The 83,996-nt window shown below is 57.9% G+C and carries 60 protein-coding genes, 1 tRNA gene and 9 pseudogenes (1 of these 70 only partly in view); 25 read left to right on the top strand and 45 right to left on the bottom strand.

What is annotated here, in order from left to right:
- Window positions 1-257: 257 nt before the first annotated feature.
- From aepY to ASD31_RS27020, 9 genes and pseudogenes are all read right to left on the bottom strand, one after another.
- A partial coding sequence (gene aepY, locus ASD31_RS27030; RefSeq protein WP_413813768.1) for a phosphonopyruvate decarboxylase occupies window positions 258-1,132 on the bottom strand: 875 nt, incomplete at its 3' end.
- The gene (aepX, locus tag ASD31_RS00525; RefSeq protein WP_200952112.1) at window positions 1,132-2,409 is read right to left on the bottom strand and encodes a phosphoenolpyruvate mutase; all 1,278 of its coding nucleotides are present in this window, start codon (window positions 2,407-2,409) and stop codon (window positions 1,132-1,134) included. The genes aepX and aepY, both read right to left, overlap by 1 nt.
- Before the next feature lie 36 nt (window positions 2,410-2,445).
- Window positions 2,446-2,635, bottom strand: a 190-nt coding sequence (locus tag ASD31_RS27025) for an adenylyltransferase/cytidyltransferase family protein (RefSeq protein WP_413813783.1), incomplete at its 3' end; no start/stop codon positions are given.
- Window positions 2,636-2,794: 159 nt separating this feature from the next.
- Window positions 2,795-3,253: pseudogene (locus tag ASD31_RS25110) on the bottom strand (transposase); the annotation flags it as partial.
- A 308-nt stretch (window positions 3,254-3,561) separates the two neighbouring features.
- Window positions 3,562-5,340, bottom strand: coding sequence for a class I SAM-dependent methyltransferase (locus tag ASD31_RS00515; protein WP_056328093.1), 1,779 nt, complete (start codon window positions 5,338-5,340; stop codon window positions 3,562-3,564).
- 113 nt (window positions 5,341-5,453) lie between these two features.
- The gene (locus ASD31_RS00510; protein WP_056328092.1) at window positions 5,454-6,230 is read right to left on the bottom strand and encodes an ABC transporter permease; all 777 of its coding nucleotides are present in this window, start codon (window positions 6,228-6,230) and stop codon (window positions 5,454-5,456) included.
- 41 nt (window positions 6,231-6,271) lie between these two features.
- Complete coding sequence (locus ASD31_RS00505) at window positions 6,272-6,667, bottom strand: hypothetical protein (protein WP_056328090.1); 396 nt, start codon at window positions 6,665-6,667, stop codon at window positions 6,272-6,274.
- Window positions 6,668-6,744: 77 nt separating this feature from the next.
- Window positions 6,745-7,536, bottom strand: coding sequence for a S1/P1 nuclease (locus ASD31_RS00500; RefSeq protein ID WP_056328088.1), 792 nt, complete (start codon window positions 7,534-7,536; stop codon window positions 6,745-6,747).
- 926 nt (window positions 7,537-8,462) lie between these two features.
- Window positions 8,463-8,598, bottom strand: a pseudogene (locus tag ASD31_RS27020) (DapH/DapD/GlmU-related protein); the annotation flags it as partial.
- An 886-nt stretch (window positions 8,599-9,484) separates the two neighbouring features.
- Here ASD31_RS27020 and ASD31_RS00485 point away from each other — a divergent pair.
- Window positions 9,485-10,222, top strand: coding sequence for a hypothetical protein (locus ASD31_RS00485; RefSeq protein ID WP_056328083.1), 738 nt, complete (start codon window positions 9,485-9,487; stop codon window positions 10,220-10,222).
- Window positions 10,223-10,228: 6 nt separating this feature from the next.
- Here the strand turns inward: ASD31_RS00485 and ASD31_RS00480 are convergent.
- The 4 genes and pseudogenes from ASD31_RS00480 to ASD31_RS00465 form a co-directional block, all read right to left on the bottom strand.
- A pseudogene (locus tag ASD31_RS00480) lies at window positions 10,229-11,604 on the bottom strand (ISNCY family transposase).
- 125 nt (window positions 11,605-11,729) lie between these two features.
- A complete protein-coding gene (locus ASD31_RS00475; protein ID WP_056328082.1) occupies window positions 11,730-12,731 on the bottom strand; it encodes an IS30 family transposase in 1,002 nt (333 codons plus the stop codon).
- Window positions 12,732-13,055: 324 nt separating this feature from the next.
- Complete coding sequence (locus tag ASD31_RS00470; protein ID WP_056328081.1) at window positions 13,056-14,429, bottom strand: ISNCY family transposase; 1,374 nt, start codon at window positions 14,427-14,429, stop codon at window positions 13,056-13,058.
- Between the two features lie 273 nt (window positions 14,430-14,702).
- A pseudogene (locus tag ASD31_RS00465) lies at window positions 14,703-16,606 on the bottom strand (PAS domain S-box protein).
- Window positions 16,607-17,065: 459 nt separating this feature from the next.
- On the opposite strand from ASD31_RS00465, the gene ASD31_RS00460 reads away from it, so the two are divergent.
- Window positions 17,066-17,266, top strand: a complete 201-nt coding sequence (locus ASD31_RS00460) for a hypothetical protein (RefSeq protein ID WP_082520384.1) — start codon at window positions 17,066-17,068, stop codon at window positions 17,264-17,266.
- A gap of 479 nt (window positions 17,267-17,745) precedes the next feature.
- Here the strand turns inward: ASD31_RS00460 and ASD31_RS00455 are convergent, their stop codons facing one another.
- Entirely contained in the window at window positions 17,746-17,982 is a 237-nt protein-coding gene (locus tag ASD31_RS00455; protein WP_056328078.1) for a hypothetical protein, read from the bottom strand.
- Window positions 17,983-18,449: 467 nt separating this feature from the next.
- Here ASD31_RS00455 and ASD31_RS00450 point away from each other — a divergent pair.
- Window positions 18,450-18,611 (top strand): annotated as a pseudogene (locus ASD31_RS00450) (PHB depolymerase family esterase); the annotation flags it as partial.
- A gap of 56 nt (window positions 18,612-18,667) precedes the next feature.
- Here the strand turns inward: ASD31_RS00450 and ASD31_RS00445 are convergent.
- Together ASD31_RS00445 and ASD31_RS00440 are read right to left on the bottom strand one after the other, a co-directional pair.
- Window positions 18,668-19,171, bottom strand: coding sequence for a hypothetical protein (locus tag ASD31_RS00445; RefSeq protein WP_056328074.1), 504 nt, complete (start codon window positions 19,169-19,171; stop codon window positions 18,668-18,670).
- 59 nt (window positions 19,172-19,230) lie between these two features.
- Entirely contained in the window at window positions 19,231-20,127 is an 897-nt protein-coding gene (locus ASD31_RS00440) for a hypothetical protein (protein WP_056328072.1), read from the bottom strand.
- 410 nt (window positions 20,128-20,537) lie between these two features.
- Here ASD31_RS00440 and ASD31_RS00435 point away from each other — a divergent pair, with 410 nt between their 5' ends.
- Window positions 20,538-20,783 (top strand): hypothetical protein, encoded by a 246-nt coding sequence (locus tag ASD31_RS00435; RefSeq protein ID WP_056328070.1) that lies wholly within the window; start codon window positions 20,538-20,540, stop codon window positions 20,781-20,783.
- A 193-nt stretch (window positions 20,784-20,976) separates the two neighbouring features.
- Here ASD31_RS00435 and ASD31_RS00430 read toward each other — a convergent pair.
- Window positions 20,977-22,176, bottom strand: a pseudogene (locus tag ASD31_RS00430) (IS256 family transposase).
- A 543-nt stretch (window positions 22,177-22,719) separates the two neighbouring features.
- Here ASD31_RS00430 and ASD31_RS00425 point away from each other — a divergent pair.
- Entirely contained in the window at window positions 22,720-23,055 is a 336-nt protein-coding gene (locus ASD31_RS00425) for a hypothetical protein (RefSeq protein WP_056328069.1), read from the top strand.
- A 526-nt stretch (window positions 23,056-23,581) separates the two neighbouring features.
- Here ASD31_RS00425 and ASD31_RS00420 read toward each other — a convergent pair.
- Window positions 23,582-24,277 (bottom strand): invasion associated locus B family protein, encoded by a 696-nt coding sequence (locus ASD31_RS00420; RefSeq protein WP_056328068.1) that lies wholly within the window; start codon window positions 24,275-24,277, stop codon window positions 23,582-23,584.
- Between the two features lie 762 nt (window positions 24,278-25,039).
- On the opposite strand from ASD31_RS00420, the gene ASD31_RS00415 reads away from it, so the two are divergent.
- The 5 genes from ASD31_RS00415 (at window position 25,040) to ASD31_RS00395 (ending at window position 30,897) form a co-directional block, all read left to right on the top strand.
- A complete protein-coding gene (locus ASD31_RS00415) occupies window positions 25,040-25,888 on the top strand; it encodes a CsgG/HfaB family protein (RefSeq protein ID WP_056328066.1) in 849 nt (282 codons plus the stop codon).
- A gap of 300 nt (window positions 25,889-26,188) precedes the next feature.
- Complete coding sequence (locus ASD31_RS00410; RefSeq protein ID WP_156392449.1) at window positions 26,189-29,431, top strand: beta strand repeat-containing protein; 3,243 nt, start codon at window positions 26,189-26,191, stop codon at window positions 29,429-29,431.
- 129 nt (window positions 29,432-29,560) lie between these two features.
- Entirely contained in the window at window positions 29,561-29,881 is a 321-nt protein-coding gene (gene csgH, locus ASD31_RS00405; RefSeq protein WP_156392448.1) for a curli-like amyloid fiber formation chaperone CsgH, read from the top strand.
- A 197-nt stretch (window positions 29,882-30,078) separates the two neighbouring features.
- Window positions 30,079-30,546 (top strand): hypothetical protein, encoded by a 468-nt coding sequence (locus ASD31_RS00400; protein WP_156392447.1) that lies wholly within the window; start codon window positions 30,079-30,081, stop codon window positions 30,544-30,546.
- Between the two features lie 93 nt (window positions 30,547-30,639).
- The gene (locus ASD31_RS00395; protein WP_056328060.1) at window positions 30,640-30,897 is read left to right on the top strand and encodes a curli assembly protein CsgF; all 258 of its coding nucleotides are present in this window, start codon (window positions 30,640-30,642) and stop codon (window positions 30,895-30,897) included.
- Window positions 30,898-30,965: 68 nt separating this feature from the next.
- Here ASD31_RS00395 and ASD31_RS25105 read toward each other — a convergent pair whose 3' ends face one another.
- The 8 genes from ASD31_RS25105 to ASD31_RS25690 all read right to left on the bottom strand — a co-directional run bounded on the left by ASD31_RS25105 (window position 30,966) and on the right by ASD31_RS25690 (window position 49,530).
- Window positions 30,966-31,367 (bottom strand): hypothetical protein, encoded by a 402-nt coding sequence (locus tag ASD31_RS25105; protein ID WP_082520349.1) that lies wholly within the window; start codon window positions 31,365-31,367, stop codon window positions 30,966-30,968.
- A 546-nt stretch (window positions 31,368-31,913) separates the two neighbouring features.
- Window positions 31,914-32,147 (bottom strand): hypothetical protein, encoded by a 234-nt coding sequence (locus tag ASD31_RS00385; RefSeq protein ID WP_056328057.1) that lies wholly within the window; start codon window positions 32,145-32,147, stop codon window positions 31,914-31,916.
- 660 nt (window positions 32,148-32,807) lie between these two features.
- Window positions 32,808-34,115 (bottom strand): HlyD family type I secretion periplasmic adaptor subunit, encoded by a 1,308-nt coding sequence (locus ASD31_RS00380; protein WP_056328055.1) that lies wholly within the window; start codon window positions 34,113-34,115, stop codon window positions 32,808-32,810.
- A gap of 47 nt (window positions 34,116-34,162) precedes the next feature.
- Entirely contained in the window at window positions 34,163-35,485 is a 1,323-nt protein-coding gene (locus ASD31_RS27015) for a calcium-binding protein (protein WP_413813782.1), read from the bottom strand.
- A gap of 55 nt (window positions 35,486-35,540) precedes the next feature.
- Window positions 35,541-35,897 (bottom strand): calcium-binding protein (locus tag ASD31_RS27010; RefSeq protein ID WP_413813781.1); only part of this gene is annotated, 357 nt, incomplete at its 3' end.
- 38 nt (window positions 35,898-35,935) lie between these two features.
- The coding region (locus ASD31_RS27005; RefSeq protein ID WP_413813780.1) for a cadherin-like domain-containing protein at window positions 35,936-37,556 on the bottom strand (1,621 nt) is incomplete at its 3' end.
- A 394-nt stretch (window positions 37,557-37,950) separates the two neighbouring features.
- Window positions 37,951-39,690 carry a type I secretion system permease/ATPase gene (locus ASD31_RS00365; protein ID WP_056328050.1) on the bottom strand — a complete coding sequence of 580 codons (1,740 nt, stop codon included), beginning with the start codon at window positions 39,688-39,690 and terminating at the stop codon, window positions 37,951-37,953.
- Window positions 39,691-39,759: 69 nt separating this feature from the next.
- Entirely contained in the window at window positions 39,760-49,530 is a 9,771-nt protein-coding gene (locus ASD31_RS25690) for a peroxidase family protein (RefSeq protein WP_056328049.1), read from the bottom strand.
- 234 nt (window positions 49,531-49,764) lie between these two features.
- Here ASD31_RS25690 and ASD31_RS00355 point away from each other — a divergent pair, with 234 nt between their 5' ends.
- A complete protein-coding gene (locus ASD31_RS00355; RefSeq protein ID WP_056328047.1) occupies window positions 49,765-51,192 on the top strand; it encodes a sensor histidine kinase in 1,428 nt (475 codons plus the stop codon).
- On the opposite strand, the gene ASD31_RS00350 is transcribed toward ASD31_RS00355, so the two are convergent.
- Entirely contained in the window at window positions 51,193-51,861 is a 669-nt protein-coding gene (locus ASD31_RS00350; RefSeq protein WP_056328045.1) for a LuxR C-terminal-related transcriptional regulator, read from the bottom strand.
- 834 nt (window positions 51,862-52,695) lie between these two features.
- Between ASD31_RS00350 and ASD31_RS25080 the strand changes: the two genes are divergently transcribed.
- From ASD31_RS25080 to ASD31_RS00335, 5 genes and pseudogenes are all read left to right on the top strand, one after another.
- Window positions 52,696-53,124, top strand: a complete 429-nt coding sequence (locus tag ASD31_RS25080; RefSeq protein ID WP_082520347.1) for a MucR family transcriptional regulator — start codon at window positions 52,696-52,698, stop codon at window positions 53,122-53,124.
- A gap of 465 nt (window positions 53,125-53,589) precedes the next feature.
- The gene (locus tag ASD31_RS00345) at window positions 53,590-54,198 is read left to right on the top strand and encodes a J domain-containing protein (protein ID WP_056328044.1); all 609 of its coding nucleotides are present in this window, start codon (window positions 53,590-53,592) and stop codon (window positions 54,196-54,198) included.
- Between the two features lie 528 nt (window positions 54,199-54,726).
- Window positions 54,727-55,035, top strand: coding sequence for a hypothetical protein (locus ASD31_RS00340; RefSeq protein WP_056328043.1), 309 nt, complete (start codon window positions 54,727-54,729; stop codon window positions 55,033-55,035).
- Window positions 55,036-55,434: 399 nt separating this feature from the next.
- Window positions 55,435-55,510, top strand: a tRNA-Thr gene (locus ASD31_RS25685).
- A gap of 272 nt (window positions 55,511-55,782) precedes the next feature.
- Window positions 55,783-56,897, top strand: a pseudogene (locus ASD31_RS00335) (polysaccharide biosynthesis/export family protein).
- 314 nt (window positions 56,898-57,211) lie between these two features.
- On the opposite strand, the gene ASD31_RS00330 reads toward ASD31_RS00335, so the two are convergent.
- The 9 genes and pseudogenes from ASD31_RS00330 to ASD31_RS25670 all read right to left on the bottom strand — a co-directional run.
- On the bottom strand, window positions 57,212-58,282 hold the full coding sequence (locus ASD31_RS00330; RefSeq protein ID WP_056328041.1) for an adenylate/guanylate cyclase domain-containing protein: 1,071 nt from the start codon (window positions 58,280-58,282) through the stop codon (window positions 57,212-57,214).
- A gap of 3 nt (window positions 58,283-58,285) precedes the next feature.
- Window positions 58,286-58,777 (bottom strand): Rab family GTPase, encoded by a 492-nt coding sequence (locus tag ASD31_RS00325; protein WP_244483723.1) that lies wholly within the window; start codon window positions 58,775-58,777, stop codon window positions 58,286-58,288.
- Between the two features lie 15 nt (window positions 58,778-58,792).
- A complete protein-coding gene (locus tag ASD31_RS26540) occupies window positions 58,793-59,095 on the bottom strand; it encodes an OmpA family protein (protein WP_244483740.1) in 303 nt (100 codons plus the stop codon).
- Between the two features lie 1,408 nt (window positions 59,096-60,503).
- On the bottom strand, window positions 60,504-62,054 hold the full coding sequence (locus ASD31_RS00315) for a hypothetical protein (RefSeq protein ID WP_244483722.1): 1,551 nt from the start codon (window positions 62,052-62,054) through the stop codon (window positions 60,504-60,506).
- Between the two features lie 7 nt (window positions 62,055-62,061).
- Window positions 62,062-62,724, bottom strand: coding sequence for a hypothetical protein (locus ASD31_RS00310; RefSeq protein ID WP_056328037.1), 663 nt, complete (start codon window positions 62,722-62,724; stop codon window positions 62,062-62,064).
- Window positions 62,725-63,005: 281 nt separating this feature from the next.
- Window positions 63,006-63,404 (bottom strand): IS5 family transposase, encoded by a 399-nt coding sequence (locus ASD31_RS27000; RefSeq protein ID WP_082520344.1) that lies wholly within the window; start codon window positions 63,402-63,404, stop codon window positions 63,006-63,008.
- Window positions 63,356-63,772 (bottom strand): IS5 family transposase, encoded by a 417-nt coding sequence (locus tag ASD31_RS26995; protein ID WP_413813767.1) that lies wholly within the window; start codon window positions 63,770-63,772, stop codon window positions 63,356-63,358. The genes ASD31_RS27000 and ASD31_RS26995 overlap by 49 nt, the downstream gene beginning before the upstream one ends.
- Before the next feature lie 75 nt (window positions 63,773-63,847).
- Complete coding sequence (locus ASD31_RS26990; RefSeq protein ID WP_082520343.1) at window positions 63,848-64,126, bottom strand: CPCC family cysteine-rich protein; 279 nt, start codon at window positions 64,124-64,126, stop codon at window positions 63,848-63,850.
- 333 nt (window positions 64,127-64,459) lie between these two features.
- Window positions 64,460-64,567 (bottom strand): annotated as a pseudogene (locus ASD31_RS25670) (IS5/IS1182 family transposase); the annotation flags it as partial.
- Window positions 64,568-64,886: 319 nt separating this feature from the next.
- Between ASD31_RS25670 and ASD31_RS26985 the strand changes: the two are divergent.
- Window positions 64,887-65,231, top strand: coding sequence for a helix-turn-helix domain-containing protein (locus tag ASD31_RS26985; protein ID WP_413813766.1), 345 nt, complete (start codon window positions 64,887-64,889; stop codon window positions 65,229-65,231).
- 387 nt (window positions 65,232-65,618) lie between these two features.
- Here ASD31_RS26985 and ASD31_RS25050 read toward each other — a convergent pair.
- The 4 genes and pseudogenes from ASD31_RS25050 to ASD31_RS00280 all read right to left on the bottom strand — a co-directional run.
- A pseudogene (locus ASD31_RS25050) lies at window positions 65,619-65,809 on the bottom strand (HipA domain-containing protein); the annotation flags it as partial.
- Window positions 65,810-65,973: 164 nt separating this feature from the next.
- Window positions 65,974-66,978, bottom strand: a complete 1,005-nt coding sequence (locus tag ASD31_RS00290; protein ID WP_056328031.1) for an ABC transporter substrate-binding protein — start codon at window positions 66,976-66,978, stop codon at window positions 65,974-65,976.
- A complete protein-coding gene (locus ASD31_RS00285; RefSeq protein ID WP_056328030.1) occupies window positions 66,978-68,369 on the bottom strand; it encodes a sensor histidine kinase in 1,392 nt (463 codons plus the stop codon). The genes ASD31_RS00290 and ASD31_RS00285 overlap by 1 nt, the downstream gene beginning before the upstream one ends.
- Window positions 68,369-69,049, bottom strand: a complete 681-nt coding sequence (locus tag ASD31_RS00280) for a response regulator transcription factor (protein WP_056328028.1) — start codon at window positions 69,047-69,049, stop codon at window positions 68,369-68,371. The genes ASD31_RS00285 and ASD31_RS00280 overlap by 1 nt, the downstream gene beginning before the upstream one ends.
- Before the next feature lie 98 nt (window positions 69,050-69,147).
- On the opposite strand from ASD31_RS00280, the gene phnD reads away from it, so the two are divergent.
- Genes phnD through ASD31_RS00260 form a run of 4 tightly spaced genes read left to right on the top strand, consistent with a single transcriptional unit; the run spans window position 69,148 to window position 74,260 of the window.
- Entirely contained in the window at window positions 69,148-70,110 is a 963-nt protein-coding gene (gene phnD, locus ASD31_RS00275) for a phosphate/phosphite/phosphonate ABC transporter substrate-binding protein (RefSeq protein WP_056328027.1), read from the top strand.
- A gap of 36 nt (window positions 70,111-70,146) precedes the next feature.
- Window positions 70,147-71,985, top strand: a complete 1,839-nt coding sequence (locus tag ASD31_RS00270) for an ABC transporter permease (RefSeq protein WP_056328025.1) — start codon at window positions 70,147-70,149, stop codon at window positions 71,983-71,985.
- On the top strand, window positions 71,985-73,085 hold the full coding sequence (locus ASD31_RS00265; RefSeq protein WP_056328024.1) for an ABC transporter ATP-binding protein: 1,101 nt from the start codon (window positions 71,985-71,987) through the stop codon (window positions 73,083-73,085). The genes ASD31_RS00270 and ASD31_RS00265 overlap by 1 nt, the downstream gene beginning before the upstream one ends.
- Window positions 73,086-73,120: 35 nt before the next feature.
- The gene (locus tag ASD31_RS00260; protein WP_056328023.1) at window positions 73,121-74,260 is read left to right on the top strand and encodes an ABC transporter substrate-binding protein; all 1,140 of its coding nucleotides are present in this window, start codon (window positions 73,121-73,123) and stop codon (window positions 74,258-74,260) included.
- A 206-nt stretch (window positions 74,261-74,466) separates the two neighbouring features.
- Here the strand turns inward: ASD31_RS00260 and ASD31_RS00255 are convergent, their stop codons facing one another.
- Together ASD31_RS00255 and lhgO are read right to left on the bottom strand one after the other, a co-directional pair.
- Window positions 74,467-74,925, bottom strand: coding sequence for a nuclear transport factor 2 family protein (locus ASD31_RS00255; protein ID WP_244483720.1), 459 nt, complete (start codon window positions 74,923-74,925; stop codon window positions 74,467-74,469).
- A gap of 502 nt (window positions 74,926-75,427) precedes the next feature.
- The gene (lhgO, locus tag ASD31_RS00250) at window positions 75,428-76,672 is read right to left on the bottom strand and encodes an L-2-hydroxyglutarate oxidase (RefSeq protein WP_200952117.1); all 1,245 of its coding nucleotides are present in this window, start codon (window positions 76,670-76,672) and stop codon (window positions 75,428-75,430) included.
- Window positions 76,673-76,791: 119 nt separating this feature from the next.
- Here lhgO and ASD31_RS00245 point away from each other — a divergent pair, with 119 nt between their 5' ends.
- The 4 genes from ASD31_RS00245 to ASD31_RS00230 are packed head-to-tail and all read left to right on the top strand — an operon-like array spanning window position 76,792 to window position 80,687.
- The gene (locus tag ASD31_RS00245) at window positions 76,792-78,168 is read left to right on the top strand and encodes a glycosyltransferase family 4 protein (RefSeq protein WP_082520340.1); all 1,377 of its coding nucleotides are present in this window, start codon (window positions 76,792-76,794) and stop codon (window positions 78,166-78,168) included.
- Entirely contained in the window at window positions 78,168-78,818 is a 651-nt protein-coding gene (locus ASD31_RS00240) for a YdcF family protein (protein WP_082520339.1), read from the top strand. The genes ASD31_RS00245 and ASD31_RS00240 overlap by 1 nt, the downstream gene beginning before the upstream one ends.
- The gene (locus ASD31_RS00235; protein WP_056328017.1) at window positions 78,815-80,086 is read left to right on the top strand and encodes a hypothetical protein; all 1,272 of its coding nucleotides are present in this window, start codon (window positions 78,815-78,817) and stop codon (window positions 80,084-80,086) included. The genes ASD31_RS00240 and ASD31_RS00235 overlap by 4 nt, the downstream gene beginning before the upstream one ends.
- Complete coding sequence (locus tag ASD31_RS00230) at window positions 80,070-80,687, top strand: putative colanic acid biosynthesis acetyltransferase (protein WP_056328015.1); 618 nt, start codon at window positions 80,070-80,072, stop codon at window positions 80,685-80,687. The genes ASD31_RS00235 and ASD31_RS00230 overlap by 17 nt, the downstream gene beginning before the upstream one ends.
- Here the strand turns inward: ASD31_RS00230 and ASD31_RS00225 are convergent.
- The 3 genes in view from ASD31_RS00225 to ASD31_RS00215 are tightly spaced (each overlapping or abutting the next) and all read right to left on the bottom strand, a layout consistent with a single transcriptional unit that may run on beyond the window.
- Entirely contained in the window at window positions 80,657-81,826 is a 1,170-nt protein-coding gene (locus ASD31_RS00225) for a glycosyltransferase (RefSeq protein ID WP_056328013.1), read from the bottom strand. The two genes, ASD31_RS00230 and ASD31_RS00225, sit on opposite strands and share 31 nt — an antisense overlap.
- On the bottom strand, window positions 81,823-83,070 hold the full coding sequence (locus ASD31_RS00220) for a glycosyltransferase family 4 protein (protein WP_056328012.1): 1,248 nt from the start codon (window positions 83,068-83,070) through the stop codon (window positions 81,823-81,825). Before ASD31_RS00220 ends, ASD31_RS00225 begins: the two co-directional genes overlap by 4 nt.
- Window positions 83,067-83,996, bottom strand: the 3' portion of a protein-coding gene (locus ASD31_RS00215) for a glycosyltransferase family 4 protein (RefSeq protein ID WP_056328010.1). It continues 330 nt past the right edge of the window; only the last 930 of its 1,260 coding nucleotides appear in the window; its start codon lies off the right edge, out of view; it ends in the stop codon at window positions 83,067-83,069. The genes ASD31_RS00220 and ASD31_RS00215 overlap by 4 nt, the downstream gene beginning before the upstream one ends.

Raw genomic sequence — 83,996 nt, 5'->3', positions numbered from 1 at the left:
CAGCTCGATGAAGGCAGGGCCCTTTGATCCGGAAGCCTCGGCGATGGCGGCAAGAATGCCTTCGCGGCTGTCGCTGCCGGAAACCGACGCATAGCCGCTCGCCTTCGCTACAGCCTGGAGATCGACCGAGAAGCCGGCCGTCGGCTGGGCGCCGACGGAATCATGCACGCCGTTGTTGAGGACGATATGGACGAGGTTCTTCGGCGCCGCCTTGCCGATGACCGGCATGGCGCCCATGTGCATCAGCACGGAGCCANGAATCATGCACGCCGTTGTTGAGGACGATATGGACGAGGTTCTTCGGCGCCGCCTTGCCGATGACCGGCATGGCGCCCATGTGCATCAGCACGGAGCCATCGCCGTCGAGGCAGACGACCTGGCGATCCGGCTGGGCGATGGCGATGCCCATGGCGATCGACGCGGTGTGRCCCATGCCGCCGACGGTGAGAAAATCCTTCGGCGCGGTCTCGCCCTTGCGAACGCGGTATTCGTAGAGTTCGCGCGAGGTAAAGCCCGTCGTCGCGACGATGACGCTGTCYGSCGAAATGGCTTCCGCGACGATCTCGATCGCCTCTTCGCGCGACAGCGGACCACCCGAAGGCAGCGTCTCGCCCTTGCCGGCAAAGCTCTCGAACGCATCCTTGCGGACCAGGAGCGCGACCGGCTGGTTGCGCTCCTTCATCATGGCGACGGCCTGGCCGATGACACCAGCGGCATCCGTCGACTGTTCGACGACGATATAGGGAACTTCGAGCGCATCAAGCAGGGCAGGCGTGACGCGGCCCTGCTTGACATGCTGCGGCTCGTCCTTGACGCCGGGTTCGCCGCGCCASCCGATGATCAAGAGCATCGGCACGCCGTAGACCTCGGCATCGGCGATCGACGTCAACGGGTTGACGATATTGCCGAGGCCGGAATTCTGCAGATAGACGCAGCCGTAATTGCCGGTGCCGAGATGGTAGCCGGTCGCAAGTGCTACGGCGGCGCCCTCATTGGCGGCGATGACATGATGCGTGCTCGGCACCGTCGCCGTGACGCATTTGCACAGCTCCTTCAAGAGCGAATCCGGGACGCCGGCAAARAAGGTGATGCCRTTGTCCTTGAGGGTTTCGAGAAAGCGYTCCGGCTGCATTATTTCGTACCCGGGATAAGCGAGAGRATCTCGTTGATCGACATGATCTGGGAATCGGCTTCCAGCGAACGGCCRTGGCGCAGGATCGACTGRGCGGTCGACAGCATCGCCGGATAGGCGCTGCGCAGCAGGTGGTTGGCATGGATGACGATATTCGCGCCGGCGGCGACMAGTTCTTCCTCGGTTGCCGARTTATAGCTGGAGGGAACGACGACCAGYGGCTTGTCGCCACGGAACYTGTTGAAATGCTCGCAGAATTCCAGGATYTCCGCCGGGCTCTTGCGGCGCGAATGGATCATGATGCCGTCMACGCCGGCTTCGCAATAGGCGCGGGCGCGGGCAACGGCGTCATCCATGCCGCGATCAAGGATCAGGCTTTCGATGCGAGCGATGATCATGAACTCTTCRGTGACCTTGGCGGCCTGGCCGGCGGCGATCTTCTCGCAGAAGCCGTCGATCGTATCCTGCTGCTGATCGACATCGGTYCCGAACAGGGAATTCTTCTTCAGGCCGACCTTGTCCTCGATGATGGCGGCGGAAACACCGACACGCTCCAGCGAGCGGACGGTGAACTTGAAATGCTCGATCTTGCCGCCGGTATCGGCGTCGAAGATGATCGGCTTGGTCGTCACTTCGCAGATATCGTTGAGGTTTGCGATGCGCGAAGAGATATCGACGGCCTCGATGTCCGGCTTGCCCTTGACGGTGGATTCCGTCAGGCTCGATGCCCACATGGCGTCGAAGCTGCGCGTTCCGGTGTCGAGCTCGACCGAAGCATGCTCGACGATCACCCCGGTGAGCGGGGTATGGACTTCCATGACSCGCACGAGATCCTTGGCGGCCAGCAGCCGGCGCAGCATGCCGCGGCGGATATCCGCCGTGGTGCCGATTTCRCGAACGGCCTTGTTCAGCTGGGTCGAGGAAACGCCCTGCGTATAGGGCACGTCGACCAGCTGGCCGCCCCAYTTCGCCAGCGCTTCCACAACCCGACGGCGGGTTTCGCGCTGAACGCCTTCCTTCCAATCATCGCCATGGACGACAAAATCGGGGCGCTCGGCTTCGAGGTTCGGTACATAATCCAGCGTTTCCTGCGGGATAACGCGAACGACGCCCTTGAGTGCCTCCACCACGGCGCTGCGCTGCTCGTAGGACATATAGGGCACGCGCTTGTAGCTGGCGATCGCCCGATCGGTCAGAACCCCGACCGTGACATCGCCAAGTTTCACCGCTTCCTTTATGATGTTTAGATGGCCTGGATGGATAATATCCGCACTCATGGCGACATATACTTTTTTATTCAGGGACATCTAAANCCTGCGGGATAACGCGAACGACGCCCTTGAGTGCCTCCACCACGGCGCTGCGCTGCTCGTAGGACATATAGGGCACGCGCTTGTAGCTGGCGATCGCCCTGTCGGTCAGAACTCCGACCGTGACATCGCCAAGTTTCACCGCTTCCTTTATGATGTTTAGATGGCCTGGATGGATAATATCCGCACTCATGGCGACATATACTTTTTTATTCAGGGACATCTAAAAACCTCTTCTTCAACCTGTAGCTGGTGTATGTGATTTCGCGTCGAACTTTCGGTGTTTTAGATGAATTTGAGCTACGCGCAAGACGAAAATCTCCTTCGCTGTGCACGAGGTGCGTGTCGCCGCTCAATGAAAATTCCTGCTAGGGTCTGCTTTCCAGACGAACGGCTTGGGTTCTTCGTTGTGCTCTTTGATAAAGCGGTGGATGGCTGCCTGACGATCAACGACCGAATGAAAAGACACCGTTCTTCAGCCGTCGACGGGTGGGTTTTGCGAAGAAACAGTCGACGGCGTTCCACCAGGAATATCATGTCGGAACGAAATGGAAGATCCAGCGTGGGTGCTGCGCCAACTAGGTCCGGACTTTAAGCTCTTCGTGTGCTGCGTAGTTGTCCAGCATGACGTGAAACCCCTTATCTGGGGCAACTGAGCTACAATCGTGTTGAGCAAGCGGATGAATTCCTGATGCCGGTGACGCTGCATATTGCGGCCGATGACGAAGCCGTCGTGAACATTTAGAGTTGCGAAAAGTGTCGTTGCGTTGTGCCGCTTAGATTTATGGGTCATCGTGCCGGCACGACCTTCTCATGGGGAGAGCCTTGCAAGAGCTTCACGCCGTCGTCAAGCCGGGAGAAATGATCGCAGAACTCCAGATCCAGAAAGGCCGGCTGATCCACCTATTTTCGTGCCGCGTTGAAGCGCGGCCTCCGTCTCCTCGAAACCTTCCATCATCAGGGCGGCGGCAAGGTCGCCTTTCACGATATAACCCCCGCTTTTCACGGAATTGGCGAATAAGTCTTTGTGCGGCGCTCTTATAGGGACTGAGATCGACCGATCGCATGTCGTTGTTAGGTATGGCCCGCACATCCCTGCCGGGAGGGCGGGCCTTCTAGCTACTCTTTTTCTGCAAGTATCCGGCATAGGAAGGGGTCTTCGCCCATATATGGCGATAGCCCGCGGGATTCCTCAGAATGCGTTACTCTGAATCCTGCAGCTTGCAACGTCTCGGTCATCTCCCGCAGCGGGATATAGCGGCGGTAATGTCCGCCGAAGACGTGCGCTTCCTCGGCATCCTTTTCCGTGCGGAACTCTAGCGCTACTTTCACCCCAGCCGGAAGGGTGGCCCTCATGGCGTCGATGATCACATCCTGAATGTCTTTTGTAACCGAATGGAGGAAAAACCGCATATACACGACGCGATCGCCAGTTGCTGGAACATCAGAACCAAAGGCTTTTTTCAGGAGACCTGACACTTCCTCCGACCTGCTGGCGTCAACTCGAGAAAAGGAGATGGTGGACAGTTCCTGCGAGTTCGAGGTTCCCTGGGCGATCGCCTCGACCGCCCGGTCAGAGGCAAACACATGATGACCATGTTGGGCGAAATAGACGGAATCGCGGCCCGATCCGCATCCCAGTTCAGCAATGACGCTTTGGGGACGTAGTCGTTCAGCTACGAAATTGGCAAACGACGATCCGCCGGCGATCGGATTGTCGCGGTAGAACTGCTTCCAATATAGGGATGAGACTTCGGGCACAGTGAGGTGATAGCGACGGTCCCAATGCCGGGTCCTTGACTTATGTTTGAAGCCTGGGTCAGGTATCCGCCAACGCTCACCGAATATCTGTGCCAGCATCGCGTCGTGGTTGCGCGGGATTTTAATTTTTAAATTGCCGATCTCTGCATCGACAAGATTGTAGAAATCGTCACTCTTAGTTAGGGCTGGGCCGTGAGTCCCGTATGAAAGCTCGTAGTTCTCGCTCTCATTGAAGTAGCTGAAGAAAATATCGAATTTATGCGAGGTACCGGGAACTCTGACCCATGTGTGGGTTTTTTGAGCCCTGAGAGAGTACCCACGATCAATAAGGAAGCCACAAATTTGCGCAAACTCCCGGCGGACGTCTTCCGGATTTGAATATTTGGAGATGTAGGCGCTGTCGAAATCATTGTCGTGGCCGATGAAGTTCCTTTCTCGAACGGCGCCGAGCATGGTTCCATAGGTCGGGAACAGGTCGTATCCAAACTCGGCCTTAACTTCTGCCGCTACGGTATCGAAAAGCTCGATAAGCTTGACTTTGAACACTTCGTCTTTGTGAAGTGAAAGCCTAAGTTTCCCGTATTTGTTGAAGACGAACCCTTGGTCAATCTTCTCAAATAGTTTTTCAACCCGGCTTTTTCGAACGATCTTCGAGATGCGCTTATAATACATGCCGCATTGAACGATTGGCAGAGCGTTACCATTATACTCGATTTCTACCCGGTCATCCGTTCCAAGAAAGTTGAAAAGGTCCCCAATCTGCCGGCTGAAGCCATACTCTTGGAAGCCGCCTTCGAACTTAATGCGCTTTGCTGGCGCTGTAGCGGCCACGACCCGACCGTTCACCTTTATGAGGACCTTGTCATGATCCCCTGTTGGAATAACCCAACCGCGAACTTGTTCACGGCTGATCTCAGCGACAACACCCATTCCGGAGGCACCGGCGTTCTGGCCCGAGGCCGAAGAATTATCTGCGGTGTGGCGCTTGATGAGCTCAACGATCTTGGCGTCTAGCAGCTCGTCAAATTGTTTCGCAGCATTTTCCCGCCGCTTATCGGCTGAAGAGGTGGTGCCGTCGAGATATGAGGCTTGGCCGTCTACACTAATCAACTCAACTATAGCATTGGATATCGTCATCGTGCCTATATTCCCCTTTTTTGACGCGGAGAAGAATTAGCGATCATCTAACGAATTGCAATACGCCTGTCATAAAACTGACGTACCGGCTCTGGGCCAGGGCTGGGGCGCACTTAGTATTTCGGATCTTCGCGTAGGGTCCTTGACATAGTAAACAGCCCGAGCCCACCAACCGACACCAATACGGTAAAAACAACTGCATACTCGACATTCAGACCGGTCGCTTGGTATCCTGGATATATCGTGGTTCTAAAGAGCATGACGATATGGACAAGTGGGTTCCACATCAGGAAATCGTGTGCTGTTCGGGGCAGGGCGTCCGGAAGATGAAAGACGCCTGATACCAGGAAAAGCGGGCGATTAATCAGGGCGAAGATTTTTTCATACAGAGGGTACGCGTTGAAAAGGACCACGTTAGCCATACCTACTCCAAGCCCGAGCGTTGTCGCCAAAGCAAACGCAGAGGCTGCGGGCCCTAGTTCGAGATACCGAAAATGTGAAATCTCCGACGTGGTTATCGCAAATACGAGGAATGTGACCAAAATCGATGTTAGGAGTTGCACGATATAGCGTCCAATTACCGCATCAATTGGGGCGACGACAGGGTAAGAGAACAGGTTCTTGTTTGCCTTTACGGAACTCGCGATATAGTGGGACATTCCCTGATACGCTGCGAAGGGGAGATATCCCGAGGCGAAGAAAAGTGCGATATCTGTGCCCAAAGCAGGCGATCTGGAAATGGCGCCCCACAAAAACGTCATCATTAGAACGTGCGCCAAAGGGTCAAGAATAGCCCAGAGATACCCGCCAGGTTTATTTCCATAACGCGCGGACGTTTCCCGTATGGCGAGCGCGGCAACGACGCGAAAATGCTGGTTTATATAATACACGAGGGTCCTATTGTTTTTGGGGGGGTGAAGGTGGGCGACGGCTATCCTTCATCAGGGTCGCTGGCGGCTTCATCTGCCTCTCTCGCCCTGTCGTCTTTGGCGTCATTCAAGGCGTAAAGGCTCGCTATACACAACGCGATCGGAGCGGTGTCGGCAACGCAGCTTTCGTTTGCCCCAACGCGGGCCGCTCCAGTCGTTCCGTCCCAGCTGGCGCCGCCAACGGGACCGGAAGCAATAGCCAGAAGCCGGGCCGCATCGAAAGATGCCGTATATCTCGGGATTTTCGCTGGCTTTCCTTGAGGCGAAACCCAACACGCCGCCTGTGTTTTTGTCGCTGTAATCTTCTTGTATCCCAAAGACTGCGCAATGAAACCATCAAGCGTTCGTGATGGTTTAGACGCCGCCTTCAGTTTGGCGATAACGTCCTTGAATTTCATTTCGGTCCCTCATGCTTTGGATGAGCATAACGACGCTGAAAGAATTCATCAAGATCAGGAGATACCCAAAGGCGAGATCATCTCGGCTCATCTGTTGCGAGGACATCGTTCAATAAATTTGCCAATCGCAATCCAGCGAGGTTCAAGCGTTCTTTTACCACAGGCCAGTTATCTTCTGCATAGGTGGAGGGCAGGACGACCGGTGCCGCGGTGGGGTTCGCAAGCGTGCCAACTAAGATGACATCTCGTGTGATGTCACGGCCTTCCAGCGCCCAGTCGATGGGCGTTATTTTGTTCGCAAGGTAGCGTTTTCCGGATTCTTGGACACGTTGTGCAAGAGTGCGCACGTCGCCTCGCTGGTTGGTAACAATATAAGTATCCCAGACCTTGTGCAGCGTAACCTCGCGTTTGCGGAAGATTACCTTCAGGCCACGCCCTGCCTCTGTTGCGTGCATCGGCATGTGGATATCGCCAACAAAGTGGATCAAGTACTTCAAAGCCATCACCCTAGCCTCTGTCCTGGCCTTCGGGTCACGCAGCACCTCGATGTTCGCGTCAATTGCCGCGAGAATGCAGTAGTTTTTGCCGCAATCGCGAGGATTGTAAGGCTCATAGCCTCCATCGATGCGAACGGAGTGAGATGGTTGGATCGGGATTTTCAGGCGGCGGACGCCATCGGCCCAGTTCGCCACGTCGGCCATCGAGGACTTGCCTTCCTCGGCAAGAAGTTCACCTACCGCTGCGAGGGCACGCGGCGTCAGATGCTGCTCGGCGATGATGGCAACGATCACGTGGCCTTTTACACCCCAGGCAAGGGCTGACGTGAAGCCGCACAGCAAGAGCACAGCGGTGAGAGACAGTCGCTTCATGGTGAGCTCCAATCATATCGGCAGCACTTGCCTAAACCTCTGGCCAGCAAGAATCGAGCCGACGTCTAGCCCGATCATAAGAGATCAGGAATTACGCAGCGAGGGAGATTATTTCGGCCCGACAGCTTCGTGTGGCTGCGGTCCATGGGGATCGGGTAGCGCTTCAACCGTTGAAACCTTCTCCCAAGGTTGCATCATCGCCGCCGCCTTTTCGGCAGCGTCCTCAAGGTTCGCAGCTTCGATCGCTACTTGACGAGCTGGCGTTGTGTCGACTGCGTCATCCTTTGTCGTGATCATCCATCGTGGCATCGGGAGTCTCCACCAGTGAGTAGGCGAGGCCCGGCGCGAGCGAATCTCGGTCGGGCCCTTGTCGACCCGGAGAACCAAAACTACAGGCCAAGTGATTACTAATCGCGCCAACGTCTTTAGGTTCCTCAACGGCAAAAGACAACATCATGACAGTTCGCAAGCGGACGGCGCTGGCCTTGGTTCATACTGCCGCTTCCATGGGCTGGGACAAGGGTGCCGCCGGCATCCTTGTCATCTACAAGGCGCAGAGCTGGCCTCGATAGCGTGAGCCAGAACCTCGTGCCGTGGGAACCGAAGACAAAAGAAGAGCCGACGAGTAGTTAATCCAACCTGACCAATTTAATGTTATTCGATGCCCGTAGGTGCGGAAGCTTCGTCGCGAGCTGCATGAATTTGTGGCACAGCGCCCTTCCGTTTCCGCGCAATTACGAGCGGCGCGAAGGACGGCGGCATTACCTTCACCTCCCCGCTCTCTATTCGGGTATTCAACATGCGAAGCGCTGTCTCCGGCCTCCGAAACGGAAGTCCGGATAGTGCGACGGCGTCATACTTCCACCATTGAACAGCGAGCATTCGCTCTATTAGCTCATCGGGGAACCGCATCGATTTGACTACAGCCGGGACTCCCGAGACAATCGCATAGGGTGGAACGGATTTAGTTACAACGGCGCCAGCGCCGATAATCGCCCCGTCTCCAATCTTTACACCGTTCAGCAATGTCACGTTAGACCCAACCCAAACATCATTTCCGATCATCGGCGGGCATTTTCGTTTCGTCGGGTCGGTTTTCCTATTGCGCGGCGAGAACTCGAAATCCTTGTGCCATTCGTGAAACTTGAATTTTGTGGCAGAGAACTGGAAAGGTGACGTGCTGAGCCACGTGATCGGGTGCTCCGACTCCCCGGCGCTCAGCCCCGGCGCAATACTGCAGTACCGGCCGATAGTGGGAAGGCGATTAATCACCGCCGGGCCTCTGACGTAGGTGTACGCGCCAATGCACATAGAACCGCTAAGTTTTAACGGTCCTATCAAGCGGACAGGACATTCTGTCTCAATGACGGCTCGGCGGCCAACGATTACATCTGTTGCGACGGCTTTCACGGTCATCTCTCGCGGTTAGGTCCCGTTGAGCACGGCTCCTCAGAACGCTATCTATACTCGTCATAAACATCGCTGTGGCCGGAAGCAAGATACTGCCATCACCATCATCAGTAGACACAATTCCGTGTCGGTCGCTAATACAATAGGCGGTCGGGGCAGATCTGTCTGTCAATCACATCGGAGCGGCTCGACGCCCTGGAGCAAGTTGTCGAGCAGCTCCGTCTTCAATTTGGCGATAGGGAGAGCCATCTTCACTCGACACGATTACGTCGGGGACACTGTGGCGGTGAAGTTGAGCTGTCAGTCGTGACGCAAAGTAGACGTGTCCGGTCGGACGTTGTCAGCCATTTAGAAATGCGACATGTCCGCTTGCACCGGGGCCAGCCCCCGACCGGACCGGCTGGGCCGGGTTGCAAGGGCAGGGCGGGGGCGGCTGAGGGCCACCCCCTTCGACTTTAGCTTTCTCAGTGGCAATTGTTGCGCCGCCGGTTGTACTATGACCAGGCGTGTGTTGCAGGGCAGGGATCAGAGCCGCGGGATGCTTCCGGAAATCAAATTGCAGGGCAACGTCGATATCGCCGCGCTGTCACCCCTTCTTCGCGGCATGCTTCTTGCCGTTGCCTACGCCGACGGTGAGGGTGGCATAGGATTGACAGCAACCGGCGCCATGAACCGCAAATTCGTGCATTGGGCCGCCGTCCACTTCCTCTGGCCAGGCTTCACAGCCGAAGACCTCTACGGCATGAACAAGGTGCTCAATGAAGGCGACATGCCGCCACTTTGGGTGGTGCGCGACATGGCCCGTCATCTGAAGCTTCTTCGCCGGAAAAAGGATGTACTGCTGGCAACCAAACGCGGCCGGGAGTTTTTGGCAAAACCGCAAGCCTTCTTCGATCTGATCGCAAGCGATTATCTCTATTCTTATGTCCACGACACCGAACGGGACGAGGAGGTGCGGGCGCGGTTACGCTGGTGGCGCCTGTTCCTCAATCTTCTCAATATCAAGGCCAGAGAAGGTTGCACGCCAATCGATATCATAAAGATCCTCGATCCAAGCCTGGCACATCTGAGGGATGGCGACATAAAAATGGAGGCCTGGGAATTGAGATCTGACCTCCAGTATGGCGTCTTTCGGCGCTTGTGCTGGCTGGGTTTGCTTTATGAGGCGCGAGAGGGACTCACGCTCCTTCAGGATGGAGCCTTCCACAGGACGCCACTTTGGCCCGCTTGCCTGCAATTGGAATCGGATACGCAAAGCGACATCGGCGTACATTGACGATCCTTATTCCGCAGCCGGCGGCCTCATCAACGCTTTCTCGCGCCGCGCAATCACCACCGGATCGTTCATGTTGTCCGTTGGTCGTCCTGGCTTACGGCCTCGCGGCGTGTAGCCATTCTTCTCGCTGTTGGTCTTCACTTTGGATACTGGCCTCTGATCCTGCCGTTCCTTGATATAGGCCAGCACCTCGCCGAGCCGCTTGTTCTCGGTAATCGCCGCATGTGTCACCCGCTGGTCCTTGTCGAACACCGTGTAGGGCAGGGAGTACCCCTTCCACCGCACATCCAATCGGCCATCCGCATAGGTATAGGTCTCGACATAGCGACCAACCAGACCCCGCGTCACCTCGGTCTCCTGCAGCATGATCCGCTGGCGCTCGAACGAAAAAACGTCAGTTGCGTCCCAACCTAACGCTGCTCACGCTTGCACAGAATGTCCCTGAGCCGGTCCGACGCTAGATTCACCGGCCGGTGCAGATCGTCGGAACGGGTAGGGGCGATGGCAAAGCGCTGGTTATACTGCGCCATGAACTGCGGCAGGAAGGCATTGCCGTCGTCCATGCCGGAAATCCCCGCTAACCGCATGTCCTTGATCAGCCGGTCCTGCAATGTCCGGTTCATCCGCTCGACGCGACCCTTGGCCTGGCTCGAATTTGCGCAAAGGATCTCGATGTTGAGCTCGCAAAGCGCCCGCCCGAACTGGGTCATGCCCTGGCCACCCCTGGCATCCTTCTTCGCCACCCGGAACACCGAATGCTTGTCGGAATAAAAGGCGATGGGGGCGCCGTGATCCTTCAGATAAAGCTCCAGCGCCTGGAAGTAGCTGAACGCACTTTCGGATCGTACGAAGCGTAACTGCATCAACTTGCCGGTGGCATCATCGATGAACACAAGCAGTGTGCAGGGGTCGCCTCGATCTTCGAACCAGCGATGATCCGACCCGTCGATCTGCACCAGCTCGCCATAGGCCTCGCGTCGCAGTCGCGGTTGATGAAACGTCCGGCGCTGCTTGCGCGACAACCAAAGCCCAGCCTCTGCCATCCAGCCGCGCAGCGTCTCGCGCGACACACGCAACCCATCGCGTTCGGCAAGCTTCTCGGCAACCAGCGTCGGGCCGAAGTCCGCATAACGTTCGCGGACCAGCGTCATCGCATAATCGCGAACTCCATCGCTGATCCGGTTGTTCGAGGGCCGGCCGATCGCCTTGTGCCCGATCGATGCCCCGCCACCCGTTCGGATCCGCTCCAGCAGCCGACGGACCTGGCGCGTGCTCAGGTTAAGCACATGCGAAGCCGTCACCATCATCATGCGGCCGGCCATCACCTTCGACAAAACTTCAATCCGCTGCAGATCACGCTCGCTCATCGCAATCAATCCCATCGGCTTTCTCCCAGTTCATCAGAACCCGGGAAGTGTGACATTCCAACTTTGCAAAAGTAGGACATTCTAACTTTGCGGTGGAGAAGCTAACCCAAGCGCATCATAGCCGTTTACAGAGTAGGGGATCACGGCCCATCCTGCAAATGTGCCATAAATGCCTCGGCAGGCGTCTTGTATCCGAGGCATTTACGCGGTTGATCGTTGATAAGGCGAGTGAGGTGGAGAAGGTCACGTTGCGACACCACTGCTAGATCTGTGGAGCCCGGCAGGAAGCGTCGGATGCGCTTGTTGGTGTTCTCAACGGTCCCTTTTTGCCAAGGCGCACTTGGGTCGCAAAACCAACTCCGAGCACCGATCCCATCCTCTAAAGCCCTAAATCCGGCAAACTCGGTGCCGCGGTCAAACGTAAAGCTTTGACGCGCGAACGCGGGTAGAGCAGAAAAAGCTCTAATGATCTTGTCCATGATTGGATGCGAGTGGCGACTCGGATTCTTGATGAGAACCGTATAGCGGCTTTTGCGCTCCACGAGGGACGTAACATTGGCATGGCCGAATGGGCGTTCAAAGATGAGGAGGTCGCCCTCCCAATGCCCAAACCTTGATCTATCTCCAACAAAATCAGGCCGTTGGGATATCCGATGCGTAGCTGGAAACGCACCGTCGCGCGGCTTCCTGGAGCGCATTGGACGACGTTTGCGGCGTGCTTCGGTCAGGTACTGATAGAGACCAAGCCCATAATCTTCCTTGCTATAGATGAAACGATATATTGTCTCTTTGCACACGCGAATACGACTGAGCCCGTCCAACAGCAGCCGTCCGGAAATCTGCTCCGGGGACCAGCGAGCCTCCAACTGATTGATGATCTCTGTTCGTAATTCCGGGTGACGCAGCAGCTTTCTCAACCGGCGACGTCGGTCTCTGGCAATATCGTTCGCAACGTGGCCGTAATAGCCGTCATAGTCCGGTAGTTCGCGATCCCTAAACGTGTTGCGTCGGATCTCGCGATAGATTGTGGAAGGATGGCGACCAAGTTGACGCGCCATCTCATTGACGGGAACTTTCGCCGCCACCAGATCATGCAGGCGTCGACGATCGGCGAGGGTGATCTGCGTATAGCATCGGGACATGCCAAATTCTCCAAAACGAAGCCATTGAAATTACTGGCATGTCGCACTTGGAAATAGAATGTACCCGGCTACACACTTTGTGGCGGTGAAGTTGAACTGTCCACGGTTGCGCAAAGTAGAAATGTCACTTCGGACGTTGTCAGCCATTTAGAAATGCGACATGTCCGCTTGCACTGGGGCCAGCCCCCGACCGGACCGGCTGGGCCGGGTTGCAAGGGCAGGGCGGGGGCGGCTGAGGGCTACCCCTTCGGCTTTAGCTTTCTCACTGACAGCTGTGCCGTCGCCGGTCGGTACCTAAGGCGACATTGGCGTGCGTGACAATCCTTATTCCCCAACTTGCTGTCTCAGCAACGCTTTCTCGCGCCGCGCAATCACCGCCGGATCGTTCATGTAATCCATGCGCCTTCCGGGCTTGCGGCCTTTCGGCTTATAACCATTTTTGGCGCTGTTGCTCTTCACCACCGGCTTCACCTGCTGATCCTGACGCTCCTTGATATAGGCCAGGAGTTCACCGAGCCGCTTGTTCTCGGTAATCGCCGCATGCGTCACACGCTGCTCCTTGTCGAACACCTTGTAGGGCAGGGAATAGCCCTTCCAACGCACATCCAATCGATCATCCGCATAGGCATAGGTCTCGACATAACGACCGACCAGACCTCGCGTCATCTCGGTCTCCTGCAGCATGATCCGCTTGCGTTCAAACGAGAACGTCAGCTGCGATCCGACATAACGCTGCTCGCGCTTGCACAGAATGTCCCTGAGCCGGTCCGACGCGAGGTTCATCGGCCGATGCAGATTGTCGGAACGGGTAGGGGCGATGGCAAAGCGCTGGTTATAGCGCTCCATGAACTGCGGCAGGAAGGCATTGCCGTCGTCCATGCCGCAGATGCCCTCCAGGCGCAGATCCTTGATCAAACGGTCTTGCAAGGTCCGGTTCATCCGCTCGACGCGGCCTTTCGCTTGGCTGGAGTTTGCGCAAAGAATCTCGATGTTTAGCTCGCAAAGCGCCCGCCCGAACTGGGTCATGCCCTGGCCACCCTTGGCATCCTTCTTCGCCACCCGAAACACCGAATGCTTGTCGGAATAAAAGGCAATGGGGGCGCCGTGATCCTTCAGATAAAGCGCCAGCGCCTCGAAGTAGCTGAACGCACTTTCGGATCGTACGAAGCGCAACTGCATCAGCTTGCCCGTCGCATCGTCGACGAACACCAACAGCGTGCAAGGATCGCCTCGATCTTCGAACCAGCGATGATCCGACCCGTCGATCTGTACCAGCTCGCCATAGGCTTCGCGCCGCAAGCGCGGTTGATGAAACGTCCGGCGCTGCTTGCGTGACAGCCATAGTCCGGCCTCCGACATCCAGCCGCGCAACGTCTCGCGCGACACACGCAATCCATCGCGTTCGGCAAGCTTCTCCGTCGCCAAAGTCGGCCCGAAATCCGCATAGCGTTCGCGAACCAGCGTCATCGCATAATCGCGAACTCCATCGCCGATCCGGTTGTTCGACGGTCGGCCGATCGCCTTGTGCCGGATCGATGCTCCGCCACCCGTTCGGATCCGCTCCAGCAATCGACGCACCTGGCGCGTGCTCAGGTCAAGCACATGTGACGCCGCCACCAGCGTCATCCGGCCGGCCATCACCTTCGACAAAACCTCAATCCGCTGCAGATCACGCTCGCTCATCGCTATCAATCCCATCGGCTGTCTCCCAGGTCATCAAAACCTCGGAGAGTGTGACATTCCAACTTTGCAAAAATAGGACACTTTAACTTTGCGGCTACACACTTTCATCGCGTAATATGAATTATGGAACCAGCACGCGTTTACGCTGGTGTTCCTGTCAAAGCACGGTCATGTTTCCCAAACACCTCATAAAGCAGCGGATGTCCGCAAAGGCATCTCATTGAAAGCGAAATGGGCGAAATCGGTACCAAGACGGAGGAGCTTCGACGAGATTGTGGCGCTCGACGATCAGAAGGCGCATGGCCGCACGAGAGGCAAGCTCTTGGTGGGCCACTCGTCGTCAAGCTCGTTGCTGATACCATACCCAGACGCGACAATCACTCCGACCTGTGGGTATTCATCCTGGATAAACTTCGCAAGTTCCGCCCCTGTCATCTGTGGCATCGCATGATCCGTCACGACCATGTCGGGAATTGGCCCCTCTTTCAAAAGGCGGATAGCGTCTTTGGCCGAATGCGCCTCTGTTACGGTATGACCGAGATCCTCAAGCATGATGACGGTGTTCATGAGGACGAGCGCGTCGTCGTCAACCGCCAAGATCGACAACTTGCGCCCGGCCGGCGCAGGCGACGGTTCGACCGCAGGAGTGGGGACAGGCTCTACCACCTTCGGCGCGACAGGTAGCCATAGCTCGGCTATCGTGCCTTCGCCCTTTGTCGACTTTAGCCTCAGACAACCTCCAGACTGCGCCATCAGGCCTTGAACCATAGGAAGCCCCAGACCCGATCCCTTGCCTATCCCTTTCGTGGTGTAGAAGGGCGTTGTCGCTTCTCTCAGGGTCTCTGCATCCATTCCCACGCCTTCGTCCGTAACGGAGAGACAGATATATTCGCCAGCTACCAGTTCCGGGACCTCTCGGTCGCCGATTTTACACTGTCTGGCCTCGATCCGGATCAGCCCGCCGTCGGGCATGGCGTCACGGGCGTTGACGACGAGGTTGAGGAGTGCATTCTCGAGCTGGTTGGAATCCGAGAGCGCGTTTGACAAGACCAGAGGATACGAGGTCCTGATTTCGACTGTCGGCCCGATGGTTCGCTGGAGGAGTTCCGCCATTCCGTTGACAAGTCGCGGGATATCCACCGGCTCGAGCTCCAGTTCCTGTTTGCGCGAGAACGCAAGGAGACGCTGGGTTAGGGTTGCCCCGCGCTTGGCACCCTTATCGCATTATGAATGAGGCCTAAGACGTTCTGGCCGACACTGGCGCGCTTGCGGGCGACCTCCAGGCTGCCGAGCACCGCCATAAGCAGATTGTTGAAATCATGCGCGACCCCCCCGACAAGCTGGCCGACGGCTTCCATTTTTTGCGCTTGAAACAACTCCAGCTGCGCGCGCTCCAAGGCTTGCTGCGCTTCGCGCTTTTCCGTGATGTCGCGGGTTACCTTGGCGAATCCGACCATGGTGCCGTCCTCGTCACGGATCGCGTCGATGATGACGTTCGCCCAGAACTTCGTGCCGTCTTTGCGGACGCGCCAGCCTTCTTTTTCGAAGCGTCCTTCACTGGCCGCGACCTCCAATGCTTTAGCAGGCAGACCATCGGCGCGGTCTTCATCGGTATAAAAGCGGGAAAAGTGCTGCCCTATGATCTCTTCGGGATCATATCCCTTGATGCGCTGGGCACCGTAGTTCCAGCTTGCGACATGTCCATCGAGGTCAAGCATGTAGATGGCGTAGTCATTGACACCCGGAACGAGTCTTCGGAACTGCTCCTCGCTCTTCTTCAGCGCTTCTTCGGCAATTTTGCGGTCGGACAGGTCCCGGGTGATCTTCGCGAACCCGAGAAGCTCACCGTCCTCATCTCGGATCGCGTCGATGATGATGTGGGCCCCGAACCGCGTTCCATCTTTTCGCACGCGCCAGCCTTCCGCCTCGAACCGCCCTTCGGCATCAGCTGTCTGGAGCGCGATATTGGGAATGCCTTTTTCCCTGTCTTCTGGTGTATAAAACCGCGAGAAATGCTCGCCGAGGATTTCGGACTCGACATATCCCTTGAAGCGGTTCGCCCCCGTATTCCAGCTGGTGACGTGACCGCCGGTGTCGAGCATATAGATTGCGTAGTCGGTAATGGCATCGACCAGGATACGGTAACGCTCTTCGATAGCCCTGCTTTGCAAGGCGGCAACGTTTGCGATCATTGTTTTCCTTCCATTTACGCCAGCTCGCCAAACGTAGTCTGCTGAAACGGTCAAGCAGGTGTATTGGCGGTCATACGCGAAGACAGCGTGAGTTGCGAGCGAAACCGGTTTTCTCGAGCGACGCGACCATGCCGAACGCGGCGAAGGGTCGTTGGACCAGAGCATATTAAGGCCCATTTCCTGAAGCTCGCAGCCGCTCACAGTGCCCTGCCCCAGCGAACGGCTTGAGGAACTGGGACCCCCAGACACGCTAAACAAGAAAGGATCAAAAACAACCGATGCCACGTATTGGGATAAACACGGCTTCACAGGGCCAAGGCGTCGTCCGGCCCAGATTTCCGTTAATCATTTCGATGAAACCCATTTGTACGCTTGCGCACGCACGAATCAGTCTCTTGCAAAGGCCTCGTTTCCGCATATCGTGTCCATGTCCACCAATGAAAGGTAGGAGAAATGGCCATGTTCGATTTGAATTCGCACGCGAAAGCGATAATGCCTGGTGATCTGAATATGCTTACGCAGACGCTTGAGGCTTGGTGCCGCCATAACAAGGTTCCCCGCAAAGATGCGACAGAGCAAGCAAAAATCCTCCTTCAAACATATCAGAGCGGAAAGCGTGGTCAGGTCGATTTGATCGACGCGCTAGAAGCCCAGCACTAGAGCCCCGGGCTAGAGCCCACCTAGAGCCCTGATCGTTCAATCGGTCGGGGCATTTTATTCCTTCAATGGAAACCATATTGGAGTTCGATGAGCTCTGGCCAGTGAACCGACTGAGGCAGCAAAGGTCGTAGTTGACGACATCTGTGAGGTTGGCGCTTTTGGAGCTGCTGTTCTGCAGGCTGCCGACCAGGTCCTCGATGAACATGGCTCATGGGCTTCGCGAAACTGTGGGGCGAGGGAGAATTTCCCTCGAAATCTGTTACGCTGCTGCGAGAACTCGCGACGCGCATCTTAACGTAGCAGAGACCAGATACGGCGAACACAGCTTGGGCCGAAAGCTTCCAAGTACGTCGGCAGTGTCGCGCCCGGCAACGGACGCGGCACTTCAACTCGCGTCCGAAGGCCAGGCCTTGGGCGGGTCCTTGCTGGGGGTGATCCGGTCAGTTATCATACTGCGGGTTGTCTAACGTCAGGAAGGCTCACGAAGCCAAGTATTTCACTGTCACCCCGCGCTGTCGAAAGTAGGCCTGCATGAGCTTCCTGCCAGAACGGTTGTTTTGCACGAGCCTAGCCGGGTCAAATACGGCCTCTTTCAAACCCTCCCGCGTCAAGGCAGCCTTAAGGGCCGCAATATGAAGGTCGAGCTTGGCATTGTCCGCTTGGAGGGATTCATAAATGCGGTTTGTTGCATCTTCTACGGTCCGTTCAGCCACCATTACGCTCCTTTTGTTGTTTGGCTGGCGCTTACCACATTTTTCGGCTTGACCCTATGGTGGTGAAAGATGCCCACTTCGATGGGTGACCATGGATCGGAACATCGCGTTTGCTTTTCGAAGCACCGGAGCAGCGGGAACAGGCTCCTTGCCGCTCTGCGACAATAGCAGCCATAACGCTCTGCCGCGAGGTTTGCGATCTTCCCGCCGCCCTTTTCCTAGCTTTGCCGAGGAAACTGAGCGTAGTGCGTGATGGTGGCGTACAGCCCAACAATCAACGCGTACCCGACTGGTCACCGAAGTCATTGAGCGGACCTCTTCACTGATCTCCGGTCCATTTAGATGTCCCCGAGGGTTCACCTTCGAAAGGTAGCCGGGATCGGAAGAATTCCCTTGGGTCAAGACAACCCTATTTCCCTGTTGTAATTGTGCGCTGCAGCATTACCTGAGTTAATCGGTTGGCAATCTGGCTCGCCGTGCTTCATGGTGCACCGCAGACTGCCGCCGGGTATGACGAGGGGTCGGGCTGGTCAAGGCTGGCCGAAGACTATGGCTTCGCCGTGTTGTTTCCAGAACCGTCTCAGGATAACAACGCCATTCTCTGTTTCAACTGGTTCAACGATGACTTACGCGGGCTTACGAGCAGGTTTATATGCCACTTGATCGGGGCAGCTGTGCTGCACCGTGATCAGGAGTTCTTCGACTCGTGAAGCATGCCGAGAAAGAGCAGAACGACGATGAGAATTGCCCCAGCGACAGACCAGCCTTGGAGTGGCGCATCTGCGGCAATCTCAACCGGCTTATCAGTCGCCCCCGTCACACTGAACGCGAACGAATAGCCAAAGATCGCTAAAAGCGTGACGAACGCACCGGTTATAAACCCGCGTTTCAAGAGACGCTTTGCGTTGGTGATATATACAAAGGTCCATGCAGCCGAAGCCAGCCCAATGCCAACCGATAGAAGCGCCGTCTGAACCAAGGTGAGCCAGCTGCCGGGCACAAAATTCATGAGTAGACAGAAGCCGAACACTGTCCCGACAGCAAAGGCGACGGCGCTTGCTCTCGAGCGATTCGGCAATTGATCAGACGTGGGCCGCGGGTCAGACGCCCAGACTTTCTGCAGCCATTTTCGGATACGCGAACGAAGGCGCGTATCCTCTGGCTTCGGGAAAACGAGACGTTCTTTGGACATCGCTTTCTCTTAGTGTTGAGTAACGAGGCCTGGTTTATCTCTCAGCATGATGCTTCTCCTTATTTGGCTCTTTCGCTTTGCTCTCTCAGCAAGCGGGCCTTGAAGTCCGCGATGATAGGCAATTCTCTTAAAAAGACAAGGTCCTTGTCCTTCTCAACTCTCATGAGGACATCATTTATGTCGTGAACGTTAAATCGACTGACGGCTTCTATATACCTTCCCGCCCAATAACCTACGAGGTCCTTCTCTTTCAGCAAACTAGCACAACACAGAGCGTTGTAGTAAGCTCCATCGGTCTCGGGTCGAATGAGGATGGCGTCTTCGAAGTGCGTAAAGGCTTCCTTGGCCCTAAACAGCCTCATCAAACTCAGACCCTTCATGACTATACACCAGGCATGCAACTCGGACGACGCACTGTTGCGGCCATCTTTAACCAGCCCAGCGACGGCCACCTCTGAAGCCTCCAATGCCTCTAGGTTCCTGCCTGTCCGATAATAGGCGACGCCCAAGGCGTGGAGAATATACGGTTTCGCCTCCTTGTCGATGTGCGGCCAGGTCGTGCGATCTTGCCGATGGTCCAAAATGGTCTCAATGGCGTCATCATAACGTTCGGCGGCGATGTAGGTTTTCACGCGGTTGAACCACAGTGGATAGCGCTTCTCCAACTTGTCTTGGTAGGTGGATAACGCAATCTCTCTCTGCTGTTTCTCATGGCTGGCCCGTATTTGCTCGGCACGGGCGATCCGCTCACTATCCGTGGCAAGGACCTCGGTGTCATGCCGATCAATCATTTCGCGCATTCGGTCGAGAGTGCCCTCGCTGGGCTCGTTTGAACCTTCTCGTAAGCGTTGAACCGTGCGTTCGGAGACCGCAAGTTTTTCTGCGATAGTCGCTTGGGGAACGGTATCAAATTTTGCGAAGAAACGAGTGACTGCGTACCTCATCCTGTCCTTCATGAGTTCACCTCCGACATGATCTGTGTCGAAGAGGAATATGGTGAACGCGCAATAAACGTCAAGGCAACCCTGATTTAACAATCGGGTCCGTGATGCGCCAAGTGTCGGCACAGCAAGCCGTGCGTCCCATCCTGTCACGGTGTTGGCAACAGACAACGCGCGTCACACCGTTCGGAATTGATGCATCGTGCTAACGTCTTCGTCCTGAAGTATCGCGTCGGACAGGGCGATGGGGTGGCAACCGAAGACCTAGCCGCCGCGGTCTCCTACGTCTTGAGAAACAGCAAGACGCTCGATATTTCCACGGAAGGCTATTCTCTCTGGGGAAGCTCGGCAGGCGCGCGGATGGCGGCGTCTATCGGGTCTCCGCATTCGGCGAGGATGCGCTACCCAAACCTGCAACAGTCGGTATGGCCTACACCGCGCACTACGATCATTCCGAAAGCGAGTCGCCGACGTTCGCAGTCGTGGGGTCGGACGACCGGATCGCTTCGCCCTCTTCCAGGGAAAGCAGGATCGCGGAACTCAAGCGGCTCGGCACGCGGGTCGAGTACCGGGAATATGCCTCCGTCGGCCATGGGCTCGGGACAGGCATGGGCACCACCGCCGAAGGCTGGATTATCAACGCCACAATGTTCTGGAAACGATCGCGGTAGCCGTCGGACAATTGAACGCATCCGCGTTGGATGTCGCCGTCAATCCCTTGAGCGCGTGAGAAGCAGGGCTGGTGGCATTTGCTACATAATTCCGGGAATTCAGATTCCCCTGGCCACAGACCAGCGTCGAGCGTGTCCCTGGACGTGGTGTAGCTTAGACGACCACGGCTCATCCCAGATGGTCGGATGAGTATCAGCGCGCCACTGCCGGCAAGCTGATGAGAGGATCATCGCTCATTTGTCCGATGGTTTCCAGTGTCATGTATCGAGCCCGTTGAACGGCCCATTCATCGTTCTGTTCGAGCAGCAAAGGCGCCCACGAGCCGGATGATGGCCTCATCATTGGGAAAGATGCCCACCACTTCTGTGCGTCGCCTAATCTCTCCGTTGAGGCGCTCGATGGGATTGGTGCTGTGAAGCTTGGCCCAATGCTGCTTTGGAAAGGTCATGTAGGCCAGCACATCGCTCTCGGCCTCATCCATCAAATTGGCCAGTTTCGGCACCTTCGGCCTGATCTGATCAGCGACGCTGCGCCACTGTGTGCTGGCGGCTTCAGGCGTCTCCTGAGCAAACGCTTTGGCAATAAAAGCGGAAACGACGCGTCTGCCGCTCTTTCCGGCATGCGCCAGAGCATTCCTCATGAAGTGGACCCGGCAACGCTGCCAAGTCGCATTCAGCACCTTGCTAACGGCCGTCTTGATGCTCTCATGGGCATCGGAGACGACGAGCTTCACGCCTCTCAAGCCCCGGCGCGTCAGCTTGCGCAGGAACTCTGTCCAGATCGGCTCGGCCTCGGACGTGCCGATCTCCAACCCAAGCACCTCCCGGCGTCCATCGGCATTGACGCCGACAGCGATGATGGCTGCGACGGAAACGATGCGACCGCCGCGTCTCACCTTCAGGTAAGTGGCATGGATCCAGATGTATGGCCATTCGCCTTCGATGGGTCGGTCGAGGAAGGCTTTGACCTTGACGTCGATCTCCTCGCAAAGCCGTGAGACCTGGCTTTTGGAGATGCCACTCATGCCCATGGCCTTCACCAGGTCATCGACCGAGCGTGTCGAGATACCCTGGATATAAGCCTCCTGGATAACCGCGGTCAGAGCCTTCTCGGCCATGCGACGGGGTTCGAGGAAGCTTGGGAATAGCTGCCTGTCCGCAGCTTGGGAATACGCAGCTCCACCGTTCCGGCTCGCGTTTCCCAATCTCTATCGCGATAGCCGTTGCGCTGGGCGACACGAAGCGCGCTCTTTTCGCCATAGCCTGCACCAGTCGCAGCGCCAACTTCCAGTGCCATCAGCTTCTCGGCGGCAAAGCCGATCATATCGCGCAGCAAATCTGCATCTGCGCTCTTCTCAACAAGCGAACGCAGGTTCATCATATCGTCGGTCATCGGTGGTGTCATTCAGGTTGGTTCCAAGCAACCCGACCCTACCGGAAATCACCGATGGCTATGAAATCCAGCTACACCCACTCGCTGGGACACGATCCCAGCGTCAGCGGTCAGCCATTCCAAAGCAGCCAGGAAGGTTCATTGTTACCGGCGGATGACCCCAACGCCGCAAGTGGTCACATCATTGAACGGCTAGGGCGGCTTCGCACCTCGTGTGGCACCAATCCGAGCGAGGAAAGCGTTTCGTCATCGAGACGGCACAGCGCGCCATTGACATAAAGCTGAGCGCGACGCTCTTGGGCACTTACAAAGTGGTGAATCAGGCGGCTCTTCAAAGACATCTCGTTTTCCTTATTTAGCATGGGCACCATACCCCGAAATCACCCTTTGTCGGTGTGCTGTGTTTGAAGGGGAGATATGCATGTAGCGCGTGTTGGATCACGAGCTGACCAAGTTGATCAATCCACTGACTTGGGAAACATAAGTTTGCTAAAAAATAAGGGGGTGCTAAAATGATGAGACCATCCGACAAGGGGTATCATCATGAAACAAAAAGATCATACCGCGTGCGTCACAGATTTCATCATCAAAACGGCTGACAAGCACCGCGACGAAGCTATGGCACTCATCGCACAGTCCGAAGCGAAGGGCTCCGAAGTGGCTATCTCTTCCGCTAACTCAGCAAGCGAACTGGTAGAGAAGATTTATACCCTACTGGAAGAAAGCTCTTTGGCGGAACTCAACCGTGAAGAACGCCAGCGCCGGAATGGGGAAGCTATCGAACTGATAGCCATCTGCGAGGCGCGAAGTGCACATACGCGCATCCTACTCGAACACGAAGATCACGAGTTACGATCGACGATACAATCTGGTCACTAGTCGGTTCAATCTTTATTAAGCAATCCCTGCTATAACGTATCTATGAGATACGTGGTTGCAATCCTCATCCTGTTTTGTGCAATCCTCGCTGATTACGCGCAATACGACGGCCGTTATTCACGACAGGTTCTCGCCGCTACGTCTTCCGGTGCGAAGGGTTTCCTTTCATACCTCGAATCCTTTTCGTTGGTCTAATTGTCACCTGCATCCTCGCCCATGCCTAGCAATGACGGCTTCAATCGCATCGCAGCGAGCGAAGAGAAGTTCCGATCCGGACCTTTCCCAGCCGCGATTGCCACTGGCCACGAAAGCTTATGACGTCGCCCTTCTTGGCGGCGGGCTTAGCGCGGAATGTCGGCGCTGACGCAGTGCAACTGAATGTCGGTGCTGATAAAGGGGCTTGAGGAAATCAAGCGTTCCGCGACCATATGTGGCGCTTCGCCGACTTGACCAGGGTTATCTCGTCTCTGTTTTCCTGTAGGATGTCGCAGACGATGAGCCGCCAGTTCGAAAAGCGTTTCCCCGGTCAATCGTTTAAGGCTGAATAGGCATCTCCAAAGCCGTTTAGCGGAAGTGCGATTGGAATGATTTTCCCCTCTGGTGTCGTGACGTTAATCGAGGCCGTCGCCTTGGCGATCATGGCATCAATCAATTTCACAGGGGCGGTCCCCTCCACCAAACATCCTTGAGCCGTACACCGGCTAACTGGCATCGTGTCACTGTATGCGCCAGCTATCTCAATTTTGACGCCCGGTTGAACCGCAACGCCCAAGGGAACCGCCATCTGCATGGATGTCGTTTTCGCGTTTCTCGCCAAGCTCATTACAAGAATGACCTGCTTGCCATCCGACGATTGAACGCGGCCGACTGCCTGGCAGCGCTTCAACGAGGATGAGTCGTCGATGCACTCCAATTCCCAAGCCCCAAAGGTTCCGGCTACTCCCCTCCCCGACGTGGGATTTGCTTTTTCTGAGGCGGCTCTTTGCTTTTCTTTCTGCCCGTCCGAATTTTCGAGCCGCTTCACGTTGCCACCCGGCAAATCAAGTATTGCCCCATTATTTTCGGTCGCAGGTTTGGAAAGGATAGGCGCGCCCGTTGTGGAGCGCCCGGCAGGCGTGGAAAAAAGCGGACCGGTTGCGTCCTGGGAAGCCGCAAGACTTGTCCCGCACAACAAAAAGAGCGCACATATTTTGGCTTTCTTCCGAAGTTTAAACTTGCTCAAGATCCGAATCCTTAATATTCAAGCGTTACATGCATCAGAAATGATTATCATCGATCGTGCAAAGCCTTATTAAACAACATTGCGTTCACAGAAATCACTAAATCCCATTCAGGTCTAAACCAGCTGTGTCCCACAAAATGAATTATAACCGTTTGACAATCAATGCCTTTGTGCTGTCGTTGTGCATGGTGTCTTCGAGCCCGAACGCCAGCAAGGCGCAAGCTTATGTAGGTCAAGCGGTTGGCGCTCAAAAAGGCGGAGCCTATGTTCCCCAGGCATCCCCCGACTTGCGTCGGCCGAAAGTCAGACGCACGACACCGAAAAACAACAGGGCAGCTGCGGCCCGAGATCCAAAGCTCATACCCACAAGCGGCCAAGCGTTTCCAACAGTGGGAGCCGGGTCGTCGGCAATTATAAAACAAAGTGTCGATGGTTCTGCATGGCCTTCTGTTGGCAAGGGCGCGGTTAGAAGTGAGTGAAGGGGCGTTTATTATTCGAGTGGGAGCAATTGCCCCAAAAATGGTTCTTACCAAATCCGGGCATGTGGTGTTATGCGCCAGTTGGATTTTGCTAAATCCTCCCTTGTGTTAACGAAACATTAAAGATTTTATTGGCGTCACGTGACTCGCCGCCGGTTTGTTAGTAAGTCGATATCGCAGGTCAACAAGACATCGCCAGAGCTTGACTATTTGAATTTTTTTTTTTTGCGCAGCTGACTTGTTGTTATCAGCGATAAAGTACGGCGCGAATACTGGGGGGAATATGAAATTCATCACACTCGCTGCGACACTGTCTGCGGCGTTCGTTCTTTCAGGTTGTCAAACCGGCCAGCAACTTGACACACCAGCGGCGACCCTGACCTCTCCGACAAAGACGAGCCCAAAGGTAGTGGCTTTGCCAACGCCCGAGACGCCTGTTGACGTCGCCGTCTATGATTTCCCTGACCTTACTGGGCAAGCGAAACCAAACGAAAGTTTCGCAGAGTACAGCCGTGCGGTAACGCAGGGCGGGGCGGCAATTCTGATCGATGTATTGAAGAAAACCGGCGGCGGCGGCTGGTTTCGAGTTGTCGAGCGCACAGGCCTAAAAAATCTCGTGCAGGAACGGACGTTGATCGAAAATACCCAACGCGCCTATGGTCAGCCCAGCGGCCTTCCCCCGGTACGATTTGCCGGCCTTCTACTAGAAGGTGGAATTGTCGGCTACGACTCCAATGAGCTGACCGGGGGAGCCGGCGCAAAATATCTCGGCATTGGCGGAGATATGCAATATAGGTCCGATATCGTTACCGTGAATTTGCGCGCGGTGAGCGTCCAGACCGGTGAGGTGCTGGCATCGACCACGACCACCAAGCAGATCTATTCCGTACAGGTTCGCGGCGGCGCCTATAAATTCGCGACGGCGGGCGAGTTGCTCGAGATCGAATTGGGTCAGTCACGCAACGATCCTGGCTCGCTGGCTGTACGGGAAGGCATAGAGCTTGCTGTCTATTCTCTTACGGTAGATGGAATTCGGCAGGGTCTCTGGCATTTGAAAGATCGATCAATGGAGCCTGGCTTTATCCGGGGATTTGAAGCCGGATACGGCGATAAAAAGCTTCCTACCACGTAAATCTGTATTTCATCCTTTCGAAGTCGTCTTCTTTTGCAAATAAGCCGCCAGCATTGAGCTGGCGGCTTTTTTGTTGCGCAACAATTAAAAATCCGGAGTCAATTGCCGTGGGAGGAACTACCCCAAAAATGTTCCTTATAAAATCGAACCATTTTTGGTGTAAACAATATCCGTATTAACTAAATGTTAAATTTGGCTTCCCGCTGTGTTGCATCGGCACGTCTGTGGGTGATAGTAGCAGATTGTTAAGTTTAATTATCACAGCGCGTCTATCCGCTGCTCATTCATAGGGGAACACAGGTGAGAAATTCTGTAAAACGAACAATACTTTTGTCGGGCGTTGCACTCTTTGCTCTTAGCAGCGCGGTGCAAGCTCAAGAAGTTGAGGCCAACAACGCGTTCATCAGCCAGATGAACGACAGCAACTTCGCCTATTTGTCGCAGGCTGGCATCGGTGGACTTGAAGGCGCCAACAGCGGCTTCATCTATCAACACGGCAACCGCAATGTTTTCATACCTACCCTGGGCGGCGTGCCCGCAGACGCCCAGCAGGGCGCCAACACCCTCGGCGTGATGCAGCTCGGCAATGACAATTTCATCGGCAATGCCTTCCTTCAAAGCGGTGAAAACACAGCCGGTCTCGCTCAGTTCGGCAAGAGCAATGTGATCGACACCTTCCTGCAGACCGGCAACAATCGCGGCACGATCTTCCAGGGCGGCTACGCCAACCTCGGTCGCACCGTCCAAAGCGGCGGCAGCAATGACGCAGGTATCGTCCAGATCAATCCGGATGATACTGTCGTCGGCAACTTTGCGTTCAACGATCAACGAGAAGGTGAAAACCAGCTGACCAATGGCGCCTTCGCTGGTGCCCTGCAGCTTGGAAACGGCAACAGTGCTGTGAATACGCAAGTGTCGCAACTCGCTTCGGAAGCGGCGATCCTCCAGATCGGCGACGGAAATGCAGCCTTCAACTCTCAGGTCGTCGATGCCTACGATACTGCGGCTCTGATTGGCCAATATGCTATCGGGCAGGACAACGAAGCCAGCATCGTACAGCTGGGGTCGGACAACGCCGCGATCAACTCGCAGGATTCAAGCACCCGCAGTGCGGTTGGCGTCCTTCAGAGTGGTGACGACAACGTTGCTGCCAATCTCTACGTTGGCGGAACTGCTCATGAGGCGACCATCGGACAATTCGGCGCTGACAATAAGGCATCCAATGCCGGTCGCGACGGTACCGGCAACACGGCCGGTATCGTCCAGCTCGGCAATGGCAACACTGCGGCAAACACGTCGCGCGATGGCTTCGGGGATAGCGCCGAAATTGGCCAGTTCGGTGCTGACAACGTTGCGGCGAATGCGCAAATCGGAGCATCGAATCTCGCCAACGAGACCGGCGCTTTGGCGACGATCGTCCAGATCGGCAAATCCAACCGCGCCGGCAACTCGCAGCTTGCTCAGATCGAAGGAGGCAAAAACAACGCCGGGATTGTACAAGCTGGCCTAAGCAATGTTGCGGCAAACGTCCAGCTCGCGGGCGCGAACAATACTGCCGGCACCGTGCAACTTGGCGTCGAGAACGTTTCCAACACGCTGCAGGACGGCGGAACGGCCAATGTTTCCGGAACAGCACAGGGTGGCGTCGCCAACGTCGCGACGACGGTCCAGTCTGGTGGCGCGTCGAATGTCGCAGGCATTGCCCAGGCAGGCGTCGAGAACGAAGCTGTCAGCGCACAGGTCGGCGGCATTGGGAACAGCTCCGGCATCGCTCAGGTCGGCGTCGAGAACAACGCCACCAATGCGCAAACTGATGGTTCGCTGAACACTGCCGGCATCATCCAGCTTGGTGCTCTGAACACCGCAACCAACGGCCAGCTGAACGGCGAAGGTAACTCTGCCGCCATCATGCAGGGTGGATACGACAACGAAGCCACCAACGCGCAAGTGAACGGTTCGGCGAACAACGCCGGCGTCATCCAGCTCGGCGCCGGCAACACGGCGACCAACGGTCAGTTCGAGGGTAGCGGCAACGACGCCGACATCGCTCAGGTGGGTCTCTATAACACGGCCACCAATGCCCAGGCGGGCGGTACCTCGCTCAACGCGGCGATCCTCCAGGGCGGCGCGAACAACTCGGCGGTTAACGGCCAGGGGGACAATTCCTCGACCTCGTCCGCCACCATCGCCCAGTTTGGGTCGGAAAACCTTGCCACCAACGCCCAGACCAAGTCGGTCGATGGCACGGTTGGTATCGTCCAGTTTGGCAACGGCAATGAAGCGGCCAACGTCCAGCACAATGTCGATCCGACTTCTGCGCTGATCATCCAGGGCGGCGTCGATAACCTCGCCTCCAACCTGCAGACCGGCGTCGACAACTCAAACGCGCTCATTGGTCAGTTCGGTACCGGCAATGTCGCTGGGAACGTCCAGCAGGCGAGCAGCTCGAACGTGACGGCCGGTATTCTACAGGCCGGTGACCGCAACACGGCGTTCAACACCCAAGGTGAGACGCAGACTGTAAGTTATCAAGTTCTCCCGGCGTTCGATTTGACGACGACCAGCAAAGTATTGGGAGTTTCCGGCTTCCTTCCAAACCTTCAGGGGCCGTTTAAATTTGGCATTTCTGGCGGTCCGACCATTCTGGCAGGCTCGGGGGCGGCTCCGGCTGAAGATTCAGTTGCTATCATCGCCCAAATTGGATCGGACAACGCGGCTGCAAACGTCCAAGTCGGGAAACTTATTGCTCCTGCGTCCGGAACTGCGACCCTCACGACAACGACGTATGGTATCGATACCACCGTCGTTAAACAGTACGGTCTTATCAAGGACATGACGCATACCCAGGACCAAGACGAAACCACAACGAACGTCCCCTTCACCAACCCGCTCGGTGAACTCAACGTTCCAACGATCGCTTCCGCAGCCGGAATCGTACAAGTTGGTGACGACAACGGTGCCTTCAACTTCCAGACGGTGGCTGCGGGCTCTCTCGCTGCAACTGTCCAGATCGGTGACGGCAACTTCGCCATGAATTCGCAGACAGGAACGATCGGCGCAATTGCGGTGAACGTTCAGAACGGCGATGGCAACAAGTCTATCAATACCCAGACCGGAGCAGTTCTCTCCGCCACCGCGACAATCCAGAGCGGTGATAATAATGTTGCCACCACCACCCAGATCGCCAGCCTCGGAAATACTTCGCTGACAATCCAGGATGGAAACAGCAACCTTGCCATCGTGGGCCAGTCGAACACTTCAGGCAACCAGTCGCTCATCCTGCAGTCGGCCGATCACTCGATCGTGCTGGTCGATCAGTCGGGTGCCGGTGGCAACAGCTCGGCCGTTGCCCAGGCCGGCGCCTACTCCAACGCCTGGATTTCCCAGGTTGGAAGCGACAACAGCTCGGCCGTCTTCCAGTACGGCTCGGGCACCGGCAACGCCGAACGTAACCAAGCGTTCGTAAGCCAGACCGGCAGCGGCCACAACTCGCTGGTCGTTCAGGCGGGCAGGGCAAACGTCGCCTTCGTTACCCAGCACTAAGTCAAGACAGTGGAGCGCCCGCAGGGCGCTCCACCCTTTAAGGAAAAGGTGATGGCTTCGTTTCGCACAACCTTCATCGCTCTGTCGGCGGCTTTGTCGGCAATCACGCAGACAGCGGGTGCAACTTCGATGAGCAACACAACAATGGATGCAACGATAAGCGACGCTCGCGTGGCCCGTTGCGGCATCCATATCAGCCACGGCAAGATGCTGAAGCTGACGCCCTTCGTCGAATTCGCGCAAGCCTTTGACGGTGTCATCACTGTCGAGGTCACCAACCGGTCGAGCGCCGGGTCGAATACCACGCATCAAGAGAACGCATTCAAGGCCGGTCATGCGCCGCAGTCGCACATCTGGATTGATCGCGGGTCCAGTCTTCTAATGGCTATGGACGTCAAGGACGATCGGGGAAAGACCGTTTGCGATATGCGCGAGACCGTCGTCCTGTGAGATCCGGGGGCAGACATCTGAACAGCACGCTTGAGAACAGAACAGAGGGAAACATCATGAGACGGTCGGCGCGCAAATATTCTAAGCACATCGCAGCACTGCTTCTGGCAACGAGCGTTGTCTTTTCCGCGGCCGCCAAGGCTGAAGACCTTTTGGTCAGGGACTACGAGACTTCACCGGCCGCGGTCCAATCGCTGATGGAACCGATCCAGCCGTTCCTCGGCGGCGACGCTGGCTCGACGACCTCGATCATTCAGCTTGGCGTTGGTAATCAGGCCAATTCCGCAATTGACGGCCAGGGCAGCCTCGCCATCGTCCAGCAAGCCGGTACAAACAACCGCGCTGTTCAGTCGATAACTGGAAACAGTTCGGCTCTCCTTCTTGTCCAGGGTGGCACCAACAACACCGTCCTGCAGGCAAGCCGCGGCGATAATAATTTCCAGCTCATCGGCGTGTCCGGTGACAATAACCATGTCGCCTACGTGCAAAACGGCGACAATCTGGCCGGCGCCCTGGATGTTCGAGACTCGCAGAATTCAACGGTGCTTGCCTATCAGACGCCGCAAAGTGGCCGCTACATGATGCCGAGCGGGTTACGCGGGCTTGATAACAAGGTCGTTGTTGTCGTTCCCGGCAGGATGTATGTTATAAACAAGCCGAGATAGATCTGATTAATTGCCTTGATCGATAAAGAAATATAGCGTCAGCGACACCGTATGCTACGCACAAAACCTGTTAGATGCTCCGAGGAAAAATTCATGACCAAGAAAAAAATCATTCTGATTGCCGGATTGTTGTCCGTCGGTGTCGCGAGCCCCGCTTTGTGCTCGCAGTTGGTTTATCGTGCCACGAATCCAAGCTTTGGTGGCGACCCTCTGAATGGCAACTGGCTTCTCTCGCAGGCGAGCGCCCAGGGTGAAGGCGCTAGCTCGAGCCCAGGTTTTTCCATCGATTTTCCTGATTTCGGGGGTGTAGAGCAGCCGCCTGCCGACCCCGATACGCTCCCTGACAATTGAACAGAGGCAGAACTGAACCAATCAGTGCGGATGCAGGTCGCTCACGCGGCCTCTTTCCGTTATGGACTTTACCGTTGGCGGATGAACGCCGTGTTGTTGCGTCCCTGTTGGAAAACAAGCGCCTGGTGACCAACGCCCGACTGGGTAACCGAAGCAGCGTTGTTATATCCAATTTGCTGAATGAAGCCGACATTGCGGGCTCCAGTCTGCTCGATTGTTGCCGTGTTGAAGTCTCCAGTCTGATTGACGAAGACGAGGTTGTTCGCCAGCCCGGAGGCATTGACACTTGACGCATTGGAAACCAGGTCCATGACCGGTTTCATTATTGACGACATATCCATACGCGCATAGCCCGATCCCGACGCCTGCTGGACGAAAGCCGGCGAGGTGAATGCTGGGCCTGCTTTGGCCGAGGTGCAAGAAAGGAAGGCGATGCCGCAAGCAATAATAAAATGTGTTGTTCTTGTCATTTTCTTCAGTCCCCGTTTCGATATTCAAAACATAACTGGGGCGGATTAATAAAGGTGGCAAGACACATAGTAAGGAATTCAAGTAAAGAGTAGGCCGGATTTTTCTGTTTCTGTTAACAAGTAAGAAACCACAATTGTTCAGGCAGGATTATGTGCTGCCTTCTTGTAGTTCGGCTTCCGCACCTTACGGCCATGGGAATTCTACCCACGTCGTGATGATTGGGGTCTTTAAGGTCGTATTGATAGTGCCGGCTGGCAGATCATTTCGTCGACGGCGTCAATCGAGGCTGCGATCCAATGTGAACATCGCGCGACCACGAACGTAGCCGCAGCCGGGGCCTGTTCGCGCGTGCGAGACCAGACGGGAACAGGAGCGCCAGCGCAGCGCGTTGGCTCCTTGAAAAAAATCGCGTCTTCGTACTGACCGCGAAGCAAGTCCATCTTATGATTGCTTGGGTCGATACGCGCCGAAGCAAACGAGGCGCTAAAAATCTTGAGCGAATAAACGGTGGTAATTATCGGGGCGGTAGCTCGACGGAACCGCGGTTAACCCGGGCCGTCGATCTTCATCCAGCGCAGCGACCATTCATCGTTCCCGCCTTCATTGTGTGTGTACGTGCCGTGCTCGAACACGTCGACTGCAAGGGCCACGAATTGGGCCAGCGCAACGCGAGGCAGTTTCAGGATGCGCATCATATCTTCCAGTTCCTCGGCTGTCGTGACCTTCCGGATGGCTTGGCGGCCGACGGCCGTGATCGTCCATGCATAATGCGCGTCCATGGTTTCACCGCTGTATCGTGAGCAAGACTTTCCTGTTTCTCGGGCCACCCGATCGGCGCCTTGCCGACACCAGTGCTGGAAAATAACCTTAATATTCTGTTTCCAGCCTAATCGAATATGTTTGTGCCATTATGGGAGCTGGGTGAGATGTACAGTTCATCCAAGATGTTTAATCCAGGTGCCACATGACGCCTTTTTATTTCCTCGAAGTTATTTACGTCTCCACTGCCTTTGGGTTCCTGACAGCCACTTTCGTCGAAGGGCACCGGGCGCGTGATGGATGGAGAATGGCACGGATATTTGGACTTGTCGCCTGTATCTTCTGGCCTGCCGTCCTCATCGCAATGCTGACTATGCGCGTTCGAAAAATCGTGCCCAGCCCATGATTGCTGGATTGCCTCTCTGCCGGATCGCCCCCCATTGATCGGCCAACTTGCTACCAGGCATCCGGAGATAGGCTCACATCATAGATAACCCCCCCTCCAACGAACGACGCGCTCCGGCAATTCGCTGATAACGGGTCCGGCCGAGCTTCGACGACGATCCGTGCAGTTGGCATAAAAGCGCCAGCGACGGCAACCGACGTCAAAGCGGCCAGATGATCTTTGCTTCCGTGACAGCCCGGTCACTGCCGGAAACCACGCGAAACGCGTCTCACCTCTATTCCTCGCGGAAGGCCTTCATCATCTGATCCGTGAACGGCTTGGTGAGAAAGGATAGCGCTGTCCTTTCATCTGTTTGGATGAAGACCTCTACAGGCATACCGGGCATCAGTGTGTTGTTCTTAAACGGTTGTCCGGCGGGCAAGTTGATGGACGCCAGATAGTAAGGCAAGCTGGTTGTACGATCCGTCGAGGTTGCTGCTGCGATGATCGCGACATCGCCTTGTAGCTCTGGAGTGGTCCTTTGATTGAATGCCGTAAACCGCAGCCTTGCGGTTTGCCCGACGGCCACCCTGTCGATGTCGATTGGTGGAATGTGAACCTCCACCTGAAGGTCATCGCTGTGTGGGACGATCGACATGACCGTCGCGCCAGACGCCATGATCCCACCCAGAGTATGGATCTGCAGGTCATAGACGTATCCATCGACCGGAGCCCTTACGTCCATACGGGTCAGTCGATCGGTGGCGGCAACTGCACGCTCGCGCAACTCGGCGAGCTTGGCATCCAGTTCAAGGATGGTGGACTGCGCTTCCTTGCGCGCCTCCTGGTCGATTGACAGGAGCTTTACCTTGAGTTCGCTAATGCGTCCGAGGACTTCGGCATTCTTGGCTGCCAATTCCCCACGCGTCCCTTCAACGCGCGCTTTCTGACGCAAAATATCACGCTGCTGGGCGATCGGAATCAGGCCCTTGGCGAGCAGCCGATCGAGTTTATCCAGTTCCTGATCGATGATTGCAGCTTCTCGATCATTCGCCTTGCTTTGCGCCAGGAAACCATGCGTCTGCTCGCCCAGCTGATCGGCCTGTAGCAGCAGCTGCTCCTTTTGACTTGCCAGCATTCGGCGGTTTTCCTGGAACAGCTTCGTTTCACCGGCGATAATCGATGCGGGCACATCCTTCATATCGAAATCAATAGAGGCCAAGTCATCGCGTTCGGCGCGCAAACGCGCCTGCATTGCATTCATCTGCTGCAGTTGGGTCTCGATGATGGTCAGCTCTACCCGGGTCTGGGTATCGTCGAGCCGCAACAGGATTTCTCCTTGCTTGACGGCATCGCCATTGGCAACGAGGATTTCCGAAACGATGCCGCCGTCCCGATGCTGTATGGTCTTTACCTGTTCGGGCACGACCACATATCCAGAGGCGATCACGGCCCCGGACAATTTTGCCTGTGCCGCCCATCCGCCGACGCCGACAATCAGGAATCCGGCCAGCACGGCTGACATGACAATCCTTGAGGAAATGCCGAACTGATGGGAGCTGCTTTTTTCGCCCGAGCCGGCTGTTTCGATTGTCTCGTTCATGTGAAGTCTCCCACATTTTTTTGCTCCAGTCCGGAGCGTTCAACTGCTTAGACCTGGCCGCTTTCCTGAGCCGCCACTTCCAGTGCCGCCAGCATGAAATCCTGCTCCGTCAAATGGTAACGGCCATGAAGCAGGATCTCGATCTCGTCATCATGTTCGAGATCGACGATCGCCCGCACCACGGTGTGCTCCCGGTCTTCCAGCTGCTGGAAATGGAAGGTGATGCGTCCAGCCCGGGGCGTGTCTTCGGCTCCCAGGCCGGCGAAGACGAGCCCCTCGAATGTCGAGAGATCAACACGGTCTCCGGTTCCAAAGTCGCGGATCTCGTCGCGATGATCCCCTGCTAAAGAACCGATACCGAAAACGAAGATATCGTTCCCGGCGCCTCCTGTCATGATCGTGACGCCTGCTCCATCAATGAGGGTGTCATTGCCACTGCCACCGACCGCAGCCTCCACGCTGGTCAGAGTGTCCGTATCGGTCTCGCTGCCGGTGACACGGCCAACAATCAGGTCGATGGTCACGCCGAGCTTTGTAGCAGAGGCATCATAGACGTCGACACCAACACCCCCGTTGAAGCTGTCATTTCCATCAGAGGCAGGGCCAGGGGCCGCCCGGGCAAAGACAAGGAAGGCGTCGTCGCCGTCATTTCCTTCGACCTCGTCATTCCCATCGCCGCCGACGAGGATATCGTCGCCGTCTCGCCCCTTCAGCCTGTCATCACCAGCTCCGCCGTGCAGGATATCGCTGCCACTACTACCATTCAGCCTGTCACTTCCGCGGCCTCCGCGAATGATCTCGAAATCAGTAATTGTGTCGCGGCCGATTTCCGCGCCCTCAACATATTGTTCTTGCATGTCGGCAATGACGGCCTCGACAAGCGCCGTGAGATCGATGGTATCGATGCCGTCTCCACCGTCATAGATGTCGTCGCCATCATCATCAGCATCGTCGTTCGAAGTGGACGCAAAGACGACGATCACGTCATCACCGTCGTCGCCGCAGATCACGTCATCGCCGTCGCCACCCGAAAGGAGATCATCACCGGCGCCTGCATCAATGCGGTTGTCGCCGTCGTCACCAATGATGGTGTCGTCATGGGCCGTGCCAACGACGTTCTCAATACTCGCGACCTCGTCGGAGCCGATCGTGTCTCCGCTCGCCGTGCCGGTTGTGAGGTCAATATCGACAGCAGCGCCCACGCCGCTGGCATCGAGCGTATCCACGCCCTGCCCCCCGGAATAGATATCATCGCCGTCATCACATGCGGCGGAAGCGACGAGAACAATGACGTCATCACCCTCTTCGCCGTGAACCACGTCATCACCGTCGCCACCCGAAAGGAGATCATCACCGGCGCCTGCATCAATGCGGTTGTCGCCGTCGTCACCAATGATGGTGTCGTCATGGGCCGTGCCAACGACNATCATCACCGGCGCCTGCATCAATGCGGTTGTCGCCGTCGTCACCAATGATGGTGTCGTCATGGGCCGTGCCAACGACGTTCTCAATACTCGCGACCTCGTCGGAGCCGATCGTGTCTCCGCTCGCCGTGCCGGTTGTGAGGTCGATATCGACAGCAGCCCCCACGCCGCTGGCATCGAGAGTATCGACGCCCTGCCCCCCGGAATAGATATCATCACCGTCATCACATGCGGCGGAAGCGACGAGAACAATGACGTCATCCCCCTCTTCGCCGTGAATCACGTCATCACCGTCGGCACCCGAAAGGAGATCATCACCGGCGCCTGCATCAATGCGGTTGTCGCCGTCGTCACCAATGATGGTGTCGTCATGGGCCGTGCCAACGACGTTCTCANCACCCGAAAGGAGATCATCACCGGCGCCTGCATCAATGCGGTTGTCGCCGTCGTCACCAATGATGGTGTCGTCATGGGCCGTGCCAACGACGTTCTCAATACTCGCGACCTCATCGGAGCCGATCGTGTCCCCGCTCGCCGTGCCGGTTGTGAGGTCAATATCGACAGCAGCGCCCACGCCGCTGGCATCGAGAGTATCGACCCCGTCCCCTCCGGAATAAAAATCATCGCCGTCATCACCAGCGGCGGAAGCGACGAGAACAACCACATCGTCACCCTCTTCACCGTGGATCACGTCATCGCCATCGCCACCCGCCAGATGATCGTTGCCGGCGCCTGCATCAATGCGGTTGTCGCCGTCGTCACCAATGACGGTGTCGTCATGGGCCGTGCCAACGACGTTCTCAATACCTTCGATCGTGTCGGTGCCGATCCTGTCTCCGCTCGCCGTGCCGGTTTTGAGGTCGATATCGACCGCTGCGCCCACGCCGCTGGCATCGAGCGTATCGACGCCCTCGCCGCCGGAATAGATGTCGTTGCCGTCCGTTGCCGCGGAATGGTCATGGCGAGCCTCTTCACCGGCAAGTCCCAGGTGAAGAACGTCATTGCCAGCGTCCCCAAGGACCAGATCATCTCCGCTGCCACCGGCAAGCTCGTCATCGCCAGAGCCGCCTTCGAGAAGATCGTTGCCAGCCTCGCCGTCGAGGACATCTTCGCCCTCGTCGCCAAACAGCCGGTCATTGCCAGTGCCGCCCATCACACGGTCGTCGCCCGCACCGCCCATCAGGCTGTCGCTGCCTTCCTCGCCATACAGATCATCGTTCCCCTCTTCACCGAAGAGAATGTCGTCTCCGGCGCCACCGAAGATGATGTCGCGTCCGGTATTGCCATGAAGGATGTCGTCGCCGTCACCACCAAGCAGGGTATCGTCGCCCTCGCCGCCGACGATGATATCGTCGCTTTCCCGTCCATAGATGACGTCATTGCCGCCTTGCCCGTCGATCATGTCCTCGAACGGCGTACCGATCAGGCGGTCGTCGCCGTCGGTCCCAGCGATCTCGCGGGCGGGAGGCGTGACGATGCTCATCGTCGCCTGGACGGTAATCGCCCCATAACCGTCGCTCACCTCGTAGCTGAAGGTAATCTCGCCCAGTGCACCCCGCTCGGGCGTGTAGAGCCACCGCCCGGGTCCATAGGCCTCGACCTCGCCCTGCGACGCGCGAAGATTCTGAATGGACAGGGGATCGCCATCGGCGTCGCGTATAAGCCGGAGAAGATCTCCAATGAAGACCAGGGCGGACATGTTCATCATGGTGTGGGGAAGAGCCGATCGGCCGGCGGAAACCGGCAGGCGATTGCTCCGTTCATTGTCATTGTCGCCGGAACCGCCATCGGTCCCGTCGTCCTCATCGTCCTCTCCGTCATCGGGGGGCGGATTGGTCCCGTCGTCCTCATCCACGTCTGGTGACGTCGGTGTCGTAGGGCGTGTTGGATTTTTATCGGGACCGCGCGGATCGTCGCCCCCGGAGCCGGTGGACGGTCCAGCTGGAAAATGGAAACTGTCCTCTCCTCCGGCTATTCTTCCATCATTGTCGTTAAAGGCGCGGAAAAGCCGTTCCATGTGGTTCGAGGACGAGTAGGGTTCGCTTCCGGCATAGTGAACTCTGACTGATGCGATGCTACCACTCGGCCCCGCCGGCTGCCCTGTCGTCTCTTCCGACAACTGGCGAAGAAAATTTGCGATTTCCTCGATTTTCTGCAGATTTTGATCCGGAAGCCGATTGCCGTCTGCGGTCCCGTCATCATCTGGCCGGAATCGCTGAAGGTTGTCGGGTTCGTCGGATTCTGCAAGTTCGGCACCAATGGCCCCAATCATCAGCGCCGGGATCAACCCATATTTTACCCTGCCGCGCTGCCCCTTTTCACTCAGGCGGAAAGCGTTGGCGGGCGCGATATTGGCCATGCCGTCATTCGGGAGACCAAGAATGAGTTTCTCTTCCATGGCTCCTCACCTCCTATTCGCTGGCGAATGACCGCGCCGGCCGGTCCGAGGGCAAACTGCGCTCGACAACCACCGGTCGAGCCTTGTTGGGTTGGAGGATCTCGTCTTTGGGGCCAAAGGCAACAAGTCTGCCCGCCTGCACCACGCCCACCATATCGACCGCTTGCATGGCGCTTGGACGGTGAGCGACGATGACCACGATCCCGCCGCGCTGTTTTACGGAGATGATCGCCTTGGTTAGCGCTTCTTCGCCTTCGGCGTCGAGATTGGAGTTCGGCTCGTCGAGAACCACAAGGAAGGGATCTCCATAAAGGGCTCTTGCAAGCCCGATGCGCTGGCGCTGGCCTGCCGAAAGTGCAGTCCCGTGGGGGCCCAGTGCCGTCTGGTATCCGTCGCGCAAATGCACCACCATCTCATGAATTCCGGCGGCCCTTGCCGCGTTGATGATCGGGCGGGCATCCGGAACCTTCGCGAACCGTGATATGTTATCGGCAATGGTGCCCTCCATCAGCGCAACATCCTGCGGCAGGTACCCCACGTGGCTGGTGAAGAAATTCTCGTTCCACTGGCTGAGGTCGGCGCCGTCGATCCGTATCGATCCGCGCAGGAGCGGCCAAATGCCGAGGATGGAGCGAGCCATCGTCGTCTTGCCACCCCCCGAGGGCCCGATGAGGCCAAGTGCCTGACCTGCATTCAGTTGGAAGCTCGCCTCGCTCAAGAGGACGGCTCCGGTGGCAGGGGCAACGGTGGTGATATTGTCGACAACCAGGCTGTGGCTCGGTACCGGCAGTTCGACCAGCCCGGATTTGTCCTTCATCACACCCAGTGTCTCGGCAAGGCGGCGATGGCTGCGTCGGGCACTGACAACCCCTTTCCAGTTTCCAATCACCTGGTCGACCGGCGCCAGCGCACGTGCCGTGACGATCGAAGACGCAATGATTGCGCCAGGAGAAAGATCGCCCTTGATGGCCAGGTACGCGCCCAGCCCGAGAATGGCCGACTGCAGCATCATCCGCAGCACTTTCGACAGACCTGAAAGCGTCGCACTGATATCCGAGGTCCGGGTCTGGCTTTCCAGATGCTGGCGGTTGGCGATATCGAAGCGCTCGACAGCCCGGCCTGTAATGCCCATCGCATGAAGGATATCGGCGTTGCGGGCATTGGAATCGGCAACGGAGTTGCGGGTCACCGATGCCTTGATCATTGTCTGCGCGCTGCGCCTTGTCATCAGTTCGGCTACCAAGGTGATGAGCGCCAGCACGATCGCGCCTGCGACCGTCAGCAACCCCAGCATGGGATGAAGCAGCCAGACGAAAGCGAGATAGATCGGCATCCAGGGCAGATCGAAGAGAGCGATGGGTCCAGGGCTCGAGAGGAAGCCCCGCAGCGTATCAACGTCCCGGCCACGTTCCATGGCCTCCGAGGTAGAATAGCCATAGCGAGGCATCTCGATTGCCACGGTGTGCGCAAGAGGCGCCAGCTGATGGTCGAGGCGGGCGCCGAGGCGGATGAGAATTTGTGAACGTATGATGTCGAAGATGCCTTGAAACAGATAGAGCCCGATCGCCAGAGCCGATAGCGCAACGAGCGTCGATACGCTTCCGCTGGTCAGCGCCCGGTCGTAGATCTGCAGCATGTAGATGGCGCCGGTAAGCGCCAGGATATTGATGATGCCGGAAAGCCCGAAGAGATAGGCAAAGATCCCGCGGACCTTCTCGAGCCCATAATTGGCTTTCGGATTATTGCTCGTCATGACGTTCCCCTCACATTATATTTTGCGTTGCTCCGGCCGCCTGCGCGGCCGGAGCACGATCCTTCGAGATCAGGAGACCCCGTTGAAGTCGTTGGTCGTGAGGTTGTGGCGTCCCATGATCGTCAGTTCGAACTCGGCCTCGGCATCACCATCGACATTGCCGCGGACCAGAGTAACCTCTTCGCCGTCGCGAACGTCATGGCTGACGGCCACCTGGCCTGCTGCCGTCAGCGCCGACCCGGCGTTGAGGGTGAACGGCTGCGTGCCCGCCGTGGTCGTCTTGGCATCCATGGCCGAGAAGTCGATCTTGTCGCCTGGCGCGAAACTGTAGATCGTATCTCCATCGGCTGCCGCTGCAGACTGGAAGCGATAGGTGTCGTTGCCCAGTCCGCCGTCCATGATATTAACCGCACTGCTTGCGGTGATCACATCATGGCCAGAGCCACCGATGAAGTTCTCGAACCCGTAGAATACATCCGGTCCAGCACTGCCGGTTATCTGGCCACGACCCATGAAGCCGTTGCCGAGATCGACTTTGAGGTTACCGGTGACGACGGAGTAGTCGAGCGTGTCACTGCCCTCGTCGCCCCAGTATTGATCGCTGCCATCGTTGTCGGTGGCCAGTATCGTGTCGTTGCCCGCGCCACCCCAGGCCTTGTCGAGGTTGGCACCGGCTTCGATGACGTCATCTCCGCCGTCGCCATAGATCATGTCGCGGCCGCCATTGCCGAACAGCATGTCCCCATCCGCACCGCCATGGAGTTCGTCGCGTCCGAAACCGCCATTCATCGTGTCGGCACCCTGCCCGCCGGTCATGAGGTCGTCGCCATCCTCGCCGCGCAGGATGTCATCGCCATCCTCGCCTGCCAGCATGTCCCCGCCAGCTCCACCCATTAGAGTATCGTTGGCTGCAGCGCCTACCAGGACATCTGCTGCGGCAGTGCCAATGAGCATCCGTGGTGCAGTCGGCGACCCGTTGTCGCTGCCACCCGGTATGCTGTGGTCGTCATCATCGTCATCGGAATCGTCGTGATCATCATCGTCGTCGTCGCCATTGCCGACTGGTGGCGTGTCGTCGTCGTCGTCGTCCTCATCCCCATCGTCGTCATCTCCGGCGGGAGGCGTGTCGTCATCATCATTGTCTTCGTCATCATCGTCTCCGCTACCGACTGGCGGCATATCGTCATCATCTTCATCCTCCGGCGTCGAATTATCACCGGACGTGAACTGAGGCATGCTCCCGCTCACTGTGAAGCTGATCGAATGTGCGTCGCCGACAAGATTTACCTGACCGGTCTGCTCATCAATCGTCACCTCGTAGTCGGCGAGCGTGGTGCCGTCCGGCAGTTCGATGACATCCTGTGGGCGCAGCGTTCCGATAATGACGTCGTTGCCACCGCCGGTCTTGAAGAGGATGCGGTGCGCCGAAAGCAGCGACGAGATGTCCACCGTGTCGTCACCGGACCCGCCGATGACCGTGATCGTGTTGGGGCGCAGGCTGGTCAGGCTGAAATCGCCGAACATCTGTACCGTATCGTCCCCACCGGCACCGTCGTCGATGTTGAGGATGATCTCCTCGATGTCGGTCATCGCAGCGATCACCGTTTCCACACCTCCGACCTGGCGGGTAACCACGATTTCGGCTTCGAAATCGCCCCCGACATCGCCGTCCTCGTAGGCGATCCGGGCGATTGCCTCCTCGACCGTGTAGATACGATAGATTTCGTTCTGGCCGTTTCCGTTGACAATGAACGTATCGCCGCCGGCGCCTTCGAAGCCGCCGTTGATCGCGTCGCTTCCGTCGCCGACATTCCAGATAAAGGTGTCGTTGTCGGTCGCGCCTGTGGTGGCGTTGTCGCCCTCGGGAAGGTCGCTGCCGAAGAGGAAGTCATCGCCGGCGCCGCCGATGATGATATCGTCCCCTTCGCCGCCCCTGATCTCGTCATTGCCACCGAGGCCGAAGATGATCTGCCCGACTGCTCCGGGGGTGGTGATGGTCTCGTCCCCGGAGGTCCCGGTGTTGATCGTGTAGCTCCGGTCGGCGAACTGGATGCGTTCGACGCCGACCAGGGTGTCGATGCCGGCCCCGCCACCGGAGACGGTGACATTACCGCTGCCGTTGATGCCCAGGGCGTAGGCAGCCACAGACAGGTCATAGATCGCGGTATCGGTCCCGCCAGCACCGTTGATCGTGTCGTTGCCGGAGCCGCCGGTGATCTCGTTGTTGCCGGCGTTGCCGGTCAGCGTACGATTGCCGCCGCTCGTAGCAACGAGGTTTTCGACGTTGGCCGCCAGCGTGTAGCTCGAGGTGGCTGTCAGGATGACCGTGTCTGAGCCGGAAGAGGTGCCGGCCCCTTCAACAACCTGGTCGATATTCGCCCCTGAGGTGCCATCGACGTAGTAGGTGTCGTCGCCGTCACCGCCCGTCATCGCATCCCCGCCCGATGTAGCTGCAGATACTTCGAAATTGTCGATGTAGAAGTTGTCTCCGGTGTCCCAGTTGTTCCCGTCTCCTGAAGTGAGGAACCGGATGGCTGAGCTTGCGCCGATCTGGTTGGCGGTCAACGTGGCGGTAAAAGTGCCGTTCCCGTTGTTCGTGGTGCTGCCGAGGATCCCGCCGAAGGAACCGGCAACAAGTGTCTCCCAAGCACCGGTATTCACGTTGCGAGCCTGGACAGTGACGCTTTGGCCTGCTCCGAGACTGTCATCTTCGAAGTCGAAGGATACGGTTGCGGTCGTGAACCCAGCCAGGTCAAGGCTTCGCTGGATGCTTTCACCGCCATCGATAGTCGAAGCGAATTGAAGCCGCCGGGAGTTGTTGTTGCCCGCGACCAGAATGTCGCCGCCGCTTGCTCCATTCGAATCGTTCGTCTCAGACCAGGCTCCCTCGAAAACAAGTGATCCGTCATTGCCCGAGTAGGACGCCGAATTGCCATTGAAGTTGTCCTCGAAGGTGCCCGAGGCTCCGTTGCTGGTTCCGCCGTCTAGAATGTCGTTTCCAGAACCGCCGTTCAAAGTGTCGCTGCCAGCACCGCCCTTGAGGACATCGTTGCCGTCGCCGCCGTTCAGGACGTCATTGCCATTGAAGCCGAGGACCAGGTCGTTGCCGGTGTTGGCGGTGGAGTTCAGACCAGTGTTATCGGCGTTCGTGCCGGCGACGATCTTGTAGCTGACGCCGCCGATCTCGGCGAACTCGATGCTCGTCAAGCTGTCGGTCCCTCCGCCGCTGCGGGTGACGGTTGTCAGCGTATCAGCGCCGTTTCGCCCGAACGTGTTTTCCAAATGCGTTCCGGAAAGCACGACCGTGTCATCTCCGGCACCGCCGTTAAGGGTGTTGCTGCCGGCGTTGCCCGTCAGCTTGTTGTTGAGGGCGTTGCCGGTGGCGAACGTATTGCCGTTGCCGGTGAGGACGATGTTCTCAAGTTCCTGGCCGGCCAATCCGGTCGCGGTCAAATCGATCGATACCGCCCCCTCGACGGTATCGCTGCCACCGCCGACTGCTTCGAACACCTGGTCACGTTGGACCGCCGTGCCCGTCACGTCGTCGATGACATAGGTGTCGTCGCCTGCACCGCCTGTCATCACGTCGGTTCCCGCGCCGCCATCAATGCGGTTGTTTTCCGCATTGCCGGTCAGGGTGTCGGCCTGGCTGCTGCCGATCACGTTCTCGATGCTGACGAAGAGGTCCTTGCCTGCATTGGTCTGCGCCGCTGCAGCGACGGTGGTCGCGGTCTGGGCAAGGCTGACGTTTACCGCGACGGTGGAACCCGCATAGCTCGCAGTGTCGTTGCCGTTTCCGCCGTCGATGCGATCGTCGCCGGTGCCTCCGTCGATGACGTCATCGCCGGCCTCCCCGTAAAGAGTGTCGTTCCCGGTTCCGCCGCTGATGCTGTCGTTGCCAAAGCCGCCTCGGATCATGTCCGCGCCAGCAGTGCCGCCGCTAAGCACGTTAGCGAGGTTGTCACCCCGGATCGTGTCGTTGCCCGAGCCGCCGGTGACGTTCTCGACGTTGCGGATGTAGCTGAAACCGGTGGCCGCACCGGTGAGCAGATCGACTTCGACTGGTGTTGTCGTCGCCGCATAGCTCAGTGTGTCGGTGCCATTGCCAAGGTCCAGATCAACGTGTTCGACATTGGCCATGTCGGCATCGTCGTTCGTCGAAAATTCGACGCGGGTGATGCTTGTCCCGTTATAAGTGACGTTGATCGAATCAGGCGTGTTGCCATCGTCTCCGAGCACACGCACGGTATCGGTGTCGGCGCCGCCGTCGATATTGTCGTCGTCGTCGCCGTTGCGATAGGTGATCGTATCGTCACCTGCGCCGCCATTGACATTGTCGTCCTCACCCTGGCCGTCGAGCGTGTCATGGCCGTCTCCGCCATTCAGCGTATCGTTGTCGTCGCCACCATTCAAAACGTCATTGCCAAGGAGACCGTTTAGCACATCATTGCCATCATTGCCGTTGATCGTGTCGCCGCCAATGCTGCCGTTCAGTGGGTTGTTGCTGCCACCGCTGCCGTTAATCAGTTCGCCGACTACCTCGGTCACCGCCGAATAAACGGTATGTTCATTGGCCAGATCGTCCGTATAGATGACTTGGGCACGGATATAGCGTCCGCCGAAATCATTGCTGCCGCTTCCCCCGCTGGGAACGGTCCAGTTCAGTTCGGTCGCCCCGGCGACATTGGCCCATGGGCCGGACGGCGAGTTGGACCACTGCCACTGGTAGGCGATCAGGCCTTCCTCGAAGGCATCGGTGATACCGTCAGCGTCGTTGAAGGCCACCGTCATGGTGAGGGTCTGGCCCTCTGTCGGCGACATGTCGCTGATCAGCAGCGGCCCTACCGGCTCGTCATTGATGCCGACAACCACGTCGGTTGAAAGCGACATGACCGTCTCGGTGACGCCGCCCTGATCGACATAGGTGCCGATGACGCGGATGCGCAGGCCGGTATGCTCATCACCAGGCGTGAACGTCGTACCGAACGATCCTGGAATGTTGATATAGTCGCCGGTGCCATCGTTTCGCTCGATCTGCCAGCGATAGTTGAGGTAGCCGACATTGCCGCTGCCTGCGACACCCGGATTGTTGGCGTCGTAAACGCCCGCTGCCGACACAGTGAGCGTTTCACCTTCCTTGGCGGGCAGGCCATTGATGACCAGGCGGCCGACCGGTTCGTAATTGCCGGACTGCTGCAGCACCACGGTCTGGTCGGAGAACTGGATGCGTTCAATGCCGACAAGGGTGTCGACCCCTTCATCGATCTGGGGATCGACCTCCTCCATTTCACGGCGCGCGACGCGGACCTTGCCGTCCTCGAACTCGGTGATCTCATACCAGTCCCTGTTGCCCGCGAAGATGGCTGTATCGACATTGTCGCTAGTGTCCTCGTCGTATTTGATCTCACGCACGATGTGCATCTGGTTCGGCACGATCGTCCGCTCCAGCATCAGTGTGTAGAGCGACTTGCCGGCCCAGGCCGGAGGGATCGGTTGCCCACCACTATCGAGTTCGCCAGCGGCAAAAACGTGTTTCAGCGTATCGACCGTCGCGATCTCATTCGCGTCGGTGTTATCCTGACCGGCTCCGGTGATGCGAATGCGCACGTTCAGCCAGGCGTCGCCGTGGATGAAGTCGTCGCCGCCGCGGCCCTCGAAGGTGTCGTTGCCATCGCCGCCGATGAGAACATTGCCTGATTTGAAGGCGACAGCCTTCTCGAGATCGACATCCGGGTCGGTGGGACGGGGTGAAAGCAGTCCGCCCAGCAGTTCCTCAAGGCCGTCGATGCGATCAACGCCGGCCCAGCTGAGCTCGTGGTTGGTCATGTCGAGTTCTGTCTCGATCTCCTCCATGCTGCCACGGTCGTCGCCGCGCAACACGTCGTTGTGCTTCCACCCCGACAGAGCCTCAGTCTGGTCGAAGCGGTCGCGCAGAATGTCATCAGCGACGGTCGTGAAGATCGGGATGCGCATGTCCGAATCGGCGTTAATGCGATTACCCTTGTGGATCGCCCAGTCGAAGCCGAACATGCCTTCATTGCGCATGACGCTTTCGCCCTGAACCATGATGTCGTCGCCGGACTCGGCGTCGAAGTCGTTCTCGTTCTCGCCGGCGAACATTACGTCATGACCGAGGATGGTCGAGTTGAAGAACAGCTCGGAATTGTCGCCGTTGAGCACGTCGAAGCCATCGCCGCCCTCCATCCAGTCGCTGCCCTCGTTGCCGAGCAGGAAGTCGTGATCGGCGCCGCCAAGGATAAAATCGTCACCTTCGCCGGCGAAGACCTCGGTGGCGTCCACGCCGAGGAAGAATACGTCCTTGCCATCGCCGCCCATCAGAATGTCGAGGCCGTTGGAATTGGCGATTACGTCGTCGCCATCTTCGCCCTTGATGAAGTCACCGGTGTCGCCGGAGTCGGTGATGATGTCATTGCCAGCGCCACCAATGATCAGGTCGACGCCCGCGCCGCCCTCGATCCGGTCATTGCCGCCGCCGCCCCAGATCGCATCGTCTCCATAATCGGAGATGATCGTATCGGCGCCTTCGGAGCCGGCTATGACGACATGCTCGCCACCAATGAAGCGGAGGTAGTTTGCATCCGGCCCATCAGTCAGCAGGTTGTCACGCTGGACCTTCGTCATGCCGATGGCATTGAGGTGCTCGTCGTCATGCTCCGGGTCTACCTCGATCTGCTTGGCAAGATCGACATTGAGCACGTAGTCGTGCCTGGCGAAGGAATCCACGCCGGTTCGATATGGGCTCTCTATGTCATCTTCAGTCCCGCGAATACCGTCGGGCCCGGGAGCGACCATATCGGAATTGACCGCGATCATCTTCGAGAAAGCGTTGTTTTCGAGTTCATTGAGAAGGTTAAGGCCCTGGGTGCGGGTCAGGTAGTAGAAGCGATCCTGATCCTGCAGCATCTCCATCTGCGCCTCGAATACGGCGTTGAAGGTCGAGCCGAGCATGCCACCGAATGGCATCTTCTTCTCGGCCAGGCCGCCGATCCACAGATCAATGTCGTTGAGACCGCTGCTCTGACCGGTCCAAGCGCCGGTGCTGTTCAGGAACCCAACGCGGTCGGAGTAGAGGACGCCGTTAATCGTCACATCACCTGCAACGCCCCCGTCGCCAAGCACGAGCAGCGTGGCCGCCTCCCTCTTTTGTTCAAGAGTTGCGTCTTCGAGCAGAAGAAGCGCCGGATGCTTGCCGTATGCGGCGATAAAGTTAATGACGGAGGCGGGATTCTTGAGGTTGGCCGCGAATTCGGACCAGCTCTCATAGGGTTTCACGAAGGTCGAGGTGGTCGCAGCGTAAAGCTGCTCGCGCGCCTGGTTCAGCGTCGGCATGCCGGTATCTCGGCCGCGGGCGATATTAATTGCGGCCAGGTCAAGCGGCAGACCGAGCAGGTTGGTGCGCAACGCATCAACGATGAACTCGTCGATTTCGTTACCACGCACCAATGACATGCCACGGAAGATGGCGCCTGCCGCCTGGTCGTGGGTGATCGTGCCGCCCTGGTCAAACGCGACCGGATTGAGGAAGGCGTCGATCAGGCCGATATCCTGTGACCATTCCCCCAGATCGCCGACCGCGGAGCTGGCAACGCCATTCTCGTCGTAGACGATCGGATTTCCGGCCGCATCAAGGAACAAGCGCGATATTTCTTCGGTCAGCATGGAGTGGCCGAAGCGGTAAACCACATGGGCGAACTCGGCGAAGATCGCCGGATCGATGTCGGTCTGCGTATTGAAGACGAAGACATCGATCAGTGGCTGGACCTTGCGGCCGAATTCCTCGAAGACGAGGTGCTGGTACTGCATTTCCGTGGCAAAGCGCGCCGTCTGGAACATGCGTTCGCCGTCCCAGTTCAGCGTCTTTGCATAGTCCGCCAGAGCCACGCCCTCAGAGGGAATGGCGTCCACCTGCGCCTGCGTCAGGTCGGTCAGCAGCCATTCGTTGATGAAGGCAAGGTCTTGCGATTTCAGGATTTCCAGCTGCGTCACCGCCACCTGGCGATTGTGCTCGGAATGGAAGACGTGATGAACGGCGGTGAGGCCGATATTTTCGTTGCCGCGTCCGTCGCCAGTGATGAAATGGGCGTCCAGAAGTTCGTTGTCGTATTCGGTATTGCGGCCCGTCAGCGGGTTGAACTGGACGGCATTGCCGGCAGGATCGGTGCCGGGGACGTTGGTGCCGTCCGTGATCAGGAGGCCTGTCGTGTCGAGCACCGGCACAGCATTGTGGGCGATGTCGTCGAGGAACGAGTGCGAGGTGCGGACCGGTTCCGCGCCGCCGTCTCCTGGGTTCAGCTTGACGGGATCGGTAGGCGTGCCGCTCGTGGTGATGTCGTCCTCGGTGTTGGGGATTCCGTCGTACCCGACGTTGAGGATCACCTGGGCGAAGCCGTTCTCGGCCGGAATGAACCGGCCGTAGAGATCGGTGCGCACCAGCGGGATGTTGAACACATCCCGGTCAGTAAGTTCGATGCCAAGCATTTCCTTTGCCTGGTCCTTGACGTCCTTCCAGGTCGGTAGCCCGCCATTGGCGCCGTCGAGCAAATTGCCGGTCGCGACCGGAATGCCATTCGCATCAAGGCGGTATTCGCGCAGGAATACCTGATGGGAGGGATGCGAGGTGTAGGTCTGGTTCTGGTCGATGAACGGAGTCGTGGTGTTGATGGCCTGGCGGACGTCGTCGGCGCCCTCGTTCACTCCGGCGGTGGCCGGATCGTCTCCCATGACGCCGTCGGCGCCGGGACCCACGTCAAATTGCGTGGCGCGCGTCAACACCATGAAGTTGGTGAAGCCGCCCGGTACATAGAGCGGGTCGTCCGGATCCAGTGGCACATAGATGGTGCCGTCGCCGCCCTTCGAGATCAGGTCCAGTCCATGGTCGAAGAACTGGCCGAAAAAGGTCATCCAGCCGTTGAACGGTGCAGACAGACCCTCATCGGGCGCAACGTTGGGAATGGTCAGGGATGTGCCGTCAGCCTCGAACTCGATGCCGAGGTCGGTGGCGACATGGTTCAGAACGTTCTGCGCACCGGTAATTGTAACCGTCGGCGTAGCCGGGTCTCCGTCATGATCGACGTTGGGAAGGGAATAGGCATCGGCCTGAGCGGTTGCCTCCACCGCTGCTGTCTGCGCGAGCGCCAGAGTTCCACCGGGAGCAATGATTCCCATCCGCATACCGAGGAGCATGGCGGCATTGGCCGGCGGCGGAACGGTCGAGGCAGCCGCCAAGAGATCGTCGGCCGTTTTTTGCCAGCTGTCCGCCCTTGCGTGAGCCACCTTGGCAGCATGGAGCAGCGAGAACGGCTCCGTTACGGACGCCATTTTCGCGTTCAAATCGCCTTCATGGCCGGCATGCCGGAGCGCAGCAATCAGCGCCGCCGGATTGTTGGGGCTCTGGTCAACGATCAGGTTCGAGATGGTACGGGGGTCAGCATCGACGACGCTGCCGCCCGTTCCAGTTGTTTCACCGCCACTATTGTAGTTTCCGTCGGTGAGGGTTGGAGCCGGCTGCGTCGGTCCGTCAGGATCGAAAGTGTCGTCGTCGGTTTCGTTTCGCCAATGCGGGTCGAACATGCGGGGCATGGTCTGGTCGGCGGCGCCCCAAAGCTCCCGGCCGGGGATGATATTGTTGTAACTTCCATCGACGGTGCGCAGGCCGTAAGGCAGGTGCGGCTGGCTGATCGCCAACATGCCCTCGGTGCCATAGACGCCGTTTTCATCGACGCGGATTTCGTTCAACGGGATGCCGCTGGCATGTGCCTCGGCAATCTTGATTTGCTTTAGGATGAACTCGAGGTCGTGTACGTTCAGCTTGACAGCCATGTCTTCCTCCCGTGGAAGTGCGCTAAAGGGTTACGAGGCCCTTTTCAGGGTCGAAATTCCGCACCGGAGTGATGGCGAACAATACGGTTCAATCGACCGCCGTCCTTCCGGGACTTATCTTTCACGTTATCCGTCCCAGGGCCCTTGCGGATCTACGTAAGGTCGGGCGAATATTGCTATCAAAGGTCCAGCCCTCACCAGACCAAGGTCGGGTGTTTCAGTGAAAGGCAAGGCATGCGCTGGCACGACAGAATATCGCTCTCCACCCAGTTCCTGATTGCGTCGGTGCTCGTTCTTTGCCTCTCGATGACGGTGCTCGGCACGTGGGTCAGTCACCAAGTCAAGGAAAGCGTGTTGGCGACGTCTGGAGCAGATGACGCCGCATTTATCCGCGCCATGGTGGAGCGATACGTTCAGCGCATCGATTCCGAAGGGAGCCTGCATCCAGACGATGTTGAAGCCCTGGACAGCCTGTTTTCCGATCGGGTTCTTGGGGAGAGAATTGTTTCGGCGAAGCTTTGGCTCACCGACGGCAGCATCAACGCCAAGATAATCTATAGCAGCAAGGCCAAACACACAGTCGGCCACGTACACGTCTCAACCGATGTGCAGAAGGCATGGAGGGGTGATCTGGTCACCGAATTCAAGGACCTGGTCAGCCGCGAAAGCCAGTACGAACAAACCCTCGATTTGCCTCTCGTCGAAGTGTACGCTCCTTTATTTCGCGCCGGAACCGCCCAGGTCATTGCCGTAGGGGAGATTTATCAGAATGCTTCCGTCCTTGCTGAGCGCCTGCGCGAAGGTGTCCTCCTAACCTGGATCGTCGTCTGTCTGACCACTGTTTTGATGATCGTCGTGCTCTACGTCATCGTTCGCAGAGCAAGCTGGCTCCTACAGGAACAACAGTCCGCCCTCAGTACAAAAGTGCAGGAGGCGGAGGAAATGGCTAAGCAGAATCATGTCTTGCGGCTTGCAGCCGATCGCAGCCGACTGGAGGCGAATGAGGCGAATGAGGAGCTACTGGGGCGCATCGGCATGGATCTTCATGACGGGCCCATCCAGTTTCTCACGCTGATCCGCCTAAGACTGGACGAGATCACGCAGAATCTTCTCGACGGTGGAAAACATGCGGGCAGTGCGCAGGACGAATTTCGCGAGCTTGGGGATAAGCTGTCTTCGATCATCGATGAACTGAGAGATCTCTCTGTGGGTCTTGTGCTTCCCGAACTCGGAGCCTTGTCTCTTTTCGAGACAATGAAACTGGCAGTTGTGCGGCATGAGCACCTGACCGGCACCCAGGTCCATTTTGAATATGAAAAAATCCCGAAAAACGTGCCCGATCCGTTGAAAACCTGCGTTTACCGGGTTGTCCAGGAATCCTTGTCGAATTCTTTCAAGCACGCCGGCGGCCACGGGCAGCGCGTCACAGCGTACTCTGCTGGAGGTGTGCTCAAGCTGGAGATCTGCGACGATGGAAGTCCCGCAAAATCGGGCAGGAGTTCAAAAGAGGGCACGCGGCTAGGTCAGCGCGGTATCCGCAACCGCGTCGCCGCCTTCAATGGCACGATGTCGATCGAACCCCATGCTTTGCATGGAACACGGGTCAAAATTACGATCCCTTGGCGGTCTCAGCGCAGCGAGAAAACGACGCCTCATCAATAATCAATTGAGCCAGCCGCCGTCCTGAGCAGCGGTCGACGCGCTACTCTCCCCGTCAACGAGACAACGGGCAGCCATCGCAACGCCCACCCGGTTCTTAACGTTCAACTTCTGCATTATGATCGTCATATAATACTTTACAGTCTTTTCTGTAATATTGAGCTGCAGCCCGATCTCCTTGTTGGTCCTTCCTTCGAGGACCAGCCGCATTATCTGGGACTCGCGGTTGCTTAATCTGAGATCCTCGCCTGACTTGGACTGCTTCATCGCGGTAATCAGCTTTGTCGCGAAACCTTGGGTGATATAGGTTCCGCCATGGACGACAGTGTCGATAGCTTCAGCAAGGCTCGCTAGCGGCCCACCCTTCAGCACATACCCACTCGCGCCCGCCTCCAGCGCTTTAACCGCGTGATTAACATTTGCAGAGGCAGTGAATGCGATTATCTTGATGCTTGGGCTTGCGGTCCTGATATCGAGGATGCAAACGAATACGTCGCCATCCATGTTTAGATCCAGAACCATTACCTCAGGCTTGAGATCGCGAGCAATATGGACGGCATCCTCGCAGCACGACCCCGTGCCCACGACAACAAAGCCCGTCCGACGGCTAAAAATAGATTGCACGCCTTCCAACAAAAACGGGTGGTCATCAACAAATGCTACAGAAACCATATTACGCACCCCTCCCCTGTTGCGTAGTATTAACATATGCTTACTTAGCAACATCCGCAATGGGGTTTTTTACCAGTGGTTAACTTAGCGGCTAGATTCCAGATTCTGTTTACTAAACGCGTCGTGCCCGCGAGGATGAGGTACTGCAAGACAGCATCCGTATGTTGCGACGGCCGCGCTTGACCTCCATGCCGACCGGTCCCATCGGCAACCTCACACCGAGGAGCGACGGTGGTGTCCCACCTCCAACTCATCGTACCGGGGGGGCCAGTTCAGCGAAAAGCGATGATGAAACGCATTGCGGCATCGTGCCCAGCGTAACGCAGCGCCGCGAACGAGATGGTGAAATTCGTCTGTTTTCGTAGTGTTCACGGCCCTCGATATCGTAGACTGTATGAACTGCGGACTTGAACGTTTTTTCATCAGTTCGCGGATCGTTTGCCTCTAGTGTAAGATGTTGGCAAAGACATCCGGACAGCGCCTATCCGCAGCACGTTGCACGCAACGTTAGTCGGTCGCTTATCGCTGCTCTCACTTGATCCTGAGTGGTGAAAGCCACTGGTTCGACTTTGTACAAATCGTGTGTGATTTCGGGCATTGACTATTGCCATCAAGAACCTGTCCCAATGCATATATTCGCGACCTCGACGAATGCTGGTTTATTAACCGGTTTGACACGCACACGATCGTTCAGCGTACCGGCGAAAACAAGCCCGCCCCCTCAGGTGGTTAACCATTATTTAACAGCACACTGTGAAATCTGACAGATTGATTGATCCGACAAAATGCGTACGTCTCGGACCGAGAAATGACGTCAGCTAAAGGACAGAGAACATGTATTCCAATGAAGATCGTCCGCAAGATCCGCTCGTGTCGCTGACTGCTAATATCGTGGCCGCATATGTTCAAAAGCATGTCGTGCCAACAGCTGGCCTCGGAGATTTGATCTCAGGCGTGTACAACGCACTTCGGGACACAAAGCAACCCGGTCCTGTTCCTGCTCAAGAGCCCATCAGTGAAAAACAGAAACCCGCTGTTCCCGTCCGAAAGTCAATCACTGACGAATTTATCATCTGCCTCGAGGACGGGCAGCCGTATAGATCGTTAAAACGCCACCTTGGGGCGAAATACGGCATGTCTCCTGATCAATATCGAGCAAAATGGGGATTGCCAGATGACTATCCAATGGTGTCTCCAGCCTACGCGAAAAAGCGGTCAGATTTGGCCCGCAGTCTTGGTCTTGGGCTGAAGAGATCGAGTTAGATGCCGGTCTGATATTGCAACCGCCGATCTTACCTGTCTTTGAGAATGAATGGGCAATGTGCCGATAGGACGCGGCAGGTTTCCAGGCTTTTGTTGCCTCGGACAAGCCGGCCACCGCTTCCTGCATGGCTTTTCACCAGCAGCAACGAACTCCTATTGGAGACGTTCCTTGAGCTGCATCCAGACGATCTGATCGAAAGGGTGCAACGGATTTTCGCGTTCGACCGCTTGAGCATAGACTTCAACTGCGCGTTTTACAGCTACAGAGACACGGCCGAACAGGTCCCTCAGATAGCGACCGCTGTCGCTTTGCTCTAGACATTTCACAATGCCGCCGTTTCAAATAGATCATAAGGGTCCGCGGGGATGGCCGCGTTGCGATTGCTTCCGATATTTGTCGAGGGCTGCCGCGGCAGGATCTGCAATGCCTTGCAGGGCTGGAGCGGGACTGCCATATAAGACCCGATGACGTCAGATACAAAAATTTTTGTTGGCCTTCGGCCGACGCGCAAAAAGCAGGCTCCGCTCCCAGATACGGACTGTCCAGAATGCCAATGGGCCGATTGTGAAAAGCCTGGTACTCAGCGCGCGCCTGTCGGACGCGAGGCTGAAGGTCTCTATCTATTATTCTGCCCCAAGCATGCACAGGAATATATCAAGGGCTACAATTTCAGTCCCAATCTGTCTGCCCCTGCAACAGCGCAGTATCAAAGGGAAGCGGCAAGCGGCCTTCGACCGACTTGGGGGACAATTGTTGATCAGACCTGGGAGATACCGCTTCCCTCCACGGCCCGCTCGGGGTCGGCAAAGGCGACGAACGCACGTAGAAGCGCTGCTCAACGCCAAGTCGCACGCATTGCTTTTCAAGCGCGTAAGCTGAAGGTGATGGAGGCCAGGGCGTTCGAGGCGCTCGGTCTTTCGCCGGAAGCCACGCCGGAGGAGATTAAAATCCGCTACAAGCAGCGGCTCAAGATGCACCATCCAGACGCAAATCAAGGCGACCGAAACTCCGAAGACCAGCTCCAAGCGTCGATCGATGCCTATAAAATTCTCAAACTCAACGGCTTTTGCTAACGGCGGTCAGCCGCGGCAGGTCCAGAGTGCCATCGATCGCCGGCTACTTGTCGCTGCTTCGAGATTTTCGAACGAGCGCTCAAATAGTGAGTGCGGCGTCCCCGAGCTATCCAAAGTGTGATCGCGGAAATTGTCGGTACGACGGGCAGCGCGATGCAGCCGGCAACAGATGCGGTGGGCGAAGCGTGTATTCGCGACCGGGTGGATACTGAGCGGCCTTAGCCGGCCTTTTGTGCTCCTGCCAACCGCCGGCAGTATTTATCAACATCGGGTTCACGGTGATGGCCGCGATCGGGCCGATTCCAGGCCTGTTGGGCTGGCCGACGTGAATTTGGCGGCCTTGAGATCGGCGGACTTGAAAAAGGATTGTCTCGAACCATATCGACCTCACAGGGAGTCGTCTCCGGACTGACCACGGATGGACTGGCAGTCTGTAGAGATGGTGAAGAAGGTCGGTGCGGATGTCGCCCGGCCTTTTTCGTTGCCCGCGCGGATTGACTCACCTGCCTGTTGGACACAGATTTGCATATGTCCTCCGTTTCCAGTTTCATCTCCGAGCTTATCCGGGCTGCAAACGAGATCGGCAAGCTGGATAATTACCAGCGTCGCCGGATGCTCGGTCGAGCGATTGCCACGATCCGCGACGCACGTGAACAAGTCGGCCTCCCGACAAGTAAGTCCGCAACAGATGCGGTGATAGACCTCGTGACCATGGCAGGCTCGATCGAGCGCCGATCGGACGACGAAGTGAAAGCGGCATTCCTCGAGGCTGCAGATATGATCCGCACGCTGAAGATCGTGCTGGATGCGAAGGACGAGGTTTTGAGGGGCGAATGACGAAGCTCGCGGAAGACCCTCCAAGGCCATGTCGTCCGGGGCAAAGGGGTGATACCCGATCGATCACCTTCCCTACAACGTTGCCCTGCGGGACGTGTTGGATTTCCCCGTCCTCGATTTCGTCGGCCGAATTGGCGCGGCCGGCTGGATAAGCGCCAGGCGTTCAAGGCGCTGGCAGCTGTGATCCGAAATCACTCCCGTGCCTATGAGGACGATCCCGATCCGGAAAGCGGCCTGAGCGAGATCGGCGCTCTTGATGCGACGGAAACCAACTGCCGATCATCTGGTCGCAGGCTTTACGGAAGGCCGCGCCTCGAAGCCTTGTGCAAGCCGGCTAGAGAACGGGCTGCCTGAATGCAAACCTGTCCTTAATGTGTCGCAGTCACAATGCCGTCACAAGCCCCTCGTAGCTCAACGTCAAAGCAGCTACCGGGTTTGTAGCAGATCAAGGTTCAATTCCTCGGCAGGGGCACCACCGGATACTCGGACCCGCCCCGCTTCCCAACGAAAGCCACCTCGCCCGTTAAGGCAAGGAGGCTTCGGTCAGATCCGCATACAGCACATCGTGCAGCCGATGCCATCTTCCAGACATGATACCCTATAGTCTATTTGGACAGGTGCACTTTGGTGGCTTGTTGTGGGACACTGACTGTGCTTCTCAAGGGGCGGTCCGAATTCCGTTCCTGGAATGCGAGCGCCGTTGCAGGTGTTGCAAGCCGCTACGGCGTCGATTTCGGAGTGCTTTAATTGAGCCGTTTGAATGCAATCCTGATATGCGCCGTTCTGGCGGGATGTCAGGCCGTTCCGGGTGAAGGCCCGCTTTCTTCCGATATCATGGGCGATGCGGGCCTGCCCGCTCGGCGCGCCTGGTTTCCGACTATGTCGCGACCGCGCTCAATCGCCGTTTCGGTATCGGCGGCGGCGTCGGCCGCGTCGTTATCGGCGTCGGCGACCAGTTGAAGGTGACCATTTTCGAAGCCGGTAGCAATGGACTATTTTCGACCACGGATTCCAAGCAGACCAGCCTCGACCTCGTGGTCCAGCCGAACGGCCAGGCCTCGATCCCTTATGTCGGGCCGGTCCAGTTCGCGGGCAAGACGCTGGAGCAGGCGCGCCAAACCATCCTTGATGACCTGGTCAATAGGGCCATTGAGCCGGACGTGATCGTCACCAGCACGAGCACGGCATCGCGCAATGTGACCGTTTCGGGCGCTGTTGGTCGCTCGTCGGTCGTGCCGCTTAGCCTTGTCAGCGAAACCATCAACGAGGTCATCGCCAAGGCGGGCGGCCCCACCGCACAGCCCTACGAGACCTATGTGACGCTGGTGCGCGGCAAAAAGACCGGCACGGCGCTCCTGAAATCGATCATCGAAAATCCATCGGAAAATGTCCGCGTCCAGCCGGGCGACCAGATTTTCGCCACCCGCGATCCGCGCACCTTCACGGTTCTCGGCTCGACCAAGATCAACAAGCGCGTCGAGTTCGGCGCAAACGATCTCAACCTGCTCGAGGCCGTGGCACTGGCAGGCGGCGGCGATGACAATGCCATCGATGCCAGGGGCTATTTCGTATTCCGCTACGAGGAGCCCGATGTCGTCATGAGCCTGCTCGGTCCGCAGCGCTTCGACGCCATGCTGCGCAAGGGCATGCAGCCCGACAGCGTCGGCCGCTATCCGATCGTCTATCGCCTCAATATGAGCCATCCCGACAGTCTCATCGTCGGCCAGACCTTCCCGATCAAGAGCCGAGACGTCATCTATGCCTCGCGTCACCCGTCGGTCGATATGAGCAAGTTCCTGAACCTCGTTGCCCGGCCGATCGGCGTTGCCGGTTCAGCAAGCAGTCTTGCGGACAACCTTTGAAATTAATTTCGGTTTCTCCCTTTCTCGAAACCTAGGTGCGTGCCGTGCTCCGGCGCCACGTATTTCGGACAGTACGTTGAGTCTACGGCATTACTTTTCCAATCTGGGCAATCGCTTGCTTGCCGGAATGGTAGGCTTGGGGCTGAGAGCAGTAGGTCCGTTTGTGGCGCGGGAAGAGCGGTAGCGGACTGACCCAGGACTTTAGCAGTCGCTCGGTGGTCGACTGCTTCGCGCACCTCTACGGGCATTAAAACCCTCATGTTTGATTAGCTTCAGATGCTCGGCGTTCAGGGTCGGCACTGCCAAGCGGCAAATCAAGCCGGGAGCCGCCACATTCGCACACGACCTGCACCACGCAATTCCCTTTCCTCGAGTGGTTCGCAAGCAAATTTCGGTCGAAGCAGTTGGTGAGTTGCATCCGAAATTCGGATCTCATCGGGCTCCGCAGACGTTTGAATGCGTGAGGCCAAATTAACGGTCTCGCCCCACAGGTCATAGGCGAACCGCCTTTTGCCTATAACGCCAGCGACGATTGGTCCCGAGTGAATTCCAATTCTAAGTCTCAGCGGCTCTCCTGCGAAGCGTTCGCGCATAACTGCCTTCCGCAATGCAAGTGCATAATGCGCGAGCGCTTCTGCATGATCGGATCGCGCGGTGGGCAGGCCAGCCACGACCATCACACAATCGCCGATTGTCTTGATCTTTTCGCAACCATAACGTTCCGAGAGCCGATCCGCCGCCTTGAAGAAGTAGTTTAACATAGTGAGCGTCGTCAAGGCTCCGACGCTCCGCGTTCTTTCAGTGAAACCGACGATGTCGGCAAAAAGCACACTTACCTCTGCGTGGTTGTCTACAATTTTCTTGTGCGCTTTTAACCGCTTCGCGATCGACGCCGGAAGAATGTTCAGGAGTAGGGATTCGGCACGCTGGTATTCACGCGACAGTCCCTCTTGGCTCTTCCTCAACGCCTGGTTCGTCGATTGTAATTTTTCGTTGAGTTGACGCTCCCTCTCTTGCAGGAGCGTCATTTCATAAGCTTTCTGTTGAAGCCGTTGCTTGTTGTCGCGTTCGGCAGTAGCATCAAGAAGGAGCAGCCACACGCAGGCATTGCCAGCAAAAAGATAAAGGTCCGCGACACGCCCGCTGGGCAGTTCGACCATGGCCATGTGATAGGGAAGCTCCGGGCAAGGCAGCAAACCTTCCATAATTTCAAGCTGATCGGCAACAGGCTCGCCGATGCTAAGCCACGAGAGCCCATAATGTTTTAGGTTACCGCCCTTCGTAGCTATGCAAAGCTGGGCATCTATTTTCAGATATGCGACGGAGTGCTGATTGTAAAAGAAATCGTAAATCCAGTTTCCGACTTCTTTTGGCAATCTATCCATGGTCTATTTGGTGACCATCGAAGCAAGCTGACGAAACGCATCATCAACATGTTCACCCGAAAGCGCACTTGTTAGACAGATTTGCCATCCAAGTTTGCGAAGTTCGTTAATCTCACTATTCGATATTGCCCACCGATCGGCCAAGTCGGATTTATTGAGCAGCAATACAAACGGCATCGGGCCGAATTCGGCCTCGGCCCGCTCTCGCAGAGTGAGTGCCACAGCAAGAGTGGCGGCGCGAGTTCCATCGGCGACAAGCACGAGCCCGGCCGCACCCCGCACGTTGCTGACGCGGAATGAGCCGATATCGTCCTCGCCGGCCAAATCCCACAAGATCAGATCCACGGTTTTGTCCAGGAGTGCGACAGTCTTCTTGTCGATTTTCACTCCCACCGTGGTCAAGTAGGTATCTGAAAAGATGCTTTGAACAAACCTGCGAACCAGACTCGTCTTTCCGACAGCGAACCCACCCAACATGCAGATCTTTTTTTGCAATATCCCAGCTCCGCACTACTCTAGGGTTACCGTAATCGAAACCCGGCGATTGGTGGAGCTTCCGGTTCGACTATTTTCAGGCACTACCGGCTCAAAGGTGCCAGCGCCCCGAACCAGCAGCAGTTCCGGAGCGACGCCGCGCTTGTTAAGAAGCGCACGAACTGTTTCGGCGCGGGCGGCGCTGATCGACACGTTGGCGGTCTCACGGCCCATGGCATCCGCATGGCCGGTCAACATGAACCGCGCTGTTACGCCTGACTTGCGGGCATTTTTGGCGAACTCCTTTATTTGATCCGCCAACCTGTCTAGAACCGGCATCTGCTCTGATCCCGGCACAGCTTTGCCGGAATAGAAGAAAATATCGGTCGCCTGGATGGCCTCTCTCAAATAATTAAGTTCTGCAAGGTTCAGCTCCTGCAGCTGCGAGATATCCAGAACCACTCCGTCCGTCGAAAGTTGTTCTGCGGCGGCACGCGCCCGATTGATCCAGTTTGCAGGAGCCTCGCCCACGACAACGATGCGACCCTGGACGATCGAAAGCTGAACAGATTTGGGCGGAGCCAGCGATGCCGTCAGCCGCTTTAGCACGAACTCCGGCTCGAGGCTCTGATAGGATTGCCATTGCGAATGAACGCGGATGGGATCGACCTGCGTTCCTGATAACATCGACTGTGGGTCGGCGCCGAGCGGGTCTCTCAGACCGGAAATGTAGAAATGTCCGTCCTTCACCGTTTGTTCGGCGACAATGATGCCCGGTTGGGCCNCTCTGATAGGATTGCCATTGCGARTGAACKCGGRTGGGATCGACCTGCGTTCCTGATAACATCGACTGTGGGTCGGCGCCGAGCGGGTCTCTCAGACCGGAAATGTAGAAATGTCCGTCCTTCACCGTTTGTTCGGCGACAATGATGCCCGGTTGGGCCTCAAGTCGCGACACATATGCCTCCCAGCGCTCTACCGCACGTGCTTCAGGGCTCACATCACGGACCTTGGAGATGTCGAATTCCGGTCCGCCTGCCGAAAGCTGTCGGGCGGCTGCTTGCGCGCGATCGATCCAGGTGTCGGGCGCCTCACCCTCGGCAACGATGCGGCCCTTGACGACCGAAAGTCGTACTGTATCCGGCGGCGCCAGCGACGCCGTCAGCCGCTTCAACGCGAACTCCGGCTCAAGGCTTTGATAGAACTGCCATTNTGCGCGCGATCTATCCAGGTGTCGGACGCCTCACCCTCGGCAACGATGCGGCCCTTGACGACCGAAAGTCGTACTGTATCCGGCGGCGCCAGCGACGCCGTCAGCCGCTTCAACGCGAACTCCGGCTCAAGGCTTTGATAGAACTGCCATTGCGAGTGAACTCGGGTGGGATCGACATGCGTTCCGGACAACAACGAATGCGGGTCGGCGCCAAGCGGGTCTCTCAGACCGGAAATGTAGAAATGTCCGCTCTTCACCGTTTGTTCGGCGACAATGACGCCCGGTTGGGCCTCAAGTCGCGACACATACGCCTCCCAGCGCTCCACCGCACGTGCTTCAGGGCTCACATCACGGACCTTGGAGCTATCGAATTCTGGTCCGCCTGCCAAAAGCTGTCGGGCGGCTGCGTGCGCGCGATCTATCCAGGTGTCGGGCGCCTCACCCTCGGCAACGATGCGACCCTGGACGACTGAAAGTCGTACTGTATCCGGCGGCGCCAGCGACGCCGTCAGCCGCTTCAACGCGAACTGCGGCTCAAGGCTTTGATAGAACTGCCATTGCGAGTGAACTCGGGTGGGATCGACCTGCGTTCCTGATAACATCGACTGTGGGTCGGCGCCGAGCGGGTCTCTCAGACCGGAAATGTAGAAATGTCCGTCCTTCACCGTTTGTTCGGCGACAATGATGCCCGGTTGGGCCTTGCGCGCGATCTATCCAGGTGTCGGACGCCTCACCCTCGGCAACGATGCGGCCCTTGACGACCGAAAGTCGTACTGTATCCGGCGGCGCCAGCGACGCCGTCAGCCGCTTCAACGCGAACTCCGGCTCAAGGCTTTGATAGAACTGCCATTTCGAGTGAACTCGGGTGGGATCGACATGCGTTCCAGACAACAACGAATGCGGGTCGGCGCCAAGAGGGTCTCTCAGACCGGAAATGTAGAAATGTCCGCTCTTCACCGTTTGTTCGGCGACGATGATGCCCGGTTGGGCCTCAAGTCGTGACACGTAGGCCTGCCAGCGCTGGCCGGATTGCCAGGAAAAGAAGAACCAAGCGCCTGTCGGAATTAGAACCAGCAAGACTGCAGCCACTACCAGCCACGGAAATCCTTGGTCTGAGTACTCCTGCTTCAGTCCAACGCAAGTCTGCAACTGCGACTCTATACCATACAATTGAGAACTGTCGCCGTCAAACTGCTCTAAAGCGTGAGAGTGTTCATCATGGATGCGTAGCAGCACATCGCGAACTATTTCATGCAATTCCTCCGGCGGATTTCCCCGGATCACCGCAACCAAGGTCGCGAACGGTCCAACTTCTGACCAGAGACGAAGCTCGCCGAAGCGGATAGTGTCCAGGCCGCTCTGTTCTTTCTCGTGAAATGAGTCTTTGACAAAGTCTTGAATTGCACTGAGCATCGATGAAATGAGTTGAGGATCCTCACTCGTTGCATTCTCAGCGGTCACATGCGCGATCAAAAGCCCGGAATTTCGGTTAATGAGAAATACATGTTCTATACGATAGACAAGAGAATGCTTCAGAACGACTTCCGAGAAGCTGGCGCCAGTTCTCCAAGATTCAAGTCTCCACTTGAGCCCATGCCAGGTAAATATGTGTCTTAAAGTTTCATTCAGCGACTGAAAGGTCTGGTCGATCTTTTCACCGATCGACTTGCGGATGGCCGGCAGAAACACCGGGTATAATATGTCCGTCAGCGTGCGTGGGCTCTTCTGGATCGACCGTTGCACAGCCCTCTCGACGGCTGGCGCAAGCGCCTCGCCGAGCTGCGCATGCGACGCCTGCGCGGCTGCGCTGGGAAGAACGCCGCCCACTGCTTTCGCAAGCCGCTCCGGTTCATCCAACAGATGAGTAACGCGTGAAAGCTCCGAAATTTCGCGGCCGACCAGCAACTGGCGCAGCGTTTCCATACGACGATCGGCGGTTGGAACTCCCTCGACACGCGCATGATGGTCCGGATCGACGTTTCGGGCAATTTCGACCAAAAGAAGGGCCAGAGCCGCGCGATCGATCTCGGTATCGTTCGAGGCGGCTCTTCGAGGAAGCCTGATTGGGTCGACGTTCGACGTCAAGTTCCGATCAACTCACTTTCCAGCCACGTTCCGCGTCGCTCTTGCCACCGCCGGAATCCTGATTTATGCATTTTGCAACTTCGACAAACAGGCCAGCCAAAAGATTTCTGTCGGTCTTGACGTTGCTGAGATCGGAGAACATTTTCTCCATTAGCATCTGTATGTTTTCATACTTTTGTTTGATTTCCTCGCGCAACAAATGGTCGCTTCGACTTATTCGGTCCGCGACGTCGCGCTCAAGCTCGCTCAATTGGTCCGACAACGCGCGCACCTGCTTTTCAAGTGCCTGATTGTGCTCGCGGAGATTCCGGTCAATTTCCTTGTCGGCCTCGGCTCGTGCATCTTTTTCGCTCCGCAATTGGGCCGAGAGCGATTCGACCTGCTTCTTTGCATTTGACTCGTAGGTTTCAAGATTGCGCTTGGCCTCGGATTCGACATCCTTGAAGCGCTGTGAGAGCCGGTCTTCAAGCTTGGAAAAACGGCGGTCATAGTCCTGCATCTGGTTGCCGAACAGAAGATCGCGTATCTTATCGACACCTACTGCATCACCGGATCCGCCGTCGCGGGCCTGGGCGGCGATGAAGTTCAGCCCATTTCCCTCTACATTACCTAACGAATTTTCGTCCGCCTTATTGGCAGAAGAAGCGCTATTCGAAGTTTCCTTTGCCATCCTTATGCCCCTCCATTTGAACAACTTTCGCAATGTAACCCCGTTAATGGGAATAATGTCAGTAAAATAGCCGACCCACAAGCAGGAATCTTCTTGACTCAATTCGGAATCTTCTTAGCTCAGGCCGAATCGTGACTCAGCCGAGTGCTACGTCACTGACGTAGCAATGGAAGTTCGGGGCGACGCCATATTATTAAAAAAAGGCGGCGGCGACTGGTCGGGGATGAAAGGCGGCAAGGGGCGCGGTCGTTGAGCGGTGACAGTCCGCAATCTGCGCTACGTCAAGGTGTTCGAACACTAGGCCATGTTGACAAAGTGCGGCAGCCAAATCCTTGCTGCGGTTCGAAGGATTTTCGGGTCTTGTCGTAGCGGGTTGCAATGCGACGAAACTGTTTAAGTCTATTGAACATCCGCTCTATTCGATTGCGATCCTTGTAAGCTTTAAAGTCGCATGAAGGCGGGTTTTTGCGGTTCGCTTTCGGCGGGATCACCGGCTTTATTCCGTGGATCAAAAGCTCTGCGCGGATGACGTCACCATCGTAGCCTTTGTCGGCTAGGAAGAGTCTTGGCTTGCGGACCGGCATCGCCAGCAAGTCAGGCGCCGCGGCATAATCTGAGGCCTCTCCGCCCGTCAGGACAAAGCCAAGAGGGCGTCCCTGACCGTCTGCGCGGGCGTGGATTTTCGTCGTAAAGCCGCCGCGTGATCGACCAAAAGCCTCCTTATGAGTCCCCCTTTAGCGCCCGCAGCCTGAGAGTGGCCGCGAACTGTGGTGCTGTCGATCATGTGCTGCCAGTCATCCGTTAGCCCCAACTCGACGAGCGTTTCGAGCAAGGCATCCCATACACCTTGCTCGGCCCAACGCCGAAATCGCACATAGACCGAGTTCCATTTCCCATATCGCTCATGCATATCGCGCCAGGGGCAGCCGACGCGCAGGACGTGGAGCATCCCGTTAAGAAATCGGCGATTATCAAGTGATGGGCGCGATTTGCGCCCGCGTTCCCTTGGTAAAAATGGCGCGATGATCCGCCATTCCGCATCACTCAAATCGCCTCGTGCCAAAGCCGCCTCCGCAAAAGCAGCTATGAATCAAAGATTGGCCAAAAAGGGAATCCCTGTGTTTCAATGCTCAGCGTCCGTGGGTGGCCGAACGTGCCCGCGCGCCGCCGGATCAGAAGCACCCCACTGCTGGAAATTGAATTGTGCCTGCGTGAGCGACAGCGTCCCATTAGGACCGCCTCGAACGTCGCCAGCATCGTGGACGTCCTGTCCGTCATCTTCCCAGAAACATACCGGGCATATCTCATACCCGCCCCGTTCATGCAGCGTGCGGAAATGGCAGCACGGACACCGATAGGCCGGATTGTTTGAGAGAGGTTTTCTAACGTTGTCAAACTCCATTACCGCAGGATGAATGCCCCAGAGCAACTTTGTCAACAGGACCTAGGCGATGAACCGAGTGCCGACGGCGGCAACGCAATACGAAGGACGGCAATTCTATCGAGCTCGATAAGAAGTGCTTCACGAATGACACGGCAACACTGCGGGCGTTCGCGCGCGCACTCGCGGATGGCTTGCTTCTGATGCCGTTGAAGGCTTGATCAACGTCTGCTTTCGGGCCGACCCACCGCAGGCCCTAAGGCCGATATGGATGGCGCCACGATGGCGTTTCTTCCGCAGTTGGCGCGAAGGCGACGGGCCCGCTTGTCTACGAGCCGGACTTGAAGGCGTTTTACGATATCCATACCTTGCGAGCCGTCGGGTGATGAGGCGAATGCGGCCGATCATGATCCACGCCTCGGCTGATGCGATGGAGCATTCGACGTCCTTGGCCAATCTTCGCCGGCATGTAACATCAACCTGCAGGAGGCCCTTGATTATCCAGTCCTTGATTTCATCGACCGGATCTGCGCCGCCGGCTGGAAAACGCGCGGGGCGTTCAAGGCGCTCGCAGGAGGGATCCGCAACCAGGCTCTGGCTTATGAGCACGACTCGGACCCAGACGACGATCCGGCTGAATATGGCAAACCAGAAAGCGCTTTCCGGCTGGTAGAAGGTTCGTCGACGGGCGCAATTTGGCGCCATAAGACATGAGCCAATTTCCTGCCGAGCGGCGTGCGCTCATCTTTCCTAAAGATCAATCATTTGCTATCTCTCGGACATGCGCGCTCTGCACGAACGAAACGAACAGATAGTCCGGATGTATGTTCAAGGCATGCGTCAAATCGACATTGCAGCGGTTTTTGGCATCGAACAGACGCAGGTTTCTCACCTGATCTCGAGGGCAGCGCGCAAGGGAACGGGTGCCCTTCGTACGCCGCCTGAAGGAATGTCGCTTCGAAGCGCTCTGACTCTTGAGAGAGCGACGCGGTTATGGCCCTGCGCCGAGACGGCGGACGCACTACTCGCCAAACGTGACGGTCTCGTAATGTCCGGGATTGGCCGCAAGACGATTAGTGCGCTTGACGCATGGTTGGGCCGAGTGAGAGACGCCACTCGCGACTGACATTTGGTGGCCCAGAGCCAAATGAAAAAAAGCCTCCACACGGCAAGCTGGGGGCAGGTGACGTTCCGGTCCGCGAGCACTGATATATCGTAAAGTGATCATTCGCGCCAACCCTCCCGCATTGAGGCGGATCGGCCCGCTCCAGTAATCGCCGAGGATCGACTTGATCTCCGCCGGCCGTTAAATAAGTCGAGTGATCTTTACACAGGTCAAAAAAAGCCCACTCGCGGTTAAGGCAAGCGCACTAGGTGGTCGTGCTCTACTGACCAGCGGTGCGCAAAGTGTTCCCATCGACGGTCAGAGGTTCTTCGGGTGAGAATACAGAGCCCCTTTGTCCGTTATAATTCTGTGGCGATAGAATGGCACTTGGGAGAAACTCAGACTTGTGAGCATGGCTTGCGTGGCTTCGTTGCCGGTACGGCCTTGCGGGCAGGTGTCAGCGTGAGCATCCTGCCGTCCCAGAAGGCGGCATGATTTCGGGCATGGTCGTCAGTGTTGCCGCACAGCACATTGAAGCAGATCCGGCCGTAAAGTTCTTTGAGCGTATGCTTCGGATCGGTGAAGCGGCGCCGGATGATGGCGACAGTACGATCTGCTCTGCAATCCCGCCAGCGCCGGGCAGGCCAAGCGCGATCGACTACAGGGGATGAGATTTGGGCTCTAACGCAGATTTGCTTGTGTGCAATAGAATTGTGTGCGGCCGTATGTGAGCTCCTCCGCGCCTTGGCTCGCTGAGCTTGCCTCAGTTCACAACCATCTGAAACCAGATGTCGAGAAACTTGCTACGCTTGATCATGTCGCGGAACACGAGAAGCTCCGGTCCAAGTTCGATTCTCTGGAGACTGTCCAATGCCGCAAATTCGGCGGGATACCTGAACCCCGTCTCGGCAAGCGCCGGCTTGATCTCCACCGAATACAGCGCATCAAGGACGATGCGCGCGCCGCGAAGGTTTGTTGCGCTCTTGGGCATGAGCACGGTCCAGGGAACCGCGAGCACATAATCCTGTGGCACGACGACCTGAACCCCTTCCGGGAGGTCGTTCCCGGACAGCATGGCGGACAGTGGCACATTGTACAGGACATCCACCTTACCACTCCTGAACGCCGCCAAAAGATCGTCCGTTGTATCGTAGATCCTCGCGCTCGAGAGGCCGAAGGCGCGCATCAGCCGCCAGTACAGTGACGTGCGTATCGAATCCTGCGTAGCCAGCAGATAGCTGACATCATCGATGCCGATATTAACGATGCCGACACGGCGCGAAAGCCGGCCGCTGTTCTGCTCGAGCGCACGCACGAGTTCTATGCGGGTCCGAGGCATTCGATCTGGAATGGCTCCATCACGCAGCACCATCACGGCGGGGTCCAACCAAAAGCCGAATACCTCATGGCGCCATTGCGCGGCAGCGGCAGTGCCAGCGGTTTCATCATAAGAGGCGTACCCCTCATTGGCGACGGAAACCGCGATGTCCGGTGACGAGAACAGGGCAATATCGAATGGTGCGTTTATACGTTTTGCACCCGCGGCGATCTGCGCCGATGAAAGCCGGACATAAGACAGATCCGCCCCCGGTAGACGGGCAGCGAGCGCTGCCATCAGTGGGGCAATACGCTCTTCCGCAATGACGCCGGCCAGTCGGACCGTCCGGTCCTGCGCCAGGGCGAATGATGGAAGAACACAGCAGATCAGCAACAGACCGAGTGCCCAGTTCAATGAGTGGCGCTTCGATAATCGGAAAGCGTTCGGCATCACACATCCTTGTCCTTTGCAACGACAGGTAGGACCACTTCGACGACAAGACCGCCGCCAGCGCGGTCGGCAACGGAAATCGCACCGCCGAACGCGACGGCGATATCCTTGGCGATAGCAAGACCCAAGCCCGTTCCCGGTTGGCGCGTGTCAGCGCGTGCAAAACGCTGAAACACCTTGTTCTTCGACGCGTCCGGTATTCCCGGTCCACGGTCCAACACCTGCAAAGCCGCATGGCCCTGCGAGACTGCGAGAGACACCTGCGTCGGACCAGGGGCATGAATAAAAGCGTTCTCGACGATGTTCCGCACCATTTCCCGCAGAACGACGGGTTCTGCAACGACAAGCGCAGGGGTATCTTGCACGACAAGAACGAGAGACTGTATCAGGCCCGCATAGGCGCTTTCCGCGCGCAGCATCCGCAGGGCGTCCTTAATAGCATCGCTGAAATCGACGATTTCGCGCTCCTGTGTTTCGAGCCGATGCATCGTCGTTGCGTCGGAAAGCAGCATGTTCGCGAGCAATCCCGCCTCGCGCGCATTGTGGTGGATGCGGGAAAGCCGTCTGCGAACCTGAGGATCCTCTGCTTCTTCCAGCCCGACCTCCGCCTGCGCCTGAATGGCGGCAAGCGGTGTGCGCAATTGGTGTGCGGCGTCGGCGGTCACCCGCTTGACGCCATCCAGCACCGAGCCCAGCCGGTCCATGAATTCGTTCAGCGCCGACACCAGGGTCGAAACCTCGGCCGGCACCTCCTGGTCGATCCGGCGGAGATCGGAAGGGCGCCGCGCCCTGAGATTGCTTTCGATCAGGCGCAATGGTGAGAAGGCCGATCGCACCGACACGAGGATAAGAACGCCGGACAAAAGCGCGATCGCAACGGCGGGCAGCATGCCGTTGAAAGTTAATTGTCCGGCAAGCTCCTGGCGGGCCTCCCGCGTCTCCGCGACCATGACCCCGATCCAGCCACCCGCTCCCGTCACCGTATCGGCACGATAGCGCTGTACCGAGGCGATCCGCACCGGATCGCCTCGGTACAGCGAATCATGAAGGTACAAGGTTCCATCTTGCGCGACCGGTATGTCGAGGGCGAGGATCGGCGAGCCTGTCACAAGGCTGCCGTCCGGCGCCGTCACTCGGTAGAAAACCCGGTTGAGGCGGGACGTGCCGAGGATGGCAAAAGCCGAATAGGGGATATCGACGGTGACGGCCCCCTCTTCGATGCCGACCGTGTCGGCGATAGCAAGCGCCGATGCCGTCAGCACACGGTCGAAAGCTTCATCGGCCGCGCGTCTTGCATAGGCGCGAACAGTCAGGGCAAGAACGCTGCCGATGATGAGGAAAAGGCAGGCGGTGGTGATGAGCAGCCGCCGCTCGATCGACAATCGCGCCATCAACGCACCGCATTGGCTTTGCTGCGCAACATATATCCCGCCCCGCGATGCGTGACGATCTCGACATCCACGGCTTCGAGCTTTTTGCGGACACGCGACACCAGCAGCTCGACCGCGTTCGGCGTTCCGACATCATCGTGACCGAAGAGTTTCAGGTAAAGGCGGTCCTTGCTCACGGTATTACCTGCATGAGAGGCAAGCGCCTCGAGGACTTCGAACTCTCGGCGCCCCAGTTCAAGCGGCCTTCCGTCCGCGCGCGCTGCGCGGGAAGACAGATCGACCTCCAGCAAGCCGACGCGGATGAGCGATTTGGCAAGTCCGCTGTGGCGGCGCGTGACCGCCCTCAGCCGCGCCTCGAGTTCGCCGAGATCGAACGGCTTGACGATATAGTCGTCGGCGCCGAGATCGAGCAGGCTAATCTTGTCGTCTAACTGGTTTCTGGCTGTAATGACGAGGACCGGCGTCGGCGAACTGCGGTCCCTCATATGCGCCATGACGTCGAAACCGCTCCGGCGGGGAAGGTTGATGTCGAGGACCACGACGTCAAATTCGCCGTGAATGGCGAGTTCCTCGCCCGATATACCGTCTTGCGCCAGCGTGACATGATGCCCCGCCCGCGTGAGCTTGGATTCGATCGCTTCAGCAATATCGACGGAATCTTCTATGACAAGGATGCGCATGAGGTTGACAGGACTCTGACAGGAATTTCGGAATATCTGTCATCTTACAGCAAGGACTTTGCCAAACGCGAGACGGTAAAATCCTTCGGGAGGAGAAAATGAAATACCACCGCATCCTTGCAGCATGCGGAATGCTGGTCGTTTTTCTGTCGACCGGCAGCGCCGCTGCTTACGCTGGGCCGTGCCATCAGCGCGCAGCTCTCGACCAGGCCTATTGCGACGTCGATGGCGATCTCGTTGCGGACCTGCCGACGGACAGGTCGAAATTGCGCGATCCCGATACGCTCGTCTGGGCGTTCGCCCCGATTGAGGATCCGGCTGTCTACGCCCAGCTGTTTCGCCCGTTCACGCAACATCTTTCAGCCTGTCTCGATCGCCAGATTGTCTATTATCCCATCCAATCCGTCTCGGCGGAAATTGCAGCCATGCGGGCCGGCCGCCTGCATTTCGCAGGATTTTCCACCGGACCGACGGTCGCGGCGGTCAATACCGCAGGCGCCGTGCCCTTTGCCGCGAAAGGACAAAGCGGCGCCGTGCGAGGTTATCATCTCGTCGCGATCGTGCGAGCCGATTCGGCCTACCGCGCATTGACAGATCTGAAGGGAAAGCGCGTCGCCCATGTCTCCGCCGCGTCAAACTCCGGCAACCTTGCGCCCCGCGCACTCTTTCCTGCCCAGGGCCTCATTCCCGATACCGACTATCGGCCGATCATGTCCGGGGCGCACGACAAGTCGGTCATGGGCGTGCTTTCAGGCGACTATGACATGGCGGCGGTCGCGTCTGATGTTCTCGAGCGTCTGGTGGAACGCGGGGCGATCGACCGTGCTGCCATTCGCATCCTTTATGAAAGCCCCCTCTTTCCGACAGCAGCCTTCGCCCATGCGCACGATCTCGATCCTGCGCTGGCGCACAAATTGAAAACCTGCTTCTTTTCCTTCCATTTTCCGGCAGACATGACGGCCGCCTTCAACGGCGACGAACAATTCCTGCCGGTCCGATACGACGAGGCATGGCGAACGGTCCGCGCGGTTACCGACGCGGTCGGCGCCTTACCGGACTGAGCCCTGAACACACGGTTACGAACCAGAAGTGATCCAATGACCCTGCAAATCCCTTTGCCGGACGGCCCGCTGCGTCCCCGGCCGGTCTGGAAAAGACTGTCCTATCTGGTCCGCGTCAACAGCGCCGACCCGACGCTCCTGCTCGCGCTCCTGCTTTTGGTCGTCTTCGGCTATCTCATCCTCGCCCCGGTCCTGCTCCTGCTGGTCGATGCGGTGACGGTGCATTTCGCCGATCTCGCACGCACCCGGCAGGGTCTTGGGGACCTGACCCTCTATTACCTCACCCGCGTACTCATCTCGCCGATATCGCGAGATCTCTTCTGGTGGCCGCTCGCCCATACGGCGATCATCTCTGCTGCCGCGATCGTGCTTGCATTCCTGGTGGGCGCCCCCATCGGCTGGCTGCTCAGCCGCACCGACCTCACGGGCAAGAGGTGGTTTTCGACAGCACTGCTTCTGCCCTACATGCTGCCGTCCTGGACCTTCGCGCTTGCTTGGCTTACCCTCTTCAAGAACCGCACGACCGGCGGCCAGCCTGGCTGGATGGAGACCTTCGGTCTCACGCCGCCGGACTGGCTGGCCTATGGTGCGCTGCCGATCGCACTGATCCTGGCGCTACACTACGCGCCCTTCGTTGTCCTGCTGTTCGGTAATGCCCTAAAGCAGTTCGATACGCAGCTGGAGGATTCGGCGCGCAGTCTCGGCGCCGGTCCGGTCATCGTCGCGCGCCGGATTATCCTGCCATTGATGATGCCCTCGCTGGTATCGGCCGCAACCCTCATCTTCGCCAAATGCCTTGGAGACTTCGGTGTCGCCTATGTGCTCGGTGTCCCGGTCGGCTTCGATGTGCTCGCCACCTCACTGTTCCGCGCCATCTCGACCAGCCAGGCCGGAGCCTCGGCCGTGCTTGCCGGTATGATCGTGCTCCTCGGCACGCTCTCCATCGTGATCGACATGCGGCTTCTGAAAGAAGCCAAACGTTTCGTGACCATCGGCTCGAAGGGCGCCATGGTCCGCCAGACACCGCTCGGCAAGTGGCAGATGCCGGCACTTGCCTGGGCGTTCACGGTCTTTCTTGTCAGCGCCGGAATACCCCTCATCGCGCTGACGCTGACCACGGTGATGCGCGTGCCAGGTTCGTTCAGCCTGGACAATTTCACCCTCGATTACTGGATCGGCACCGATCTCGGCACGACGGCACTTCATCAGGGCATTCTGCTCACCGGTGAATTCTGGCTGGCGCTGTGGAACACCGTCTGGATGGTGGGTATCGCGGCCTTAGGCGCCGGGACACTCGGCCTCCTCGTCGGCTATGCCGTGGTCCGATCACCGGTGGGCATGGTTTCCGTTGCGCTTCGGCAGATCACCTTCCTGCCCTATCTGGTGCCGGGCATCGCGTTTGCGGCGGCTTATCTCTCGATGTTCGCCGTCGCCCGCCCGCCGCTGCCGGCACTTTACGGCACGCCGGTCATCCTCGTCCTCGCGATCCTCGCAGATCAGATGCCCTTCGCTTCACGGGCCGGCATTTCCTCGATGATGCAGCTCGGCCGGGAGCCGGAAGAAGCGGGGCAGATCGTCGGCGCCGGCTGGTTCCGCCGCATGCGCTCCATCGTCCTGCCGATCCAGCGCGGCGCGCTCGTTTCGGCAATCCTCTTGCCCTTCATTTCCGGCATCAAGGGCCTCAGTCTCGTCGTCGTGCTTGCGGTTCCCGGCACGGACCTGCTCACGACCTACGCAATCCGCCTTGTCGACTACGGCTACAGCCAGGCCGCCAACGCGGTGGTCGTGATGCTCTGCGTCGTCGCCTTCACCGGCACGATGCTCGTCCAGAAGATCGGCAAGGCCAACCTCTCAGACGGCATGGGAAGCAAATAATGTCCGCCATCACCTTGGAAAACATCCACAAGAGCTACGGTCGCACCGGCCCTGACGCCATCGGCAACCTCAGCATGGAAATCGGCGCCTCGGAATTCCTCTGCCTGCTCGGTCCCTCCGGGTGCGGAAAGACGACGACCTTGCGCATGATTGCCGGCCTCGAGCACCCGACGGACGGGCGCATCCTCGTCGACGGAAAGCCGATCGTTTCCGTTTCGGAGGGCATTTTCACCCTACCGGAAAAGCGCAATATGGGTCTGGTCTTCCAGAATTACGCGCTCTGGCCGCACATGACGATCCGCGACAATGTTGCGTTCGGTCTCACTCTGCGCAAGATGCCGGCTGCCGAGCGCGACGCCATCATCGACCAGGTCATGACGAAACTCGGCATTGCCCGATATGCCCAGCGCTATCCGGCACAGCTTTCCGGCGGTCAGCAGCAGCGTGTGGCGCTCGCCCGCATGCTGGCGCTGAACCCTTCCGTCATCCTGCTCGACGAGCCGTTGTCGAACCTCGACGCCAAACTGCGGCTCGAAATGCGCGCGGAGCTGAAGCGGATTCATGCCGAGGCCGGCTCGACCATCGTCTTCGTCACGCATGATCAATGGGAGGCGATGACGCTTGCCACCACGATCGCCGTGATGAGCGAGGGCGAGTTGCAGCAGATCGGAACCCCCGACGACATTTATGAGCGCCCTGCAAATCGTTTCGTCGCCGAATTCGTCGGCAGCCTTCCCATCAACGTCATCGAGCGGGGAGAGGACGAGCCCGGGCCATTGCGCGCCTGGCTCGGCCGCCTCCTCGTGCACTTCGGCGTTGACGCCGCCACCGTCGCATCCGCCGGCATTCGGCCGGAAGCCACGCGACTGGGGGTCCTTTCCGAGGAAGAGGTTGCCAAGCGCGCGGCGGGACAAGGTACCATCGTCGACATCGTCCCGACGGGTGGTAGCTGGATCGTCGAACTCGACATCGAGGAAAGCCGCTTCTTCGCCATCGCAACCGAGAACCCGCGCATGAAGGCGGGAGAACGCACCCATTTCTGGGTCGAGAGGGAGCAGCTGCATCTCTTCGACCGGGAGAAGAAACGCATCGCCCCCTGACGGGGATGCGCAACCAAGGGCTATGGAGGAAAACTATGCCTAAGATATCGACGTACATGCTGGCCGGCGTTTCGGTCCTGGCAATTGGCCTTGCAAGCGCCAAGGCGCAAGAGGCAAAGGAAATTGGCATTCCGGACAGCGAATACTCGCTGGAGGCGCTGATCGAGGCGGCCAAGACAGAGGAGCCGATTACCGTCATCGACGCGACCGGCAAGATCGTCTCGATGGCCGAGAATTTCTCGAACAAGTACGGTCTCAAGGCGACGGGCGTGAAGATGAGCGGCCAGGACCAGGAACAGGTCATCGCCCGCGAAGCGGCCGCCGACAATGTTCGCACCGACGTCTTCAACATGAGCAACCTGCCCTCGGTGACGAGCCAGATCCTGCCGCAGGGTTTTGGCATTTCCTGGCTCGCTCCGGATATCAAGGACAAGATCCCGGCCGAATATCAGAGCCCGGCAATCACCAGCAATAATCCGTGGGTATTTGCCTACAATACCGACGTCCATGGCGACACCTGCCCCGTCGACAATCTCTGGGCGCTGACGACAGAGGAATGGAAGGGTCGCGTCGCTATACCCGATCCCCTGCTGCGCAACGAGACCATGTTCTGGTTCAACCAGCTCGCGACCCATGAGGATGTCGCAATGCGCGAAGCCTATAAGGCGCAGTTCGACGAAGAGCTGAAAACCGACGAAGCGAACGCGACGGCCGAATGGGTCAAGCGTCTTGCCCAGAACAAGCCGAAGGTCACGAAAAGCGACACGGATGTCGGCCCGATCGTCGGCGCCAAGGAAGAAAAGCCGCCGATCGGGTTCCTCAGCGCGGCCATCTTCCGCGACGCGAAGAAGGACGGCTATGGCATGGGCATCTGCAAGGAGATGAAGCCCTGGATCGGCCAGCTCACCCCGCGGGTCGCGGTCATCGCTAGCGGCACCAAAAGCCCAAACACCGCGAAACTCTTCGTCCGCTTCATGATGACCGAGGAAGGCATGGCGCCCCAGCTTGGGGACGGCAAGATCTCCACGAATAGGGACGCAAAGATGCCGGAAGGCGAAGCCTCCGGCATTGCGAACGTCGTGGACCGCCTCTATGTCAACCACTCCGAAACGACACCGGACGATTTTGCCAAGCTGCAGGATTGGCAGGATTTCTGGTTGACCAATTCACGCTGAACCTCATTGCCCCACGCGATAAGCGTGGGGCAAACTTTGGTCCTACGGGTGTGTTGAAGAGCGATTTCAGCTTGTCCAGTGGCACGAGCTTCGTCTTTTCGGCGATGCCCACTGTTCCCCGGCCTTGGACATTAGAGTGGAGGGAGAAAGCCGACCGACGGCTCAAAGCTGCGGCCCTTCAAGAACGTCCACATCTGGTGTTGTGGCTACTCGACGATCTTCCAATAGGAATCTTTGCGGATCACCTTGCCGTTTCGAAACGTATAAAGATCGCAACCCTGGACTTCCGTTTTTGTCCCGTTGACCGACGTACCCATGAGAAACCATCTCGATATCCCAGTTCCGGATGCTTCATCGACGAAATGCTCAGCATTGTTGTAGGCAACGTCAGGCAGACCCTGAAAACGCGACGCCAGAGCCTCTCGCACCTTGGTCTTGCCTTCGAAGCGAGACCCCCATGGATGTTGTCCGCGTGGCATTTCCAATATGCAGTCTTCAGCAAAGTAGGTCATGATAAGATCGATGTCATGTGCGTTGAAAGCATCGCACAAATCCCTCAGTCGCCGACGCAAGTCCATCACGGTCTCCACCAATTGAAAAAGCGCGCTCGCGATCCTACCATGTTTTCTTCGGTTTTGCAGGGAGGTGCATTGTTGCGTGGGCAAGGGGTGCCTCCCCATTTAAAGTATGCGTCGGAGCTGCCGAGCACCGCCTCGATGCTCGGCCCAGCGCCATTTTGGACGAAGGAGACCACGCCTTGCCCAGATGCTTCGGCCAGAATTCCAGATGGACTTTTCCTCACAGATCGACGGGCAGGTGCGCGCGCATCTTCGCGCTTGGCTTGAAAAGCATCCGTCGGTGACACCGCAGCATGGTACACGAAAACGAACGTCACCCTTCTCGGACGCAATCGGCGCAGCCCGCATGACGTTTTGGGACCAGGGCATCTATCGACAATACCCGCCAGACCCGGACATTCCCAAATCCCAATCAAGCCGCGTCAAGCGCATGACACAGGCACTGTGCTTGCCGCATAATCTACAAAGTCGAGCTAAGAGCTATAGTGTAAACAATCCGCGTGTCAGCGTCGAGACAATTGCGGCCGCCCTCGCGGCGCGGTTTAACGCGCAATCCTTGAAAGTGATGCATGCAATGACGCGGTGCCATTCAAGATAGGCCCGCATCGTCGAACTGCCGTCCTACCGTGACCGAGCGTGGGAGCGCGTCCTTTTTTTGAACGAGATCGGCAATGTGACGGGCGATGGGGATCGCAGAGGTTGCGGCTGGCGAAGGGGCGTTGCAGACGTGGACCATTCTCGCCGTGTCCAGAAACAGGAAGTCGTGGATCAGATCGCCACTGCGCGTTACCGCCTGGGCCCGAATGCCGGCCGCGCGGGGCTGAAGATCGTCGTCTTTCAGCTCCGGAAGAAACTTTCGACATTCCGCAACATATTGCGGCTTCGAAAGGGAGTTTTTCCATTCACCCAGACCAGATCGCCAGTGCCGGCGCAAGAGCCGCCAGAATCCAGGGAAGGACAAGTAGTCTGCGACATCCCCAATGTCTAGCGAGCCCCGCCGATAACCTTCGCGGGCGAGGCCCAAAACCGCATTGGGTCCGGCCGTCAGTCCGCCGTGGATGGTGGGCGTTAGATGGATGCCGAGAAAGGGCAAGTCGGGGGACGGGACGGGATAGATCAGATGATGGACGCGCGTGCGCTCCTGCTGAACGACGTCGTAGTATTCGCCCCGGAAAGGGATGATCCGATAATCGACAGGAAGTCCGGCGAGGCGAGCTATTCGGTCGGACTGCAGGCCCGCGCAGGCGATGAAGTTGGAGGTCCGCCACGTCCTGCCGCCTGCATGGACAATGACGCAGGAACCTGTTTCGGAAATGGCCTCAACCTCGACGCCGAGAACGAGCTCACCGCCGGCCCGAACAAGGGAGCGACTGAGCGCGTCACATAACTGGGAGTAATCGACGATGCCCGTCTCGGGCACGAACAGCGCCGCGAGGCCTGAGAGGCGGGGCTCGCGGCGGCGAAGCTCAACTGCGTCGATCTTCTCGACACCGATCCCGTTGGCATGGGCATTCGCCTCCAGTTGATCCAGCCCTTGCCTCTCTGTCTGCGTCGTTGCAACGACCAGTTTGCCACGTGTTTCATAGGCGATCGCGTGTTGGTCGCAAAAGTCGCGGGTCGCCTCTGCGCCACGGCGGCAAAAATCCGCCTTCACGCTCCCGGGCTTGTAGTAGATCCCCGCATGGATGACGCCGCTGTTGTGGCCTGTCTGGTGAACCGCGACGTGGGGTTCCTTCTCAAGAACAACGACGCTGGCGTCGGGCCAGCGGCGAAGAAGTTCGGCTGCGGTCGCCAGCCCGACAATGCCTGCGCCGACAACGCAAAAATCGTGGATCACAAACGTTTCTCCTCATTCGACCCAGGCCTTGCCGCCTTCCCGTAAGAGCGGAGAAGCCAAGGCTAAGCCGGTTGTCCGCACGAGACAATGCCCTGAATGGATGTGCGCCCTTCCGAATGGACGATCCCCCCTCTCCTTTCGGTCACGTTAACGCCCCCGGGCTACTTCGCTATCGTGACGCACACCCCTGCTCGACACATTTCAACCGTCCGCCAAAAATCACCGGCTCGTCCCACGCCAAAATCCGGAGCAAGATCATGTTCGCTCTTTCGATCAGCATCATCGGCACGATCACCCTAAGCGTCTTGCTGATCAGCATCATGCGTCGCGCCGCTGTCCATCTCGCGCTGATCGACCATCCCGACGCGCGCAAGCAGCACGAAGGCGTGATCCCGCTTTGCGGCGGCGTTTGCATCTTCTCAGTTTTCACGGCAAGCCTTTTCTTTTCGGGCGCGCACGACGTGCTCGACGCGGTCGCCTGGATCGGCCTTGCCGTAATCGTCATTGTCGGCATGGTCGACGACATGCATGCACTCCCCGCCCGCCTTAGGCTCTCCCTGCAGTTTGCCGCAGCCGCACTGCTCATCAACGCCCTGCCGTTGTCGACCATTTCCTTCGGTACGCTTTTTCCAGCAGACATAGGCCCGGTGCCTGTGGTTTTCGTTTTTGCGATTGTCTTCGTGTCCGGGTCGATCAATGCCTGGAACATGCTGGACGGCGTCGATGGACTGGCCGGCGGTTCAGCGGCCATGGCCTTGCCCTGGCTGATGCTCTTTGCGGCAGAAGCCGGCGACGGGACGCTCATCTTTCCGATCGAGATGCTGATGGCGGCAATCTTTGGATTCCTGTTCTTCAACATGCGAAGCCCCTTTCGCAAAAGGGCCAGTGTGTTTCTCGGCGATGCCGGAAGCACGGCACTCGGCGCAACCATTGCCTATCTCATCTTGCGCCTGTCATGCGGCCCGAACGCCATCGCATTTCCCGTGTTGGCCTGGATCATTATCGTTCCTGTGATCGACACTTTAAGCCTGATGGTTCGCCGGACCTGGGCTCGGCGCAGTCCGATGTCGGCGGACCGCTGGCACATGCATCACCTTTTGCTCGACCAGGGCTTCTCACCTGCACATACGACGCTGATCATTCTAGCGGCATCAACGCTGTGCGGCGGCTGGGGCTATATCGGCCATGATCTGGGAATATCAGATACGGTCATGACCATCGGTCTGCTGATGCCAGTCGCCGTCCATACGGCTTTCGTCGCACTCGTATCAGGCACGATGAACGGACAAAGCCCAACACTCGCTCGGATCGCCCAGATACAGACATTCGACGTTGGGCCGATATCTGATGCTGGGAGCAATGCACCAGCCAAACCCATGCTGGTGGCTTCGGATATGTCGGCGAGCGTCGTTTCTCTGACATCACTGCCGGTCGTGGCGCCACCGACCCGCGCAGCAGGTTCCCAAACCGGGCTCGGACGCGGGTGGCTTTGATGGCGGCGAGCCTTGCAGCTCCTGGATTGAGGCAACGCAAGATTGCGCCGGCGGCATTCGCCCTCGTTGCGCTTTTTTGCGTGTCCGCAAGCACCTATGCCCTGGCCCTTCGGGGCGCCGAAACGCTGCTGACAGTGCGCACCCCGGATAGGCATGCGGACATTATCGTCGTTCTGGGCGGGGACGGTCCAGTGCGGGCGCGACAGGCCGCATTGTTATGGCGCCAAGGCGTTGCAGACCGAATCCTCGTAACCGGTCGTGGCGACTGCAAGGACATTATGGATTGGATGATGCAGGATGGCGTATCAGAAACGGCCGTTGTCCTGGAGTGCGATTCCGCTTCCACGTGGGAGAATGCCGAATTTTCAGCGCCGCTCCTCAAGCACATGGGCGTTCGCCGGGGCGTGCTCGTCACGAGTTGGTTTCACTCGCGCCGCGCCATGAGATGTTTCGAGGCGATCGTGCCAGGCGTCGATTGGATGTCATCGCCGGCAGAACCCAAGATGACCTATCGTCGGTTGCTGTTGGACTTTGAGGGCTGGCAGGTGTTCAAGGAATATCCAAAGACGATCTGGTACCGGTTGCGCACCCTGGGACTCAAGGCGCAAGACACCGTTTCGGTCGCGTTCGACAGGCGGGCCGTGGGATGAACTGGCTACTGACATCCGGTTTATTGGCTATGGTGTCGTTCCTGCTCGGCTGGGGCATGATCCGGCGTGAACGCCTGTTTGAGTTTCCGTTTCTCGTTGGCGTCATGACCTTCAGCTTCATCATTCCACAGGTTCCCGGCCTCGCCGAGGATCACTTTCTGGCGGACGGCGCCTTCAACAGGACCGTTGCCTTCTCGATTGCTTGTCTCTTCATGTGCTGGCTTGGCTGGCGGAAAAATGCAAAGCCCCTTCGGTTCATGAATGTGCAATTCGATGAATTCCGGCTGCTGGTGGCAGCCCTCATGCTGTCGCTTTGCGGCGCTTATTTCTATTTTCAACTAAGCCGACTGCCCGGCGACATGACCATTGCCGTGCAAATGACGGGCGCTCCGGTGGTCTACATCTTCTTCGGCCGGTTTCTCAGCTATGGACTGGCGATCGCCGTGCTTTGCATGGCCCGCCGCTTCACCTGGATGTCGTTCCTGATCGTGTGTTTCGATCTTGTCTTCTATCTCGACCGGATTGTTGTTACCGGAAAACGCGCCGAAGCAGTTGAGATGTTCGCGATCTTCGCGCTCGCCTACTACTTCTACCGCGGATGGTTGCTGCGTCGGGCGGTGGTCCTAGCGGTCGTCGTGTTGGGAACTTTGCTGATGAACAGCATGGGCGACTACCGCGCGATCACACAGGCCAACGACGCTCCGGTTTGGAACAAGGTGCGCGAGATCGATGTCGTCGGGAATGCGATGACATTGCTGACCCAGGGCGGCCCGGAAATGCGCAACGCGATCCTGCGAATGGACAGCACGCAATCGACATTGCAGTTCGATTTCGGTGCGTTCCACTGGAACAGGCTGGTCTTCAATTATGTTCCAGCGCAGCTATTCGGGGAAGACTTCAAGCAGTCTTTCATGCTGGACGTGCCAATGCTCGACAGGGGCTACGACCCGATCCTCGGTACAACAGAGACCGGCATGGCGGATGCCTTTGCATCTTTCTGGTACTTTGGCACGCTCAAATTCCTGCTGCTGTCCTATTTGGTCCGTCGCATTTGGGTGACTGCGAAGAGCGGAATGTTCGCAGGTCAGATCACCTATATTCTGTCGATCGTACCGGCCATGCACGCCGTCTCCCATCAAACCGACTGGGTTATGGTGGTCTGGGTCCATATGGCGATGTTTCTTGTGCCCGCCCTTCTCATCGCATTGGTTCCGGCTCGTCCGGAGCGACCGCAGCCAAGGAGCCTTCCCCGTGCAGTCGCGATATGAAGATCCGACGTTTGAAGCTGGCACAACCCTGCCCCGGTTCGGCGGTCCGACCTTCGCTCTGCGTTTCCGCTTGATGCGTCTCCTGTGGATGATCGCTTGGCTGGCGCTCGCCCGCTGGACGCCGCCACCCCTCAGGCGCTGGCGAAACACTGTTCTGCGCCTTTTCGGCGCAAGACTTCATGCGACAGCCATCGTACATGCCAAGGCAATCGTCTGGTGGCCGGGCAATCTCGAGATGGGCGCGTTCGCCTCGCTTGGCCCCGGAGTCATCTGCTACAATGTTGCGCCCGTCCGTCTCCACGCCTTTGCCATCGTCTCCCAGCGCGCGCATCTTTGCACCGGTTCCCACAATGTCCAGGATAGCGGTTTCGAGCTGGTCAGCCGGCCGATCGAACTGCGCGCCAACAGTTGGATCGCCGCCGAGGCCTTTGTCGGTCCCGGCGTCATAGCGGGAGAAGGCGCCGTTCTCGGCGCGCGCGGGGTCACCGTCAAACTTATGGAAGCATGGACGATCTATGCCGGCAATCCGGCGCGACCGGTGGGCAATAGAACGCCCGCAGCCGCAGCCGCTCACCCATCAACCGCCGCCTCGGCGCAATAAGCATTGAGCGTCATTGCCGCGATTTTTGGCCATGTGTAATTTTCCAGCACCAGTGCACGACCGTTTTTCCCCATGCGGCGCGTCATCGCAACGTCGCCAAGGATCGCGATAAGCGCATCGGCCACCTCGGTCGGATCAAGCGCAACAACAAGGCCGGCATCCGCCGTCGCCACCTCCGGGAAGTGGCAATTGTGGGTGATCACCGCCGGTGTGCCGCAGGCCAGTGCCTCGGTGATGGCAATGCTGAACCCTTCCTGTCGGCTAGGAAGGCAAAAACACGCCGCGTCGACGATCGCCTGCAGCTTTGCCGGGCCGTAGATCGGGCCGACGATGCGTACGCGGTCGCTAAGTCGCAGGTCGCGCACCAGTGCCGTAAACCCGGCCAAAGAGCCGCCATCCGGACCGGCAACGACGAGATCGACATCGGGGCAGGCATCTGCGACGATCCGGAAGGCTTTCGCCAGAATATCGAGGCCCTTCTTGTAATGGAGCCGTGACAGGAACAGAACGAAGCGTCTGTCGTCGGCGAATTCAATATCGCGCCTGAACAGGCCCTGTTGCGGGAGGGGGGCGAACTCCTCGGCGAAAACGCCGTTCGGAATGATATGTTTGGGCGCCTTCAAAGCCAGCGGCGCCATCAAATCTACCTCATCAGCATTTAGCGCGTGAATGAAATGCGCCTCATCGAGCATCTTGCGATAACCCAGTTTCAGGGCTGTTCGCTTCTTCCAGGCCTTTTGCTGCAGGCTCCAAAGATCGAGCATGCCGGCGGGGCAGATGCAGTAGGGGATTTTTGCTCGGCGGGCCAGGCTGGCAGCGAGCTTAAGCATGGGCTCCCAGACGCCGTGTAGGTGCACCATGTCGGTGTGCCGAAGAACGTCGTTCAGCACAGTCCGCCCGTCCAGACACAGGACAAGTTCCATGGAGTCGGTGCGCGCCATGATATGAAGGTAGACCCCGTCGAAGCCCGGTATGGCGCGCGCCGCTTCGAACATCCGGCCCTTGGCATTTGAATCGCCGTAGCCGACCAGGTGGATATCATGGCCCATCAGGGACTGGGCGGCCGCCAACCGCATTGCCACGGCCTGAAGCCCCCCACCTTCGGCATCAATGGAATGAATGACGTGAACAATTTTCATGTCGCCGTCTTGCTCCGTTCCGGAGGAAGATTGGATAGGGCGGCGAGCAGCCGCTCTCCATAGCGAGCGACCGTGAAGGCACGGGCACGCTCGACCGCATTTTCTCCCATCATCCGGCGCAGGGCATCATTTGAGGCCATGAGATCGATCGCCGCGGCAATCGCCTCGCCGTCGCGGATGGGAACGACGAGGCCCTCGACGCCGTGGCGGACGACGCTTCCCGTGTTTTCCGTGGTGATCACCGGCAGTCCCGCCGCCAGCGCCTCATAGACAACGGTTGCAGAACCTTCGCAAAGAGAAGGCAGCAGGAACACGTCCGCCCAGCGATACTCATCGTGAATGCCGGCACGCGGAACGATGCCGCGTAGCTCGATATGTCGCGCCAGATCCGACCGGACGGATGCCGAAAGCTTTGTGGCGCCAGCCATACGGAAGACGGCGGAACCTTTGAGCCGAGACGCCGCCTCCAGTATGTAGGGCGAGCCCTTGCGCAGTCCCACAGCACCAACGACCAGGACCCGAAGCGGCCCAGGCTTGCGAATGCCGGTATCCCGCTGGAAGGTGGGATCAACGCCGTAGGGAACAACGATGCATTTCTCGCAAGGCGTTCCCCCGGCGATGACATGCCCGGCAACAAAATCCGATGGGCAGATGATCCGGTCCGCGAGCCGCCACTCCGCGCGCTCGCGGGCAGCAAAAATCTTGTCGAGAGGGTCGCGCAGCGCTGCGCCCTCCCATTGCGGAAACCGCTGCCTCTCCGCCAGCATCAGTTCCTCTAGAACATCGCGCGGCGCGATCATTTGCTCGACCGCTGTCCACATGCCCTGACGTCTTGCGGCACGCATCTGCTCGAGAGCATCGCCGCTGAACGCGTAAAGTCCCACCGCGCCATGAAAGCCGCTACGAGAGACGAGGCGTGAAAACGTCGTGCCGGCCCAAATGGCGTGGGACGTCTCCTCCGACGTGTTGGTAACGCGCAGCCGGCGCACGCCGGACCGCAGTCCAAATGTCGGGAACACCGTCATCAGCTCGCACGGCACTTCCGCGGGAACTCGCCGGCCAACCAGCCGTCGCAACGCGGCGGGCAAAAGCGAGGAGGGAATTCGCGACACGAATTTCGGCCATCCCTTCGTCGCGCAAATGTCGGTGTAAAAATGGCCGAGGCTCTTCTGCGAGGCGAGGATCCTGGGAACCGCATAATGCATCCGGGCGCCAAGCTGGCTGACAACGATGGTGGCACTCATGACGGCAGCTTCCGGGGCGTTGACACGGCTTTCGGTTCCAAGCGACGTTCAAAGGTTTTTAGAATGCCAAACCAACGGTCGATGGCCTGGTCGGCGGAATAGTCGTTCTCGATCAGTTGCCGGGCAATGGCGGCCATGGACGCACAACGCTCGGGCGCGGCGCTGAGGTCGATGATCAATGCGGCCAACGCCACGCTTGAGCCAATCTCCACCGTCTCACCGCACCCCGATGCTGCGATTGCCTGTGCCACTTCTCCCTGGTGTGTCCCGATGAAGATGCTTGGTCGTCCGGCAGCAAGGATGCCATAGAACTTGCTTGGAACAATGCAATGCTCCAGCGACGGCAGTAGCGTCACAATGTGCACATCGGCCGCACCGAGACTTTCGGCAAGATTGCGGCTCGGCTGCAGAGGTTTGAACACCATGTTTGCGAGCCCCAAGTGCCGTGCGCGTTCCACAACAGCGGCGTGCTGCTGGCCACTGCCAATCATTAGAAAGCGGATGTCCGACCGATCTCTGAGCAGGCTCGCCGCATCAAGCAGGGTTGTGAAGTCGTGCGCACGCCCGAAATTTCCCGAATAGCCGACGACGAAGCTGCCCTCTAGCCCCCAGGCACGGCGCAGCCGGTTCTCGGCCGGCGCTACCACGCCAATCTCCTTCGTGTCGGAAAAATTATGAACAACCACGATCCGAGCCTTGTTTTTCACATGGCGGCAGACATGTTGCGCCATTGTGCGCGTCGGGCAGACAACGGCATCAGAGGCGCGAAACGCCAGGTCGCGTAACCAGAGCGACACCGTGGCAAGCACGCCCTTGCGGCGCAGAAGACCAAGTTCGATGGCGGTCTCGGGAAACAGATCCAGGACCCAGTTGACCACTTTCGCACCTTTCAGTCGCATGGCCAGGGTTCCCGTGACGCTGAGCAT

The organism is Rhizobium sp. Root482 (assembly GCF_001426565.1).
In the GTDB taxonomy this organism is placed as follows: domain Bacteria; phylum Pseudomonadota; class Alphaproteobacteria; order Rhizobiales; family Rhizobiaceae; genus Pararhizobium.
The sequence above is the reverse complement of the archived record's forward strand: the minus strand, read 5'-3'. Positions and strand labels throughout refer to the sequence as shown.

What these genes read in the sequence shown, in the direction of transcription:
- ASD31_RS00245 (WP_082520340.1), top strand. Translation starts at nt 76,792, where the DNA reads ATGGACGATCCCCCCTCTCCTTTCGGTCACGTTAACGCCCCCGGGCTA.
- ASD31_RS00290 (WP_056328031.1), bottom strand. Translation starts at nt 66,978, where the DNA reads ATGCCGAACGCTTTCCGATTATCGAAGCGCCACTCATTGAACTGGGCA.
- ASD31_RS00265 (WP_056328024.1), top strand. Translation starts at nt 71,985, where the DNA reads ATGTCCGCCATCACCTTGGAAAACATCCACAAGAGCTACGGTCGCACC.
- ASD31_RS00285 (WP_056328030.1), bottom strand. Translation starts at nt 68,369, where the DNA reads ATGGCGCGATTGTCGATCGAGCGGCGGCTGCTCATCACCACCGCCTGC.
- ASD31_RS00270 (WP_056328025.1), top strand. Translation starts at nt 70,147, where the DNA reads ATGACCCTGCAAATCCCTTTGCCGGACGGCCCGCTGCGTCCCCGGCCG.
- ASD31_RS00380 (WP_056328055.1), bottom strand. Translation starts at nt 34,115, where the DNA reads ATGAACGAGACAATCGAAACAGCCGGCTCGGGCGAAAAAAGCAGCTCC.
- ASD31_RS00455 (WP_056328078.1), bottom strand. Translation starts at nt 17,982, where the DNA reads ATGGTGGCTGAACGGACCGTAGAAGATGCAACAAACCGCATTTATGAA.
- ASD31_RS00435 (WP_056328070.1), top strand. Translation starts at nt 20,538, where the DNA reads ATGGCCTACACCGCGCACTACGATCATTCCGAAAGCGAGTCGCCGACG.
- ASD31_RS25690 (WP_056328049.1), bottom strand. Translation starts at nt 49,530, where the DNA reads ATGGCTGTCAAGCTGAACGTACACGACCTCGAGTTCATCCTAAAGCAA.
- ASD31_RS00475 (WP_056328082.1), bottom strand. Translation starts at nt 12,731, where the DNA reads ATGTCCCGATGCTATACGCAGATCACCCTCGCCGATCGTCGACGCCTG.
- ASD31_RS26990 (WP_082520343.1), bottom strand. Translation starts at nt 64,126, where the DNA reads ATGGAGTTTGACAACGTTAGAAAACCTCTCTCAAACAATCCGGCCTAT.
- ASD31_RS26985 (WP_413813766.1), top strand. Translation starts at nt 64,887, where the DNA reads ATGCGCGCTCTGCACGAACGAAACGAACAGATAGTCCGGATGTATGTT.
- ASD31_RS00355 (WP_056328047.1), top strand. Translation starts at nt 49,765, where the DNA reads ATGCGCTGGCACGACAGAATATCGCTCTCCACCCAGTTCCTGATTGCG.
- ASD31_RS25105 (WP_082520349.1), bottom strand. Translation starts at nt 31,367, where the DNA reads ATGACAAGAACAACACATTTTATTATTGCTTGCGGCATCGCCTTCCTT.
- ASD31_RS00425 (WP_056328069.1), top strand. Translation starts at nt 22,720, where the DNA reads ATGAAACAAAAAGATCATACCGCGTGCGTCACAGATTTCATCATCAAA.
- ASD31_RS00385 (WP_056328057.1), bottom strand. Translation starts at nt 32,147, where the DNA reads ATGGACGCGCATTATGCATGGACGATCACGGCCGTCGGCCGCCAAGCC.
- ASD31_RS00225 (WP_056328013.1), bottom strand. Translation starts at nt 81,826, where the DNA reads ATGAAAATTGTTCACGTCATTCATTCCATTGATGCCGAAGGTGGGGGG.
- ASD31_RS00340 (WP_056328043.1), top strand. Translation starts at nt 54,727, where the DNA reads ATGTCCTCCGTTTCCAGTTTCATCTCCGAGCTTATCCGGGCTGCAAAC.
- ASD31_RS00505 (WP_056328090.1), bottom strand. Translation starts at nt 6,667, where the DNA reads ATGAAATTCAAGGACGTTATCGCCAAACTGAAGGCGGCGTCTAAACCA.
- ASD31_RS00220 (WP_056328012.1), bottom strand. Translation starts at nt 83,070, where the DNA reads ATGAGTGCCACCATCGTTGTCAGCCAGCTTGGCGCCCGGATGCATTAT.
- ASD31_RS00345 (WP_056328044.1), top strand. Translation starts at nt 53,590, where the DNA reads ATGACGTCAGATACAAAAATTTTTGTTGGCCTTCGGCCGACGCGCAAA.
- ASD31_RS00260 (WP_056328023.1), top strand. Translation starts at nt 73,121, where the DNA reads ATGCCTAAGATATCGACGTACATGCTGGCCGGCGTTTCGGTCCTGGCA.
- ASD31_RS00350 (WP_056328045.1), bottom strand. Translation starts at nt 51,861, where the DNA reads ATGGTTTCTGTAGCATTTGTTGATGACCACCCGTTTTTGTTGGAAGGC.
- ASD31_RS00515 (WP_056328093.1), bottom strand. Translation starts at nt 5,340, where the DNA reads ATGACGATATCCAATGCTATAGTTGAGTTGATTAGTGTAGACGGCCAA.
- ASD31_RS00240 (WP_082520339.1), top strand. Translation starts at nt 78,168, where the DNA reads ATGGCGGCGAGCCTTGCAGCTCCTGGATTGAGGCAACGCAAGATTGCG.
- ASD31_RS00235 (WP_056328017.1), top strand. Translation starts at nt 78,815, where the DNA reads ATGAACTGGCTACTGACATCCGGTTTATTGGCTATGGTGTCGTTCCTG.
- ASD31_RS00395 (WP_056328060.1), top strand. Translation starts at nt 30,640, where the DNA reads ATGACCAAGAAAAAAATCATTCTGATTGCCGGATTGTTGTCCGTCGGT.
- ASD31_RS25080 (WP_082520347.1), top strand. Translation starts at nt 52,696, where the DNA reads ATGTATTCCAATGAAGATCGTCCGCAAGATCCGCTCGTGTCGCTGACT.
- ASD31_RS00280 (WP_056328028.1), bottom strand. Translation starts at nt 69,049, where the DNA reads ATGCGCATCCTTGTCATAGAAGATTCCGTCGATATTGCTGAAGCGATC.
- ASD31_RS00445 (WP_056328074.1), bottom strand. Translation starts at nt 19,171, where the DNA reads ATGTCCAAAGAACGTCTCGTTTTCCCGAAGCCAGAGGATACGCGCCTT.
- ASD31_RS00330 (WP_056328041.1), bottom strand. Translation starts at nt 58,282, where the DNA reads ATGGATAGATTGCCAAAAGAAGTCGGAAACTGGATTTACGATTTCTTT.
- csgH (WP_156392448.1), top strand. Translation starts at nt 29,561, where the DNA reads ATGAGCAACACAACAATGGATGCAACGATAAGCGACGCTCGCGTGGCC.
- ASD31_RS00470 (WP_056328081.1), bottom strand. Translation starts at nt 14,429, where the DNA reads ATGGGATTGATAGCGATGAGCGAGCGTGATCTGCAGCGGATTGAGGTT.
- phnD (WP_056328027.1), top strand. Translation starts at nt 69,148, where the DNA reads ATGAAATACCACCGCATCCTTGCAGCATGCGGAATGCTGGTCGTTTTT.
- ASD31_RS00310 (WP_056328037.1), bottom strand. Translation starts at nt 62,724, where the DNA reads ATGGCAAAGGAAACTTCGAATAGCGCTTCTTCTGCCAATAAGGCGGAC.
- ASD31_RS26540 (WP_244483740.1), bottom strand. Translation starts at nt 59,095, where the DNA reads ATGCCGGTTCTAGACAGGTTGGCGGATCAAATAAAGGAGTTCGCCAAA.
- ASD31_RS00415 (WP_056328066.1), top strand. Translation starts at nt 25,040, where the DNA reads ATGAAATTCATCACACTCGCTGCGACACTGTCTGCGGCGTTCGTTCTT.
- ASD31_RS00500 (WP_056328088.1), bottom strand. Translation starts at nt 7,536, where the DNA reads ATGAAGCGACTGTCTCTCACCGCTGTGCTCTTGCTGTGCGGCTTCACG.
- ASD31_RS00440 (WP_056328072.1), bottom strand. Translation starts at nt 20,127, where the DNA reads ATGAAGGACAGGATGAGGTACGCAGTCACTCGTTTCTTCGCAAAATTT.
- ASD31_RS00365 (WP_056328050.1), bottom strand. Translation starts at nt 39,690, where the DNA reads ATGACGAGCAATAATCCGAAAGCCAATTATGGGCTCGAGAAGGTCCGC.
- ASD31_RS00485 (WP_056328083.1), top strand. Translation starts at nt 9,485, where the DNA reads ATGCTTCCGGAAATCAAATTGCAGGGCAACGTCGATATCGCCGCGCTG.
- ASD31_RS00400 (WP_156392447.1), top strand. Translation starts at nt 30,079, where the DNA reads ATGGAACCGATCCAGCCGTTCCTCGGCGGCGACGCTGGCTCGACGACC.
- ASD31_RS00460 (WP_082520384.1), top strand. Translation starts at nt 17,066, where the DNA reads ATGTTCGATTTGAATTCGCACGCGAAAGCGATAATGCCTGGTGATCTG.